Here is a 115,343-nt window from a genome sequence, read left to right on the forward strand (position 1 = left end):
ACGCATCCTGCAACACCTCACACAATCCGGCTACGACCTCCGCCCCCTCCAAGGGAACATGAAGCCACATAACTTCTGGAACGACCGACGCTAAACCGGATCCCAACGAGTGGAGCCGAGGAAGTGAGGAAGTGAGGAAGTGAGGAAGTGAGGAAGTGAGGAAGTGAGGAAGTGAGGAAGTGAGGAAGTGAGGAAGTGAGGAAGTGAAGATTTGAAGATTTGAAGATTTGAAGATTTGAAGATTTGAAGATTTGAAGATTTGAAGATTTGAAGATTTGAAGATTTGAAGATTTGAAGACTTGCAAGGAGAGCGTGGCCGAGTTGGAAGTATGTGGGGGTAGGGCGGGAAATGCGGAGTGGTGAGATTGAAAGCTTTTACCCTTCCATAAAACGGTTTTACTCAATCAGGGGTAAAAGTTTCGCACGAACCCGAAGCATATCCCGCCCGGACCGAGCACCCAGCCCAAACCACGCAGCCCAGCCCCAACCACCCAACCTAGCCCCAACCACTCAACTACCTCTAACTCCCCAGCAAACATTTTTCAAAAAACAGCTATCTCCCCAAGCACCCAAAAAGGGTGTTTTTTCTTGTACCTCTTGTTAAACTACCTGCCGTCCTCGCTGAGCCAGGTGGGGAACAGTTGGCCGTTCTTCGCGTTTCTGGTGCTGGTTGCCTTCTCGCTGCTCTGTTTTCAGCTTTCCGTCAAGTTGTTCGAACGCAACTCGTTTGAGCGAAACGGTCGTTTCTGGGCTTGAGAAAAGCCCGGTTCACGTCTCCATTTTTATGCAGGAAGTTCCAGTCGCCTTGTCGAATTCTTCTTTCAAAGCAGGGAACTGAAAGGGGATTTCCTATGCCTGACTTCAATAAAGACATGGACATCACCAAGAACATTCGGATGATCGAATGGTTGAAAGCAGAACTGCTTGACAATGTTTCAGGATTGTTTCGTGGCTTTTTGAAAGGCACCGAGTCGGTGTTGCTCGACCATCTGGCCAACATCGTGGTGCTCACCTATATGCTGGCCCGCCGCTGCGGGATCGACTTTCACGAACTGGAACGCAAAGTTGTGGAAAAGGTCGATCAAGGCATCGAGACCGGACACCAGTCGGAAAGCTGGTACGGTGATCTCAGCGGTTTAAAAGAGCATATAAAACGGAGACGCTAATCTAAGCAGATGTAATTTCTTCATCTGCTTCTATTTTCTTTTGAAAGCGTTCCGGAACGGAAAATGGTATAACTAAAGGTAAGATAGCTACCAGTAGATATCTGGTCCTAGACATTGTTCCGGAACTCCTTATCGGAATTGGAGGGTGTTCACATGAAAGTAATCTTCTTACAAGACGTAAAAGGCCAAGGAAAAAAAGGCGAAGTCAAAGAGGTATCTCCAGGCTACGCACAAAACTTCCTTTTAAAAAAGAATCTGGCAGTGGAAGCGACCGCTGAGACGATCAACCGTCACAAGCAACAGGTGGCAGGCGAAGAGCGCAAAGCGGCTGGCGTGTTGCAAGACGCCAAAGATTTGGCTGCCGTATTAAAAGAGACGACCGTCATCTTGAAAACCAAAGCAGGCGACGGAGGTCGCGTCTTTGGCGCGATCTCGACCAAGCAGATCGCCGATGCGCTGAAAGAGCAAAAGAAATTGAATGTAGATAAGCGAAAAATTCTCCTGGATGAGCCGATCAAGTCGTTGGGCACCACAGTGGTCACAGTTAAACTGCACCCAGAAGTGTCGACTGAGATGCGCGTTCAGGTAGTTGCGGAGTAATACATCATGCTGAAAAAACTGCTTAAGAAACTCAATAAAATCCCGGGCAGCAAGCTGCACGAGAAGTTGGACAACGAAGAAGCGGTGCGCAGACAGGTCACCGCATTGTTTGGGATTCTGAGCAGTATCTATGGACCGGATAAGCTGGTGCTTCGCGCAGGGAAATTGGATGCCTTGTCGATGATGCGCTCTTCCGATGTGGCGCTGCGGGTGATCGCCTTGCAGCGCATCGTCTTTGAAAACCCGACCATCGAAGAGCGTCCGACGCCCGAACGCATCCCGGAGATCTTGAATGAAGTCGAAGAGGCGATCGCCAACTTCCTCGCCCGCAAAACGGTGGAGGAAGATCTGGAGAAGCGCGTCAATGATCGCATGCAGGAGAAACATGAAGATTACATCAAGGAAATCCGCACGCAACTGGTCAAGGAGCAATCCGGGCCGGAAAATGCGCAGACCTTGAAAAAATTTGCTCAGCTTGAAAAATTGGAGACGGTCAAGCTCGCCAAGTCCACCTATGAACTGGTGCGTCCCCAGCAGATGGATCAGATCGTCGGTCAAGAGCAGGCCAAGCGCGCGCTGTTGTCGAAGCTTGGCAGCCCCTTCCCCCAGCACATTTTGATCTATGGCCCGCCTGGGGTGGGGAAGACGACCGCCGCGCGGATTGCGCTGCAAGAAGCGGCCAAGCTCGCCGCGACACCATTTGCGGATGACGCGCCGTTTATCGAAGTGGACGGCACCACGCTGCGCTGGGACCCGCGCGACATCACCAACCCGTTGCTCGGTTCGGTGCACGACCCGATCTATCAAGGGGCGCGCCGCGATTTTGCCGAAACGGCGATCCCGGAACCGAAGCCAGGTCTGGTCACCGATGCGCACGGTGGGATTTTGTTTCTTGATGAAATCGGCGAGTTGGACCCCGTTTTGCAAAACAAGCTGTTGAAAGTGTTGGAGGACAAACGCGTTCGCTTCGAGTCCCCCTATTATGACCCGGACGATCAGAACGTACCCAAATACATTCAGAAACTGTTTGAAGAGGGAGCGCCTGCCGATTTCATTTTGATCGGGGCGACGACCCGCGATCCGTCGGAGATCAACCCGGCGCTGCGTTCGCGCTGTGCGGAGATTTATTTTGAGCCGCTGGTGCCGGAGCAGGTGGAGGAGATCGTGGCAGGTGCGGCCGAACGCTTACAGGTCAACTTGGAGTCAGGAGTGGCCAAAACGATCTCCAAGTATACGATCGAAGGGCGCAAAGCGGTCAATCTGTTGTCTGACGCGCATGGTCTCGCCGTCTACCGCACAGGCGCAACCGATGCGGAGTCGGTGTTGATCGCCGAACAGGACATCGAAGAAGTGTTGCGCATGAACCGACTGGTGCCCTATGTGCAGGACAAGGAGCAAAGTGAGGCGCGCGCAGAGGTCGGAAAGATTTTCGGCTTGGGCGTGGCGGGCTTCCTCGGCTCCACGATCGAGATTGAAGCGGTGGCATTCCCGGCGACAGAGGCGGGCAAAGGCCGTCTGCGCTTCAACGACACGGCAGGTTCGATGGCGAAAGACTCCGTGTTCAACGCGGCCGCTGTGCTTCGGCGCATCACGGGCAAGGACATCCAAGACTTTGATGTCCACGTCAACGTCGTAGGTGGAGGACGGATCGACGGTCCGTCGGCCGGTGTGGCGATCACGCTGGCGATATACAGCGCGATGCTCGGCAAGCCGATTCCACAGGACGTGGCGATCACAGGCGAGATTTCGATTCAAGGCAAGGTCAAGCCGGTCGGTGGCGTGTTTGAAAAGATTTTCGGCGCGCGCCAAGCAGGGATGACCACCGTGCTGGTGCCGTATGACAACCGTCGCGATGTGCCGAGCAATCCGGAAGGCGTCACCGTGCACCTCGTGAAAACGATCGACGAGGTGCTCCAACTCGTTTTTGCCGAACAGGTTGAAACGATCGCGGCAAGCTAGGAACTTTTAAGGAGGAGGCGACGCAACACAATGGAAGAAGAACTCGTGGAGCGAGTCCCTCCACAAAATGTAGAAGCGGAGCAGGCGGTGCTCGGTGCCGTCTTAATCTCCAATGAGGCGTTGATCACCGTCGCCGAGCTGCTCAGTGCGGACGACTTTTATCGCAAATCGCACCAATTGATCTTTGATGCGATCCAGCGCATTGCAGAAAAAGGCAACCCGGTCGATCTGGTCACCTTGACGACCGAGATGCAAAATCAAGGACAGATTGACGAAATTGGCGGGGTTCAATACCTCGCTTCTTTGTCTCACTCGGTACCGACGGCGGCGAATGTGGACCATTATGCGACGATCGTCAAAGAAAAGTCGGTCTTGCGCCGCCTGATCAACACGGCGACCAAGATTGCGGCGACTGGGTATACAGGCGCTGACGTGACCGAAGTGATCGACGAAGCGGAGCGCAGCATTTTGCAGATTTCGCAGGCGGGGAGCGTCAACAAAGGCTTTACGCATGTGAAAGATGTACTGCTCAATACGTTTGAACGGATCGAGTTTTTGTACAACAACAAAGGCGGCGTGACGGGTACACCGTCCGGCTACCCCGATTTGGACAAAATGACATCTGGGTTCCACGGCTCCGAATTGATCATCCTCGCCGCTCGTCCGGCGGTAGGGAAGACGGCGTTCGCTTTGAACGTCGCACAAAACATCGCCGTGCGCGCCGGGGAAGCGGTGGCGATCTTCTCGCTGGAGATGGGGGCAGAGCAGTTGGTACAGCGGATGCTCTGTGCAGAAGCGAACATCGATGCCGGGAAGATGCGGACAGGCTTTCTCGATGAGGATGACTGGCCGAAACTGACGATGGCGGTCGGAACGCTGTCGGAAGCGCCGATCTTTGTGGACGATACGCCAGGGATCACCGTGTCGGAGATCCGGGCGAAATGCAGACGGTTAAAAGCGGAGCAGGGTGGCAAACTCGGCATGGTGATGATCGATTACTTGCAGTTGATCCAAGGCAAAGGTCGCGGCGACAACCGTCAGCAGGAGGTCTCCGAAATCTCGCGTACCTTGAAGCTGATCGCGCGTGAGTTGGATGTGCCGGTCATCGCCCTGTCCCAGCTCTCCCGTTCGGTTGAGTCGCGGCAGGACAAGCGGCCGATGATGTCCGACCTTCGGGAATCGGGCTCCATCGAGCAGGACGCCGACATCGTCGCCTTCCTGTACCGCGACGACTACTATAACCCGGAGTCGGAGCGCAAAAACATCATCGAAATCATCATCGCCAAGCAACGTTCCGGTCCGACGGGGACGGTGGAGCTCGTCTTCCTGAAAAACTTTAATAAATTCGTCTCCTTAGAGAGAGCGCCGGGGGCTTAGTGCGATGAGCCGTTTTGAAAATTCCGATTGGCAAGTCGGCATGCCACTCCCTAGCCGCAAGGACAAGCATGGCCGCAAAAAAGGAAAAGCAAAAAAACAGGACGATCGGGCAGCTCTAGAACAACGCGCAGCAAACGCTGTCGTTCCCAAGCCACCGAAGTCCGAAGTTCCTGCGCCAGTGCTCGAACAGGAAGCGCCACGGCAGGCGGTAGACCCTTTCGTCCACGATCAGGCTGCCACGCTGCGCGCACATTGCGCCGCGCAAGATGCGCGGGAAGCCGCGCCGAACACTCATAGCGAGGATCAAGCGGTGCAACTGCGTGAAATGAGTTCTGCCCGTACGCAGGAGGAGATGCTGTTCACACAGCAACATGCGGCCGAGCTGCGCGAAATCCTCAAGACGAGAAAACAGGCGGTGGCAGCTACAGTTGCTCAGCATGAACTCGAGTGGAACGAGGAAGTGCAACAGGCGCATGAAACGCAGGATGCTGACACCGTGCAGGTCGAAGAGGAGACGGAGCCTGTCATCGGCAAATGGACCTATCGTCTGCTGATGATTTTCGTGCCACTCGTTTTGATCGGGGTGTTGGCGTATGGCAAGCTTGGCTATGTGCATCAAGTTCCGGAACTGGTGCGGGATAACGTGTCGGCCTACGAGCAAGGGGAAGGTTTTCTCGTCCTCAAGCCTTGGTGGTTCGGCCCGCCCGTCTACAAACTGGACGAGTACGTCGGAAGCGCGGGCAGCGATTTTTACCGCTATCAATTGAATTTGCGCGACTTCGCCAAAATTGTTGAGGAGCCGATCGTGCTCTGGCGCTTTCAAAAAGACTTCTTGCAGAAATAAGGCCCGGTTACTCCCAAGCGGAGCAAGCGGGTTTTTATTTGCTTGTACTGCTGTGCAGGCTCACGTCGAAGCGAAAGGCACCTACCCGATTGTTCGCAGGTACTGCTCTGCTCGCTGATAAGCGGTTTGCTCGGTCGAGCTTTGAATACGAATCTTGCATTAAATACGAACGATTTATATACATAACAAGAATAACGTTCGGAAAACACGTTGACATCCCAACCAAACCTTGCTAAACTCATTATGCTGACTAAGGCACGCTTTTCGTGAGCATGTTAATTTATGGAGGTGTTGTCGTGTGGCAACAGTAGTCGTTGTAGGAACCCAGTGGGGCGACGAAGGAAAAGGTAAGATTACGGACTTCCTGGCGGAAAAGGCAGGGGTTGTAGCCCGTTACCAAGGCGGCAACAACGCTGGTCATACCATCTGGATTAACGGAATTGAATATAAACTGCACCTGATCCCGTCCGGGATATTTTATGAAGAGAAAATCTGCGTGATCGGCAACGGCATGGTCGTCAATCCGGCCGCACTGGTCAAAGAATTGCAATACTTGCATGACAAAGGCGTTTCGACCAAAGGGTTGCGCATCTCCGATAAAGCACACCTCGTCTTGCCGTACCACCTGAAGCTCGACGAGCTGGAAGAGGAGAGCAAAGGCGAAGCGAAGATCGGCACGACCAGAAAAGGGATCGGCCCGGCGTACATGGACAAAGCGGCACGCATCGGCATCCGCATGATCGACTTGATGGACAAAGACGATTTTGCAGACATCTTGAAGCGCAACCTCAAGCAAAAGAATGAGTTGCTGACCAAACTCTATGGGGCAGAGCCGTTCTCCTTCGAAGAGATTTACGAAGAGTTTCTCGGCTATGCAGACCTGTTGCGTCCGTATGTGACCGACACGTCGGTGGTGCTCAACGAAAAGATCGACCAAGGCATTGACATTCTGTTCGAAGGTGCGCAGGCTTCGATGCTCGACATCGACCAAGGCACGTATCCGTATGTCACTTCCTCCAACCCGGTTGCAGGTGGTGTTACCATCGGCTCCGGCGTCGGCCCGACCAAGATCGATAAAGTCATCGGTACGGTCAAAGCGTACTCGACCCGCGTCGGCGACGGTCCGTTCCCGACCGAACTGCTCGATGAGACGGGCGATTTCATCCGCACCCAAGGCCGCGAGTTCGGCACCACCACGGGACGTCCGCGTCGTTGCGGCTGGTTCGATGCGCTGGTCGTCCGCCACGCGCGCCGCGTATCTGGTCTTGATGGCATGGCGCTGACCCGCCTCGACATCCTGACTGGCCTGAAGGAACTGAAAGTTTGCGTCGCCTACAACTACAAAGGCGAGACCTTGACCGAGTTCCCGACCGCCTTCCGCGTGTTGAAAGATTGCGAACCGATCTTCGAAACATTGCCAGGTTGGGACGAAGACATCTCCGGAGTGCGCGCGTTCGACGATCTGCCGGAGAATGCCAAAGCGTACATCCGCAAGCTGGAAGAGGTCACCAACGTACCGCTCGCGATCCTCTCCGTAGGACCGGGCCGCGAACAAACCATTCCGGTGGTTGAACTTTACACCGCACGCTAACGAACACATTATCAAACAGCCATCACATACATCTGTATGGATGGCTGTTGTTGCATCCTTCGACCGATCCTTTGCCCGATCAGCTGTTGATCGCATCTGCAAGGTCGGCAAGCACATCGGCTGTTTCCGATGTGGCTTCCATGTTTGCAGATGAATCGCTTTGCGCACTGAGGAGTGAACCCGATGATATCACACGAACAAGATCTAATGGCGCAAGTGGGCCTCATCGAACGACTTGAACTGCCCGAACAGGCTCGCGTGCTCGAAGCGGGATGCGGCACAGGGCCGCATTTGCGGCAACTGGCCCAAGTTCGTCCCAAGTGGCGCTTGACCGGCGTCGATCTCTGCTGTGCCGCGCTTTCGAGCGGTTGCATGATGGCCGCACTGCAAAAGAGTGGAATCGACTTTCTCCAACTCGATCTCTACAAACTGCCTTATGCGGACGGCTCCTTCGACTTCGTCTACACGCGCGATGTTCTCGATCACCTCACCGACCCGGAACAGGCCCTGCACGAATTGCGGCGCGTCCTCGCACCGGGCGGCACCTTGCTCCTTTTTGAACAGAGAGAACCCTCTGCCTGAGTCTATGGGCAGAGGGTTTTTGTTAATGATGTCCTTTGTTCTGTTCGACGATTTGCAGCGCCTGTGCGACACGGTCGGTCGGGCAGAGGATGGTGAGCAGCACATCAAGTCCGGTGATCATGCCGTCCCCATCGCTCAAGCCGGACACCGCTGGGTCAGAGCCGAGCAGAATGCCTGCGCTTTTGTTTTGGGTCAGCGTGTTTTCGATCAGCGTCTCATGGCCGCCAAAGTTGCCAGTAATCGGGTTGAGCACTTGCTCCGTCGCCTCGCCGGGCTGTGCGCTGACACGGTCGATTTGGAGATCTTCATCACCTGTGAGATCCAGTTGCTCCAACAGTTGCTGCTTCGCTTGTTCCGCCAGCGCCTCGGAGTTGAAATAGGCGAGAATCGTTTGTGTCTGTGCCATAAAAGCAGTCCCCCTTTACCTCTTGTAGTGTTTCCCATGCCCGAGAAACTAACCGATACCTTGCGCCCCGTGGTACAATAAAGCCTGATACCTTCATCAAAGAGGTGATAGGAATGGACTATAAGATCTTGGTAGTGGATGACGAACTACCGATTGCCGATATTCTCAAATTCTCCTTGGAAAAGGAAAATTATCAGGTTGTGCTCGCCCATGACGGGCAAGAAGCGGTCGAGAAAGCGATGGCTGAACAACCCGATCTGATTTTGCTCGACGTGATGCTCCCGAAAAAAGATGGATTTGCCGTCTGCCGCGAAGTGCGCGCTTTTTCCAGCGTCCCGATCATCATGCTGACCGCGCGTGACAGCGAGATCGATAAAGTGTTGGGGTTGGAAATCGGCGCGGACGATTATGTGACTAAGCCGTTTTCCAACCGCGAACTGATGGCGCGCGTCAAAGCAAACTTGCGCCGTCAACAGCAGCCAGAAGTGAAAGCTTCCGAGCAAAAGCCGAAATACACGGTGGGCGATCTGGTGATCGACACCGCCACCTACGAAGTGAGCAAACACGGACAGGACGCCGGGCTCACGCATCGCGAATTTGAACTGCTCATCTACCTGATCAAGCATCGCAACACCGTGCTCACCCGCGAACAGCTCTTGCAGGAAGTCTGGGGCTATGACTATTACGGCGATGTTCGGACCGTCGATGTGACCATTCGCCGTTTGCGCGAGAAGATCGAGGACGACCCGAGCAATCCAGAATACATTTTGACCCGTCGCGGAGTGGGCTACACGCTGAGGAGGTAGGGGCATTTGCTGCGCAGCATTCAGTGGAAGCTCGTCTTAATGTATTTGCTGGTGATTCTCGTTGCGATGCAAGTGATCGGCTTTTACTTCATCCAACGGGTCAACACGCACTTCCTCAATTCGTTTCAGGAAAAAGTATCAGGCCAGCTCCTCGTGCTCGCCGACGTATTGCCACCCTATCTCAGCGATAACCGCCAGAAGAACAATTTGCAAAATGACATCGGGTTTCTCGCCGACTCCTTTGCCAATGTGGCCGGGGCGGAGATCAACATCATCAACAATCAACAGATTTTGATCGCCACCTCTGGTAACAAGAACTATTTGGAGCAAAAGAGTTTGCAGCCGGAAGTCACCCGCGCGCTGCTCGGTAATGAAGCGGAGACGATCAAAGTCGATCCGAAAGATGAGCAACGCTATCTCTATTTCGCCATTCCGGTCAAAGAGGGCAATGCGGTGCTTGGTGCCGTCTATTGCGTGGCGCCGCTGTCATCCGTCTACCAGACGATCCACGACATCACCGTGATTTTCTACACGGGGACGGCGATCGCCATTTTGCTGACCGCAGGCTTGATCATCCTGCTTTCTCGCACGATCACCAATCCGATCGTGGAAATCACGAAAAAGGCGGGCGCGATGGCGCGTGGCGATTTTGACCAGACGGTGACGGTGCACTCCGATGATGAGATCGGCCAACTCGCCGAGATGTTCAACGAACTGCGCGTGCGGCTGCGAGAGGCTTTAACAGAAAATAAGCAAGAGAAGGACAAATTGGCAGCGATCCTCCAACACATGTCGGACGGCGTGCTGGCGATCGACCGCGAGGGCAGCATCGTCCTCGCCAATCCGGCCGCGGCACGAATGCTCAGTGCAGAGACGGTCGAGGAGCTGTTGGAACGCTCGCTCGACTCGACGATCATCTTTGGCGAAGAGGGCAACACCGAGATTTTGCTGACCGCTGTCTCCGAATTTACTTTGGAAGGCCCGTCCGGTCGGATCGTCCAAGCGTACTCGGTCCCCTATCGTGGGGAAGGCGTCGAAGATCGCGGGGCGGTGGTGGTGTTGCGCGACGTGACCGAAGAGGAACATGCGGACCGCGCCCGCCGCGATTTTGTCGCCAACGTGTCGCATGAGATTCGCACGCCGCTGACGACGATCAAAAGCTACATCGAAGCGCTCGAAGACGGTGCGATCGAATCGCCCGACTATTCCCGTCGCTTCCTCTCCGTCATTCACGGCGAGACCGAACGCATGGCTCGCTTGGTCAGCGATCTGTTGCAACTGTCCCGTCTCGATTCCAATCGCGAAAGCTTGCGCACCGCACCGCACGTGTTGCGCGATCTGGTGCAAAAAGCCTGCTTTCGCTTCACGATGCACCTGCAACGGCAGGAAGTGTCACTCTCCTTCGAGGTGCCGAGCAATCTGATTGTCAACGTCGATGCTGACAAACTCGACCAGGTGTTTGACAATCTGATCTCCAATGCGGTCAAATACACGCTCACCGGTGGGCGCATTCGGGTCAAAGCTCATCGGCCCAGCGGAAAATTCATTCTGGTGCAAGTGATCGACACGGGGATGGGCATCCCAAAACATGACCTGCCGCTGATCTTTGAGCGTTTTTACCGCGTCGATAAAGCGCGGTCTCGCGCGATGGGCGGAACAGGTCTGGGCCTGTCGATCGCCAAGCAGATCATCGAAATGCACGGTGGATACATCCGGATCGACAGCGAAGAAGGGCATGGCACGACCGTTTCTTTCACACTGCCTGCCTCGACAGGAGGAGTGTGATCATGATCGAAAAACTAAAAACCCTGCTGCTCGCTGTTTTGGTCGTGACCTCGTTGCTCTTGTCGCTTGGGATCTGGAGCATCACACCGCAGTATGAGTCGATCGACGGACCGCAATTTGCCTCGAATGTGACGATTTCCGACCCGAGCTTCGAACGCACGATGAACAATGTTCTCGGGCCGCGCAACATTTTGCTCCATCGAGGTGAGAACAAACACAATCTCTTATTTCCTGGGCAATCTGGCTATCAAGCGGCGCTCGCGATCCTCAGCAACTCCACTTTTTTTGACATCAAGATCGAGACCAAATTTAAAGACGAAGGCTGGAAGAAGCTCGTCAATGAGGGCCAAGGCATCCAGTATGAATTTGATGCTGTCGTGCCGATCACGCTGCTGAACGATGCGGATATACTGCACTTCACCTCGCGGCTGGAGCCGTTTATGAACTTCAAAACGTTCTACCTGCTCCCAGACGGCACCAACGAGTACCGGGCTATTTTTGTCGAAAATGCCGATACGATCTACAGCGCAACTGTCGTGTTGCCGCCCGAGGCGTTTGGTCGCTTGTTCGAAGAGCAGAAAGAAGCACCGCTCTATGCGCTACATGGGACCTCTTTGCTGCACCATTTCTATCTCCCGGTCGAGCGTCCGGTCGTCCACAGCTATTCGATCGACGTCAATCGGGTGATCGAAACGGACCGCTTGGTGGACTCGTTCTTCCTCGACAAGTCGATGACGCGTCGTGTGGTTGAGCGCGACGGCTCGGAAATCTTCACCGACGGCAACCGCATGGTGCGCGTCGATACGAAGCACCAGACGATCGAATATCGCAACTTGAACATCGAGGAAAAGCGCGTCAACCAACTGGACGAGGACACCAGCCTGGAGAAAGCGCTCGATTTTGCCAACGCGCACGGTGGGTTTCTCGGCTCGGTGTCGATCCATCAGGTGCGCACGATCCGTCCCACCGAGATGGTGTGGGGGCAGTTAGAATTCCGTTCAAACGTGTCGGGACTTCCGGTGATCGGTGATTTTTCGTCTGTCGCGGTTCAAGTGGCGCACAACAGCGTTACCGCCATGCGCCGTTCCGCCTATATGTCGGGAGCCAAGCCGGAGCGCGGTCGAGAGCTGCAATTGCTGTCCAGTGCCGATCTGCTGGAGTTGATCGAGAGCAATGCACTTCTGAAGCTGAACCGTGTCTCTGACGTCTATCTGGCCTATATGATGGGCGAACTTCATGGGCAGTCGGCCGAGCTGCGTCCCGTGTGGGTGGTCGAGCAATCGGGCGATTACCGCGAAGCAGTTTTTGACGCGGTGACGGGTGAGCAATTGCGCAGTGAAGGGGGGAAACTTCGTGGATTGGAGTAGAGCCAAGACCTATCTAATCCTGACCTTCCTCTTGCTCGATCTGCTACTCGGCTACCAATATTACACCTCGCAGCAGGAAGCGCTCGGCTATGTGCAGTCGTTTAATACACAGCTCGACGAGCTGAAAGAAGTGCTTAAAGAGCGGAAGATGGTGCTTGTCACCGAAGTACCCAAAGAAACGCCGGTCATGCGTTTCCTCCAAGTTGGGCATCCCAAAGAGCCGCTACCAAACATCGCGGCATCGATTCTGGTGGACGAGAAGGTCGTCGAGGACGACCAAAGCAAAGGCACGATGAAATTCAAATCGCTCGAAGGCGAATTTGAAGTGACAAGCGATGGGTATTTCAAACTTCGCTATCGCCCCGGGCTGATGAAAGCTGATATCGACATTGGGATCAAGCGCGGTCAGTATGTGCTGCAACGCCTTTTGCCAAACGTGTGGAACGGATCGCTGTACAAGGAGGACATGGCCTTGTACAGTGTGTCTGGAGAGAACACGACACTGCACTATTTGCAAAGCTACCAGCGCTATCCGATCTTCTCGGCGGTGCTCGAAGTGAATCTGGAGAATGCGGAGATTCTCGGCTATCGACAGAAAGCACTTGAGATCGGGGAAGAAGAGGAGCGTGGCCAGCGCGTCATCTCGGCGATCGGGGCGGTCCGGACCGTGGCGGAAACGTTCGACCCACAGGAGATCGGCAATCAAACGGGCAACGTCATCATCCATGAGGTCAAGCTGGGCTATTATTCGCAGAACTATGTGGGGGCCGATGTCTGGTACCTTGCGCCGATGTGGCGAATTGTGACCGATTACAAAGTGTTTTATGTCAACGCTTTGACGGGCCAATTGGAGAACAACGGATCGTAAGAAAGTAGGGGAAAAGTTTTGATACGCTTTAGCGTCTTATGCAGTGGCAGTACGGGGAACTCCATCTATGTTGAAACTGACCAGACCAAAATTTTGATCGACGCCGGGGTGTCCGGCAAGCAGATCACGTCCTCGCTGCAAGAGATCGGGGTTGCTGTTGATGATCTCGATGCACTGCTCGTCACGCATGAGCATTCCGATCATGTGCGTGGTGTTGGCGTCATGGCCCGCAAATGCAAAGGGCTGGACGTCTTTGCCACCGCAGGCACATGGACAGGCATGCAAAAGCAGGTCGGTGAGATTGCAGACGACAAGCGGCATGTGTTCGGGGTGGATGACGTGCTCGATTTTGCCGATTTGCGCATCGAGCCGTTCCCGATCTCACATGATGCCAACGACCCGGTCGGCTTTTGCTTCTATAATGGGACGAACAAGCTCGCCTTGGCGACCGATCTCGGCTATGCCAGCCAGCGCGTCAAACAGGCGGTCACAGGTGCGGACGCGCTGATCTTCGAGTCGAACCACGACACCGAAATGCTTCGGATCGGGCCGTACCCGTGGAGCGTCAAGAAGCGCATCTTGGGTGACAAAGGCCACCTTTCGAATGAGACGGCAGGTGACGTGCTGTCCGAAGTGATGAGCGGTGATTCGAAAGATGTGTATTTGGCACATTTGAGCCCAGACAACAACATGCCGGAAATCGCCGAGATCACCGTGCGCGGCGTGTTGACCCAAAACGGCTATCAAGTGGGCAAAGACGTGATGCTTCACGACACCTATCGCGACAAGCCGACGCCACTGAAAACGATCAAACGCCTGTAGATGGGCAAAAAAAAGGACCCACTTCCCGAGCCAAACGGGGGGTGGGTTTTCAATGAAAGAAGGGGGAGACAAAAGCAAGCTGGCTCACAGCTCAGTTGGCATACAGTGAACGATCATCCGCTTCGAGGGAAATGTCAGCATCGAGCTGCCGTGCCTTTTGAATGACCTGTTGGCGGTCGAGAATCCCTTTCTCGACGAGCAATTCCACGAGAGCGGTCAGGACCAGCGTGTTCTTATAGTCCACTTCCTTCAGATCGGCCAGTTGGGCGATCAGATCCACTTCGGTTGGCAATCCATTCAGTCGATTCATCGGGCACCCCTCCAAGTTTCGTTTCGTCCTTGCCTACCGCTTAGTTTGTCCATTTTGTGAAAAACTATACACATTTTGGCGGAAAAACTTCTATTTACCTGATGAGGAAGTTATTTATGGAGAATTTTCAAACAACTATATGAACGATTTTTGACAGACCGAGCGCCCCCCTTGAGTCGAGGAAAATATCCTCTGTATAATAAGGGTACACTGACACGTACACTGAGGAGGTTGTCCCATGGGATACTATGATGATTTTGATACAAAACCCAAGAAGAACAAAGGCAATTTGGGCACGTGGATCGCAGTTTCCCTCGTGTCTGCACTGATCGGCTCGGCTACCACCGTTGCACTGGTGCCAATGATGATCAATTCGAACGTGATTGAAACCAAGTCCGCATTTGCAGATAGTAACAACACCAACGGCGGATCGAAAGAAACGATAAATGTAGACGTCCAGACCGGAGTGGTCGAGGCGGTAAACAAAGTGAAACCGGCGGTGGTCGGCGTCCTCAACCTGCAGAAGAGCCGCGACTTCTTTGGCCGAAGCCAAGACGAGCAGACGGCAGGCACCGGCTCTGGTATTCTGTTTGACGATAAGGGCCACATCATCACGAACAACCACGTCGTCGAAGGCGCGGACACAGTCGAAGTGTCGCTGCAAGACGGCAAGCGCATCAAAGCGAAAGTGCTCGGAGCAGACGCGATGACCGATTTGGCGGTGCTGGAAGTGGACCCGAACGATGTAAAAGGTTTGACTCCGGCGAAATTCGGCAACTCCGAGTCGCTGAACATCGGTGAGCCAGCCATTGCGATTGGCAACCCGCTCGGGCTGAAATTTGCCCAGTCGGTCACCGTCGGTGTCATCTCGGCCACCAAGCGTGAAATGCCGATCTACGACGAAAAAGGTTCGGAAGTGTTTTCGCAAAACGTCCTGCAGACAGACGCGGCGATCAACCCGGGCAACTCCGGCGGCGCGCTGGTCAACATCAAAGGAGAATTGATCGGAATCAACTCGGCCAAGATCTCTTCGACAGGAGTTGAGGGGATTGGGTTTGCCATCCCGATCAACGAAGCGCAACCGATCTTGCAACAGCTGATGGAAAAAGGCGAAATTGTGCGTCCCGTGATGGGGATCACCCCGGTGGCGCTGTCCGAAGTACCGGAAGGCTACCGTGGCAAAGTGCCGGTCGAACAGGGCATCTATGTCTACCAAGTGCATGAAAACGCGAAAAAGGCAGGGCTCGCAGCGGGTGACGTCATCGTGAAGATCGATGGTGAGGCGACTGAGGACCCGATCCAATTGCGTAAGATTCTGTACAAGAAAAAGCCTGGCGACAAAGTCAAAGTAGAGTTCTACCATGATAGCGAACTGAAAACGGTCGAAATGACGTTGGCCAAACCGTAACAACGAAGCGGCAGAGCGCCCTGAAAAGGGGTGCTTGCCGCTGTTTTTTTGGACAAAAACAGGAGAGACTGCTAGTATAAAGTCACCAACACAAGACGAGGTGGAACCACCATGTACGTCGTTTGCAAAGAGCACGTCGAAATGGCACTTGACGATTTCGTAGAAGAATTTGAAGGCCAAGCACCGGACGTCCACAAACTGGACGACCTTTCCTTCACCGCGTGGCAAGCTCCGGCCAAGTGTGAATACTGCGAGCAACACCCTAAGTACCTGATCGTCTAACCGATCATCGAAGGGAGCATTCCGGGTCATGAACATCAATCTGCTTGCTGTCGGCAAGCTTAAAGAAAAATATTGGACGGGAGCCGTTGACGAGTATGCGAAGCGGCTCTCTTCGTATTGTAAAGTGCATGTTGTTGAAGTGCCTGACGAGCCGACGCCAGATAACGCGTCGGCGGCGCAGGAAGAGATGATCAAGAAAAAGGAAGCGGATAAGCTGCTGGCAAAGGTAGGGGAGCGCGATTATGTGATCGCGCTGGCGATCGAGGGGAAGGGTCTTACCTCGGAGGACTTTGCTGCACATTTGGACAAGATGGCCTTGCAGGGGTACAGCACGTTTACGTTTATCATCGGTGGCTCGCTTGGGCTGCATGAGGATGTGCTGAAGCGGGCGAACTATAAGCTGTCGTTTTCGAAGTTTACGTTCCCGCACCAGATGGTGCGGGTGATTTTGCTCGAGCAAGTGTACCGGGCGTTTCGGATTCAGCGGGGGGAACCGTATCATAAGTGATTGATAAATGAGACGACTATTTCAATGGCAAAGACCTGAATACGGCACTGACCAACGCGAAAACGTACGGGCTTGGTGTGGAGATGGAACTGGACCGTGATGCCAAGTTTCTGGGCAGCACAAAGCGGAGCAGCTTTATCAACTACCTCAATGCTGGCGCGAACGGTTGGTACATGGGCGGTTGGGTCTGGGATGCCCAAAAAGTAAACCGGTATCATACGATTCACGACTTGGTCGACCTGAATGACCGACTGTATGACAACATCTATCAATTTGTCAAAGGTACGTATCAGAGCGGTACCGCTCTGCTGAATTCTCGCTAGTCCCTGCTTGCAGACAAATGCCCTCGTTGCTCATGGAGCAAGAGGGCGTTTGTTCGTTTTATGATTCATTTACAGTAGGGCGTGACTTCATTTGCGGTGCCAGCCATACCGTCCCGGTTCCGCGATACACATTGACCAACCCTTCGCCCGAAGCTGCCGAGCCGATTAGGGTTTTCCCAGCCCTCTCGACGGTGAAGTCCAGGGACTCCGACCACATGAGCGCAAAGTTTCCATCGACCTTCAGCACATCATTCCGCAACTCGACAACGATAACTTCTTCGGTAGGAATCGGCGCTTCGAGAGCCAGGATGCCTTTACCTTTGGCGCTTAGATTAAACAGTCCTTCTCCGCCAAGTGCGGCAGAGGAGATGTTCTTGCGCGCAGAGACGGAGAGTTCCAGCGTCGTCTCGCACGCCAAGAACATGCCGTCCTCGATCACAATATGGTCGTTGTCCACATCGATGATCCAGAGATACTTATAGGTGGTTTCCAGCAGAATCGTACCGGTCCCTTTGTAGAGAGGTTTGATTGCACTGGTCGAAGTCACTGCACTGGAGACTAGATTGCGCATAAAGCCTCCCACACTTTTTATACCTGTGGTCATTTCAATATTGCCAACCATATACTGCATGGCCCCTGCTTTCAGCATAACCTCACTGTTTTCCAATTCGATCATCAGCTGCTTGTTGCGCATATTGCTCTTGCTCATGAAATAATTGGTTTGTGCCTCCTCAAAAGTGGTGCTCAGATCCTCTTTATACTCGATTACCGTAAATCTTCCAATTTGTTCCTTTATCACAACATTGCTGTTGTCTCTCAGATTGTTTATCGTAAACGCCATAATGATGGAAGCCTCCTGTGGCAGTTATGATCGCGAAGATGTGCAAACCTTCCTTCAAGACGTTGATATTCGACAAAAAAAGGCAGGTCACCTTCCATACTGAATAATCAATTAAACCAGAGTAAAGATGAGTGAATCGTGAACATGTCTATATACCAGAAAGGTGAAAGACGCTTCCTGAGCACAGCTGCCATACTTTGGGTGGTTTTTCTTTTGCCATGAAATCGCAGTTTTATCTTGAAAAGGGAAGGGGTGGTTTTGACCAAAATGCCTATATTAATTTTGAAATAGGGGGGAAGCACTTCTTGCGATCGACCGCGAACCTCTACAGTCCGACAACATAGAAAATACCCTCCATTGGAGGGTATAGTAAAATAACATATATCGGGATAGGACCTTATTTTTGGTAAACAACGCGTGGAAAAATCCTATCTATTCCACTACATGCCCATGTTGGCGCAACACATCACATGCCGCTTCAAGGACCGCTTCTTTTACAAGGAGGTAATCAGTGTCATATGTCGAAATTGCAAATATGCTGATACCAGCCTCTGCGAGTGGAGAGGTCAATCCAGCGAGAATCCCAGTCAGTGAAAAATCAAGTGTGCCTGCAACTTGCAACCCGCGCCATGATTCTTCGATTTTACCTTCAAATGACTCTGGAACCCATCGGCTCTCAATTGTCACCGACAACTCATCAGCCGTCCGCGTGATCGACAGAAAACCGTCCGCTTCTAAAGCCCACACTGGAATTGTTTCTGGCACTGGCACCTGTACAACCGATAGAAGTTCTGGTAATACTTTCAGGGTTAATGCATTCATCGGTTTCATTCCCTTCGTTTTACATAAACACATGATACAAAATGACTGCCGCACTATGAAACTGTTTTGTTCGTCAATCAGCAATATTGTACAGGGAAGTATCTTTGTGTTCAAAGAGTAATTCTTACAGTACAAAATGTCAATCAAGGGAGTCAATTCAGTAGTGCTTGCTGCCGTTACGGTGAGCCGTATCATAAGTAATTGAGTAATGAGACGTTGTGAGGAGACCTCGCCAACTATACCTTCGGGTTGGCTGAGGTCTTTTTGTGTTGAGGTTTTGCGCGGGATTTCTATATGGAGGTTGATCTTGTCGAGTTTGCGTTGCGGGGTCAGGAGACGACATTGGAGTTAAAGATTCTCGGGAAAGCGAACTAATAGACAATGTGAGCCAAAATGCTTCATTCAGTATTAATCTTACAAATAGTGCACTGCCTTATTTGGGATGTGATATCATTAATAATGATTGCTTAGGGACTTGTGTTTTACAGTTGAACATACATGACTCACTCTGGAGGGTAACAAGACGACTGTCGATTACACGGCCACTATGTCGTTTTGGGAAAACCCTATTGGAAGACGGATTCTCGAACTAATGAATGAAAAGGGAAGTGCATTCTCCATTCGTGCGTTTGCAGATTGGTTAGGAGAGAACCGTGAAACATTTAGGCAAACGCTTTTGGGTAATCGTCCGATCTCGTTGGGACATACGATATTTCCAGCGCTCAAAATATACATGGGGCGGTACTCAGACAGTAAACGTTTACGCTACTTACGGAAACTAAGCATGATTTGGAGGGTATTGTAAAGGAGGGGATTGATTGAAGAAGTTAAATCTGTGGTGGTTTTTAGTTCTGATTGGTATTGGTGCAGGTGCTGTTCTTTATGTGGATGACAGGCGAGAAGCGCAGCATAAGCAAGAGTATGTTACTCATGTTGCAAGGGCGATATCCTACGTCGGGATGGCGGAATTAGAAGCCCAGCAGATTCTGGACCGTTGGGAAGAGTCTACTCCGTTTGAAGTGCTCAACTCCATGTTATCCATCTCCTCATCTCTCCATGCTGCAGAGGTCGAGTCAGACTCATTGGGAGGATATCTACGGTACCATGACGACTTGAATTGGGGCGGCAGCTCTACCTTTATCTCTTATCTTTTTAAGTTCTACAAAGATGTAGTAGACAGGAGATTTCGCGAATCGTGGCAATATGGTCATCTTTCGAATCTTAACGGCGATGAAGCGGTGTATTGGGGTTCCATACGTCAGGATCTCACGGTTTTGCAAAGGGATCTTCATCACCTAGCTTCCGTAGACAGCAAGGTGTTTGAAGAAAATGATCGGTCGAAACTGTACCAATTCTGGATTGACTGGACTTCTACTCTACAATTTCGAGAACCACATGAACGTTATCAGCAGATGTATAGCATGACCCCTTGATGCTACTACAAAACGTGTTAAGTTGAGTTGAAGAAGAGGCTGACCCATGATTGGGTCGGCCTTTTTATGCTGACTCGCGTACAAATGTTGTGGTGAGGCATACGAGGCATTATCGAGGTTAGTTGGCAGGAAAATTTGCACATGCTATGGCTGAAATAGTAGAAGCAGATGATCAGAATTTGATTGAAGGGCAAGATTTAGATGAAATCTATCAAATTACGCAGAATTGTAATTCCACCGATCTTGACCATAATTTCTCTTCTCTCGGAGGGGTTGTCCGTTGGAAGTGGGGAATTTTCAACTGTTTATGTTGAGGATTATACAACCGTTGTTCACCTCAAAAGGGTGACAGATTAGAGTAAGACAAAGTTAGACCTCCAAGGCTGCCGGGTATCAAGGGAGGTATAATTTTTATTTAGTCACACAATAAACCTCCTCTTTTCAACTTGTATTCATCTTCTGTATAATGATGTTATTAAATCTAGGAGGTTACCGATGAGAATACGAGAGCAAGATTTTTTTCATGGTGCAGCACTGACTCGTATAGTTGAACACCAGTCGTTTAAGGCTCTTAACAAAGCTGATGAACGTTATGGTCATTACCTAATTAATGCGGACACTAGAATTTTCGTAAAGTATAGAAGTAATGAGGAGTCTCCATGGCAATTTAATTTCACAGCTACGGAATTAGAGGGGATAAGGGAAGACCTAGTTGCCGGAGCGCGTGTTTTTCTCTGTCTCGTCTGTGGTGAGACTACGATTTGTGCACTTGACTCTGAAGAAATCACGACGCTCTTAGATATAAACTCTACAGTTCAACAACGTATCAGCGTTGAAGTACGACAGGTCAGAGGTTCCATGTGGCTTAGTGGGAGCCTTGGAAACCTGGATCGATCGATTCCGCACAACGCATTCCCGAACAAACTCTTCCAATCCCTATAGCTTCAGGCTTGATCAGACATACGGTTAGACTTGCTCCTTACACTTAGTGCTTAGGAAGTGCAAACATGCCAAATTCAGATCTTTTTAAGCAGGAGATAGAACAGATTTTGGGAAGAGCACGTACAGAAGGGCGAGAGTCGGTAGATATTTGCTCAGGTGACCTTCATCGAAGTGTAGGTGGGTATCCGTCTAGAAATCACAGAATGGTTAGTTGCTGTCAAGTGATGTACTCAATGATGAAGCCAGCAGACTTAATTCTCGAAGCCCCGCCAAAAGGGAAAGGTGCCTCTCTAAAGGTTCGATATTTCCTTTGAGCGTAGTGTCTTTTGTTCGTCAAATGTGTAGCAAAAGACCTCCTGGCTTACAAGCTCAAGGGAGGTCTGCTTCAGCTATAATATGATTTGTGAATAAGTTGCCACGCTTCATTCAACTTCGGACAGAAAAGCGTAGGCAAGCTCTCTTCCTCTACCGAACTTCTGTAATAATTTCACTTCTGCTTCTTGCAATTTTGAAAGCATGTCAACAGGAGCCTCTACCCCTTCAAAATACTTTCTGCCTTTCTCGTGGCCGGTTTCAACATAGCCCCAAATAGAAGGTTTGAATACACACACGAAATTCCATCGATTAATACCGACAGTATACTGAATAAATTTTAAACGGCCAGCTGCCGTTCGCCAATGTCCACATATCGCATCATAATGCGATTTTCCGTCCTTCAACCCATTATGGATTTTAAGCATAACAATCCCTTCCTTCATCGATAACCCTCTCTTTCGGTTAAAATAGAACTCATTTCTTTTTTTACCGGAAACTATTCATTCACATGATAGAAAGGGTGTACTTCGGTGAGAACTACTCCATACAATCAATTGAAGAAAATCGCGAAAGGAAACGCTAAGGAAATGAAAGTGAGTTATAGATATGTCACGGATGCACTTGAGCAGTTATATAGCATTCAATATAGGATTGCAGCGCATCATTTCGCGTTTATATCAAATGGTTTTACGTCACGATATATTTATGAAGGACTGGCATGGACGGCCTATTTCAAAAATATGCATACCTTGTACACAATCATCGAACTTATGAAGAAGGGACTGGTCGGGTCATTGAGGATCCTCCTCAGATATGTGTACGAGTTTCTGGTAATAGGAAAATACACAGTGATTAGCAAAAACCATAGGTTAGCAGAGATGTGGGAGGCTGGGGATGAAGTACGGATGGAGCGGGATGTTTTTAAAAAGATCCGATATCCAAGGTCTGAATCCTTGAAACACTTATGGAAAAACCTCTGTAGACTTGCTCATGGAACAATATTTTCACAGCAAGGAAGTTTAGACATAAAGGACATACGCAACGAGCTATCTTTCGACTTCATTGTAGTTGCGATGCTTTTAGAAATGAATTATCACTACCTCAATACGCATCTGATTACATCGAAGCTCAGATATTATGTGAGTTACTACAATGCAGAAGAATTTAAGAAGATGAAGAAACAAAGGAAAAAGGCGAAACAAATCATGAAAGTCCTTCGGACATATATGAAACCGGAAGCGAAAAGCGCCGTATACGATTATAAACGTACATGGCAAGTTAGGTGATATCCGAACCTGTCAGGGGGCGCAAATGTGACAAACAAAGAGTATCAAGAAATGGTAGAAAAGAAATTCAAGAAAAAGTTAAGAGAAGTCATGCACGATCTGTGTGTGAAACGAAGTGTCGTTGCTTATGAAGGCGCAGAGATTCTTGGTGTGCCCAAGAAGACTTTTGAGGCTTGGAGAACTAGGTATAGATTTGGGCCACTACAACTTCAAGCAGACTATGCTGAGAAGCAAAGTAAAGAACAGATCGAAGCCTACAGTGAAGAATTGAAAGATGTTGATATCCTACGCTCTTTTCAACTGCAGGATGAGACGTCTTTAGCCGGCTTCCAGGAGGTGCTACTGCGATATTTGGAGTTGTACAAAGCCAAACGTATTACAGTCGACTCAGGCAGCACGGAAGAGATGTTGCTAATGATGAGAATTAGAATTTTTGAAGAAATCTTGCAACTACTTGATTCGTATTTGCAGGGGGAGCATCATGATAAATTCATGAGAGCAGCAAACTTCTTACTCATGAAGATGAACCGCTCAAATTAACCATCGACAAGGGGAGAGAGTATGCCGATCGAAGTAGGAATTTGGAATGTCAGTAATGGCGTGAAACGCGTAAATTTCACCCCAATTGCATCAGAAAAGAAGCTCGAAGAGATCTTGGAAAAGGATATCTCGATCATATCGGATGATCTGTTGTTAGTAGGCAGACAAATCCCAACTGCATACGGCAAATACATAGATTTGTTGGCGATTGACCAAGAAGGCAACATTGTCATCATGGAATTAAAAAAGCAGAGAACACCACGTGATGTGGTGGCCCAGATCATTGACTATGCCAGTTGGATTCAATCGTTGTCCTATGACGAGATCGTGCAAATCTACGAAGACAATAACGGAGCACCGTTAGAGGAAGCGTTTATTGCGAAATTCAATACGGGGCTGCCGGAGGAAATCAACAAATCTCACCAAATGATCATTGTTAGCGCGGAACTGGATTATGAGACGGAAAGAATCATTCAATATCTTTCCACGAATTATGGTGTTCCGGTCAACGCTGTATTTTTCCGTTACTTCAAAGAAGGCCCAGAGGAGTTTATCTCGAGAAGTTGGCTGATTGATCCAAACGTCGTGGAAGAAAAGTCTTCGATATCGAAACAGGACAATAAAAAAGAAAAATGGAACCAACAGGATTTTGTGGTGAATTTCGATGATGACCAGTACCGCAGCTGGAGTGATGCTGTGAAATATGGCTTTGTTTCAGCCGGTAACGGGAAGTGGTACAGCAGGACGCTTGATTCATTGTTTGTTGGTGCGCGAGTTTTTTGTATGATTCCCAAAAGCGGTTATGTCGCGGTAGGGAAAGTAACGTCCAGCTCTGTCCCACTGAAGGATGCAGAAGTAGAAGTGGATGGTGTGACGATGAAACTAATCGATTGTGATCTTCAGGCGAGTAATATGAAACACGATCTAAATGATCTCGATCGCTGTGAATACGTTGTGAGAATTGAGTGGACTAAGACAGTAACTAAAGAGGATGCATTCTGGATCGCAGGATTAAGAGCTAATCAAAACAGCGCGAATAAATTACGGCATCAATACACCATTGAAAAAGTCTCGGAGTTTTTCGGTTTGTAACATGAGAAGGCAACACGCTTGAAGCCATCTGAGCTCCTATGTTAGAATTAACTTACGGAACTTGCATAAAATAAAAAGAGACCATAGATGCTGTCAACACCTACGGTCGGTTTACACAACTGATACCCCGAAGGGTGTCGGCTCATATGGGATTCAAAGAATAGATCGCCTGAGCGCCAACTCAGAGGGCGATCTATTTCTTTTTGTTTTGATTGTCTAACATGTGTTTCATGATTGTCACTACCAAAGTCAAAGCTGCTACGAGGAACAACCCAAACTGGAGCATGAGCGAAATCATTTCATGTGTCGACATTCTCTCACCCCCTTTCGATAGGGGATGAGCCGATCACCCTTGAGGAGCCTATTTGTAACAGCCGATTCTAAATGACCAAAAGCTGACGCTATTGCCTGTCCAAAGGTTGACGGATATAATGACCACCATACATATCCTAGAACAGGAAAAGGACGCCTCTGAAAGATGTGCCACTGCGCCAACAGTTGCACCAGAGTCGTCCCCCAAAAAAACCATATGGTTATTGTATCTCATTATCAAATTGAAGAAAAGCTTGGTGTTTTTCATACGGAGTGCAGAGAAGCATATTTGCCCAATATGTGAAGATGACTTGTACACAATCGGGAGTCGGAGGCGCGTCGGGCGAAAGCCAACCGGCGATCAGATCACCTACATAATTCGTCGTTTGCGTTGCAAAGGTTGCGAGCGGATTCATCATGAATTACCGGATTTGCTCGTCCCTTACAAACGTTATGAAACCGAATGCCTCGAATCAGTTGTGTCTAATAGACAGGCTCCAGACGTAGCAGCAGATGAATCGACCTTGTACCGCTGGCGCGTTTGGTTCGGGAAGTGTTGGCAGTATTGGGTGAATTGTTTATTAACAATTGCGTCGCGTTCAGGAAATCCGGTGGAGGCATTGTCCGTACCTTCATCATCTGCACTCCAACGGATCGGACATTTTGTCGGACAAGGCGTCGGATGGCTGGCGAGAGTTGTCCGCCCCATCGTTCATTCTCAATTATGGGTACATACCCGTTTTGCCTTCTTGTCCGACATCCCTTGATATATGGTGAATCTACATCCTATTGGAAAGGACTGTAGACTCCTATGAATAACGAAAAAAAGGCGGAAGAAGTCGCCGCAGAGCGCATGCAACTGATCTCTCCGCTAGTAGCCGAAGGGATTGACCCTGGCAAAGCCAAGGAACTGAAGAAAGCCATTTGTGAACAGACGGGCTTATCCGAGCGAACTCTTCGACGCTATTTGTCTGCCTATCGAACCGACGGCTTCGCTGGACTTCGACCTCAAGGAATGGGAAAGCGGCGATCAGCCGAAGCGATCACTCCTTATCTGCTAGAGCAAGCGATTCTGCTTCGTCGAGAAGTACCAAGTCGCAGTGTCGCGCAAATCATTCAGATACTCGAATGGGAAGGTTTGGCCAAGCCCGGTGAGATTAAGCGTAGCACGTTGCAAGAGAAATTGATGGAGCGCGGCTACAGCACTCGCCATATGCGACTTTACTCAACCGCCGGCCTTGCGGCCAGACGCTTTCAACACAAACAGCGCAACCGCTTGTGGCAAAGCGATATCAAGTTCGGGCCCTATCTACCGATTGGTGAAGGCGGAGCTAACAAGCAGGTGTACCTCGTTGCATTCATCGACGATGCGACACGTTATGTGTTACATGCCGCATTCTATCCGACACTCGATCAAACGATTGTGGAAGACTGTTTCCGTTACGCAATCCAAACAAGTGGCGTTCCTGAATCTGTCTACTTTGATAACGGCAAGCAATTTCGAACCAAAAGCATGACTCGCACATGCGCCAAACTAGGTATTCGCCTTCGCTTTACGAGACCATATGCAGCCGAATCCAAGGGGAAGATCGAGCGTTTCAACCGAGTCATAGACAGTTTCCTTGCGGAAGTGATGTTGGAAAAGCCGCAAACACTCGACCAACTCAATGAATTGTTTCAAGTTTGGCTCACCGAATGTTACCAGACCAAGCCCCACTCCGCACTTGATGACAGTTCAAGCCCTCAGGTAGCGTTCCGTAGCGACTCGACACCGCTCCGACTCGTCGAAGAATCAATTATCGCGGATGCGTTCCTACACAGCGAATCCCGAAAAGTGGACAAGGCTGGTTGTATCAGCTTTATGGGTAAAAAATACGAGGTTGGGCTCCCGTTCATCGGGCATAGAGTGGAAGTCGTCTACGACCCGCGTGACATCTCAACAATTACCATTGAATATGGCAATCACACGCCGTGGCAGGCGAAAGAGCTGACCATCGGTGAATGGGCAGGACAACGCCCCTCGTTGCCATCGACAATTGAAACAGTTTCAGCAAATGGTTCGCGGTTATTGGTCGCTGCAGAGAAGAAGAATCAAGTTCGAAAAGAACGTCAGACACGCGCTGTCTCGTTCCGTAAGATGCGGGAGGAGGCACAGCCGGATGTTTGAAGCGTTTTACGAAATGACGAGAACACCTTTTTCACGCGACATGCCGACTCATGAGTTGTATGCTTCAGATGTTTTGGAAGAAACGCTGGAGAGGTTGGCATATACCGCCGAAAGGCAATGGTTTTCAGTTGTGACAGGTGACTGCGGAACGGGTAAAACAACGACGATCCGCCGGTTTGCAGATGTACTTGACTCATCGAGATTCAAATTGCTCTATTTATCTGATTCGAAGCTAACGCCACGCCATTTTTACAAAGGATTGCTCGAACAATTGGGGTGTGAAGCGAAGTTTTATCGAGGAGACAGTAAGCGACAATTGCATCGGGAAATTGAATTGATGCGAGGAGTTCATCGCTTACAGCCTGTAGTGGTGGTTGACGAGGCGCATTTGTTGGACAAGGAGATGTTCGAAGAAGTGCGATTTTTGCTCAACTTCAGAATGGACGCTCAGAGTCCTATGGCCTTGATCCTGGTCGGGCAAAATGAGTTGTGGGAACGTCTGCAACTGCAGACGTTCACGGCTATTCGCCAAAGAATTGATCTGCAATGCAAACTTGTTCACTACGACCGCTCACAAGTGGGAGCATATATCTCACGTCATTTGGAATATGCCGGCGTTAGCCGGGATCTTTTTACGGACGGTGCGATCGATGAGATTTACCGTTATTCGAGCGGTACAGTTCGCTTGGTGAACAAAGCGGCGACACATAGTCTGATCTACGGTGCAGCGAACAAGCACCGGATCATTGACGACCACATGATAAAACGGGTGATCGAGGGAGAATTGACTTAATTCTCCCGCTTTTCCTTTCAGGGGTGGCACCGCTAACGCGGTCATCATTTCCGTCAACTCTTGGACAGCAAAGCCTGTCAGTTTACGGACATTATAGGGCAGTAGTAACACCTATTCAGTTGTGTTGATAGTATTCTAGCATAGGAGAATGAACTTCGGAATGGATGTTCTTTAGCAGGAGATAAAAAGTTTATTTGTCGCTGACAGTTTGTGCTTGCTGCCGTTACGGTGAGCCGTATCATAAGTAACCACATAGTTGGGTGAGAGAAGAAGCATCGAAGACGAGTTCAATGTCTTTGATGCTTCTTTGTTTTGGGTTGGTGGATGGGAGGCGTGATTTGAAAGATGATGGTGTGGAGCAGGTCTTTGTGTTTTCTGATGAGGACGAAGAAATACGATAATTATTTATTGTAAAACGATATATCAGGTGTTAGAATCAAAATGCGAAGAACTAATGGAGGTGCTTTGTATGAAACGTGAAACACTTTTTTTAAAGGCAGCGGTTATTCTGATGGGTATTCCTGTTCTTGTTTTGTGTATATTTTTTGTACCTGCCATCTCGAATTTTATGGCAGGATTATATCCTGAGGCAGCCTATCTACAATATCTGATTATGATCGGGTTGTATGCAACGGTGATACCGTTTTACATTACTTTGTATCAAACTTATAAACTGTTAGGCCATATTGATCAAAACAAGTATTTCTCGGAATTATCTTTCAAAGCTCTAAAGAATATAAAATACTGTGCCACTGCAATCAGTATTTTGCATGTACTAAACATGCCACTGTTTTACCTCATGGCGAGGCGAGTCGACCCGCCAATTATCATGCCAGTCGGATGGAGCATGATTTTTGCCGCACTTGTGATTGCAGTCTTTGCTGCTGTTCTTCAAAAGCTAGTAAAGCATGCCATCGATATAAAATCAGAAAATGATTTAACGGTCTGAGGTGAATAACATGGCAATAATAATCAATATTGATGTGATGCTGGCGAAAAGGAAAATGAGCGTAACAGAACTTTCGGAGAGGGTTGGAATCACAATGGCTAACCTTTCGATCTTGAAAAATGGAAAGGCAAAAGCAATTAGGCTTTCAACCTTAGAGGCAATTTGCAAAGCATTAGAATGCCAGCCCGGGGATCTTTTAGAGTACAAAATTGAAGAAGGTACTGATGGGGAATAATCACAAATACGGAGTGACGAAGCCACCATTTATTGAGAATGGTGGCTTTACACATCTGGTGGAGATCAAATCCTGATCCGCACCTTCCGATGAAACACTGAGGACAGGTGGGACTCATACAGGCCATGTCAGGGTGTGCTATGATGAAAGGAAGGAGGGCGTAGCCCTCCACTTCAATTTTTACACGTTGTGAGCTGCCACTTTGGAGAAGTGCGCAGCGGCTTCTTCCGCTTCTTTGTATGCTTTATTTAATATCTCATCTCTATCGATAATTGCAGTACCTTGTACTCGGATGATTTGGTAATCTTTCACGCCCAAGAAATTGAACATGGATTTGAGGTATTTATGCGAGTATTCAACTTCGGTATACCAATCGTTGTTCGTATAAATACCGCCGCTGCCTTGGATTACAAGCAAGCTTCTGCCATCGTTCAGCAGTCCGACCGAACCATTCTCTGTATACTTAAAAGTCTCGCGGGCGATCAAGACGTTATCCATATAGTCTTTGAGCTTCGATGGTATGTTGAAATTATGCAGAGGCATGGCGATGACATACTTGCGGGCGCTTTTGAATTGCTGTAATACTTCAGTCATACGAGCGGTCACTTTTTGCTCTTCTACGGTTATTGGTTCACCCTTCGCCAATTTATCCCAAGCACTTAATACCATTTGATCGATTGCAGGTACTTCGTCGCTGTACAGATTGATTTGTTCGATCGTCTCATGGGGGGCTGATTGTTTATAAACCTTCAAAAAATGGTCGAGGACATTCAAGCTGAAAGAAGATGCCGAATCGATTTCCGGGTGTGCATTGATAACAAGCGTTTTGGTCATGGTAACCTCTCCTTAGTAATCATGGTGATTCCAAATCGTCGACAACATTTATCGACGATAAGTTGTATCCGTAATATAATCTGATTGTCGGGTCCTGTCAATTCCTTTAGCTTTGGCAAATAAGGATAAGTGCCCCTCATTTGACATGAAAACCAAGGAACCTCGGGGAGACTCGTGTTACTTTTTACAACTAGAAAGTTGGTGTATGTATGCAGTATAGTATCGGCGTTGAATATGCACTACATTGCCTTGTTTATTTAATCGATACTCCGCCTGATTCCACCATTGGAATCAAAGACCTTTCCGCTTTTCAAGGGGTTTCAGAGACGTATCTCTCCAAGATCTTTAGTAAATTGACGAAGGCGGGCATCGTTAGCTCCGTGCCGGGAGCTAAGGGTGGCTATAAGCTAGCGAAGTCTCCAGATGATATCTCGTTTTGGGACGTTGTTGAAGCCGTTGAAGGTGTGAAGCCTATCTTTCAATGTAAAAATATTATCGAAAACGGATGTCTTTATCGGGACAAACCGAATGAGGCTTGTTCCACAGAAGCTCCGCCCTGTACGATCAACTTAGTTATGCTTGAAGCGGAAAATAATATGCGCCAATTTCTACGCGGCAAGACTCTGACATGGTTGAATGAAGAGCTTGAACGGGTTTTACCCAATAAGATACGCCAAGAAACACGGGAATTTTTCGACAAGCCCAATAACTAATAAATCCCCTCTAAAGCTTCTCAATGAGAAGGCTTAGAGAGGATGTTAGGCAGTGTGCCCCTTCCAAACAGGGAGGGGTATAGTCTATTTCTCACGTAGAGCGATACGCTGAATCGTATCGTATTTAGGGTGTGTTAAATGATGGAAAAAACATCGAAATTAATAAAAGCAGTCTCTACCGATTTCGGTGGGACTGCTTTTTCTCTTTCATAGCGCGGAAAATAAACCACTTGACTTCTGGTATACATTTGCATACATTAGGTATATCGACGCTGTATACAAATGCATACACTTGGAGGCGAGGATCATGAGGAATTCAGATGGGAGCATGGAAGATGACAAGCATCATGCTTGTGAGCATAAGGGTAGGCGGCACGATCATCATGGGGCGAAGACCTTCCGCAGAGGGCGGGCATTGGACTTCCTGAATCGGTTGACGGTGAGGCGGGACCTGTTAAAGCAGCAACTCGATGCGCCAGAGTTTCAGGAGATCAAGCTCATACTCCAAGGGGAGTTAAAAGCGCTTGATCTGGTGATTGAGGAGTATTCCCAACACTTCGAGCTTCATGAATACGCAAAACCCCAGGAACCTGAGCAAGAGGAAGGAAAGTCATAATCATGTGGGGATTACGAGCCTTTCTAAAGCCATATTGGAAATTTGCCTTGCTTGGTCCGCTTTTTATGCTATTTGAAGTGTTTTTTGATTTGCTACAGCCGATGCTGGCCGCTCGTATTGTGAACTTCGGTGTGGTCGAACGTGATTTCACGTATATTGAGCACACCGGATTCATGATGGTTGCAGTGGCGCTGTTATCGTTACTTACGGGCGTTGCCTGTAATTTCTTCGCCAGCCGCGCCTCGCAAAATTTCGGTGCCGATATTCGAGAGGCATTATTCAAGAAGATCCAGACGTTCTCGTTTGAAAATATGGACGCCTTTCAATCAGGTTCACTCATTACACGAATGACCAACGATGTGGTACAGGTACAGAACCTGATGCAGACCTTGCTACAAGGCTTGGTGAGGGCGCCGGGCTTGCTCATTGGTAGTGTCGTGATGGCGCTTCTCATCAATCAGAAGCTGGGGCTCATTCTGCTGGGCACGCTGGTCCTGCTTGTGGTGGTGCTCGTTTTGCTCATCCGGTTTTCGGCTCCGCTCTTTATGGGGGTTCAGGCCAAACTTGATGCGGTGAATACAAGAATGCAAGAAAATCTCGCAGGCATCCGGGTTGTCAAGGCGTTCGACCGATCTGATTTTGAAACAAAGCGGTTCACCAAGGTCAATCGGGACTACACCGAAATCTCGATCAAAGCGGCGCGTTACATTGCATTGAACCTGCCAATCGTAACCATCATTATGAACACATGCCTCGTTATCATCCTCTTGTATGGCGGGAATTTGGTATGGATGAAATCGGTGCAGGTGGGCGACTTGGTGGCTTTTGTGAATTATGTGGTTCAGGTCCTGTCTTCCCTGATCATGGTGAGCGGGCTTTTGATGGGTCTCTCGCAGTCCAATGTGTCCGCAAAGCGCATCCTGGAAGTCTTGAACACACAGCCTCGGATTGAAACGGCGATGCAGAATTCGGTAGCATCCGTTCCGGCTCAGCATGTGAAATTTGAGAATGTGGCTTTTTCCTATTCGGGGTCGGCCGATTCCAAAGAGCTGGTGCTGAGGGACATCAATCTGGAGGCGGAACAAGGCGAGACGGTTGCCATCATCGGTGCGACAGGAGCGGGGAAATCGACGCTTGTCCAGTTGATCCCGAGACTGTACGATGCCACGTCGGGCTCCATTCGAATGGACGGCCAAGATATCCGTGAGCTTCCACTCCTTGAGCTTCGTCGCCAGATCGGGATGATTCTCCAAGAGTCGTTTCTGTTTACCGGCACGATCCGGGACAATATCGCATTTGGCAAATCGGACGCGACACAGGAGGAAATTGAGGTCGCCGCGAAGATCGCACAGGCGCATGACTTCATCTCACGGCTCTCAGATGGCTATGATACGGTGCTGGGGCAGAAGGGTGTGAATCTATCCGGTGGGCAGAAGCAGCGTATCTCCATCGCTCGGGCGTTGTTGATCAAGCCGCCGATCCTCATCATGGATGACAGCACGAGCGCCCTAGACCTTGGAACTGAGAAGCTACTCCAGCATGCGCTCAGAGATCTCATGAAGAACAGTATCACGTTCTTGATCGCGCAACGCATCACGTCTGTGATCGAAGCCGAGAAGATTCTGGTCATCGAAGAAGGGGCGATCGTGGGCAGTGGTGCGCATGACGAGTTGATGAGTTCATGCGAGGTTTACATGGACATTTACCGATCCCAATTCGGTCAGCAGGAGGTGCCGGATGTCCAACAACAATTCAGCTAATCGTTCACATGATAATAAAGGGGCCGCGAATTTAGACCAGATGGGCTTTCATTCGAATCGTGGGCCTCGTCCAGGTGAAGTGCAGAAGATCAGATCAAAGGACGCGAAGGGAACGGTGCGTCGAATCTGGCATTATCTGAAGCTACATCGTCGGTCGTTGATCGTGGTGGTTGTTTGTACAGCATTGAGCACTCTATTTTCCCTGCTCGGTCCTTACCTAATCGGCAAAACGATCGATCAATATATCATCCCCCATCAATTTGACGGGATGATCCGCATGGGCTTGCTCTTATTGAGTGTGTATTTGTTGGGGGCCGTCTCGACGTGGGTGCAACAGTATATGGCTTCGAGCTTGTCACAGGATACGGTTCGGGATATGCGCCAGGACTTGTTCAAGCAATACCAGCGGCTGCCTGTGCAGTTTTTTGATCAAAGGGTTCATGGCGAACTGATGAGCCGTACGACCAATGACATTTCGAACGTCTCCAATACGCTGAACCAGACGGTGGTTCAACTGATCTCCAGCGTGTTGATCCTAGTGGGCAGCTTGGTGATGATGTTGAGCCTTAGTTTGTGGATGACGCTGATCACCATTCTCACAGTTCCGCTCTTCGCCTTCGTCGCTAAACGCATCACGAAGTACACGAGGGTGTTTTTCTCCGAACAGCAGAAGTGCTTGGGAGAAGTAAACGGATTTGTACAGGAAAACATATCCGGACTGAAGGTGATCAAGGTGTTCGGCAGGGAGTCTAAGTCTGTCGAGCAGTTTCGCGAGATGAATGAGCGATTGCGCTCGATTGGCATCAAGACGCAAACCCTCTCCGGATCAATGGGACCGATCATGAATACCATGCGCAATTTGAGCTTTGTCGTGATCGCGATATCTGGAGGCATCTTTGCCTATCATGAGTTGATTACGATTGGGGTTATCGTAGCTTTCCTGACTTATTCCAACCAATTCAGCCAGCCGATCAACCAGTTGGCCAATCAGTACAATCTACTCCAGTCCGCGATTGCCGGGGCTGAACGTGTATTTGAAGTGCTGGATCAGGAGCCGGAAACGACAGAAGAAATTCCGTTCGCGCCGAAGCATCCGTTCAAGGGCGAAGTGGTGTTTGATCGTGTGAATTTCGGGTATAAGCCGGATGTTGCGGTGCTGAAGAATTTGTCTCTTCACGCCTCACCCGGTCAGATGATTGCCTTGGTCGGCCCAACAGGCGCCGGTAAAACGACCATCATTAATCTGTTGACGCGATTCTATGAAATTCAGTCTGGGCAGATCTTGATCGACGGCGAAAATATTCGACAGATCGACAAGCATGCATTAAGGCAGCAAATTGGACTGGTTTTGCAGGACGCCTATGTGTTCTCCGGAACGATACGGGATAATATTCGATATGGACGGCTAGACGCAACGGATGAGGAAGTGGAACAAGCGGCCTGGCTCGCCAATGCGGACACGTTCATCCGAAAGCTGCCAAATGGTTATGACACCTACCTGAGCGCAGAGGGCGGCAATCTAAGCCAAGGACAGCGGCAGTTGCTTACCATTGCCCGAGCTGCGCTTGCGAATCCGGCGATACTTATCCTAGATGAAGCGACGAGTAGTGTGGATACGCGAACGGAGCTTCATATTCAAGAGGCAATGAAAACTCTGATGAAGGGGAGAACTAGCTTCGTCATTGCCCATCGTCTAAGCACGATCCGGGAGGCGGATAAAATTCTCGTTATTAATGATGGAACGATTATGGAACAGGGTTCGCATGAGGAGCTGTTGGAGCAGAAAGGCTTTTATGCGAATTTGTATCTCAATCAGTTCACACAGGGACAGGTGAGTTAATCAAATAACGACAGGGAAAGAAGCGATCAAGAAGAAGGAAGCAGGGAAGTTGCTTGGTCATCGAGGGGAAAAGCATTTCGTCGGGGGAGTTCGCCGATGTGCTGAACTGGGGAAGGGGTATAACGTAATAGTCCGCTTTTCCTTTTGTAAAATAAAAATCTATTTATGCTTTTCTCTTGACTCTTGCGGTGCCCTGATGTAAGCATTAAGATACAGCATCCAGTTGCATACCCATAACGATAAAGGGTCTGAATAAGACCGACAACAGTATCGGGTCAGTTTGGCTCTTGAACCAGCCTAAGTTGTCCCAATAGACGTCCGCAACCACATTTGAAAAGTCTGAGGAATTAAACGTCGGACGCACACAAAGACGAGGAGATGAGTTATGAAACTTTTGCTTACAGCCGGAGGTATCAGTAACAATAGCATACATGACGCATTGGTTGACATGCTGGACAAACCGATTGCCGAGTCGAGCGCCCTTTGCATAACCACTGCGTCGTACGCATTACGCGGTGGTGCAGGTCTTGCATGGCAGTTCTTCAATGGACAGGCCGGCGCACCGATGACTGAGCTGGGCTGGAAGTCCATGGGCGTGCTGGAGCTCACTGCGCTGCCCAGCATCGATAAAGAGCTTTGGGTTCCTATGGTCAAGGAGACTGACGTTCTACTCGTGAATGGCGGTGACCCGTTGTTTTTGTCTTACTGGATGCAGCAGTCCGGACTGGCAGACCTCTTGCCGTCGCTGCGGTTAGTCTATGTAGGAATGAGTGCTGGGAGCATGGTGATGGCACCTAACATCGGGGAATTCTTCGTTGGCTGGACTCCACCCAACGGTGGTGATGAAACGCTGGGTCTGGTTGATTTTGCGATGTTCCCGCATCTGGATCACGAGATGCTGCCGTATAATACGATGGCGAATGCGGAGAGATGGGCAGCTGGGATGCAGGGGCCAGCGTATGCAATGGATGATCAAACCGCCATCAAAGTGATCGATGGAGCGGTCGAAGTTGTATCCGAAGGGCATTGGAAACTGTTTACGCCATGATCTAACTATGCTGCTAGCTTTTTGGGTGCAATCTCGAATGCACCGAGTACTTCAAGTCAATGTTGAGGTATTCCAAGGGATTCCTTTCAAATACCAATGGCGGAGAATCGAAGACTTCGATTTTGTTGATGTTTGATCGACTTGTTCGGTGACAACCTAGCAGTGATGTACTCGGAGGTCATTTTATAAAATTGCATCCCTTAACATGTCATTGGCGATTCCAAGCGAGTCGCCTTTTTGTTGTGTGTGGATGGTCGATAAATCGAGTGGGTAGCGGGCGTAGATCGGGCAGATCGGCGCGGGAATACTGTTTCCGTTCGCCCTGTGTTTGAAGCCCTGATTACGCTTGGGCAGTGCCGGTCTTAACCCTGTGCTTACTTGGGGTTTTCAGCGGTACGCCGATAACCACCGACAGCGATATTCGACTTGCAGCCGTATACAGGAGGAAAAGAAAAAGGATCGGACTTAAGCCCGACCCGTGTGCCGTTTTCCGTGAATAATTCACTTTCTTTAGAACAGGAGCTCATGGAATTAATATATGGTTGAAATTCTGCCACATACGGTGTTGCATTTTATAGCGTGTAACCGGCGAGGAGAGTTGAATATGCGTGGAGGACTTGCCGTAGGGTATCGCGGCGTCGATGAACGCTTCCATCGTTTTGACCGACTCCGTGACGAGCTTAACGAGGTAGCTATTTAGCTGAAATTACCCCACGAGCTCCCCATTAATCGCAATCCGGTTGGCGCCGTAGGACTTGGCGAGATACATCGATTCGTCCGCCGCGCGAATGAGATCGAGCTCCGTCTTGCCTCCTGCCCAAAGCGTACAGCCGACGCTGGTGGACATCGGCAGTTGAAACTCCTTAATCCGCATCGGCGACTCTAGTTGCCCGGTCAAACGCTTGGCCACCTGCATCAAGCCGTCGTAGCCATCATTCAGCCATGCCGCGACCACGAACTCATCTCCGCCTACGCGCGCGATCAGATCGGATTCGCGAACCGCTTTCTTGATGCGATTCGCGAATTCTACAAGCACGAGATCGCCGACCTCATGTCCGTAAGTATCGTTGCATTGCTTGAATTTATTCAAATCGAGGTAGAACACCCCGAATATGCCTTCATCTCGACTGGCCCGATTCATCCAACCTTGGAATCGATCGCTAAAGCCTCTACGATTCAGCAGTCCCGTCAGAATGTCGCGCTCTGTCAATTGAATAAGCTCGCTCTCTAGTTTTTCGCGTCGTTCAATTTCGGCTCTTAATTGAACCAATAATTGCTCGTAATCGTTCAGAATCCGAATTTTGTCGTCGTAGTTAATTTGCTTGCCTAGCTCCGAGCCCAGGGCGAGCGATAACAACTGCAACGTCTCGATGTCGCGGCTGGAGAAAGCATCGGGACGGCCGGAGATGACTTTCAACACGCCGACGGCGTTGCTAGATTCGAACAGGGGAATGCAGACCATGCTCCGCGCGCCGACCTTCATACACGCTTCCTTGTTGACGCGATCGTCCTGCTGCGTATCCGGTGAATACAAGATTTCCTTCACCGTAACGCACAAGCCCGACAAGCTGCCGTTCTTATTTATTCGAATTCCGAGATGAGGCTGCAAGGTGCCGCTGACGGCGGCATAAACCATTTCATCGCCCGCCAGCATCTCGATGGTAGAACCGTCGGCATCGGTTAATAGGCACATCCGATCGCAGATCGTCTGCATAAACAGCTTCAAATCAAAGTTAGATAACAGTATCTGCTGTTGGACTTCCATTATGACTTTAAGGTGAGGGTTCTCAAACATCGTCCCAACTCCTCCATGATTCGCATAGTAATCTGTCGGCCATCATTAAGTAATATGCTAGCACTTTTAACTAGATTTGTCAGCCGAGCTCCGGACTTTGGGGACAGTAGGGGGGAACCCTATCATGAGTAAAATGGGGAAGTGATGGTATGGCAGATTGGTGGCTTGAGGACATGTGTGGAAATTTACACTAGGCTTCATTCACACGCCTGACCAGTCGGGATTGCTGAGAACCCCCGATCATTTGTTAATATTGCAGGGCTACTAATTGCTTTTGCGGGCCAGAGGAGTATAGATATTGGTGCAGACGGTTTGTATGAATGCGATGTTAAATACTTTCGTGAATTTCCATTGCTTAGACCTCCGTGGCCGTCCAAGCTCAAGGGAGGTCTACTTCTTTTGTCAGGTTGAGCATACCGATCTAACCCCTATCTTGAGGGGATGAGCCGACCACCCTTGAGGAGCTATTCAGTTGTGTTGATCGTACTCTATCATAGGAGAAACCAACGGGGAACGTTAGTTCTATAGATGGTTATGAATAGGGATTTTACCGAACTCGATTTCGAAAGTGATTTTTTTATGATAGATGTGTTTTGGCGTAACCCTTATTAACAGGCGTTATCAGGATATTTTTTATAAAAAGACATGCATGAGAATATAACAAGACTTCACTTCACAAGATGACAGAAACATCAAGGGAAATTGTACGGAGGGTGTAATCATAGAGTAAGTGTTCGGTTGTATTCGGGTCAGTACAGAGACCCAAGCTAAGAGTGTTTAGGGTATCAATTGAGTCATTGTTTTGAACACTTCCCGGCTTTGGAGAAGCGACACAGCAAAAGTGTTGATCAAAAGGGAACTTGAGAAGTTGTACGTTGGTGTAATCAGAATTGAGCAACCAAACTACAGCATACATACCAAAGACCCGAATGATTTTCTGATTAACGGAATGATGGAACTCTTGGAAGCTTATGATCGAATGTCCACAAATCTAATATTGGAACGAGGGAGAAAGGCGAAAGTAAAAGCCTGAGTAAAAGCAAGTGGGGAAACTCCGATAGGCTACAAGTGGTAACATGATGATGAGAAAAAACCGATCATTGTAATTGATGAACGGTTTGCTGGAATCGTCAAAATATTTAAATAATACTTAAGGGTTGGAAGTATCGGAAAAGTAAAGAAGTACCTGATCTAGATGGGAAATAAAATCAACCGTGGGGAAGACTTCACTGATAAGCCGATCCGTAATATTTTGAAAAATGAAATTCTATATAGAAAAGGAGACATGGAACAATTTTGAGGTAAGCCGGACGGCATGAAGCGATCATAAACAGAATCACATTCGGGAAAGTACAAACGAAATTGGAGTAACAGAACAAGAGGAACACCGAATAAGTCATCAGAGGGGATACCTATTAGGGGTTTAAGGTAAGTGAATAGTATTTCGCATTCACTTCTACGCCCTAATAACATATAAAATATAAAACGATTAATTTAAAAAATAGGTTGCAGGACTCTTATATAACTGCGGTATAATTAAGAAGTGACCAATTTATGGGGGATTTGTGGTAATACGTCTACCAACTAAGTGTGAAAGCTTAGTTGATACTTTTTGGGAGTGTGAGAATATTGATCAAAATTGAAAGCCTGCAGATAGAGAACTTTAGGAGCATACGGTCGATCCGTTTAGAAAATCTGTCCGATGTAAATATATTTATCGGTAAAAACAACGCAGGGAAATCAAATATCCTTCGTGCTATTAATTGTTTTACTAATGCGATTCATTTAGAGGTAGCCTACTCGACTGGAATATTCACAATTGAAGATATTAATCTAAACAATGACATATCGATAATTGGGATCATAAGAGTAAGGAATCACAAGATTTTGATTTGTGTAAGGAGTTTGATAATTAACGGAGAGGTACTATGTCTTATCCTCCCTTTCAGGCTTTTCGAGAATAATAGCCAATTTGATTTCGGGGGATTAATAGTTAAAATGAATGATACTGTGGAGGAATACGCCAAGGTTATTACGAGGGTAGTACACTCCTACAGGAGGTTAAATTCCCATAACGAAATCATGTATGAACTCAAAGAGGATATGACTAAGATTCTCAACAAAGGTCTAAAAGTACCACCCTACGAGGCGATTGACTATATAGAGAAAAATTTTCAATTCTCTCAAAGGACATTTGGATCTATTAGGCAGCATCAGTTCGCTACGGATAATATTGAAGAGGAATTAGTGTTTTTCCTCAATAGAGAAATTGAGGGTCGTAAAGCGGCTATTGATCGTAATACGAAAATGCTACTATCTTATGGAGAGGACGTATTAAAGTTTTGGACAGTCAATTACTATAGTCAAAATAGAGCATCTGTAGGTCGAGATTTTATTTGGGAAAAAGGCAGAATAACGATGCGTCCATTGGTTACATCTGGGAATGTTTTATATCAAAATGAAATTAAGTCTGAATTAGATGAGAAGGATGTAAGTGCACTTTTCACTTTGAAAAACAGAAAAGAGCATCATCAAAGGTGGGAAAATATAAAAAAGGCTGCTAAGAAGGTACTCGACATTGAATTAGATGTCTTTTGGAATGAAGAGCAGGTCCCCACGATTGATGTTGATAAAAAATGGGTCAATCTGAATGGAACAGGCATCCGTGAAGTACTTCGAACCATCCTTGATTTAAATCTAGAGGACGTAGATATTGCACTAATGGAGGAGCCGGAAATCCACTTGCATTTTGACCTTGAACTGAAGCTCAGTCAATATCTCCTCTCTAAAAGCCAAGATACGCAAATTTTCATAACAACACATTCCACTGCATTTGTAGAAAATGCACAAAACCAATCCGTCTTCCTTGTGAAAAAAGATGTTATCGAGACCCGAGAGCAAATAATCACCCAGGTTTCTCCATTACCTGCAAATAACCTAATTGATGCAGCCAAGGAGCTCGGAGTAAACGTTAATGCTCTGCTGATTCAAAAGGTTCTTGTATACGTAGAAGGAAAGACTGACCGATTCATAATGGAGAGCTATCTTAGAAAGTATCATGACAATATTTATAACAGTATCGGATTCGTGGATATGAAAGGCGAGTCCAATTTCGAGCATTATGCTGAAGCCTCCTCCATGAAAGTCTTCGAGAATAGCCAACTTAAAACGTTTTTCATTCTCGACTCTGACAATAGGACAGATGCCTCGATGGAACAAAAAAAGAAGGACCACCCGGAAGGCAGTAAACTTCATTTCTGGACAGGTAGCTGTATTGAGACATTGTTCCTATCTCCCGAGATATTGCTAAAGTTTATTCACTCTAAAACGAATAATCCTGAAATTAGCTTGAAAGAAGTAACTGAGAAACAAGAAAAGATTTTGAATGACCTGAAACTTAGTGCCTTTAGAAAGTATCTTCGCGAAGAGTATTTACGGCCGGTCTCTCTCAAAAGATCTAAGAAGAAGTGGGAACCTGTTCATGATTTTGAACAAGTGAGGGCATGGTTTACAAACAAAAAGCAGGAACTTCAGGAAAAGGCAAACCGAGAAGTGGATGTGGACAGTGCCTTTCAGTCATTCAACGATAATTGGGAGGCCGACAAGTTCAAGCGAGTCCCTGGAGATAAGTTCCTAGAAGTTTTTTGCAAGGAATTCGGTTCATTTACCTACGACAAAGACTTGAACAATGTGGATCACTTAATAGGCTCTTTAGAACATACTGAATGGCCAAAGGAATTCGTGGAAGTCATGGCTCGAGTGGTTGGTGCAGTTCGTGAATCTGGTGCCGGTAACGACTAAGCTTATTTAGAGTGATAACTTCAGATTGACTGTGTTCTTGAGCCGATTAGTAAACAAGGATAGATTGGAGAAGGAAGTATCCAAGATAAGTCCAATATCTTGGATGCTTCCTTACTTTTCAATTGGTAACCAGAGATAAAGTCTTGAATGGCAGCAAGCTATGGTTTGTGTAGTTTTGCCGTAGAATGCAAAAGAAGACCTCCTTGCCTAGCAGGCTAAAGAGGTCTTCATCAGGTTATTTTACGTAGATTGAAAGGTCTCATAACTGATAAGTTCTTCCTAGTATGAACCAATGCAAAGCTACGACCAAACAACTTCATGAAATTGTATACTGTACTCCAACAGATACAAATTCGGTACAATAGAAGCTGCGTAGCGAAGTTGTTCGGAGCACTGGGGAGTTATGATAAGTCCGTGTACTGCTTTTCCCTGTGCCAAATGTTGTTTTACCCAACCTATGTAACGAGCAATCTGACCGAGGACTTGATCTGTTGTTTTGTTATTCTTCAACTCGATCACAACAAAATCACCGAATTGATCAACACATAGGAGATCAATAATTCCGGTAGGGATCGAATACTCTATTCCCAATTTCCCAGTAGAGTCCTGAAATAGAGAGAGGTAGTGACCTTTCAGAATTTCCATTTCTGATATCGTACTTGCGATTGCATCACGAAGATGTGATTCTAGTTGAAAGGTCAACAGAATGTCTGGTTTCTCGACAGTGACCTTAGTTGGACGATAACTATTATTCCCAACTTTCTCAATGCGCCAATGACCATGTATTTTCTGATCATAGAGAGAAAGCATCTGATCCCCATTGTCGTATAATAGGTCAAAACGCTTATTGCAAATCCGATCTTCGTTGTTGAACTTCGCATTTGTTCTATGTGGGTGATTAACGGTGAGACCATCGATAAATGCTGCGGAATTACCAGTCTGGATGGAACACAGTTGGGCAAATCTCTTAAAAAGTGTTCTACGGCTAATGGAGTTTTGTGAACTTAACACGATTTTCTGAATTTCGTCCAAATGTTTTTTAGTGGGCTGTTTCCTGGCCATACATACACCTCCAACTACATTATTGATATGAGGGATATTACCTAAACATGATCATATGTTTATCATTGCACTAGTGTTTCTCGCTTAGAGCGATACGCTGAGCCCTTTTATAAGTACTTGGGGAATGAGACGTTGTGAGGAGACCACGCCAACTATACCTTTTGGTTGGCTGAGGTCTTTTTGTGTTGGGGTTTTGCGCGGGATTTCTATATGGAGGTTGATCTTCTCGAGTTTGCTTTGAGGGGTCAGGGTGATGTCCTTGAGCAGCGTTTTATGGAACATTTTTTTCTTGTTTGTAATGGTCCTGCTGTTTGAAGGGGGCTTGTATATGCCCGTTGTAGGTGCATTAGTCATGACCAATACGGGAGGGCAAGATGGACGAATACGGGGGCGGTGTGGTGTCAGGATATGGTAAGATGGAGACAATGGAAACTAGGGAGAGGGGGCAAGAGGATGGTTGTTCAAGCAAATATGCCAGTCTCTGAGGTTGTATCGGCGTGGACGGAAACTAAGTCGGTGTTTATCCGTTACGGGGTTCCGATTGATGCCGGCTCCACTTTGTCAGAGGTTGTCCCAGAGGATGTCTTGCCCGTTCTGCTGAGAGACTTGAATCAGGCAATAGGGAGTTCAGCGGTCACTTGCATTGAAGGTGGCTGACGGATTCCCTCTAGAGAGTAGGTTGCTCTCAAAAAAGAGCCTGCCCGTGGTTTGGGCAGACTCGCACTTCGCACTTAGCGCGATACGGTTTGCGCGGGGAACGGGCGGGATGGAAAGAAAGACAAGCTATTTTTAAGCTTGTCTTTCCGGAATGGTTATCCAGTTGTTGTATTGCGCTCGATGACTTTGCCACTGAAGTTGATCGGCCCGACAACCTGTGCGGTCGTATTAGCAGTAGCGTTCTCGACGGTCAAGGTGTAGCGATGAGTGCCGGCGCGCGGTTTCAGATCGATGGCTTGGAAGGCAATCGTGTAGAACTCTTCAGATCCTGCAGACTCCACACCTTGTTGCGTGCGGAAGATCTCCACATTGTCACGGAATACGCGAAACACCAGTTGTGCGATATTACGAACGCCTCTTACACCGACGGTTGCCAGAAGCTCCACCGTGTTACGGCGTCTGGTCGTCGTTCCGCGTTGCACATTCAGACGAATCGTGGCCAGACGCAGCCGACGCGGAGCACGTGGAATCGTAGTTGCAGTTCCAGTATTCGTACGGTTCCGTGGCTGGACAGCTTGGTAATCTTGAATTTCAATTTTTCTTGGCATGGTAAACTTCACCTCCTGCAATAGGATATGAGGAGGTTTGAGTTTCGGTGTGGACAAGTATCGAACGTGATCTGTCTATTTTATGGCGAATCGTATCCTCACTCGTATCGTCAGTAAGGGAAGCGAATCTTTGTAGCAATTACAGGCGATGTGTTAGAAGAAGGCTATAAGCAGTGCATAGGATAAAAAAAAGACCATAGGTGCTACGAACAACTACGGTCGGTTGACACAACTGATACCCTGTAAGGGCGTCGGCTTAATGCGAAATAGTTGAAGCAGAGTGCTGTGTGTTGTTGGTTTAGATTCTGACAGTTTGGGGAGTGGTACTAATGGGAAATACAGACATCTTTGAAATGATGGCGAATCGATATGACACTTCTGAAAGAATCCAAATTGCTAAGGTAGCAGCAGATGCCATTCGTGAATTTGTAGTTGATGCAAGAAGCAAGAACGCTATTGATTTTGGGTGCGGAACGGGTCTTGTTGGAATGAACTTATTAGGTGACTTCAACTCGATACTTTTTCTGGATACCTCGCAAAATATGATCAATCGGATCAAACAAAAAATCACCGAATTTGATATCCGGAATGCAGATACGTTATGCTTTGATTTCGAAAAGGAAGATCGATCGGACTTACATGCTGACTACATTTTCATGGCTCAGGTTCTACTCCATATTCCTGATACGGAATCAGTTTTATCAAAGCTATATGATGTCCTACCTGTAGGAGGGCATTTACTAATCGTAGACTTTAATAAAAACGAAAACATAGCCTCAGATCTGGTTCATAACGGATTTGATCAAGAAAACCTTACCAAGCTTATGAGCAAAATAGGCTATCGAGAAATCCAATCCAAAACGATCTATTCAGGGAGTAACATATTCATGAACCACGACGCATCATTGTTTGTACTAGATGCTCAGAAATAGAGCGATATGGTGAAAGAGAATATTGCCAACATGAAAGACATGAATCGAACTGGGAGAGAAGCTAGTGTCTGTCTGGAGAAAATCAACATATAAAAACATTTGCGCTGTCCAGATCTTTATGCTTTAATAAAACTTACGAACGTTCGTCAGTTACATCGGAGGGAAATTCGATGACGTCAATAAAAATTAGAGATGTTGCGCTTCGTCATTTTGCTCGAAATGGTTACGAGGGAGCCTCACTTGCCAACATTGCTGATGAGGTAGGGATTAAAAAGCAGTCGATTTATAACCACTACAACGGCAAGGATGATTTGTTTTTCGCTGTTTTTAAAGACGTAGCGGTGAGAGAGATGCTTTTTGTTCAAGATTATCTGGAGCGAAATAGTACGCTGTCTCTGGAAAATAAGCTGTACGGCTTCTTGAAGGAATACAGAAAGCGACACGAGCAAGAAGATGATACAAAATTCTTTCTACGCATGTCATTTTTCCCACCTGGTCATCTAGAAAAGGAAATTACCGTTTATACCATTGACCACGTTGATAGATTGGAACAGTTGCTCGTACCGGTCTTTGAAATGGCGGCAAGTAAAGGTGAGTTGCATCCCGCTGTTTCCAATATGCGGGCCTCCGCATCTTTTACCGCGATGCTAGATAGCATCTTTGTCGAGATGCTCTATGGCGATGCGGAGCGATCTATGAAGAGACTCGACGCGTCATGGTTCGTTTACTGGCGAGGCGTAAAGAACAACTAGAGGAGGAGCGACCGTGAATCGCAGTTGGCTTTACATTTTTATTGGTGTGGTTTTCGAAGTATGTTGGGTCATCGGATTTAAACACGCAGACAGCTTGATTACGTGGTTGGGGACAGTTATCGCGCTTGCAATTTCATTTGTCCTCGTACTCCTTGCTTCTTCCAAGTTACCTGTAGGCACGGTTTACGCCGTATTTACAGGAATGGGGACTGGTGGTACCGTGCTTGCCGAAATCCTTTTGTTTGATGAACCTGTTAAGATCACAAAGCTCCTGCTAATTGTATTGCTGTTGGCGGGCGTGCTGGGATTGAAGTTGGTCGGTAACTCGTCTGACTCCAAGGAGGCAGCACACTAATGGCATGGATATCGTTACTATTAGCTGGCATGTTTGAAGTTGTTGGTGTGCTTGGGATGAACCGAATCAAGCGTGATAATAATGCAATGGCTTATCTTCTTTTCATCACTGGTCTCATTTTGAGTTTTGGATTCTTGAGTTATGCATTGAGAAGCCTGCCTATGGGTACGGCATACGGGATATGGACAGGGATCGGTACTGTCGGCGCTACACTAGTTGGTATGTTCTTCTTTGCGGAATCGAAGGATTGGCGTCGTATCCTGTTTATTGCCATGGTACTAGGTGCATCCGTCGGACTAAAGCTCCTTTCTTGATCTATGAGCAAACTAGGTTATCGAGATAGAGCGATACGATGAGCTATATCATAAATAAACGTGTAACAAGAGAAGACCTCACAACAATTCGATCGTCTGTGAGGTCTGTTTTTTGTCGCAGAATGGATTACTTTCGGTTAAAAATTCCTTTTCCAGTTTCCCCGTTGATCGGCAGTGAGGAATGTTGGTGTGAGATGGTCCACGTTTCATTTTCTTTTCGTAAACCGAAAGTGAAGCGGTTGGTGACCTGACGCAGTTTCTCGCCCGATTGATTGTAAGCGGCGAATGTCACATTGCAACGAATGAATGCGAGACTCAAATTTTCCTCTGCTGCTACATCGTGGAATTCTACTTTGAGCAGAACACCCTCCTCATGGAGACCATGAAACCATTCCTTCGTACTTTCCGTCCATTGGGAACGGTCAACACACTCCCAGTCATCCCAACAATCATAAATGTGGAAGTCAGAAGCGTATAAGGAGACATACTTCTCAACATCTTTCTCAAAAACCGCAGATTTGTAATTTTCCAAAACACCTTGAATTTCTTGGTTGGCTACGCTCATGGACGCATCCCCTATTCAGAATATTTTACTCATTATAATGGCGTTGATATATTAACACCCAAAAATAGGGGCGTCAATAAATATCATTGGCAGCGTGACTACTTGCGTTTCTCACTAACGATACGGTGAACCGTATCACAAATAACGCATGTTTTTGGTGCGGTCTAGCAAAATAGAAGCCCGTAGGTCGAGACGATTCGATCTACGGGCTCAACTGAATATTCCCAGTAACTGTGTTCCCACCCACCAACTTGGATGCATGAGGAAGTACTCCTCTTTCGATTTTTAAAATTCAATTGCATGTGTGATAGAATCGAATCTAACTGTCCTTGTGCAGGGAAAATAGTGAAATGGCACGACGGAGTAAATTCGTCTTTGCCAGCTCTATTAAGTCATTCCCATGATGGTTCAATACAGCTTTTAGCATCCAGAGTGTGAATCCATGTGCCTGTTCAAATGATATTTTGGGTGGCAAGGATAATTCCTGACGATTTACCACGATATCCACGATTGCAGGCTCATCGCTTGCAAACGCCTGCTTTATGACTTCTTCGAGATCTTCGGGATTTTCTACGCGGAAACCTTCGATTCCAATGGCTTTCGCTATGTTTGCGAAGTTTTGCGCAACAAGATCCGTACCGGATTCCAAATATCCGGCTGCTTTTATTTCTAATTCAACGAAGCTAAGTGCACTATTGTTGAAAACGACAATCTTAACCGGTAATTTATGCTGTACAAGAGTGATGAGATCACCCAGTAGCATCACAGTCCACCATCACCTGCTAGGGCAATGACCTGTCGATTCGGTTTTGCTACTTTTGCACCCCATATACAACATTCGCTCCAAGAGATAGCGAGTCATTTTTTATGCTCTGAACTGTCGATTTTTATTGACCACATGTGTCGATTCTATACTGGCCGATGACACCATGTGGACGCGACTGATAGAAGTGGATGGAAAGTCAGCGAATTTATATGCTAAGTTTCTCCGTTGCACTGGAATAAATAGTGTGCTAGTATCTAGATGTCTAATAATTAGACATCTAAGTATTTGGCGAGCCTATTACCATTGGTGTCATACGGTGCTTCGAAGGCGGCTGTTGTAAATCATACCAAATATATTACTACCCAATATGGGAAGAATAACATTCGTTGAAACGCAGTCGCGCCTGGTTTGATTTTGACGCCGGCAGCCAAGAATAAGATGCCTTCGGAGGTATTGGATATCTTCGCGAAAAATATTGCGCTGCCTTACCACGGAGAATCGGATGATATCGGCTATACCGTTCTGTTCTTGGCTTTAGATGAATCCAAGTCTATTACTGGGCAGACGATACAGGTAGAGGGCGGACATTATATGGCCAACCCAACCGTCCCTGATTTCGAATGATTCATGAAAATGGCACAGCGTGAATAGCAGCCACAACAAGTTGGACGGCGTTTCAACCAAATTAAGTAAGGAGGATGTAGTATGGGGAGATTAGACAATAAAGTAGCCATCATTACCGGCGGGGCTTCAGGTATCGGCGAAAGCATGGGTGATCTGTTTGCACAAGAAGGGGCTATCGTTATTGCCGCGGACATTAATGAGGCAGCGCTTGAGAAAGTAAGTCAGAAACAGAATGTTTACGGAATGAAATTGAATGTTGCTTCTGATGAGGATTGGCAGGCGCTGGCACAGGAAGTAAATGATCGCTTTGGTAAAATTGATATTCTTGTCAACAACGCAGGCATCTCTTCTGAAAAACCATATGAGCAAATCAATGTTGAGGATTGGCAGAAAATGCTCTCCATTAATGGCTTTGGTCCCTTCGCCGGGATGAAGCATGTCGCTCCTTATATGGCAGCCCAAAAGAAAGGCTCCATCATCAATATCTCTTCCTACACGGCTCTGATCGGTCAAGGTTTTAATCACTACTCTGCATCTAAAGGCGCGGTACGCGCATTATCGAAAGCGGCTGCTACAACCTTTGGCCGTCAAGGCATTCGGGTAAACGCTCTTTTCCCTGGGATCATTGAAACGCCAATGACTCAAGCATTAAGTACCTCAAAGGACTTGCTGGATCGATTAATCCAGGCAACGCCTCTGCAACGTTTGGGCCAAGCCATCGATATTGCCCAAGCGGCGTTGTTCCTGGCTTCTGATGATTCGTCGTACATTACAGGTTCAGAATTGGTCATTGATGGTGGATACTCAGCCCAATAACGTGTAAGATTATGACAGTCCTTAGTTTATTTAAGGACTGTCCTTTATTTTACCTAGGAGGATGTTATGGAGGAGCAGACCCTATTCGAACTCGTACACAATATGGATAATTTCACCAAACAAATGATTATGCAGTGGAACAGAACATTCAGTGAGGACCTCGGGATCTCTCACGTTCTTGTGCTCGCCCATCTAAAGCAAAACGGAAAGAGCCGGCCTTCGGACCTTGCAAAAATATTAGGACTTACCCCTCCTACGCTCAGTTATTTATCAGAAAAACTTGTCGAGAAGAAATTAGCCGTCAGAATGGTGAATGAGTCTGATCGTCGAATTAATTATTTGGGCATTACCGATAAAGGTGACGAAGTCCTCCAAAGAGCATCACTTGAGGGGCAAAAGCTGCGTACAAATTTATTCGAAAAGTTAACCGAAGAGGAGAGGGTACAGCTAGCAAACCTTTATAAAAAGCTGAGTATTATTCAACACAATGAAAATTCTCACCTAGAATGATGCGGTGAACCGTGTCATCGAAAAACAGCATCACAGAGCGATCCGCTACTGGACCCACTGGTAGCTGTTCCTGAGCAGTTTCGAAGCACAAAAGGGCCTGAAGTTTTCAGGCCCTTTTGTCATGACTCGATGTTCTAATAAAAAACTTTCTTTTGCAGCAGATCCAGTGCACGTTCGACTTCTTTCAATTCTTCGTTGGAAACCTGTGCAATTCGTTTTAAGAATTGTGATTCGATACGTTGAAACGCTTCTTCCATCATCGCTTGGCCTCGCATCGTAAGCCGAATATATTGTTTACGTCGATCCTCGAGATCGGGAACTTTTTCGCAGAGTTGCTTTTCGATTAATTTTCGCAGTTCACGGCTTGTGTTCGGGAGAGACGTATGCAAGCATTCACTGATTGCACTGATCGTAACCGCTTCACAGATGGCCAGATGTTCAAGGATCTTATATTGAAGGGGAGTGACTTCCTCGGCTTGTACGTCTTTTGTCATGTCATTTGTGACTTGATGTACCGATGACGTGAAGGTCACGAACTTTTTGAAGAGCGCCTGTTTATCCATAGAACCACCTCTTCTCACAAGGTATCAAATTAGTTATCCGAAAACAATTATCATTTGACAACTAAAAACCGAATATGATACCGTTGTTGTTATCAAAAGACAACTAATGAGGTGTTGCATTTGAAAACGCTGGTGATTTACACGCATCCTAACCATCAGAGCTTGAGTTATGCCTTTTTGCAAGAAGTCTTGCGCGGGTGCGAGGAGAATTCGAACATCGAAGCGGTGAAGGTACTGGATTTATATAAAGAGCAATTCAACCCGATCCTCGTGTTTAATGAAAACAAACGCCGAAGAGACATGCATGTGGACCCTGAATTTGCTGAGTACAGGGAGCAACTCCGATGGGCGGATAAGATCGTACTCGTTTATCCCATCTGGTGGGGGCGTCCCCCGGCTATGCTGATGGGGTTTATCGATCAAATGTTTGCTTCGGGATTCGCTTATCAGGAGCATGGCGGACTGCTTCCCGAAGGACTTTTAAAAGGAAAGTCGGTCGTTTGCATTTCCAGTATGAAGGGTCCAACCTTCTATCCATTATTCTGGTTGAACAATGCCCACAAAATCCTCATGAGGAAGGCGCTCTTCAACTATGTCGGCATCAAGCGAATAAAGTTCTTTGAATTTGGCAATATGGAAAGCCCGCGGGGAAGGCATCGGGAGAAGCTGGACAAAGTGTATCGGTACTTCAGAAAAATTGACCGTTAAGGCAGGAAACTGCGTTTATCTGCAGGAAGTGGCTGAGATTCTAAAGGTGTACTTATCATAAGTAGAGCATGTTTTTTGGTGCGGTTTAGAAAATAGAAGCCCGTAGGTCGAGAGGAGTCGGCCTACGGGCTTGTTTGGTTCATTCCACGCGAACGCGAGCACCATGGAGAAGTCCCACGCACAAAGATCAGACAGGGAAATCGACCCGCTCAGATCAGTTTTGTCTTTCCAGATGCGATCTTATGAAGTCTTGAAGAAGGTCGAGAATGCTTTACCCAGCTCATCAGCACTCTCGGAGATCAGGAACAAGACATACTTTCCGTTTGTAATAATCTTGTAGTTTTTGGCGTTCTCGTATTGGTCTGGAAGGTAGAATTCAAATTGCTTCTGGACGACGGTTGCGCGCTTTTCGATCGCGAGTTTGACAGTCGCAATCTCTTTTTCATCTTTCACTTTGAAAATTGCGATTTCGTTGGTCTTCACGTTCATCAGGGGATAACGGACTGTGAATTCTTCCAGCAGGGCCGGATCGAGACCGTAGGTGTCTTTCAGCTGGTCGATCTTCATCTCGATGAGCATCGGTTGTTTGACTCGCTCCAACATCTCGTCTGCCATTTCCTTGACGGACGGCTTGGTTTCGACAGCGGGCTCCTTGCTCGCACCGGGGTCTTTGCTAGGAGGTTGCTCCTTGCCTGGGGCCGGGTCTTTGCTTGGAGTTTGCCCTTTGTTTGGAGCTTGCTCCTTGTTGGGCGCTGGTTTCTGTTGCTTGTCCTTGTTCGCGACAGGCTCCTTGCCAGGCACTGGTGTTGGGGTCGGTTTTGCTTCTGTACCAGGTGCAGCGTCCACGCTGGGAGCTTCAGTGTCAGGGCTCGATTCCTTTTCTGGAGCTGTTTCGGTGTTAGGGTTAGCTTCGGCGCTCGGGGAACCGTCATTTGTCACTGTTTCCTGATTGTTGACCGCTTCTTCCTTGCTGGAACAAGCGCTGAGCAGACCCGCTGTCAAAGTTGTAGCTACGAGGAGGGCAATCGCTTTCGATTTCATTGAGTTCATTCTCCTTTACTAGTCATCTACTTTCAAGATGGCAGTGTTCTCGACAAAGGTGGCGGTATTGAAGAGCAACAGCACATTTTGAATGCCGTTGTCGGCCAAATAATCGCTGATGTTGCCGTTATAGTACCGAATGTCGATTACATGAATGTCCGGTATGTGGAGGGCGAGGAATGGGATCACGCTATGTGCGTAGGAGTCCTTGATGACCAACAGATTCTCTTGTCTAATCGCTTTTTGCTCGAGCTGACTTGTGATCCTCATCAAGGCATGGACCCCACCGAGGAAGTACGAGTATTGATCCTTCTTCTTCAGAGCACGAGCATCGTACAGGCTTGTGAATGTCTCATCTGTATCGGCGATGTACATCTCGGTCGCGACAGGTGTTGATGGCGTATAGACTTGAATCGAATCAGGAGTTACGCCAGTGAATTGACCCCGGGTATGGTAGCTTCCAAGGAACGACTCGCTAACCGTTCGAATCTGGAAGTCCTGCTGAGCGATCGGTTGCCAGCCCATCTGCTGGGCATAGGCCGCATAAGCCAAGTAAGCCCCGTATGTCGTCCAATGATGATCGGTCCGATAGTAAATCGGTTCGGAAGCGTGCGGAGTCAGGAAGTCAAAGCCGTTCAAAAACGAGACGCTGCCCTGAACATACTTAGCAACCGATTGATTGACCTGATCGAGCGGGTATACGGGAGCGAGCCAAGGCAAACGATTCGCGTACAGTCCAACCGATGTTGGCGCAAGCATGAGAGTGACGTTCGTTTCGGGGTGGCGATCGGCGAATCTCGTCACCGCTTCCCCATATTGCTGAACCTTTGCCGCATCAGGTGTTGCAAACTTTTCGAACAGATAGCCGTCTTTCCCCAGATAAATCCCGTTGTTTTCTTGCTGTAGGCGGAGTTGCTCAACGGCAGATTTGACCAACACCCATCTGTCCCGGAACGGAAAGTGATCGGTTACGAATCGCTCCGCCTCTTCCGCATATTTCTTGGACCAAACGCTTTCCCATGACAGTTGGGGGACCTTTTGCAAATAGCGGTTTTCAAGATCGGAGAACTGCTGCAGGGGCAGAAAGAAAAAAGTGAGGGGGAGGAGATAGAGCGTTCCAATAAACCCTCCGACCAATAATCGATCAGTCCACCGTTTCATCAACGATCACCTCCTGACTGGTTAGAACCGGAAGTATAAGAAGGGGTTGAATGTCGAGTCTACCAAGTAGGCGACCGATAGGAACAAGAGCAATCCATACCAAGGCACGGCCAGCAACGATCGGATGCTATTGCTTGTTGGCTGCTTATGAGGTAACGAGGCGATGACCAGCACGAGCAACAAGATCGCGTTCGTATACGTGAGGTAAAGAGTCGTGTTCTCCCACAGAGGCTGTTGATTGAGCCCGATCATCGCTTGCAGATAGTGCAGCACTATGGGAAGTTGATCGAAGGCGAACAATACCCATCCAACAAGAATCAGCAAAAGCGCATACACATGTCGCACCCAGCGTGGCAGACGCTTCAGCAACTGCAAGCCCCACCATTTTTCAAACAGCAGTATCACACCGAAGTAGAGCCCCCACAACATGAAATTCCAGCTGGCCCCATGCCAGATCCCAGTAAGCAACCAGACGATGAGAATGTTGCGCATTTGAATCCAAAGTCCCCGACGATTGCCGCCCAACGGGATGTATACGTAGGTGCGAAACCAACTGCCCAGGGAGATATGCCATCGCCGCCAAAAATCGGTGATGCTCTGCGCGCGATAAGGCGAATCGAAGTTCTCCTTGAATCGGAAGCCGAACATGAGGCCGAGGCCAATCGCCATGTCGGAATACCCGCTAAAGTCGAAGTAGATCTGAAAAGCAAAAGCGATGATGCCAAGCCAAGCGGTGAACATGGGCAGCGCATCAGGAGGCGTGCTCGATATGGTGTGCCAGAGCAGTCCAATGTTATTGGCAAGCAAGACTTTTTTCGCCAGCCCGATAATGAAGCGCCGGATGCCCTCCGCGAACATCTCCAGATTGACCGAGCGCTTGTTCAGTTGCTCGGCAAGCGAATTGTACTGAACGATGGGGCCAGCTACCAATTGCGGAAACAAGGCAACATAAGTAGCGAAGTCAAGCCAATTGCGCTGCGCTTTTGCAGTACCTCGATACACGTCGATGATGTAGGAGATCGATTGAAACGTGTAAAATGAGATTCCGATCGGGAGCGGCAAGTCGGTCAGCGGAATGTCAGTGCCGAGCAGTTGATTCACATTCTGGATGAGAAAGTCGGCATATTTGAAATACGACAAGACCCCGAGGTTCATGACGACAGAACAGACCACGATCCATTTGCGTTGAATCTGATTCCACTTCGGGCTGCCAAGGAGCTGGCCGAAGCTGTAATCCATCAGGGTGGACAGCAACAGCAAGACGATGTAAACTGGCTCACCCCATGCGTAGAAGACGAGACTGGACAGAAACAGGACGAGATTTTTGACTCGCCCTGGTGAAACGTAGTACAGAGCGAGGACGGCCGGCAGGAACAAGAACAGAAACAGCAGACTGCTAAATACCATGGCCGGTTACATATACACGACGAAGTTGTCGCAGGCTTGTTTTTTCATCCGGTATACTCTCCTGATGCAGTATGAAGGTTGACACGTCTGATAACGGATACTGAAGGCGACTCTATAGAAAATGATGCATAATCCTTCCATAAAGTTTCATTGTGTATATATTTTTTGGACTTTACTAATGGGTACCGAAATATTGAATAGGGTATGCAAACAAGAAATTGCACGGATGGTTTGCGAAAGAAAGCGTTCGTTTCGTTGCGAAATGGCAGAGCAAGAAACGGCTTAGAGAAGAGTGACCTTGGGGACGAGGGGATTCAACTGTGAGTGGGGAAGAAAGGAACGCAAAGGCAAGGCGTGTGTTTCCGAAAGAGGTGGATGTCCATTACCTCGATCAGGTTGCGGAGCAGGGATTTGAGACGTTCCAGGCTTGCCTCATCAACGAGAAAGTGATTCTCCAAGTTGCGAGGAAATCGCAAGGAACGGTCGGACGATTTCTCCATCAACTGGTGGACATTAGGTGCAATCAATTATCGGATAATATAGAGTAGCGGAAACATAAATAATTTATTAAAGATTTATCGTTGACATTATTGTGTTATATTTTGTATTATTACAAATAAAGAAATATACAAAATACTAAGAGGTGATTTTATAATGAAAAAAGCAACGATGATCTTGGTTTCCGCCCTTGCGTTGACGATGGCACCGATGACCGCGATGGCAGCACCGCAAGATGCAAAGGCTGCGGTCGTGACCACGGACGGCGTAGTAAATCTGGACTTCTTCTGCCAAGGATGGTCTACATCAACTTCCATGTTCTTGACGTTTGACTTCAATCCGTATACGGATTACTCGAAGAGCTTCTACGTCTCGGGCTACCAGGGCCCGGCCAATGGAGATACGCTGGCACCGAAAGTACGTTATGACTTGGTCAACACGGCCAACAATCTGACGGTTGCCACATTCACCGTAAACGGCACGGGTAGCTTTAGCAACGTGTTCTCACTTGTCGGACCGGGCTCGTATCGTGTAAAAGCGACAGTGATCACCGGCACGGGCACGTATGCCGGCGGCTGGATGCAAGTGAACTAAGCAGATCTGGAACGCAAAGAAAGCACCTTCGAGATGAACATATCTCTGTCATGTGGACAGTGGATAAAAAGCACCTTTTGCTAAATGAAACGACCTGAGTCCGGCATTCGTCGGACTCAGGTCGTTTCGTTTTTCTCTGCGATCTTGTCAATCCTTAAAAATCAAAATTGTCCGGGTCAGGGCCAACACGACGATTCTGGTTCAAATTATCAATCTGCTGCATCTCTGCAGGTGTGAGTTCAAAATCGAAGACGGATGCATTCTCCACGATGCGATTTTCTTTGATCGATTTCGGGATGGTGATGACTTCGTTTTGCAAATCCCAACGCAGAATGATTTGGGCGATCGATTTGCGGTGGTTGTCAGCAATTTCTTGTAAGACCGGATTGTCGAGCAATTGGCCTTGCATGAGCGGAGACCATGCTTCCAATTGGATGTCCTGTTGCTTGCAATACGCATGAAGTTCCTTTTGAGTCAACATCGGGTGGTATTCCACTTGGTTGATCATCGGTTTGATCTCCGCATCTTTCAGCAAGTCTTCAAGGTGATGGATTTGAAAATTGCTGACCCCAATTGCTTTGACGCGCCCTTCTTTATACAGGGTTTCGAGCGCTCGCCAGGCGTCTTTATATTTGCCTTGTACCGGCCAGTGGATGAGGTAGAGATCTAAGTACTCCAATCCGAGTTTTTGTAAGCTCGCCTCATAGGCTTTGAGTGTCGAATCGTAGCCGAGATCGGAATTCCAAACTTTCGACGTGATAAAGAGATCTTCGCGAGTGATTCCGGTTGCTTGTATCCCTTCGCGAATGCCTTGTCCGACTCCCGACTCATTTGCGTAGATCGCTGCCGTATCCACGCTGCGATACCCATGTTGAATCGCGGTTTTCACCGCGTTGACGAGTTCAGAGCCTTCCTCTACTTTGAATACACCAAGGCCCAGCCAAGGCATTTTTACACCGTTAGACAAAGTGGTTGTTGATTGTGTGATGTTCATTCTTAAAGCGACCTCCATTTTATGATTTCATCCTGCTGTCATACAAATCTACGTGTTTCGCTCCAAAGATCGGCTCCATCCGGTAAGCACAACGGCGCACAGCACCATGAGTCCCCCGACCCAAGGCGTATGGATGAGCCCGATCGAATCGGTGATCACCCCGCCAAAATAGGCACCAAATGCAATGCCGGCGTTGAACGCTGCGATGTTCAGGGCAGAAGCAACGTCGACTCCGCTAGGCACAAATCGCTCTGCTAACTGCACCACATAAAGTTGCAGGCCGGGCACATTCATAAAAGCGAACAACCCCATGAGGATGATCGTCAGCAGGCCCGCAGCTTTATAAGGTGCCGTGAAGGTGAGGGCGAAGAGGACAATGGCTTGTATAAGAAACATGTAGAACAACGCTCGAATCGGATTTCTGTTCGACACTTTCCCGCCGATCACGTTGCCGATCGCAATGGCAATGCCGTAGACGAGTAAAAGGATTGTCACCGTTGTCGCCTGATGCCGGGCATTACTCAAAAAATGTTGACTCAGCAATTACGGGAATTGGAGGAAGACGGGATCATCAATCGCATCACCTATAATCAAGTCCCACCCAAAGTAGAATATGAGCTCACTGAGTATGGATGGGGATTGGATCACATCTTAAACGCCCTCTGCTCATGGGGGAGAACCATATTATCAAGGTGTATGGGGATAAGAAGGCGATGTTGGAGGATAGTATTTTGAATCAGTAAGATCAAGTAGGAAGTCATATGGGAGTTAAACCGTCGGAAGGAACAGGTGAAGCTTCTGGATGGAAAAGAGTTGAAGGTCATGTAGCACGAATCGTTAAAGCTGTTGACGGTGACACCGGAGCTAAGAACGCGGTCATACTTTTGAATGTGAAGAAATAGAAGTTGAACAAACATGCGATAAAGTTGACATGATGTGCCGTATCATAAGCATTTGAGAAATGAGTCGTTAAGAGGAGACCGCGCCAATTTGACCGTATGGTTGGCTGCGGTCTTTTCGCGATTGAGGGTTTTTACGTTGGATTCCTATCTGGAGGTTGGTGTTGTCGAGCTTGTGTTGCGAGGTCAGGGTGATGTCATGCCAACGCGCCATTTGTGCAGGTTGATGGAGGTCTATTTGAATCGGCTGAGCATGAAGAGCAGAGCATATAATAATCGATAATTATTTATTGTGAAACGATAAATCGCATGATAGAATAATGTTGCAATCACTAATGGAGGTGCTTTTTGTGAAACGAGGAACAACACTCTTTTTAAAGGTAGCTGTTATTCTTATCGGAATCCCAGTTCTTGCTATGTGCATATTTTTGCTGCCTGAGATCGCGAATTATGCGGCAGAATTGTATCCGGAAATTTCCTATATGAAATATTACGTTTTACTCGATTTGTACGCAACGGCGATACCTTTTTACTTCGCTCTGTATCAGTCATTTAAACTATTGATATACATTGACAGGAATAAGGCCTTTTCGGAATTATCTGTACAGGCTTTGAAAAAAATAAAACAATGTGCAATCACATTCAGTGGCTTATATGTGGTCGGTATGCCATTCATCTATCTCATTGCGGAGAAAGACGATGCCCCAGGTATCATCGTTATCGGAATGGTCATGATTTTTGCCTCGATGGTAATTGCCGTTTTTGCTGCTGTTCTCCAAAGACTTTTAAAAGAAGCTATTGATATAAAAGCAGAAAATGACTTAACGGTCTGAGGTGAATAACATGGCAATAATAATCAATATTGATGTGATGCTGGCGAAAAGGAAAATGAGCGTAACAGAACTTTCGGAGAGGGTTGGAATCACAATGGCTAACCTTTCGATCTTGAAAAATGGAAAGGCAAAAGCAATTAGGCTTTCAACTTTAGAGGCAATTTGCAAAGCATTAGAATGTCAACCGGGGGATATTTTAGAGTACAAAATGGAAGATGATACGTAAGGGTGTGTTTCGCAACTGAAAAGTGCAGAGTATCGCGGCCATTTTGTGCATAGCACCGCCAACATCGAAATTCATGAATTTATGCTCGACAGAGCATGACGCAAGCGATAACTCTCGCCCGTAAAACTCAGGATGTGCGCGTGGTGAACTAAACGATCCACCAGCGCTTTCGTTAATCTAGTATCACCAAACACGCTGTTCCATTGCCCAAACTCCAGATTGGAGGTCACTATGAGACTTCGCTGCTCGTAGCATTCCGAGATAACGTGAAACAGAAGTTCAGCACCCGTTTGGTGAAACGGCACGAAGCCCACCTCATCCAAAATCAACAGATCGCACTTCATCAGTTCTTTTTGAAATCTCGTCAGCGTCCCGCTCGCATGTCTTTCCTGCAATTTGGCGACAAGCTCCGAGACGCGATAAAACCTCACATCAAGCCCCTGCCGACAGGCTTCCACCCCTAACGCAATTGCCAGATGGGTTTTCCCAGTTCCCACCTTTCCCAACATCAAGATGTTCTCTTTATGTTTCAGGAAGTTAAGCTCACGTAGAGACTGCTCCGTGCAATGATTCGGAAACGTGATCTCCTCAAAGTTGTATCCTTCGAACGTTTTCAATTGAGGGAATCCGGCGCGCTTCATCAATCTCTTCATTTTACTGGACTCACGTCCTTGGATCTCTGACTGCAGGATTGCCAGCAAGAAGTCAGTACGACTCTCGAACGGAACCGATTCGTAGTGGTTCATTACATGTGCCAGATGGAGCGTTTTGCACGCCTGCGCCAACATTTTTCGATTCATAATGTCACCCCCAACAGATCGTTGTAATTGGCCAAGTCACCTGGATGATAGCCTTGAATCTTCGATGGGGTGTGTACCTCTTGGAACGGTTCAGGATGAAACTCGGGATATCGTTGTTTGTACAAAGCGTGCTCCAACGCTGTTTCGACGCGAGAATCCCAAGGCATGAGTTCGTGCAGGCCTTTAGCGATCTCCCCCATCGTGTAGTTCTCCAACAAACGCCTCACAAGGGACAGGCGTGCCTTGCACGTCTCCGACTCAACTTCCCTCAGGAAGTGTTTCAGTGTTTCTGGCATCATCGACACAAAAGTCGAATATCTGACGGAGCGAGGGCGTCGCTTGAGTCCATCTAACACAGCTCTCCACTCGATCTCCATCGTCTTGTCCGTATAAGGCCGAGGGAACTCGAAGATTTTGCTGTACGACTCGTCCAATACCTCGATCAGATCCCACTTAATCTTGAGCAACACGCGCTGCTCTGCCTTGCATTGCGGGAGTGGGTACTTGATGTTCTCGAACGACAGTTCACGAAATTTGTTCAATCGACCTGTATCCAAACGAAATACCTCTAGCGGTTCAAGCGGCAGGGAATAGAGCATTTTCTGCTCCTGTCGCCATAGATCGTCCACTTTCTCCTTCTTCGAATAGTGAATGCGCTGACGATCCTCCAGTGCCTCCATTTCAAGATGTACTGCGAGTTCATCGAGCGATTGAATGACTGGGATCGGGACACACCAGTTCCGCCTTCCGTAACCAACCTTGTTCTCTACATTGCCTTTCTCGTTGCCTCTCGCCACATTACAAAAGACAGGCTCGAAGCGGTAATGAGCACAGAACCTTGTGAACGCATCAGTTTGCTTTCGTTCTCCGTTTTTCTCGATAGATGCAACCGCAGCCGCGAGGTTATCGAACCAGATGCGTCGCGGTACTCCGCCCATTTGTCCGAACAGCCGCTTCAAGGCTTCGAGAAAGCACTCGCCATTCTCAGATGGAACGGGGAAAGCGAAGGCCGCATTGCTAAATGGGAAGGACGCGGTAAGAATCTTACGTTCCACGAGCCTCCCGTTCTGCGCAACCTGTACGGTTCCAAAGTCTACCTGGGCTTCGCCACCTGGATGCTCCAGCCGTTCGTAGCTCTTCGCTCGGTCATGGGCGTAAGCCGCCCGCCATTTAGCCACGTACTCCTGTACCGTTCGTTCGCCACCAGTAAATTCATACTCCGCTTTGAGACGGTTAAAGATCCGCCGAGCGGTGTGGCGCTGTTTGCGGGGAAGAGCCTCGTCCTCCAATAGCCACGTATCTATGATTTCGAGAAACGGACCGAGAACTGGGTAACGACCGAATCGTTTTCCCACCGTCTCGTTCCAATCGTCTTTGTCCGCATATTTTTTGGCAGTTCGCCAATTCAAGTTCATTCGTTCTGCAATTTCGGTTATCGAACACCCTTCGTGTTCGCGCAAAAATTTGATATACTGTTGTTCAGGCACTTTCAACATCCTCTCGATCCCCCTTGGTCGTCGCAAACCGTAGGGTAAGTTAGTAGATCGATGTTGGCAAGTGCTTTTTTTATGCCAAAATGTCGCGGGCAAAGTCTGCACTTTTACGCCGCGACATTCTGCAATTTCATTATGCGATAAACAGTAAGGGGTCAATATGGAAAATAGGGTGGGGCTTCCCACCCTATTTTGGCTGCGAATCGTAGTCTTAGACTCTAGCTGCCCATATTTCAACTTCGATTCTGATTTCTGGTAATCCTAATTCAGAAAGATAACCAATCGTCATTGCCGGATAATTTTGCCCAAACAATTTCTCCCACTCTGTGTTCAAATAATACCAATCAATTTTTTGGGTAGCCCAAATGTTTACTTTGATAATATGTTCCGCTGTTAATTCCTCAGACTGTAGCACAGCTTGGATATTGTCAAAAGTATTCTTGATCTGTTCGTTCATATCATCGGGAAGCTCACCATTCTGATCAACCCCGATTTGACCAGAAGCAACGTACAGCTCGGAATTCCTCGGAATTTTGGTGATATGTGTGTACTTACCGACTGGACTATACATATCGACTGGGTTTTTTCTAGTTATTTTGGAGTTTTCCATTAATAAGAACCTCGCATTCTGGAGATTTTCTGGCATTTCGTCTATTCTTGTTTAAACGCACTGCGCCAGTAAAAATGATTTCTGTTATTAAAGAGAATGTATTGAATAGATTATAGCCAATGTAATAGTTTGCGTCAAAATCTTTGGAATGGCGATGATATAAATTTACTCGCAAGTTGTATCATAGCGGATGGAGGCGACTGTCACGGCGTCACTTCTTCGTCCTCATCTTGACGTGTACTTCTGGCTGTCCGACCAGCAACAGAGTGCAAAAGGGGATTACGTCCATGTCTCGATTCCGAATGTAGCGTAGCTCCGGAATCAGTTAGCATAACCGATACGTTTAGGGTATCGGCTCAATAGCAGGAAATAGATCGCCAGAGTCATCAACTCATGGGTGGTCTTTTTTTGTTCGGCAAATCCAATCGATGTTACATGATCGTCTCGTTCAATAGTAGGGATGAGTTGTGAAACAAGAGATACTCGGCATAAGTTAAATCATTTCTATGATCTCATCCCTATGCGGACTCTACACGTTGGTTCGCAATCAAGGCTTGCTGGTATTCTGCAAGATGCGTCAATAGAACACGTATCTAAAACGAGATAAATTTGTTTGGGGAAATCACGCTCGATGGAAGTGGATAGGATGGCCCTTACATCAACTTTCCTTCATGATGAATACCCAGCTAACACAGCGCTCAGTACGTGTTTTTATATATTATTTTTGTTATATGGTAGTTGTTGTATAATAATAAATTTTATAGTATCCTCAATATAAGGAATAAGTAATAATGTTATTATACCTTTCGGAGGTGCATTGAAAATGGTCACTTTCAGCGATCAGATCGCATCAGCACTGCTTGAGATCAAGGCGGTACTCTCGAACCCGACAAAGCCGTTTATCTTGGAGGGGGGAAGACGATGCCCAATTTATTTTGACAATCGGATGACCATCTCATATCCGCGAGTGCGAGAGTTGATCGCAGATGCATTCGTAGACTTGATCCGCAAACAATATCCCGATGTCGAAATGATCGCAGGTGTCGCGACGGCCGGGATTCCACACGCGACTTTGGTCGCATCTAAACTGAATCTCCCCATGATCTACGTCCGCACGTCACCGAAAAAGCATGGTACTGAGAGTCTCATCGAAGGTGTGCTTCCGGAAGGTAAAAAGGTCGTGATCTTGGAAGACCTCGTATCCACTGGCAATTCTGCTCCGATCGTGGTTGGTGGCGTCCGCCAAGGGGGCGGTGAGGTGCTGGGAGTGGTAACGATCTTTACCCACGGTTTTCAAAGTATTCAGGATAATTACGACAAGATTGATTGTGAACTTCATACACTGACAGACTACCATGCCCTGCTGGAGATGGCGTCTCAAGCGAAGTATTTCAATGACGAAGAGTTGAAACAAATCAACCGATGGCGCGAATCACCGGATGCTTACTGATGGAATTTAGTTGTTAATTAAGGAGGTTTGCGCATGTACCGGATCGGGATAATAAGCGACGGACGTCTCAAGAAGTGGCTGGAGCACGCAGTCACAGCACAAGATGATATGGTTTTGGCGCAGCAAGAGGATCATGAGGTGGATGCTTGGATCTCAACTCTGCCTGCTGCACTGACACATTTGGACAAGCCTGTGATTTACTGCGGAGTTGATGACGATTCAGCATTGTATCGAATTCCCAATGCGCCTGCAACATCCCTCAGCCGTGTGTTAGCTGGAATTCCTAGAGTAAAACATGTCGCGGTAACTGCCGTCCAGCCAACGGATGCCCTCAGCAAAAAAGGACCTGTCGATGCGCTTTCACCAACAGTCCCCTCATGGCTGACACAAGTGCAATGGCCGAAAGGGGCTACCCACAGTGGACAGTCTGTCCGTGCACAACATACGCGTTCTTGGTTGGTCGGATGTCAGATCGAAACAGCAACACCAGTAACGATCGCGGAGATACTGGATCGTCTACATACATTGCCTCGTGTGCTCCTCACGCCACCCGGACTGCAATTTGCAGACACGGCAGTTGTATCTGAATTTTTCCGCGACCAGGGTCGTGCCGATGGTGGATTTTATGAAACGGTCGTTCTCGTTGATTCGGTTGAGTTCGCAGAGAGTGGGCACATTCTGTTATGGTGCGTCGCTCATGAGATTGCGCCGATTCCGGAGACCATTGACTATGTTCGCAGTGTTCTGAGTCCTCACAGCTTGTCTGAAATTACTACAGTTCAGACCGACCACTCGCTTGGACTGTTGCAAAATCTGTTACCAGTAGGAGAGGGGCAGTGATGATGAAATCGGTACGAATTGGCGTGATCGGATGCGGCACAATTGGCAAACGAGTGGCAGACGCGGTCCGGCTGCAATCCGATATGCAACTCGTCGGGATCGGACTTCGCACTCCAAACCCGACCGCCCTATCCGCACACTTGTCTGGAATACCCCTGTTTTGCACAGATCCGATGCGATTTGATCGTTTCGAAAAGGGTGGATTGCCTTGTGCAGGTGGCCTGCGCGATCTTTTGTCCCAAGTGGATGTGATCCTTGATTGTACACAGGCCGGGGAAGGTGCCAAACGCTTAGCTTTATATCAAGAAATGGGTGTGAAATCGATCTTCCAAGGCGGCGAAAAGCACGCCACCACTGGCCTGACGTTTAGCACGTTCGGTAACTTCGAGGATGCGATCGGTCGTTCTGCTGTTCGCGTCGGCAGTTGTAACACGACAGGGCTGGTGCGTCTTCTCAGCACGTTGGACAGATATTGGGGTGTCAAACATGCAGAAGGTTCGCTCGTTCGTTGTTCCACCGACCCGGACAAGGCGGAAAACGGATTGCCAAACGGGGCCGCACCAGTATTCGGCTTGTCACATCATGGACCGGATGCCCAACTTGTGATGCCGACGCTGTCGATCTTCACACAGGCAGTGGCCGTTCCGATGTTTTTCTCACATGTTCAGATGATGAGCGTCAAGCTGAACAAACCGGCCGATCGTGACGAGGTCATGAACGTCTTGTGCAACACTCCGCGCATACTCGTGGAATCGCATCGTAAAGTTGGCAAGACAACTGCACAATTGAGCCATTATTATGCGGAAACCCCTCGCATGCGCGGCGACCGTCAAGAATTGTTGCTGTGGGAAGAATCAATCGTCGTGGAAGGCGATCAGTTGCACGCGATGACATCGATTGATATGCAATGCATCACGATTCCAGAGACCATTGACTGCATCCGAGCAGTGATGGGGCTAGAGACAGAGCGCAATCGTTGTATGTGGCAGACCGATTCGGCACTCGGAATTCAGAAACACGAGGTATGTTACCAGCCATCCTCATTGACTGTGTAAGGGGGGAACTTTTGAAAATCTTCATTGATACAGCGAATATCGAGGAAGTTAAAGCGGCTTACGATCTGGGTGTGATTGCTGGCGTGACCACCAACCCCAGCTTGGCGGCCAAAGAAGGACGAGCGTTTGAGGATGTGCTCCATGATATTTTGGGCATTGTGGACGGTCCAGTGAGTGCGCAAGTCACCGATACAGAAGCAAAAGGGATGATCGCACAAGGTGAAGACTTTGCGGCTCTGTCGGATAAGGTCACAGTCAAGGTACCGATGGGGCTTGAAGGCCTGAAAGCGGTGGCTCATTTTGCGAAACGTGGTATCAAAACCAACGTCACGTTGATCTTTACCATCAATCAGGCATTGATGGCATCCCGGGCGGGTGCCACTTTCGTCAGTCCGTTCATCAATCGGCTGGAAAACGTCAACCACGATGGTTTGCAGTTGATCGAAGGCATTGCAGATCTGTTTACAACTCATGCGATACCGACTGAAATCATTGCAGCGAGCATTCGCACTCCTTATCATGTCACCAAAGCAGCGCAAGCTGGAGCTCACATTGGCACGATGCCATATGATGTGATTCGTCAACTGGTGCAACATCCATTGACCGATCAAGGTGTCAAAAAGTTTTTGGATGACTGGAGCAAGTATCAAGCTGCGGTACTAGCGTAACGTTTGGAGGAGGAGCCGGGGATGAATGGCAAACAATTGGCGGGGGAACAAGCCGCTCAGTACGTTGAGAACGGAATGATCGTCGGCCTAGGGACAGGCTCGACAGTTTACTATTCAATCGTTGCGCTTGGTCGAAGAATTCGCGAGGGTCTGCAAATTCAATGCATTCCAACATCCAAGCAGACGGAGCACTTGGCAAATGAGTTGAGTATTCCGCTCATCTCGTTGAAAGACGTGGAAAAACTGGACATCACAATTGATGGTGCTGACGAAATTGACCCCAACCTGAACTTGATAAAAGGCGGTGGCGGTGCATTGTTCCGCGAAAAACTGATCGCATCCTTATCAGATCGGTTGGTGATCGTTGCTGATCAAGTCAAGACGGTCGAGCGTCTCGGCGCATTCTGTGTGCCGGTCGAAGTGGTTCCGTTCGCCACCGATGTAGTGGCTCGCACAATCAGCACAATGGATGGATCGGCAACATTACGATGTGACCAAGAAGACGTCCCGTTCGTCACAGATAATGGGAACTACATTTTGGATTGTAATTTTGGTCACATCGAACAGCCTCTTCAATTGGATCGTGAATTAAAACAGCATATTGGCGTTGTCGAGACCGGCTTGTTTGTTGATATGGTTGGTGTTGCCCTGGTGGGTTCGCCCGATGGAGTATCAGTATTGGAACGCAAATAATGAGCTTTCCTACAATCAGCCAGGAGAGGATGGAATGACCATTGATTAGAAAATCCACAAAACTACGCCAATTGTTGCAAGAAGATCGCTGCCTGAAGATCATTGGTGCCAATGATGGCATGACAGCGATTCTCGGAGAACGTGAAGGTTTCGATGGTCTGTGGGCAAGTGGATTGGCAATCTCGACTTCATACGGTGTGCCTGATGCGAGCATCTTGACGATGACCGAATTTCTCGATGCCGCTAGCATGATGAACAAAGCGTCAAGCCTCCCGATCATTGCCGACTGTGACACTGGATTTGGAGAGGTCAACAACATCATCCGGATGATTCGGGAGTATGAAAATGCGGGCATCGCCGCAGTTTGCATCGAAGACAAGAACTTCCCGAAGCGCAACAGCTTCTTGGAAGGGCATGACCTCGCAGATATGTATGAGTTTGCTGCTAAAATCCACATAGCGAAGGCGGCACAGACCGACCCGGATTTTGTAGTCATTGCACGACTTGAGTCACTGATCGCTGGAATGGGTTTGGAAGATGCCTTGACCCGCGCACAGATGTACGCAGATGCCGGTGCGGATGCGATCTTGGTCCACTCCAAATCCAAAGAAGCAACAGAAGTGTTGGCGTTTGCCGCACGGTGGAAAAAGATTGGCCGCAAGACTCCGTTGATCATCGTACCCACCACCTACTATACACTCACCTTCCAGCAAGCAGAGATGGCGGGTTTCAGTATGGTGATCTATGCCAACCAGTTGCTGCGCAGTGCGGTTAAAGCAATGGAGGAGGCATTGTTGGTGATCAACGAGCATGGCAACACCGAACCGCTGGAAGCACAAATGAGTACGGTAAAAGAAGTGTTTTCCCTAGTCAAAACACAGGAGGCTACAGCCAAAGAAACTTCATTTGATCAACTGGTCTCCCGTCTTCGTGAACAAGAGATGACACAAGACCTGCTCTCGGTTGGTGAATCGTCATGAACGTATTACTGCTTGGCACTTTTGACGATACGTTTCAACAGATGATCGCCCGGGATCATCAAGTCCAGATTCTTGCCAAGCGCGATGACGACAAGACATTAGGGATGATAGGGCAAGCGGAGATGGTCGTCATTCGTAGTCCACATCGGATCACCGATGAGATGATACGAGCCGCAGCTCATTTGCGCTGGATTATCCGAGGCGGATCAGGAACAGACAATATCTCATCCCTGTATCGTGAGAAAAACATCGCACTGATCTGTGTACCGGCCAATGCTCGTTCCGTGGCCGAACTGTCGCTTGGGATGATGCTGAGCCTGTACAGACAACTTCGTCAGGCACATCGTTCGCTTCAGGAAGGGAAATGGCTTAAAAATGAGTTGAGCGGGTTTGAAGTTCAAGGGAAAAAGCTGGGGATAATCGGTTTTGGCAACATCGGGCAGACGCTTGGACAGATGGCTCACCTGCTAGGGATGCATGTAAATGTTTCAGACCGATCGATGTACAAAGCGGATAAAGCTCGTCTGCTCGAAGCAATCAATGCAGTGGCGATGGACTCGGAGAGTCTGCTGTCTGATTCCGATATTGTCGTGCTCTGCACACCGTTGACTTCGGAAACGCATCATATGATCTGTCGCGAAACGCTTGCACTGATGAAGACGACTGCGATCTTGATCAACATTGGAAGGGGTGGATTGGTGAACACAGACGACCTGTATCAGCATCTCGTGCAAAAGAAAATTGCTGGTGCAGGACTCGACGTTTTTGAAACTGAGCCGCCAAGTCACCACCCAATTTTTGATTTAGAAAACGTGATCTGCACGCCGCATATCGGGGCACAGACCCGAGATGCAAAGAAACGAATCGGCGATCGCATGATCGAGATTGTGATGGAGATCGTATCGAACCGGCGTTGCTCATGAACGAAGTGCAGATCACCGACATTGAGTGGCATGGCAAGCGAGCATTGTGCCGAGTGGATTTGAATGTCCCCTATCAAAACGGCAAGATAACGGATGACACTCGGATTCGCGGTGCGCTTGGCACCATCGAGTATTTGATCGAACGGGGTGCAAAAGTCATTTTGCTCACCCATCTGGGCTATCCAAAAGGGAAAGTGGTGTCGGAATTGCGTGTTGACCCGATTGCATCGCGGTTATCGGAACTGTTGCAGGTCCCGGTGCGTAAATGCGATGAGACAGTGGGCGAAACGGCACTTCGCGAAATCGAGGGCCTGCAACCTGGCGATGTGCTGTTGCTTGAAAACGTGCGATTCTTAGCAGGTGAAGAGAGCAACTCCCAGGAACTCGCACGGCAATACGCCGAGCTTGGAGATGTGTTCGTATTGGATGCGTTTGCCACGATTCATCGCCGCCACGCGTCGATCATCGGAATCTCTACTCATCTGCCGGCCGTGAGTGGCTTGTTGATGCAACGCGAGTTGCGGGAGTTGCGAAGAGTGACCGAATCACCGGAGTCACCATTTACGGCGATCATGGGCGGTGCAAAAGTCAAGGACAAGATCGAAGTGATCGAACGTCTGCTAGAAACCACAGACCAACTGTTGATCGGTGGAGCCATTGCCAATACATTTCTGGCGGCGCAGGGATTGGAAGTCGGCTGTTCCCTGTACGACGAGGGAAAAATCGAACGTGCGGCAGTGATTCTGCAACTGGCACAACAGAAACAGAGGACGTTGTTGTTACCAGTCGATGTACTGGTTACGAACACCGATGATGAGACAGAGCTGAAAGTGGTCGCTGTGACGGACGTTCAAACACATCATGCAATCGTTGACATCGGTCCGAAGACGAGAAGATCGTTTGCCGACACGATTCAACAGTCCCGATTGGTGGTCTGGAATGGGGCGATGGGTATTTTTGAACATCCCGCAACAGCAGGCGGGACACTGTCGCTGATTCAAGCGCTGGTGCACTCTCCCGCATACACCGTGATCGGTGGTGGTGACACTCTGTCTTCGGTAAAACTGGCAGGTTGTATGGAACAGTTGGATTATCTGTCAACAGGCGGTGGCGCGATGCTCAAGTTCTTAGAAGGAAGCGAACTGCCAGGTCTGAGTGGTTTGCGTCGCCGCACAATTTGATTGAACGGAGAGGGTACAGAATGGACAATGCTATTTTACTAGTAGGTCCAGGCAGTGAGCACCTGGGGGATGGACTTCACGAAGTGACAGGTATCCCTCTGGGGCAAGTATCACGCCGAATCTTCCCCGATCAGGAAGTGTGCGTGCGGGTAGATGCTTCGTTGCAGGGGAAAGTGGTATTCATCCTGCAGAACACACAACAACCACAGGAACGTCATTTGCAACAACTTTATCAACTCGTCGAAGTGGCTGCGAATCAAGGAGCTGAGCAGATTATTTGTATCGTGCCCTATCTGGCATACTCTCGACAAGACAGACGTACGCATGAAGGGGAGCCCGAATCAGGGTTGATCGTCCTGCGAACGTTGCAGATGCTAGGTGCGGACAAGATCGTTACGGTGGACGTTCACAACCCACGCTTACTGGAACGGGCCTCACTTCCTGCTGTCAACCTGACGACGGAAACACTTTTCGCCGATTTCTTCATGAATCAAGACTTGGTTGACCCTGTGATCGTTTCACCTGACCGAGGAGGTTCTGCTCGCGTAGGGTCTGTTGCGTCCATCACCAGATTCCCCACTCTGGTGCTGAAAAAGAATAAAGACGTAACCGGCTATACTTGGTATGACATAAGTGATCTGCATCTCAAGGGGCGCGATGTGGTCGTGCTTGATGATCTGTGTTCCTCGGGCTCTACTTTCATTCCATTAGCTCAGTATTTGCGTGAGGTGGGTGCTGGTAACATCTACTACGGGGTGACACACTTCTTTGCGAACGGTGACCAAGTCATGGAGCGAATCGGTTTTCCGGTACGCATTCTAGGGTCGGACACGATACTGACGCCTTGGATGCAGGTCTCTGTTGTGCCATTGATCGCACGTTGGATCGAACGGGAATTGACGGAGATCTGTGCAAGCAAGAATTTAAACATGAGGTGACGAAAATGATCAAAGTAGCACCGTCCGTAATGTGTGCCGACTATATGCGATTGGGAGAACACATTCGTGCAGTGGAAGAGGGAGGAGCGGACTGGTTGCACTTAGATGTGATGGACGGGCATTTTGTCCCTGGATTCACATTTGGCGCTGATTTGATCAAACAACTCCGCGCAGTGACTCATCTACCGCTTGATGTGCATTTGATGAGTGACCGCCCGCTTGAGCATATGCATGATTATCTGGGACTGGGGATTGATATGCTCACGGTTCATGCAGAAGCAACGTATGATCTGTTCCGCTGTGTGGCAACAGTCAAGCGTGCCGGTGTGCGCGCGGGTGTCGCTTTAAACCCGGCAACTCCGTTGTCTGTCCTTGAGGATATTCTGCCCGAATTGGACTGCGTATTGATCATGACTGTGGCACCCGGTTTCATCGGTCAATCATTAATACCATCCGCGTTGAAAAAAGCAGGAACCCTAGTTCGTGAGTTGAAAAATAATAATATGAATCATATTCAGGTTGTTGTGGACGGTGGTGTCAAAATTCATAACATCGAGCAAATCGCTGCACAGGGTATCGATGGTGTAGTTTCAGGTACAGGCGTATTTCAACTGGAGGACATTCCATCTGGAATTCGAGAAATGAAGCGACGCTCGCTACACGTGACAGCTGGGTCTGGCACCTAAAGCCACATATAAGGGGTGTTTTTGGTGAACCGTTTGGTTGTGATTGCAGTAGGGGTGCTTGTCACATGGTTGTGGGCCTCCTCTTACATATTCAATAAGTTTGCGTTTCAAGATGGCGTTGGCCCTTTCATGTTGGCCGGGATGCGTTACTCGGTGGCTGTGCTTACATTCGTTCTGTTTGCTCTTTTTAATCGACTGCGCAAACGAATCAAAAGCGGGGGACTGGTAGAACGACCGCGAGCAGGGCTCTCGTTCATGCAGTATTTGTTGCTTGGGGTCACTGGATTTGTGATGGCACAAGGATTGCAATATGGGGGGCAGTTGTACCTCACCCCAACGCAGACAAGTTTGGTGCTGAGTATCGGAAACATGTTGTTTGTGTTTTTGGTCGATCTGATTTGGCTGCGTGAGATTCGGAACAAAGCGATTTTTGTAGGTGCAATTGTTGTGGTCGCGGGGATTCTCTCCTACTACTATCCATGGAACATCGGTTGGGACAGCGGGATCGGCATTTTCTTGGTATTGTTGTCTTGCCTCGGCTACGCGATCAACTTGACAGCAACTCGTCATTTTTTAACAGAAAAAAAGGTACAACCAGGGCAATTGGTGATTTATCCGATGTTGATCGGTGCTGTTTTTATGGTATTGATCGGTCTGATTAAAGAAGGGCTTCCGGAGGTCAATGCTTCGTTGATCGGCATTGTGCTGTGGTTGGGCACGGTGAATGGTGCTTTGGCATTCTATCTCTGGGCATGGACCCAAAAAACGTTGAAAGCGTACGAGAGCAGCATCTTGAACAATCTGGTGATGCCGGAAGTTGCACTTCTCGACGTCTTGGTCTTCTCGCGCTCGCTGTCGTTTTTACAGTTCGTCGGTCTCTTTCTTACCTTGGCAGGTATTGCATACATACAATTCTCTCCATTGTTCAAGAAACGACCTGCCGAGTCCATTTCATCACATAAATCCGGCTAGACTGAAGAAGCCTGTTCATTCGCAGGCTTCTTTTGATTTAGAAAAACCGATCATTTGCAGGATGATTGAAAATGACATTTCGGCAAGTAGATTGCTCAAAACTTCTTGGAGGATGCGATCGGTGACCGCGCTAAAACTACGTAAGCCCTCATCTAGGGCAAGCTCGGCATTCACGATCGGGTGAGGGTGGTTGAGGTGTAGCAGGCGTATCTGAGCGAAGCAGGATGAACCAAGACATAAAAACAGACCCCCTTTGCGCCAGAAGAGCGTGGAAGAGGGTCTGTTTTTTTGCATTTGCGCATGTTCGATTACCGGACGGAAGTCGCTTCGATCTGCTCGCGTAGGAATTCTTCCTCTCGATTCGTATCGAGGAGGAGGCGGAAGACCATTTTCCAGCGGCTTTTGCCTCGATCGAGGATGTACTTGTTTCCGATCTCGCGCAGTCGATTCAGCAACACCAGCTTTTGCTGCGGATTTTTTTCCGCGTGGTAAGCCGCTAACGCATCGTCCACGAGGGTGACCGACCGACGCATAGCGGCGTTGTTTGAATACTGTAACCATTCTTCGTTCGACATCAGATAGGACTTGTTCGGTCCGTCTCGACGTGCCGACATCGAGGTATTGATTCGATCCACGATCTGCGGTACATCGCGCTGATCCTTCGCAGACGGTTTGAGTTGTTCTCTGATATTTGCCAAGGTCGGTTCGCCTAGTTCCGGCTCTGCCGACATTTTGTCATGCGCTGTGCGATACAGTGATTTGTACGGTTGGTCACCGTTGCCCTCTTCGTGTTTGCGTTTGGCAATCTGCTTGACGAGACTTTCTTCTGGCAGTTTGACCTGACCTGGGATCGCACCGCCCAAGGTCATATCTTCCGCACCGTGATGCGGCGTCTTCACTTGATCTGTCAACTTGCCATCGCGCTCTCCGACGCTCCCGGCCATTCGGTAGCTCCCGAGCGTCCAGTTGCCCAAGTTCCTCCGGTACAGCTCTTTATGGTAGAACAGGAAAGCGACCAAGTCGATAACAAAGTCCAGCTTGGCTTGCAATTCCGCTTCCAACTCATAGCGGAAGATCACCGGATTGTTCGAGTCCTGCTCCACCATTTTCGTTTCTGGGTTGAGTTTGACTTTCCCTTCGATCGCCGCACGTGTCGCGGCGGAAAGCGTCGCGGACGCTTCCAGATAGGCGCGCAGAGCCAGCAGGATCTCATGGCCCAACTTCATCCCTGCACCAATGGAGAAGGTCAATTCGGCGCTCAACTCGGCCAACGCTTTGATATTGTAGACAGACTCTTGAGCGATCGACTTGTCGCGCTCGATCATACCGGCTGCCTTCGCGGAGATGCCGCCTCCGATGCCCATTTCCAGAAAGAGCGAGATCGGTGTAGGGGAAATCGGCAAGGTGGCTCCGACTTTGATCGGCCAGAATCCGCTAGTGGACGGGAATTTGAACTGCCCGGCGATGGCAGCTTTTTCTTTTTCCTGATCGAGCAGACCTTGGATCCCACCGCCAAACAGGGAGATCTTCATCACTTTGCTCGGGCCGATCCATTTTTCATACTCGCCGACACTTACTTTGCCGTCGCGAATCGTGATGTTCTTCGCTTTGAGGTGAACTTGTGCCAGGTCACTCAGTCCACCGCCACCGGAGATCTCATCGAAGCCCATCGATTTTTTCAGGCCTTCTTTGTCGCCACCAATCTCATCCACATCTTTGGCGGCGATTTGGTCTTTGCCACCTCCGAGCACGACTTGCGCTTCGGCGATCGACATCGAGCCATCCGCGTTGATGTCAACTTTGGTAGCGGCGAAGTGAAACTTCCCGATCGAGAAGGTGATTCCGTTGATCTCACCTTCCAACTTGCGGTTGGTATCATAGCGCAAGTGCTTGATCGAACCATAGCCTTGGAATATGTCGTAGTCCAAGCGCACATCTGCATTATCCACTTGAGCATAGAGGACGTCTTCATAACCGATGGCGGCATGACCGTTGATCGTCAAGCCCTTCAGCGGTGACCAGTCTTGGACGGTGACGCCCCCCTGGATTTTCTGGATTTTCTTGTCTTTGGAGATCTGAAGCACATCCAAGGTAGGTTTGAATGGCATGCCATGCGGCGTCAAGTCGTACATCGCATTCACGATGCGCAGGTATTCGCGTGTGACGAGCGCCTGCTCGAGGCTGAAATTGCCCGCTTTGAATTCGAAGACATCGAGTTGGCGGAAGGCGCCGTCCGGCTCCAGTTCGAGTTGGGCTCCCGTTTGAATCTCCGTACTGAAAGGTTCGGGTAGTTTGAGTGTGATATTGCCAGCACCAAATTTGTAACCTTTTCCTTTTTTGTATCCGCCGGTGATCTTGTCGAGTTCCAAGAGCGAACCTACTTTGAATTTGGCGAGGCTGACTTCCAGGGTGTTCAATCCACGGTCGCTGACGGTGAGCTCTTCCAAGACCAAATTCTCCATGTCGAAGATCAGGAAGCTGGAATGCCCGATGATCAGCTTGTTTTGCAGCGTCATGTCAATAGCGAATGAGAGATCCCAGCCTAGGCGAGCATGAATCTCGTCCACCGTGTATTCTTGGCCGAAGAGTCGGATCGTGACTTTGGACTTGGCGTCCAGGCCTCCCATTTCTTTTTGGTTGTCATCCGTTTTGCTGCGCACGATGGAGAGATCTTGCATCTCCAGTTTGATCACTTTGAGATCGAGGCTCGTCCCAGTGGGTTTCTCTCGGGCTTGCGAGTTTTCCAGCGCATCCTGTTCGGATGACGGTGTGTCGGGGGTGAGACCGAGGCTCCATTTCATAAAATCACCTACGCGCGACATCACGTTGACAGTGCCAAGGTATTGCTCGGCCGTTTTGAGGTAGTAGACGACGTTTTGCATCATCGCACTGCCTTCCGCATCATCGGCGGCGTTGGCTTCAAAGGTGGAAAGCATCATCTTCGGAACGAAGCTGGGCAGTAGATTGTCAACTTTGTGCAGGACAACCCCCATGACAAACTTCAGACCGGCGCGCGTGTTGGGGCCTAGCTCGTTCCAAAATTCGGTGACTTTCGTGAAGGCGGAGAGGCAGGTTGCAGTATATTTCAACAACGTCGTCAGGTCGGGAAGCATGCTCTGGATCAAGGTGTCCGCGTAGAGCATGAACCCATCGATGACTTTGATGAGTACTTGTTTACCGACTTCAGGAAGGATTTTGTTCATGAGGATGTCTTGGAGTACCTGCGTGCCCAAATTGCTGATTTGAGATTCCGTCTCCTCGTCACCCTCGCGTTGCAACACAGGGGAGGCGAGCGCAGCAGATGGGTCTTTTTGCATTTGCTGGGCAGTCATCCGATTCCTCAACATCTGAGTGACGGCGCGATTGCCAACCGTCTTTTGCAGTTGCAATAGCTGAGCAGCCGAATAGGAACTTGCTTCACGGCGGGGGGAAGTGCGATCCGTCCCACCGCCAACAAGCGGGGTTGAATTCGTATTCTGTGTGCTCGGCGCTTGAACGGGTGGCTGGAACATCTACGTCATCACTCATTTCCGTACAGATTTCTATATTTAGCATAACATAAATATCATATAAATTCGATTGATGCGAAATTTTCGTTTGCTATACCGATGCAGGTAAAAAGTGGGTAGGTACAACCACGTAGTGGCTGGGTAATTGGAAATGTATGCTGATTTCCAAGCCAAGCCATGAAGATCATTGGCAAATGAATTTCGTTTTCAAAAGAGAACGGTGAAGACCCCATCCTGAATCGTTTCGCGAAAGGTGGGGATCTTTCTTGTTTGATATTCTCAAGTGGAGGTAAAGGTGGGCAGGAATTTTGCTTACGTCACAGCTAAGGTCGGGTGAAGATGGTCGAGGTGTTGCGGGTGTATCTGAGCGAAGCGGGATGAACCAAGACATGAAAAAGCAGACCCCCTTTGCGTCAACTGAGCGTGGAAGAGGGTCTGGTTATGGATGTTTGTGCACGTTCGACTATCGGGCTGAAGTCGCTGCGATCTGCTCGTGTAGGAATTCTTCCTCTCGATTCGTATCGAGGAGGAGGCAGAAGACCATTTTCCAGCGGCTTTTGCTTTTATCGAGGATGTACTGGTTTCCGATCTCACGCAGTCGATTTAGCAGCAACAGCTTTTGGCGTGGATTTCTTCCGTGTGGTAAGCCTGCAACGCATCGTCCACGATGGTGACCGATCGGCGCATGGCGGCGTTGTTCGAATACTGTAACCATTCTTCGTTCGACATCAGATAGGACTTGTTCGGTCCGTCTTGACGTGCCGACATCGAGGCATGGATTCGATCCACGATCTGCGGTACATCGCGCTGATCCTTCGCAGACGGTTAGAGTTGTTCTCTGATATTCGCCAAGGTCGGTTCACCTAGTTCCGGCTCTGCCGACATTTTGTCATGAGCGGTGCAATACAGTGATTTGTACGGTGGGTCACTGCTGCCCTCTTCGTGTTAGCGTTTGGCAATCTGCTTGACGAGATTTTCTTCTGGCAGTTTGACCTGACCTGGGATTGCACCGCCCAAGGTCATATCTTCCGCACCGCGACACGGTGTCTTCACTTCGTCTGTCTTGCCATCTCGCTCTCGGAAGCTCCTTGCTATTCGGTAGCTTCCGAGCGTCCAGATGCCCAAATTCTGACGATAAAGCGGTTTATGGTAGAACAGGAAAGCGACCAAGTCGATGACAAAGTCCAGCTTGGCTTGCAACTCGTAGCGGAAGATCACCAGATTGCTCGAGTCTTGCTCCACTATCTTCGTATCCGGGTTGAGTTTGATTCCCCTCGATCGCCGCGCTCGATCATACCAGATGCCTGCGCGGAGATGCTGCCCCCCCCCCCCGACGCCCATTTCCAGAAAGAGCGAGATCGGTGTCGGAGGAATTGGCAAGTTTGCCCCGACTTTGATCGGCCAGAATCCGCTAGTTGACGGGAATTTGAACTGCCCGGCGATAGCAGCCTTTTCTTTTTCCTGATCGAGCAGACCTTGGATCCCAACGCCAAACAGGGAGATCTTCATCACTTTGCTCGGGCCGATCCATTTTTCATACTCGCCGACGCTTACTTTGCCGTCGCGGATCGTGATGTTCTTCGCTTTGAGATGAACTTGTGCCAGGTTACTCAGTCTACCGCCACCGGAGATCTCATCGAAGCCCATCGATTTTTTCAAGCCTTCTTTGGCGGCGATTTGGTTTTTGCCACCTCCGAGCACGACTTGCGCTTAGGCGATCGACATCGAGCCATCTGGGTTGATGTCAACTTTGGTAGCGGTGAAGTGAAACTCACCGATCGTGAAGGTGATTTCGTTGATCTAACCTTCCAACTTGCGGTTGGTATTATAGCGCAAGTGTTTGATCGAACCATAGCCTTGGAACATGTCGTAGTCCAAGCGCACGTCTGCATCGTCCACTTGAGCATAGAGGACGTTTTCATATCCGATGGCGGCGTGACCGTTGATCGTCAAGCCCTTCAGCGGCGACCAGCCTTGGACGGTGACGCTCCCTTGGATTTTCTCGGTTTTCTTGTCTTTGAAGATCTGAAGCACATCCAAAGTAGGTTTGAATGGCATGCCATACGGTGTCAAGTCGTACTTCGCACCCTCGATGAGCAGGTGTTCACGCGTGACGAGCACTTGCTGGACTGTGAAGTTCTTGCCCGCGTTGAAAACGAAGACATTGAGCTGTTTGAAGGCACCGTCATTCTTCAGTTTGAGCTGGGCACTCGCTTGTAAATTAGTCCGTGTATAAATACGTAATTTTATTTTTATATAAATTTGCAACTTTAAAAGCGACCGTCGAATTTAAGAAGGTTTTTTTCTCTGGGCACAGAAAAATTGTATTATGATAGTTTGAACTTTATATTATTTTTAAATTTGGGAGGAGAAAAAATATCTTGGATACAAATCATCCTGAGATTATCAAAGCAGTTCAAAATGATAGGTTAGTGTTTTTTATAGGATCAGGTTTCTCTCGTGAGTTAGGTTTCCCCGATTGGAAAGGTTTATTGAAGGAGATCATACAGGCTCTATTACCAACGAATCCAAACTACGATTTATTAATTCAAACTTTAGATGAAGGTTTCTTGACAGAGATAGAGGTATTAGAGAAGCTTCAGAAGCATAAAAAAGATGTGCTTGAAGTACTTGCTCGGACTTTTCAATTACACCAAGCAAATAACAGCAAACTAAATAAACACAGAAAACTATGGAAGATTACCAAAAAATTCATTACTACTAACTATGATAAAGCATTGGAAACTGCAAATCAATCTTCTAACAAGGTAGTGTACGACAACGAATTTTATGTGGCTAAACTCAACGTCGAAGATAACTATGTGTTTAAGTTACACGGATGTATAGAAGACCCATCTAGATGTATCCTGTTTGAAGAAAATTATAAGGAATTGTACAACGGTCATTCTGCTGCAATCGAGACTCTGAAAAAGATTGGTTCTGACAAAACAATTATCTTTTTGGGTTTTAGCCTAGCAGACCCTTTTGTCAAAAAACAGTTTGATTATATTAATAATGTCTATAAAGGAATGCAAAACAAACATTTTATCATTACAACTTCTGGTGAAGATTTCGAAACATATGTGGAACCGATCAAGATTGATAATTGGGGAGAAGCATTGGATCAATTATTAGATTCCCTTGTAGTCTTGAAAGAAAATGTTGTGCAAACATCAATGACCCGATTAATCGACGTATTGGAACCATCAACACAAATACATAAGACGAAAGAAATCATAGTAGCTTCGGATATACGAATAGCCATTCTGATTGCAACGCCGATTAACAAACAGTTTGATTATGATTTTGATAAAATTGCAAGCCATTTCTCAAACCTAAATATAACAATTGATTTTTTCCACTTATCAGTTGAAGCATTGAATAACCTTGAGGGTTTTGATTATCTCCTTCTATTCACAGAATCCGTACAAGGTAAAATCGTTGTAGAAGATGATAACTTTAAAGCAAAAACTCAATCTATACAAGAATTGGAAAGAGAAATCTTCGATGATCAAATAAAAGGAATCTTCCTCTTCATAGATAAAGAAGTTGAGATGGATACAACAAATATTTCACTACCGATTGTTGCTCAAAAATTTGGTAATGGAAAACTATCTCGATTTGTTTTTTCTACTTTCAAAAAAGCAAAAGCGTCATTGTTAACCGAAGCTGTCATAATCAATCAAGATAGTCTAGTTCTGACTAAAGTTGAAAGCGGAAGCGCGACGATTAATAAGAAAAAAAGTCCATTGAGTAAACGAATTGAACCAAAAAACCTAAAAACCTTCGTTGGACGAGGTACTGATCTTGAAGTTCTTGTTCGTAAGATACTTGATATCAAGCAATCGATTCTCACCATTAAAGGCTCTGGTGGAATTGGTAAAACTACAATTATCAAGAAGCTCGCAGTAGAATTTTCTGATCGAAATTATTTTGTTGATGGCATTTTCTTTATTGATTGTGAAAATATCATCGATTTCCAGAGCTTTGAATATAAAGTAGCAATGTGTTTTGATCTAGAGAATTCCATTGATCTGATGGCATATATCAAACAAGATGAACGGAAACTAAGTTCATTAATAATATTTGATAATTTTGAATCACTTTTGTATATTGAAGCAGAAGAGATCAGGAAGATTAAAAATCTTGTATCATTCATTTGTGATTATGCTACTGTAGTAATAACATCGAGGGAATGGATCGGCCTTGATTATGAGGAGCGATACGAGCTAAGGTTTTTTACGACAGATGAAGCCGTCGAACTCTTTCTGAAGTATTACCAACACACCATTAACGAAATAGACATGCGAATCTTGCGTGCAGACATTCTTGAAAATTTACTGAACAACAATCCATTGGCGATAAAAATTATTGCGAAGAACATACCTAAAACCAAAAATATGTTTGCCCTAAAGGAAGACCTAGAATCAGATTTTTTCAACACAACACAATCTGGATTTGAAAACATTTTTATCAAGGAGGCCGATTCCAATATTGAACGTTCCAAATCCCTGTATCAATCCATTTACTACTCATATAGCAAATTAGCACCAAGGGAGAAACTAGCTTTTGAGATACTTTGTTTGTTCCCTGATGGCATGCATATGGAAACCTATAAAAAATTCTTTGAAGACAAGGAAATTAGATTAGATATGAACCGGATTAGTGACCGTGAAATAAAATCCCTTGAGAACAAATCCCTTGTAGAGATTACTCAAGGACTTCTCCGATTACAGTCAATTGTAGGGAGATTTGCTGAACATCAATTTAGTAGAAGAACTTTTGATGAAAAAGAAAGTTACTATAGACGTGCGTTTCAGTATGTACACTTTTTAGTAAATGTAATTGATAAAATGTCCAAAACTGAAGCTTTTTTATCAGTTGTTGGCGAAATATCCGAGAACAACAAGGAAAATTTCTTTAAATGTCTAGAGTATTTAGATAAATTCGAGTTCGATATGGAAAGAAAATTGGAAATAATATTATATTTCCCGCATTTTGTTCGTAGTATTGACCAAAGGGATCGTTTTGAAAAGATAATAATACGTCTAAGAGAACATTTTAGAAGTGTTGAAAATAGTGAACTGCTGATAAATCTTATCTTACACGTTTCGAAATTTCTCCATTATAGTGGAAAGTTTGATGATTCGCTTAAGGGGTTAGTAGAGTTAATTCCAATGCATAAACTCAATCAACTATCTAACGAAGTTAAGACAAGTGGTTATATTATAAATTGGTCTTTACAGTCCTATCTATTAATAGGGAATGCTTTGGAGGTTTTGAGGTATATGATAAATAACAATCACTATAATGAGCATGTGTTTACTTTATCGCTTTACTATCTTGGCTTATTTAAGTCGTTTGATGACCTTCGTAGAGAAAAAGTCAATCATTTTTTCAGGCTTGAATCAAGTTATAACCGGAACATCTTAGAAATCCATACGCTAGAAGACTACCTGTGCAATATTTTTGAAAAAGATTTTACCGAGGTTATGCAGGTGAATTATATAAAAGCTAAAATGGGATATCAGACAGCAGAAAACGTTATGAAACTTGTTGTTGTGAATCCATATACTCAAGGTTTACAAAACCTGATGTTAGCTTTCCTCGAAACGAATACTGATCGAGCAATTCATCTCTACACAGAAGCAATAAAAAATCTTGATTATGTAAAATACTATCAAACTGAGGGTATTTTCTTCTTTTCCAAATTTCTTAAAGCAATTAATTCAATGGAATACCAAAAATGGTTTGATCGAGGCTACACTTCCGCTAAGGAATGTGAATACAGATATCTTATTCACTGTTTTGAGTCTCTCAAAACAGGGGAAGACGAACCCTATAATGAATACAAACGTGAATTTCCCGACAAACTTGATATTGAGGGCTTTATTCGTAAGCATTCAAAAAAACCTTGATCAAGTATCTGTCGTACGGATTTGGATCAAACTGCTCAATGTTGGGAAACAAGTTGGAAATAAGGGGCACGAGCCGTTGGCGAAATCTCTTCCTTCCGCGACTTCTTTTTGGATGGTGTTGTCTGCAAACGGCAGTCCTTTGTTTTGAAGGCTCCGAAGGTGTAGTAGAGGAGCGTAAGAATTCCCAGCCCCCGTCGGCTGCCGTTCGCATGACCACCCCTGTGGCGTATTGCGGGTATCTCAAGTTTCCCTTTGTGGAAGAAATCGTTGTCGTGAATTCTCTTTTGCGTCCCATCATTACGCTGGATGGGCTATTTCACCTGTAATGTGGTCATGAAATGCGTCAATCTTTGGACAGGCAATCGTGCCAGATTTCGGTCATCAAGCAGCGGCGGTTACATAAGGCTCTACATGATGAAAAGAGAGCCTTGAGTCAACACTCAAGGCTCTCTTTTATTCGATTCCATATGACGTAAGTCCGCCGATCAGTTTGTACGATTTATTGGAATTGGAAAGGTATACGTACTATTCTGATGGATAAGCGAGGACTTCGGCTGTGGTTTGTTTTTTGTTATAGGCTATTCCTTCCACTAAGGTTGAGAGATCAATTTTGTAGGGATATTTACGAATGTCGTCGGTTTCATTTGACACTTTTGCTTCGGCAAGGGTTAAGACGAAACTGCGGACGCGGTCATCTTTCAATTCTAGTAGGGTCCCCAGAGTAGCATTGTCCCTACTACTTTTATAAATCTGAACAAGATCAGATAATCAAATTGCATGTCAATAGTTTGATTAATCGCCACTACCAAATCTGATTTGAGAGGCGATGTGTCACCGCAACCAATACCGATTTACATAGTGCCTTCAGTAAAGCGTTGGCCAGATAGAGGTGTGTGCTTGTTACCGCCACAGTGAGCCGTATCCTCAGCGTAGGATTCGCGATTTGAGCACAGTCAGGTGATGTGATAGAATAAGGCTACACGTAATGCATAGGATAAAAAAAGACCATAGGTGCTGGAACACCTACGGTCGGTTGACACAACTGATACCCCAAAAGGGTGTCGGCTCATATGGGATTCAGAGAATAGATCGCCGAGTCGCCAAACTCAAGGGGCGATCTATTTCTTTTTGTTCTTGATGTCAAACCAATGCTTCATGATCGTTACGACCAGTGATAATGCCGCGACGAGGAACAATCCGAATTGGAGCATGAGTGAAATCACTTCATGAGTTGACATTTCGCTCACCCCCTTTCAGGAGGGGATGAGCCGATCACCCTTGAGGAGCCTATTCAGTTGTGTTGATCGTATTCTAACATAGGAGAATCAACTTCGGAACGGATGCGCTTTAGAAGCGGGTAAAAATTTTATATGTTGCCGATTGTTTGCTGTGACGGCGAACGTTACCCTACGTAAGGGTACTCAAAGTCAGAAACGACACCGTATTTGATAGTAGCTAGATATCAGCAGATTCAGATGATCGTGGTAATTATGTGTTCCCGATTTGCTGAAGGGTTAGATTGATACAAACTTGTTCCTGCGTTTTGGAGATATTCACTTGTCGAATGATAGCAGTGAAAATAAACTAGCAGCGATAAGAGATAGTGCAAGTCCGGTAATGACAGACTGAAACCAAATCACTCTATTTTTGAGGAAAACGGCTGGAAGCGTGGAGATCGTAATTGTTAGGAGAGAATAGAAAAGCAGATTGAGAACAAGGTTTTTTATCCCGCTTGAACTGCTAATGTACAGTACATTGACTGGAGTTTCACCAAACAAGATCGGAAAGCCAATGTATATTGCGATAAAGACAAGTAGAGCAAGCAGAAAAGCAATGACTTGCATTGTACACACCTCCACTTAGAAATAATTCATCTACCAAATATGTAATTGGGCAACCGGATATGCGAAATTTTTGAAAATCATCCTACTCACCAAATTAGTTACTTATCTCAGCAAAATCTTCGATGACCCAATTCCTCCTGCCTCCTAAACTCGATTATAAAGGGTAGAGGCTCCTGATGACATGCTGTCAAAGTATCAACTGACAGAAGAAGAATAATTATAAAATTCGGTAGAGGAAGGGTGCTTGACTACGCTTTTCTCACTGACATCGCGTAAATAACGCTAAGCTCTGGCTTGAAAAACAATAGTATTGGACGTAGTTATCCTTTGACTCTGTACAGTCGGACTACAAGAATAAAGGAGCGAGCAGGAGATGCTGCGATTTCTTTTGAGCTTGGCCTTGGTACTTTTCCACCTCTACGCCTTGTTTTTCAGGGCAGGCGTTCGAAAGAAGGAACGCACAACGCTTACTGTGACTGGTTTGATCGCTTTCTCTCTCTTTTTGGATGCTTCTTACCGATTGGTGGATTAATACTGTATGATAATGACTCTGGACGTATTGGTAGCTCACCTAAGTGAATCAGAATCAGCAAAGTGAAGGAAAGGTGGAGGCACATGAAAATATTGATCGACCAAGTGGGGGACTCGAAAGTTGCGATTGTCGAAAGTGCGGACATCTTGATCGGCAATGCTCAAGATGCCTTGGACTTGATGGCGACCGTGAAATATACGGACGACTGCTATAAAATTTTGATTCCCAAGTCGAACATCACCGAATCGTTTTTCGAGTTATCGACTCGACTTGCCGGGGAGATTTTACAAAAATACACGAATTATCAAGTGAGACTCGCAATTGTGGGTGATTTCGACGAGTATGACAGCAAGAGCCTGCATGCGTTCATCATCGAGTGCAATCGAGGGAAGCAGGTGTTCTTTTTACCAGATGTGCAGACGGCTCTGGATAAATTGCACAGCGTCGCATAACCGATCCCGACAACATCTGCCTGCCCGACCGCAACGGGCGAGCTACGGGAGATCGATTGATAATAAAGTTTGGACCGCACCGAAGCGGTGCAACAGGAAACCCGTAGTTCGCGTTGGCGAGCTACGGGTTTTGTTGTGGCGATCCTCATGACAAGCTAGCGATCGGAGGGAAGTGGTTTGAAACGATCATTAATTTTGCGCAGTAGCTGACCGAAGAGGAGGCGTTCCTCGTCAGACCAACCACTTTTGACAACTGCAAGCGGGGCTTGGCATTAGGTTTGTCAGGCGGGGGAGAGTGTGCTAGTATGTAAGCCGATAAACGGTGCTTTTTATCGTTTTTTGTAGATCATAATCCTAGCTTGCTCTGCTAGTGAAACGGAGCAGGAACGGATCGGATGGAGGTACGAAACGGATGGTAGAGTTGCCAAATTGCCCAGCATGCAATTCAGGATATACGTACGAAGATGGCAGTCTGTACATTTGCCCGGAGTGTGGGAATGAGTGGACGAAAGGGCAGGAATCTGGCCAGCAGGAAGAGACCAAGCTGGTCAAAGATGCGAACGGAAATGTGTTGAACGATGGTGATTCCGTGCTTGTGATCAAGGACCTGAAAGTCAAAGGAAGCTCCTCCGTCCTGAAAATGGGCACAAAAGTAAAAAATATTCGCTTGGTCGATGGCGATCATGATATTGATTGCAAAATCGATGGCTTCGGTGCGATGAAGTTGAAATCGGAATTTGTAAAAAAGGTATAATCCTGCATCTGATGCAACGGCTGTGGCATCATGCAAAGAGGCTAGGAGCTCATAAGCTGTCAGAGCTCCAAGGTTTCTGCTTGTTCTTGGTGCCGAACTGGATCTTGCGTACCAGTTGAAAGAACAGCCTCAGTGTTTAGCAAAAGCAAGCCAGAAGATCACGGATCGTCTGTTGTCAGAGCTCCGACGCTTCTGTCTGCGCTTGGTGCCAAACTGGATCTTGCGTATCAGTTGAAAGAACAGCGTCAGTATTTAGCAAAAGCAAGCCCGAAGATCACGGATCGTTGATCTTCGGGCTTGCTTTTTGGCTTCGTGCGAACCTTGTTCAACGGTGTCTTCAAGGTTTGGCGGCACCGTTTTTGTTCATTTGGAGCATGATTCGCAACTTGATTGTTCAATCGAGGAACAGGGATTTATATATACATGTCGAATTTCAATGTAAACTTTTTGTCGGAATGTAGAGGTGAGAAACGTGTTCCAACCGCCGACTCAAGCTCCGGGCAGTCAAGGTCCTGTATCTGCTCAGCTTCCCATTCGATCGGAACAACAGACGCAAGATGTGACAGACAGAAGGTCCCCGAAGGCGGGCGTTGGTTCACTCTCGGCTGGTCAAATCTTGCAACTTCAAAAGACGGTCGGCAATCGGGCTGTCACTCAGATGTTGAAACAGCAGGTCGCACAACAACAAGAGAAAGACAGCAGTTCGCCTCAAGCCACGGATGAAATGATGGCGACGGGCGGCACAGCGCGATCGCTGCTCGAAGATGAGATACTCGATCTGGGCAGCACGATGTTTACCAACCTCAAGACCGACTATTTGTATCCCCAACTGATCAAAAGCGGGGTCAAATTCTTGGTCGAATCGTTCATGAAAGCGACCGAAACATTTCTCGCGGTCGATTTGAATGACCCAAGCTCTGACGTGAAAAAGGTGTTCACGTTGATGTTGTCGGCGTTGGGGACGTTTCGCCAACTCGTCAATACTTGGATCAACCTCAACCCGAATCTCAAGGCGGGTATCAAATACATCGTCGGCGTCATGATCCATAAATTTGATAGTTATACATCGAAATATTTGACGAAGGAATTTTTGCCGCACTTTGAATCATTCGCTGCAGACGACGTTGAATCGGCGCAATGGGCGCAAGATTTCTTCTATTACTTCAACATTGTCGAGTCCTACGTTGGGTATACCGATATCATCAAGAACACGACCAACATGATGCTCAAATGGTTTGGCTACCAAACGACCGACCAGTCGGAAGCGACGACAGAAACAACGGCGGAAACGGCAGATGCTCAGTCCAGCGCAGCGCCTGCGTCGAAATCGCCAGCGGAAGGAACGTCGATCGATCTCAAACTGATCAAACTCGACCTGCAGAAGCTGACCATCGCGAAAACGGAGGACCAGACTCAGCACAAGGACAAAAAGCTGGGCGGTCTGGACTCGAAAAGCAGCGTGACCGTCCGCCTGTTCGGAAACGAGTACAAGGTGGATGAGATCCATGCGCGCTTAAACTGGAATCTGGAACTGTCGGTGGATGTTTCCTTCCTCGACAAAACGATTGTCGATCACTCCAGCTTCTTGATCTTCGACATCGAAAGGCTGATCTTGAACAAACTCACGGTGGGGAACAAGGGCCTCGACGAACTAGTGGTCAGCATCGGGAAATTCAAGGCAGGCTCCTTGTTGGAAATCGACCAAATCAGCGGCGGTTATCAAAAAGGCAAGGGCTACAAGTTCGGGGTAGGAGCGATGAATCTCCATCTGCCCAGCCCCTTCGATACGTCGATCAAAGCGGGTGCGGAACTCAATCTCGACCCGGACGGAGGTTTCCATTCGTTCGAGGTGAACAATTTCCAAGTTGGGAAATCGCTGTCGATGGAACGAGCCCTGTTGAACAAAGAGTACCTGCACATTCAGGAACTGGTCTTCGATCTTAACAAATACAACATTCCGCTCAAACCGGTCTTGAAAGATTTGCTGGTCACCAAAGACAAAAAGATCAAGTCCCTGCAAGGTGGAGTCAGCGTCCAAGACTTAGAAGTCCTCGAGGGTCTGATCATCAGCGGTGAGGCCACCGTCGGCTACGATGGTGTCTTCTTTATCCAAGTGGCGGGTGCGAAGATCCTCTTGGATCAGAAGTTTGTCAGCGGCTACGGCGCGATCAAAAAATTGCGCTACAACACAGATCGGACCCTGGAAGGGGAGATTGAAGAGCTCGCCTTCTCGGTGGGCGTGTTCTCATTTGCCGCTCAAGATGTGATCATCAACAAGGATGGCAGTCTGTCGATTGCGGAAGCGGGTGTCGTGCTCGGCAAGCAAGATAAAGTCTCGTCGGCAGATCTGGACAAGATGTCGCAAGGTGGCGGCAAGGAAAGCCTGAAGCGTTCGCTCGGCGCGAAGGAGAAATCGAGCAGTTTTAGCTCGCCAGTCTCCGTCCACCTGAAAGCAAAAGGGATCACGATCAAAGACGGTAACGTCGAAGTCCAAGAATATGAGAAATGGATCGGTCCGAGCAAAGTCTACAAGATCAGTCTGTTTGGCGGGGCCATTCAAGGGATGGTCGATCAGGAAGAGGAGAAAGCGCGCATCTATGGGCGCTTCTCGTTCCCGAAAAATCTTGGTTTCTGGCCGATCAAGATCGGCGCGTCGATGCCGATCCCGCCGACTCCGCTGTCCCTGTTTGCTGAAGTCGGGATCGGCGGAGGCTTCACGGCGCAAGTGGCCGGAGAGGTGGCGAAAGATCGGTCGCTGCCAGAGGAATCGGTCTATGACGTAAGGGCGTTGGCCCAGTTGGATGCGTTTCTGAACTTCTCGGTGGGGGCCGGTATCCAGCTCGGTCACGATTTCCTGATCGCGGTGAAGGCGTATCTGCAAGCATCGGCCCAGATCAACGCCTCGACCAGTGCGGAGCTGAGCGGTCGAGTCAGATGGAACCCAGACACTCAGAAACTGGAGCAAGACAAGTCGAAACCGGTACAGCTCGAGTATGAGATCGATGCAGAACTCACCGCAAAAATTGAAGCGCTGCTCGACTTTGTTGCCTTTGTCATCTTCCGGAAGACGCTGTTTTCGAAAACGTTGGGTTCTTGGACGCTCGGCAAATATCACATGTCGGGCGTGGTGGGGGAAAAGAAAGGCAAGTTGACCGATCAAATCGACACCCCGAATCGGAAAGGCTCGGAGGAAGGCACCTTAGGCGGGGCGATTCCAGGTAAAATCAAACTGCCCGAGAAGAAGGTGGTGGACGATCTGGTACAAGGCCACGAGATCATGAAAAACCTCAAAGAGAAGACTAGCGATGAACGCAAGCTGTATCGAGCGGCTCACGATCTGTTGTCGCTGGAAGCAGACTTGGATCAGGAGAAGAGCCAAGAGGTGCAGGAGCGAATTCGTTCGGTGGCCAAAAAACCTGAAAAAGTGGACGGATTGGTGGACAAGGCGCATAAGTATATCAGCAGTCGCAGCGACGGGGAGCGGAAGTCCTATTTGATGACCAAGGAAGAATGGATCGAATACTCCGACCTCGGTAGCAAACGCACCTCGATCACAGTTGTCGATTCCTTGCTGGAAACCTACCACCAAGAAGCAGATCCGAGCAAAAAATTGGAGCTGCTCGAAGAATTGCGCAAACATCTCAACAAATACCTCAAAGAATTTGGCAAAGGTCGCAAACCGATGGTCATGCGGCTTCTGATTGATACGAACAAAGAGGAAGAGCTTTTGAAAAACCTGTCCGTTCCGGCGGCGAGCAGCAGTCTGTGATTTGCACGCGGCAGAGCGATCACAACTCTATAGTGGAATGGAATCGAGAACAGATCACCCGCGAGGTGGTCTGTTTTCGTGTGCGCTCGTTGGTTGCGCAAGCCCTAGTTGGAAAAGTCGTGCACAGGAGCGACGGCGCAACACGGGGCTGGCAATTGTCGTCCCTGCGCATTGAAAGATGCGGCGAAGCGCCGCCTATGCATAGAGACGAGCACGCAAGACGCTGTGACCTGCAGCGTCTTTTGTAATGATGACGACCCGAAGTCGGGTGAGCAGGTCGATGTAAAGAGCACTCGGTGTGAGAGAAATGCTGGCACAAGAGTGTTCTTTTTTGATATGATAATGATAATCATTATCATTAAAACGGAGGATACCGCTATGATTGTGACTGCATCGAATCGAAACAATCAAGAAAGGAAACGGTTGCATGAATTTAGTCAGATGACTGCGAGGCTGTGGGAGGTTGAAATTGTCACGGTAGACAATGCGCTGCACACCGTCCAGCAGTTGACGACATCCTGTACACTTTTAATGCTGTTGAGCGGGGCAGGGACGCTGGAGCGGGATCGGAGTGTCTGTCAAATGCGGCAAGACTCGATCTACTTCTGTCCGCCGGGCAGTACGTTTGGGGTGATCGGCGATCAGCAAGCGGAGTGTTCGCTGCTGGTGGTTCGATTCGGCCTGTTTCAGGTGTCGAATCGAAACAAACAACAGCTGCATGCGGCCAATGTGGAAGGTCTTTTTCCCACAGAAGGTGAGATTCGGAGTGATCGGGCGGGCCATCTGCTCTCCCTGTGCCGCTCGATGTATGAAAATTTCTGCCATCGTGATGTGTTGAAGCGTTGGCGGGCCCAACTCGACTGTCAGGAGTTGCTGTACGAGCTGATGGCGATGGCGCAACGGGAGACCAAAAACGATACGCGCCAAGGGTTGGAACGGTCCAAGGAGTACATCGAAGAGCATTTTCGCGAAGAGCTGACGATCGATCGGCTGGCCGAGATCGCCGGACTCAGCCCGAAGTATTTTGTTGCGCTATTCAAAAAGACGTTTGGCATCAGCGCACTCGACCATTTGACACAGATCAGGATGCGCAAGGCCAAGCAACTGCTGCTCTGTTCGGAACGACTGATGCGCGATGTTGCGCATGAGGTCGGCTATGTGGATGAGTTTTATTTTAGCCGCAAATTTAAGAAGGCGGTCGGCCTGTCGCCATCCGCTTTTATCAAAAAACGAAAATGCAAAGTGGCCGTCTACGGTTCCACCGCGCTGATCGGCTATCTGATGGCGCTGGAGGTGGTTCCTTTTGCCGCCCCCCTGCATCGCAAATGGTCGCGGTATTATTTTGATCTGCTCGGGGCGGACATCCCCGTACACCTCGATGCTTACCGCCAAAATCACAACCGTTCGGCCAACTTGGACAAACTGGCCGCGACTGCGCCCGACCTGATCATCTGCACCTCCGGGCTGGAAGCGTGGGAGAAGCAACGATTGATCGAAATCGCGCCAATCTTTGAAATGCCCGCCGAGAGTGCAGGCTGGCAGCAACAGTTGCGAGCAGTCGCCGCTCGACTCGATGAGCAAGCACAGGCCGAGCGCTGGATCGCGGCGTTTGAGCACAAGACGGCGGCAGTATCTGCGCGGATCGGTCAGCAGTTGCAACAGCATACGATTCTGACGGTGCGCTATCGGGAAGATTGCCTGTACGCCCACTGCAACCGCGGGATGTCCGATGTGCTCTTCGAACGACTGGGGCTGCAATCTCCCTATCCAGCGTTAGATACTCCGTTCGATCTTCCGCTGACGATGGAAGAGTTAGATGCCAGCGGGGCCGATCATCTTTTGCTGCTCGTCTGGCAGGAGTCGGGCACGCTGGACGGATGGAAGAAGTTGCAGCAATCTCCGCAATGGTTGTCTTTGGAGGCGGTGCGGGAGAACAAGCTGAGCTTGATCTCCTCCGAGCCGTGGCGCGAATATTCCCCGATCGCGCTCGATCGGATGCTCGATGATGCAGCCCTGCTGTTTTCGGGAAATTGTCCATAACTTTTCGGCAGATCGTCCATGGTCGGGCGGGAGGAGGATCACTATAATCAATAGTGAGAATCATTATCAATTAGGGATATTGGGCGATGGTTGAAAGGGGCTGCAAAGTCAGAATGAAAAAGATACTCGCAAATTTGGCTCTGATGTTGATGTGTGTGGCTGTGGTGACAGGATGTGGGAGCGACAGTAAAGGAAAAGAAGAGCAGCAGGGCGCACAGACGGAGCAAAAGCAAGAGCAAGCGGAGCCGACTACGAAAGTCGTGAAGTATTTAGATCAGGAATACACGCTTCCAGCAAAAACGGAACGCATCGTCATCACCGGGGCGGTAGAAGCGATGGAAGACTCGATCGTGCTCGACGTCAACCCGGTCGGTGCGATCAGCTTCTCCGGTGCCTTTCCTGACTTGTTCAAACCGATCACCGGGGCTAGCACCTCGACAGGTGAGAAGATGGAACCGAACTTTGAGACGATCTTGTCGCTGAAACCGGATGTCATTCTCGCTTCCTCCAAATTCAAGCCAGAAGTGGTCGAGAAGTTGAAGAAAATTACGGTGACGATTCCGTACTCCCATGTCGCGACCAATTGGGAGGCCAACCTGACGCTGCTCGGGGAGCTGAGCGGCAAGCAAGAGCAGGCGGCCAAGGAGATCGCGAAGTACAAAGCAGATCTGGAAGCTGCCAAAACGAAGCTGAGCAGCAAGTTGAAGGATAAGAAAGTGGTGGCGGTGCGCATCCGCAACGGTCAGATTTACGTGTACCCGGCCGCCGTATTTTTTAACCCGGTGCTGTATGGCGACTTGGGCTTGACGGTGCCGAGCGAAGTTCAGGCGGCGAAGGCGCAGGAGTTGATCTCCATCGAGAAGTTTGCCGAGATGAACCCGGATTACCTGTTCGTGCAGTATTTGGCCGATGAGAACAAAGATACTCCGAATGCGCTGAAAGAAGTGCAGGAAAACCCGATCCTCAAACAAACGAATGCGTTCAAAAATGGCAAAACGTTCGTCAATGTGGTCGATCCGCTGGCACAGGGCGGTACCGCTTACAGCAAGATCGAATTTTTGAAAGCGGCTGTTGAAAATCTTTCCAAATAGTTGAGGGTAAGGCGTGTTGCACATGAAATTCCAATCACGAATGCGGATGTTCGTCATGCTGATCGCGCCGATCGCAGCCCTGCTGCTGGTGGTGGCCTCTATCCTATACGGGGCGAAACAGATCACAGCGACGACCGTGTGGGAGTCGTTGTTCTGGTTCGATGCCAGCAATGTGGATCATCAAATCATCTGGAGTTCGCGCTTGCCGCGAGCAGTAGGCGCGATCTTGATCGGCTGTTTTCTGGCCGTCTCAGGTGCGCTCATGCAGGGGATGACAAGAAATTATCTGGCATCCCCTTCCATGATGGGCGTCTCGGACGGTTCTGTCTTTGTCATCACATTGTTGATGGTGTTCGTGCCAAGCGCGCATTCCACCCAGTTGATTCTGTTTTCGATGCTCGGTTCAGCGCTCGGTGCGGGACTGGTCTTCGGCATCGCGTGGTTGATTCCGAACGGGATGTCTCCGGTGCGCCTCGCCATACTTGGCATCATCATCGGGACGTTTCTGAGCGGGGTGGCCGACGCGGTCGCCACCTATTTTCAGATTTCGCAAAGTGTTAGCTTTTGGTACAATGCGCGGTTGCATCAGATGGACCCCGCTTTGATCAAGCTGTCGATTCCGTTTGCGTTCGTCGGGCTGATGCTGGCCTTGGTCGCCTCCCGATCGCTGTTGGTTCTGTCGTTCGGGGAGGATGTCGCCGCCAGTCTTGGGCAACGCACGTGGATCGTCAAAGCGGTCACGATCTTGGCGGTCGTCATCTTGACCGGAGTATCGGTCGCCTTGGCCGGGAAAATTGCCTTTGTCGGGCTGATCATTCCGCATATCGCCAGGTTTTTAGTTGGTGTCGATCATCGGTGGACCGTTCCTGTTTCGGGCGTGCTAGGTGGCCTGTTTTTGCCGTTGTGCGACATCATCGCCCGCTTTCTCAATCATCCGTTTGAAACACCGATCGGTGTGGTGACCGCCCTGTTCGGCGTTCCTTTCTTCCTGTACTTGATCAAGACGAGAGGAGGCGGGAAGCATGCCTAAGCTATCGAACGCGCGCTTCTGGACCGTCTTGGGGTCGAGTCTTGTGCTGATTGTGATCGTCGCTTATCTCAGCGTGACGAACGGTACATTCGATCTGTCGGTCCTCGATGTGTGCAAAACGCTGTTGCGCATCGACCCGCTTCCAGAGCACGATCTGGTCGTCTTCGAATTTCGCTTGCCGCGCCTTGTGCTCGGGGCGTTGATCGGCTGTGCGCTCGGAACGGCCGGAGCGGTGATTCAGGGCGTGACGCGCAACGGGCTGGCAGACCCTGGCATCCTTGGCATCAACGCCGGAGCGGGCATGGCTGTCGTTTTGTTCATGTTTCTGTTCCAAGGGGTGCTTAGCACGACCAGTTGGTGGTCTGTGCTCTCGATGCCATTGTTTGGGCTGATCGGCGGGTTGATCGCGACGGCTGTCATCTATCTGTTCGCCACGCAGAACGGGCGGCTGGACGCACAGCGCCTCATTTTGGTCGGCATCGCGATCGCTTCAGGATTCGGGGCGATCACGATGTATCTTTCGCTGAAGATGAATCCGCGGGACTTCGAGATGGCTGTCGTCTGGCTTTCGGGCAGCATTCACAGCGCCAACTGGAAATTTGTTGTCATGATGTTGCCGTGGTTTCTGCTGGTGCCTGTGATCTGGTTTCGCTCGCACATCCTGGATCTGTTTCAAATGGAACGGGACAGCGTGCGCGGGTTGGGCGTGTCTGTGGAACGCGAGACCAACATCCTGCTGCTTTGCAGCATCGGTCTGGTCAGCGCGAGCGTTGCTGTCTCAGGCAGTATCGGCTTCGTCGGTCTGATCGCACCGCACCTAGCCCGACGTTTGATCGGCTGGCAACATCGCCAAATCATTCCGATCAGCGGTGTCATCGGCATGGCGATCGTCATGTCGGGCGACTTGATCGGTCGATCGGTGTTCGCACCTGCGGAGTTGGCGGTGGGGATTGTCATCTCGATCATCGGCGTTCCCTACTATGTCTATCTGCTGATGCGGACGAAGAAGTGAGAGGCGAAGAGGAGGATCTATGAAACGATTTCGGACAATGACAGTGCAAGGTCGGGAGGTCCTCGTCTATCTACCTCCCTCCTATGCTGATACAGAGCAACGCTACCCTGTCGCCTACATACACGATCGTGGGGAGCTGTTCACCCAATCGATCAATTATCTGGAGCATCTCTTTTTGCAAAAGGAACTGCCCGAACTGATCTTGGTCGGGATCACCCCGCATCACCGCCAGGAAGACTACACTCCTTGGCCCGCTCAGTCGTTGGATGAGGCGGCCCCACCTTTTCGCGGGAAGGGACGGGACTACGTGGATGAGATCGCCGATGTGCTCAAGCCCTGCATCGATGAACAGTATCGCACCAGACCGGAGGCGGAGCAAACGGCGATCGCAGGTGCCTCACTCGGCGGATTGATCTCGCTGTTCGCTGGGTACTGGCGGCCCGAGACGTTCGGGCGGATCGGGCTTTTGTCCGCATCCTTTTGGTATCAAGGTGTACTTCCCTACATGCGGGAACAGGAGGCGCTTGCGCCGCACCTGCGCGTCTTCCTGTCGGTCGGAAGCTGTGAAGGGATGTACAAACAGAACGCGCAACAGGAGATGGTGCAAAATACGCGGGAGGCGCACGACCTGTTGCTTGCCAAAGGTTTCCCCGCCGAACAGCTGCACATGAAGGTCGAGCCAGGCGGCACGCACGATGCGCTGTTTATGCTCCAACAATTTCCCGATGCACTGCGCTGGCTGTTCGCTCCCCCCACAAGGAAGTCAGGCGAGCGACTTGGCACAGACGAAGGGGCCATCGCGCTTGGCGCGTACCGCTTGCCACGCACGACCCAATGGGTGATGCGTGCCAAACGCACAGGTCGTGAATACAGAATCTTCATCGCCGTGCCGAGCACACCACCGCCTGCACAGGGATACCCCGTAGTCTATGCGCTAGATGGCAATGCCTCGTTCGGGTCGCTTACCGAGGCGATGCGGTTGCAGTCGCGCAGGCAGCATGGTGTGACGCCAGCTGTCATCGTCAGCATTGGCTACGACTCCGAAGAGGCGATCGTCACCGACCAGCGCTTCTATGACTATACGGTGCAGGCCGACCCTTCCGAACTGCCCACGCATCCGGGCGGAGCTGCTTGGCCGACCACGGGCGGCGCTGAACAGTTTCTGGCCTTCATCGAAGAAGAATTGAAGCCGGAAGTGGCGCGGCAGTATCCGATCAACAACGAGCAACAAGCACTTTTTGGTCACTCGTTGGGCGGTTTTTTCACGCTCTATACGCTGTTCACCAAGCCCGAGTCCTTTCAGCACTTTATCGCCGGAAGCCCATCGGTCTGGTGGAAGGAGCACACCTTGTTGCAGATGTGGCCCGATTTGGAAAAGCGCCTGCAGCAGGGAGCGGTGCAGACTCGTCTCTTGCTCGCGATCGGCTCGGAAGAAAAGCCTTCGATGGTCGAAGATACAAAGCGGCTCTATCGTCTGCTCTCCCCGTATCAGAACAGGGGGTTGTGCGTGGAGTTGCAGATCTGTCAGGGGGAGGGCCATGTATCGGTGATCCCTCCGCTGATCAGTCATATGTTTCGCTTCCTCTCTCCCAAGCAGAGTTGAGACATTCGGTTTGGGCGGGCCATTAGATACGCGAAGCGTCCGCTTGAAGCGGCCAGAAACTATATGGTAGAATCATCAAGTAGAACATGAAGCAAACATCTAGGAACTGCGATGCCTACCGCTTGCAGTTCTTGGCATATTTGATACCCACAGAGGGTATCAGCGATAAGGTTGCAAGAAAAGACCTCCTAGCTGACGATGTTCAGGGAGGTCTACTTCTTTTTATAAAAAGGCATTTTGCCTGATCGAATCTTTTTTGTATGATAGAGGTAACTTATCAAATCATGACAATGACGAAAGGTTGTAGGTATCGTGGATCATGCATCGAGCACCTCCGATTTTATTCGGGACATTATTAAAGAGGATCTGCACGAGGGTAAGGTCAATCAGGTCGTGACCCGCTTTCCGCCGGAGCCAAATGGATATTTGCATATCGGCCATGCCAAAGCGATCTGTATCAATTTTGAAATCGCCAAGGATTTTAACGGCAAAACCAACCTGCGTTTTGATGACACGAATCCGGTGAAAGAGGATGTCGCGTACGTCAATGCGATCAAAGCGGATGTGGAATGGCTCGGCTTTAAGTGGGATGAGCTGCGTTTTGCTTCTGACTATTTTGAGGAAATGTATGATCGTGCCGTACTGTTGATCAAAAAAGGGGCCGCCTTTGTCGATGATCTGTCGGCCGAAGAGATTCGTCAAACGCGTGGCTCCTTGACCGAACCGGGCCAAAACAGCCCGTTCCGCGATCGTACGGTCGCGGAAAATCTGGACCTGTTCGATCGGATGCGCAAAGGCGAATTCAAAGATGGTGAAAAAGTGTTGCGCGCCAAGATCGACATGTCTTCCCCAAACATCAATTTGCGCGATCCGGTCATCTACCGCATTTCACATGCGATTCACCACAATACGGGCGACAAGTGGTGCATCTACCCGATGTACGCATTCGCCCATCCGCTCGAAGATGCGATCGAGGGAGTGTCGCACTCGCTGTGCTCGCTGGAGTTTCGGGATCAACGTCCGCTGTACGACTGGGTGGTCCGCGAGTGCGAGATGCCGCACACCCCGCACCAATACGAATTTGGCCGCTTGAACCTCACCGATACGGTGATGAGCAAGCGCTTTTTGAAAAAGTTGGTCGATGAAGGAACGGTAGACGGCTGGGATGACCCGCGGATGCCGACGATCTCCGGATTGCGCAGACGTGGCTTTACGGCGGAGGCGATCCGCAAGTTCGTGCGCGAGCTGGGCGTGACGCTTGGCGGCGGTGAAGTGGACTACAAGATGCTCGAACACTACATCCGCGAAGATCTCAAACTCAAATCGCCGCGCACGATGGGTGTGATCCGCCCGCTGAAAGTGGTGATCACCAATTACCCGGAAGACCAAGTGGAGATGCTGGATGCGGAAGTGAATCCGGAAGTGCCGGAGATGGGCACGAAGCAGATTCCCTTTTCCCGTGAAATCTACATTGAGCAAGATGACTTCATGGAAGTGCCGCCTGCCAAGTATTTTCGATTGTTCCCCGGCAATGAAGTCCGCTTGAAAAACGCCTATTTCATCAAATGTAACGATGTGGTGAAGGATGAAAACGGCCAAGTGGTAGAACTGCACTGCACCTATGATCCGGAGACGAAGAGCGGCAGTGGCTTCACAGGTCGCAAAGTAAAAGGTACGATCCATTGGGTCGATGCGAAAAGCGCTGTGCCTGCAGAGTTTCGTTTGTACCAACCGCTGCTGACCGAGGAGAAGGAGGAAGGCAGTGACCTGATCGAACGGATGAATCCGAACTCGCTTGAAGTGGTGCAAGGCTATGTAGAAGCTGCCTTGCAAGCAGCAGAGCCGCAAGACAAGTTCCAATTCTTCCGTCATGGCTACTTCAACGTGGACCCGAAGAACAGCACGCCCGATCGTAAAGTGTTCAATCTGATCGTTTCCTTGAAAAGTTCGTTTCAAGTTAAATAAGGATCACGAGTAGACCTCCTTGGGTGTCAGGCCCCGTGGAGGTCTTTTTTTTTGCCTGAGCCAGTTCTTTTAGGCGGTGTGGCGCAAGCGTGCTCCGCTAGGTAGTGGTGAACGAATGCAAACGGGGTCAATTTGCTCCCTTTTTTCTGCACCGGTTGTGTGTTGACATACCTAGATAGGGTATATACTATGAGAGCAAGGGAGGGATCGCGGATGGAACCTAAAGATGTGCGCGAGACGCAAACGAACGGGCCAAGCTGTCATGATGAAGGGGAGAGAAAGAGCCATCATTCTGATAAGATGAAGGGGAATCTGGTGACTCGCTTGAACCGAATCGAAGGACAGATTCGGGGATTAAAAGGGATGATCGAAAAGGATACGTATTGTGACGACGTGTTAAATCAGATCGCCGCCGTTCAGTCTGCGTTGAACAGTGTGGGCAAGCTGCTGTTGGAAGGCCATATGCGCAGCTGCGTGCTGGAGCGCATCGGTGAAGGTGACCATGAAGTGATCGATGAACTTCTGGTTACGATTAACAAGTTGATTAAGTAAGGCTGGAAACGCCACAATCGAGACAAACAACGCAAACAAATGTGCCACTACGCACATTTGTTTTTTAATCTTGACTCGAATAGGGTAGGGGGGTACACTATTATCATTCCATAAAATGGCGAAACAGACAAGACGAGGGAGGCCAAAAAATGGGTGGTAAAAAGCGAGTTGGAGCGATGATGCTGGTGGCTGGACTGTTGTTCTTGATAGGCTGTGGTTCTGGAGATCAAGGAGCTGAGAAGCAGTCAGGGCACAGTGGCCACGGCGAGTCACACGGGAGCGAACAGCACAGCAACCATGATGCGTCCACGAAAGCGGTCTGGGCTCCGGAGCAAGCGCAAGCGGGTGCGGAGACTGCGATCCGTGTGCACATTCAGGATGAAGCGGGGAGCGCAGTAGAAAAATTTGACGTGAGCCATGAGAAACTGATGCATCTGATCGTTGTCAGCAAGGATTTGGCTTACTTTGATCATCTTCACCCTAAGTATCTAGGCGGAGGTGACTTCGAAGTAACAACTACTTTTCCAAGCGGCGGCGCGTATAAGTTGATTGCTGACTATGTCCCGTCTGGAGCTAGCAAAAGCACACAAACGTCTTGGCTCAATGTCGAGGGTGGTGGTGCGACCTCCGTCCCCTTGCGCGTCGATCCTACCAACTCGAAGGTCATCGATGGGGTGAAGGTCGCACTCAATTTCGAGCAGGTGAAAGCAGGCCGTGATACCAAGTTGAGTTTTGTGTTCTCCAACGCGGCAACCCAAGCACCGATTAACGATCTCGAACCCTACTTGGGAGCTGTAGGTCATGTGGTCATTCTCAGTGCTGGGACGGATCACTATCTTCATGTGCACCCGGTGGATGAGCAGGCGCAGGGGCCGGAAGCTGCGTTTATGACAAACTTCCCAGTCCAAGGGATCTATAAAATCTGGGGTCAATTTCAACGCGGGGGAAAGGTGTTTACCGTTCCGTTTGTGGTTGAGGTGCAGGAGTAGATTGCCCGGGTACGGTCGGACGTGCGTATTCAAGCGGGGTCTTGCCGATGATCATTTTGAAGTCTTTGTTGAAGTGAGATTGGTCATAATAGCCGAGTGCCAGCGAAAGTTGCAGCAAATCGGGGCGGTGATCGCGCTCGATCATGGCGGCAGCATTTTGAAGTCGATAGAGTTTGATCACCCATTTGGGGCTGACTCCAACGTACTGTTCGAACAGGCGTTGGAGTTTTCTTTTGTTGATGGCAAGCGCGTCGCAGAGCTGGTCGACCTTCGTGATTTCGTGGTTGTGAATGATGCGATCGATGACCCGATCGATCTGCAGGATCGTCGCATCCTGTTTCGGCAACTTGTGGCGGATGAAAGCGCTGGCCAGTTCGACCATCTTTTCCTCCTCCGTTTCGGTGAGGATCGCTTGTTCCAGCGCGCACGCATCGACCGCAAACACATCGCTGATGTTCAGCGGCTGCTTGGAAAGTTCCGCTACTGAGCGCTGGAGAAAGGGGTAGAAACCGCCCGGTTTGAATTTCACACCGAACACGCATCCTATTCCTTGCAACTGATAGGAAAACTTCTGCTTCGCGGGGCCGAAGATTCCCGATTTACCGTGCTCGATCACCAGATTGACACAGGGGTTGGGGACGACATGTTGCCAAAAGGGCTCCTGATCGGTCAAATCCCAACTGACGATCCAGAAATGCTTGATGAAAAAACGGAGGTCTTCGGCAGGCGGGTAGCGATGCAACCGGAACCTGTTGTTTTTCTCGCTGTCGTACAGTTTTAGAACTCCCATGCTCGGTTTGGGTTCCAATAAACTCATGCAGGATGGCTCCTTGTCGCGTTTTTACGATACTTTTATCAAAATAATGGATAGTATGATAGTAGCAAGAAGATGAAGGAGGGTAAATATGGATCTGAACTATGAGTTTTATATAGGCGCAGACAAGGAACGGGTGTGGGAGGTCCTCGTGTCGCCAGAGGGCACGCGCCATACATTCTTTGGCTGTGTCATCAACTCGACTTTTGAAGTTGGCGCTCCGTTCGCTTACGTTGGGCCGGGCAGTGACGGCGAGGAGACGGTCCATGTATATGGTACCATCTTGGCTTACGAGCCCCAAAAATTGCTCAGCTACTACGAGCATCCAGGTCCCTCCTACTCGGCGGATCATGAAAAGTTGCAGTCGCGCGTCACCTTTTCGCTAGAACAGGTGGGCGGTTGCACCAAGCTGACGTTGGTTAACGACCAATGGACGGAAGGGCACCCTTCGCATGAGAATGCCAAGCAGCATTGGTGGATGATTTTGAGCAATATCAAGACTTTTGCCGAAACGGGGAAGACGTTAGATTTTGGCTGGTGATTTTGGAAACAATGAATAGACGAAGCGACTCCTTGCCGATTGTGCAAGGGGTTTTTTCGATCTGGAACGGAGCGGTTGGCCTAGGTAATCGAACCGCTAAGCTGTTAGCTGTAGCGAACGGAGCGACCAGCGGCAAGTGGCAAGTGGCAAGTGGCAAGTGGCAAGTGGCAAGTGGCAAGTGGCAAGTGGCAAGTGGCAAGTGGCAAGTGGCAAGTGGCTGTAAAATTTGGGTGAAGTGGCTCTTGCTCGGGCGTGCAGAAGCTCGATTTTGTGAGGAAGGGTACAGACGGACGTACGCGGATATGACATCATAATTTCTGCAAGTAGACTTAGGTTAAGTAGAGGTGGGTACTGATGTGGGTCTTCCTGATTATCGTTGTCAGCGTGGTGCTCTTGCTCCTGCTGTTTCTCAAATTTTATCCGACCATGGGCGGGAAAGCTTCGAAGGCGAAGTTGCATAGATTCTCTCAATCGAACAACTACCAAGGTGGGAAGTTCATCAATCATCTGCCGACGGGGATGGATGTTAGCGCTACTACCATGCTGTCGATCCTGCGGGACTATAGCAAAGGGAATCGCAACGTCAAGCCGCGCCATCCCTTGCCGATGACCGCCTGGGAGACACGCTCCACGGCGGGCGAGGGCACGGCAAGCGTCAGGTGGTTTGGTCACTCTGCGCTGTTGGTGGAGCTGGATGGAAAAACGCTGCTGCTCGACCCGATGTTCGGCAAAATTGCGTCGCCGTTGCCGCCATTTGGAACCAAGCGTTACAAGGGGGAACTGTCGATCAACCTGGAGGACTTTCCGGAGATCGACGCGGTGTTGCTCTCGCATGACCATTACGACCATCTGGATTATGGTTCGATCAGGCGGCTGAAAGACAAGGTCGGAACGTTTATCGTTCCGCTTGGGGTCGGGAGCCATCTGGAGCGCTGGGGTGTAGCGCCCGAAAAAATTCAAGAGCACGACTGGTGGGAGGAAGCGTCGTTTGCCGGATTGAAGCTCGTCTGTACGCCGGCGCGACATCTTTCCGGCAGGGGCCTGACCGACAACAGCGCGACGCTGTGGTGCTCGTGGGTGATCATCGGGGAGCAAGCCAAACTCTATTTCAGCGGGGACAGCGGATATGGCCCGCATTTTCAGCAGATCGGCGAGCAGTATGGACCTTTTGACCTGACGCTGATGGAGTGCGGCCAATATGATCCGCGCTGGTCGGCGATTCACATGATGCCCGAAGAGACGGTGCAGGCGCACCTCGATGTGCGTGGAAACGTGCTGCTCCCGATCCATTGGGCTGGCTTTACGCTCGCTTTGCATGACTGGACCGATCCGATTGAGCGCGTTACGAATGCAGCACAGGCGCAAGGTGTGGTCATCTCCACACCGAAAATCGGGGAAGCGGTGTCCTTCCCTGCTTCCGAATACCCGGCCTCCCATTGGTGGAGGTAGGGTATTTTTTGCAGGAGGCTAGCTCCCAAGACGGAGCGACCGTGAACGGGCTACAGCGGGAGCATAAGGGCATGGCAACTGTTGAGATACTAAAGAGGATTGGAAAGAGGAGGAAACCTCATGAGCAAACAACTTCACGACATCTCATATTCCGTATTGGATCTCGCGCCTGTCGTCGTCGGTAGCACCCCGGCGCAGGCTTTTCAAAACAGCTTGGATCTGGCGCAACATGTAGAGCGATGGGGCTACACGCGATACTGGTTGGCGGAGCATCACAACATGACGGGGATCGCCTCTTCGGCCACCTCTGTGGTGATCGGTCACATCGCGGGCGGAACCTCGACGATCCGCGTTGGCTCGGGCGGGATCATGCTGCCCAATCACGCGCCGCTGATGATCGCCGAACAGTTCGGCACGCTGGAATCGCTCTATCCTGGCCGCATCGATCTCGGGCTAGGCCGGGCGCCGGGCTCCGATCAGGCCACCGCTCGCGCCCTGCGCAGATCGCTTGACAACAACGGGGAGGATTTCCCGCAACTGCTCGAAGAGTTGCGCGCCTATCTGAATCCGCCGATCCCACCCGAATCGATGCCGGTGCGGGCGGTTCCTGGCGAGGGGCTGAACATTCCGATCTGGCTGCTCGGTTCCAGTGGTTTCAGCGCCCAGTTGGCAGGGATCCTTGGCCTGCCTTTCGCCTTTGCCAGCCATTTCTCCCCACGCTATACCGTCCCAGCGCTGGACCTGTATCGAAAGAGTTTCCAGCCGTCCGAAGTTCTTGATGAGCCGTATGCGATGGTGGGTGTCAATGTAATCGCGGCCGATACGGAAACGGAAGCGCGCCGGCTGTCCACGTCGATGCAACAGCAGTTCCTCAACCTGATCCGCAACCGTCCCGGCCAATTGCGGCCCCCTGTGGACGACATGGACGAAATTTGGACCGAATATGAACGGCAGGCGGTCATGGAACAGCTCGGCTCTTCGATCGTAGGCAGTCCCGAGGTCGTACAAGCAAAATTGCAGGCGTTCCTCGAGAAAACGCAAGCTGACGAGTTTATGATCAACGCCCAGATTTACGATCACGGGGCGCGTCTGCGCTCATTTGAAATTGTATCGCAAGTTTTTAAAGGATAGCCCTGCCAAGAGCCTGTTGCCCAAACAGGCTCTTTTTTATGTCGAAACTGCTTAACTTGTGTGCGTTGCGACCTAAAAGCAAAAACAACAAGATTTGAACGAGCGATCCGATTATAATAGTTGAGAGTGGCTCGACCTGCATGGCACAATCACGGCGTTTTCATTGCCGATCGAACCGAAATAGGCTGAAGTGAAAGGTGAGGAATCAAGATGACTTTTGAACTGTCAGAACTGAATGTATGGGCAATTTTGCTGGGTGGATTGCTCTACATGGCATTTGGAGCGCTGTATTACTCCCCGCTCTTGTTTGGCAACACTTGGGTGCGGGCCAATGGCCTACAAGACACCTATATGAATAATCCGATGCTTTACGTGGGCGCTGCTATTGTGGCGTTTGCTAGTTCGTTTTTGATCGCGGTCATCGTGCAGGTGACCGGAGCGGATGACATCTTGTCGGCGCTGGGCGTTGGACTTTCGGTCGGACTGCTTGCCGCCTTGGGCCTTTTGAAGAACACCCTGTTTGGCATGACGACCCGAAAAGTTTTTGCGATCGCAATTGGTGACCATTTGATCGCCTTTACACTGTTGAGCATTCTCCACGTGATGTGGCCGTAAAAATGTTGAAAGTGACCGCCGGACAGTTTGAACTCCGCGCGGTCAATTTTTTTAGGGAAAGCTTGGTATCCTAGTAGAAAGAGGTGAGTGGACATGGACAATCTGACGTTGAATACAGACAACTACCAGTTGGCTATGGCGTATGCGCACTATGTCAATGGGACCTATCAGAAGAAGACCGTTTTTGAACTGTATTTTCGAACCTTGCCGTTTGGCAGCGGCTATGCGGTAGCGGCCGGGTTGGAGCGGGTGGTGCGCTATATTGAGAATCTGCATTTTTCGGAGGAGATGATCGCTTATTTAGCGCAGCAGCCCGAGCGTTACTCGGCAGAGTTCTTGGAGGAATTGCGCAACTTTCGCTTTACTGGCACGATTCGCGCGGTGCCGGAGGGGACGGTGGTGTTTCCAAACCTGCCGCTCTTGCAAGTGGAGGCGCGCGTGTTGGAAGCACAGATCGTCGAGACAGCACTGCTCAACGCGATCAATTTTCAAACGCTGATCGCCACCAAAGCGGCCCGCATTCGTCGCGAGGTCGGAGCGGATGGCTACCTGATCGAAATGGGAACGCGGCGCGCGCATGAGGCGGATGCGGCAGTCTGGGGTACGCGGGCCGCCTATCTGGCCGGGTTCGATTCGACTTCCAACATGCAGGCGGGGATGCAGTTCAACATCCCGACCAAAGGCACGCACTCCCACTCGTGGGTGCAGACGCATGTGAACGAGCGGGAGGCGTTTGAGAGATTTGCCAACGTATTCCCCGATAGCACCACGCTGTTGGTGGATACGTATCACGCGCTGGAATCGGGCTTACCCAACGCGATTCAGGTCGCGAAAGAACTAGAAAAGCAGGGCAAGCGGTTATTTTCCATTCGGCTCGATTCGGGGGACATCGCCTATCAATCGAAAACGGCGCGCAACATGCTGGATGAGGCCGGACTGAGCTATGTGAAGATCGCCGCCTCGAACGACTTGGACGAACAGACGATTCTGCACTTGAAAGCGCAAGGTGCAAAAGTGGACATCTGGGGCGTCGGGACCAAGCTGATCACCGGCTATGACCACCCAGCCCTGGGCGGAGTCTACAAGCTGGTCGAGAGCGAGATCGACGGGAAGATGGAGCCCTGCATCAAGATCAGCGACAATCCGGAGAAGATCACGACCCCGTATCAGAAAAACGTGTATCGGATTTTGAATGCACAGGGCAAGGCGGAAGGTGATTATCTGACACTGCGCGGCGAACAGGTGGCATCAAATGGTGAGCCGATCAAACTGTTCGACCCGGTACATACCCATTCTCACAAGCGGGTGGCAGACTATACGGTGCGCCCGCTGTTGGAAACGATTTTTGAAGACGGACGACTGGTCTATGCCCGGCCCGATATTGAGGCGATCAAAGCGTATCATCAGGAGCAGTTGCAACTGTTCGATCCCGAGTATTTGCGGAATCTGAATCCGGCGATCTATCTGGTCAGCTTCAGTCCATTGTTGTGGAGGCGCAAACGGGAGTTGATCGAAGCATACAGCCCTCAGCAAAGCTCGTATCGCTAGGCGGTAACAGCTCGTTGATGTGACCACATCTGAATCTTCGGGGGAGAACTGTGCGCGAGTGATGCGGAAGGTGGCCGTGACTGGCTGTACCGCGTCAGTTGTGCACGGCAAGAAGAGTAGAATTGAACATTTGGGTGTCGATCACAACATCTTCTGTGCTGGCAGGAGATGTTTTTTATTTTTAAAGGGTTTCTAAAACTCGGGCGATATGATGAGGGGACGTACTGATGTGAAAAGAGGAGAGAGACAATGACCCCAATAACGATCTGGGTCTTTCGATAAGGTGCTGAACCAAGAAAAACATCGGGATCATGAGGAGGGATGCAGATGGCAGAGCAGCATACGGGTAGCATTTTGGTAACAGGTGGTGCCGGGTACATCGGGAGTCATACGGTACAGGCGCTGTTGAACACGGGGGCTGAGGTTGTCGTCGTGGACAACTTGGCGACCGGGCACAGAGCGGCCGTGCCGTCCACGATTCCGTTTTATCAGGTGGATATCGCTGATGATCGGGCGATTCGTCAGATCGTCGCCGAGCACAAGGTCGAGGCGGTCATTCATTTTGCAGCGCGCAGTCTGGTGGGAGAATCGGTTGCTCAACCGGACGTTTATTTCCTGGAAAATACGGCGAAGACGATTCAGTTCGTATCCAATCTGCTCGCTAGTCATGTCAAGCAGATCGTGTTTTCCTCGACGGCGGCCGTATATGGAATTCCGCAGACGTCGCCGATTGCGGAAGTAGCGGAGCAGAAACCGATCAATCCATACGGAGCCTCCAAGCTGATGATCGAGCAAGCATTCACTTGGTTGGAGCAAGCCTATGGATTGCGCTGGATCGCGTTGCGGTATTCAAATGCAGCAGGTGCGGCGCTGGATGGGTCGATCGGTGAGCATCACGAACCTGAGACGCACCTGATCCCGCTGGTGTTGCAAGCGGCGATGGGCCTGCGGGAAGCCGCGCAGATTTTCGGAACCGATTACAACACGCCAGATGGGACGAGCATTCGAGATTATGTGCATGTGGTCGATCTGGCGGAGGCGCATGTGTTGGCGGTCGCGGCGCTACAAAAGGGGCTGGCCAGCGGGGCGTACAATGTCGGCACGGGCACAGGCTATTCGGTCAGGCAGATCATCGAGACGGTGAAATGCGTGACAGGGGTCGATTTTCCGGTGACCGAAACGGTGCGCAGGGCGGGCGATCCGGACGAATTGGTGGCGCAGGCAGATAAGATCAAGGCGGATCTCGGCTGGGAAGCGAAGTACAGCGACTTGCCCACGATGATCGCCAGCGCTTGGGACTGGCATCTGCGTCATCCTTATGGCTATCGGAGCAAGGCTGAAGCGTTACGCTAACGTGAGCAAGGCTGGCGAAGGTGCAAGGGACGGAGCCAAAGCTCAAAACTATGCTGTTCGCGGCGATTCTGCTCAAGTGGCCGATCAAAAGCTTGAGCGACTGGTGCAAGCGGTGACTGCGAAACTGTGAGTATGTTCCTGCTGTGGGAGAAGCAAACTGGAAGTGATCGCGTCAGGTCTGCATGGCTTGACACGAAACCAAATGGTTACGTATAATAAAGCGAAACCAAATGGTTTCCAATACATCTTTGGAGGGTTTACCGTGTCTGAACACAACCAAGGAACACTTCCTGCGATTCGCCATACGCTTCAACTGAACGCCCCGATTCAAAAAGTGTGGGATGCCGTTGCCACATCTGAGGGTATTGCATCTTGGTTTATGCCAAACGATTTCCAGCCGGTGCTGGGGAATGAATTTGTGTTGGAAGCTCCCTACGGCAAAACGCCGTGCAAAGTGACCGAATTTGAACCGCCGACCCGACTTGCCTTTACGTGGACTGAAGAATGGCTCGTCACGTTCGAATTGGAAGAGCTGGAAGATGGCAAGACCGAATTTACTTTGACGCATGCCGGTTGGGAAGAAGGTAAAATCCTGCTGTCCGGGCAAGAAAGTTCGAAAGTTCGCGGTCAGATGGACCACGGCTGGAGAGAAGCTGTCCTGCCAAGACTCGCCCAATACGTCGAGGCATAAGTTTACCGATTCCTTATTTGAAGATCGTCCCACCCCTTCGCAACCACGAAGGGGTTTTTTGCATTTGACAATGAGAATCATTATCACATATTGTTTATCTATCAACTACTGTTTGGGAAAGTGGTGAGCCGGCCATGCGTTGCTTGGATGCAGAGGAGAGTAAAATCGACGGCGGCAGGAGTTTGGAACTGCCAAGCGGGGATGATGCTTGGTTCGGATTTGTCCGCACAGGAGCGATCAAGGTCACACTGTCCGCAGGCGAACAACAGAAAACGGGCAGGGTGGCCTACGGTGGCGTCTTTCTTGTTCCACCGCACTGTACGTGCGTCATCCGCAACATGGATCGGCGCAGCACGCAGCTGTTGCTGATCCGATTTCAAAGCGAGGAGAGCGGGACTGCTGTGCCTTCGCCGCGCCAATTTCTGCTCACCGACGGGAAGGGACTGCGCTTGCATCATTTTTGGATGCCGCGCCTACATAATTGGATTCGCGATTTTTTGAATGAGGAATGGAAACGCGATGTTTCGCTCTACTTGCTCGTCCACTCGCATCTCTACGCCATCGCAGCGGAGTGTATGGAGACGGCCAAACAACCGCCGGGACGAGATGACGATCTGATCAACTATGTCATCGGGATCAAACAGAACATGCTGGAGCACGGTCAGGACGAGCTGGACATCGAAGAGATGGCGCGTCTGTCGGGAGCGAGCTCGGCCCGTTTTTATAAGATGTTTAAAAAGTACACCGGGTTGAGCCCGCTACAGTATATGACCTCGACGCGCTTGGAGGAGTCGTTGCGCTTGCTCTCCAATCAACCTTCAGCGATCAAGGATGTGGCTCATGCGGTCGGGTATGGCGACGAGCTGTATTTTAGCCGCTTGTTCAAAAAACAGATGGGTCTGGCACCGAGCGAGTATGCAGTTCGTGCGAAGAGGCGCATCGCCAATCTCAGTCCGGTATTTAAAGGGGATTTGTCGGTGCTTGGGATCACGCCCATCTTGGAACTGCCGAGGGGTTGGTATGACAGCTCCGAGCAGGAAGACTGGCTCCTGCAAATTGAACAATGCCGACCCGACCTGATCCTGACCTCGCCCGTGCCGGAAAACATCCACATGGCGCTGTCGGCGATCGCCCCGGTGCTGATGATCCAATGGAAAGGGTACTCGTGGAAAGAGCGCTTGTTGCAAATCGGGCGCCATCTGGACATTTCCAGCGTGGCTGAGCGTTGGCTGTCCGGGTATCAGCAGAAAGTGGAGAACGCCCGTCAGCACTTGCAGCGGCACTACGGCGAAACGCCGTTCTTATTGGTCAGCATCTATGAACCTTTTTATCGCGTCTACGGGTTGAAGCGCATGAAGATGACCGACCTGTTTTATGAAGAATTGCAGATCACAGCACCTGATGCTGTGCAGGAGATCACGTTTCTCGATGTGCCGTCTTTGGCCGAGGTGGCCGCACTGGATTGCAACCAGGTGCTGTTTCTAACCCCCGCGTCAATGTCGGATGCTGAGTGCATCAAACTGGAGAAAGCGTGGCTTGGCTACAAGCGGGAAGGACAGCCCAGAAGGTGCGTCTTTTTGCGGCATGAAGAACCACTGCTCTACAATGCCTGTTTTTACCAAAATTTGATCGATCGAGTGGTCAATTATCTATTTTTGAATGGATCTTGAAGAAAAGTCCATGCGGAATGTAGAATCGTCCATTCACCGCATGGAAGATTCGTGTGAAAATGAAGCTGTTGATAATGATTCTCATTGTCAGATGGAGGTGTCAAACATGGAATTGACTCAATTGATCCAAGCAAGACGTTCGATTCATCAATTCGAAGACCGTCCGGTCGATCTTGAACTGGTGAAGAACTGGCTCAATACAGCACTTTGGGTGCCGAACCACAAGATGACGCAGCCGTGGCGCTTCGTGGTGGTACAAGGTGAAGGGCGTCGGAAACTGGCCGATGTGGCTAGAGCAGGTGCGGAAAAGCGGGAACGCGATCCGCAAAAAAGCAAGGAGCTGGGGCAGAGGTTTTATGATCGTTTCCTCGCAGTACCGCTGTTTGTGGCGGTGGTGATGAAGGAAGATCCCAATCCGGCCGTACGGGAAGAGGACTACGCTTCGACTTCCTGCCTGATTCACAATTTCTCGTTGTTGGCATGGGAACAAGGTGTGGGCATGGTTTGGGAGACCTATCCGCTCTTGCATGCGCCGGAGTTTCGGGCAGCGTTTGGGGTCGGCCCAGGTGAACGGATCGTTGGCAGTCTTCATGTCGGGTATCCGGCGAAAGTGCCGGACGCAAAACCGCGCATTCCGGTCGAACAACTGCTGACTGTGATCGACGAAGCGTAGGTGGAAACGGTCGATGAAACTGCGCTATCTGGTGGCTGCACTGCTGCTGCTCTCCGTCACCTCCGTATTTATCGGGGTGAAAGACATCAGTCCGTGGGACCTGTTCCACCTCGACGAGGATCAACTGCACGTCTTGCTCATCTCCCGTTTGCCCCGACTGATCTCCATCCTCATCGCGGGGGTCAGCATGGGCATCGCCGGCATCATCATGCAGCAGTTGAGCCGAAACAAGTTCGTCTCGCCTACCACAGGCGGTACGGATGATTCTGCCCGTCTGGGGATTCTGGTAGCGCTGATCTTGTTTCCAGGAGCTACTTCGCTGCAAAAGATGGTCTTGGCGTTCGCGTTCGCTTTGCTCGGCACGTTCGTGTTCATGAAAATTCTCAATCGGGTGAAGTACAAAGATGCGATCTTCATCCCGCTTGTCGGGCTGATGTTCGGCGGCATCATCGCATCGGTGACGACCTTTTTCGCCTACAAGTACGATCTCATTCAAAATCTTTCCGCATGGCTACAAGGCAATTTTGCGCTGTCGATGAAAGGCCGCTATGAGTTGCTCTACATATCGATTCCGGTCGTGATTTTGGCCTATCTCTACGCCAATCGCTTTACGATCGCCGGGATGGGGGAAGAGTTTGCGACCAACTTGGGACTGAACTACAAGCGGGTATTGAATATCGGGCTGGTGATCGTGGCGCTGATCTCGTCAGTCGTGATGCTGACGGTCGGCACGATCCCGTTTCTCGGGCTGATCATTCCAAACATCGTCACGATCTATCAAGGTGACAATCTGAAACGCAACCTGCCGCACACCGCGTTGCTCGGTGCTGTGTTCCTGTTGTTCTGCGACATATTAGGGCGGGTGATCATCTACCCGTTTGAGATTCCGATCGGTTTGACCGTCGGGGTGCTGGGAAGCGGAATGTTCCTCTACTTGCTGCTTAGGAGACGGGCTTATGACCTCTAAGATAAAAATCGGCTCGCTGTCCATCGCTGCCCTGTCGGTGATTGCGTTGTTTCTGTTCTTCGATCTCGGGAGCAATTGGGGGTATGTACTGCCGCGCAGAGGTTGGAAAGTCGCAGCGATCGTGATCACGGGCGCCTGCATCGCTTTTTCGACGGTGCTGTTCCAGACGATCACCAACAATCGGATTTTGACGCCGAACATCATCGGGCTCGATTCGATGTACATGCTGACACAGACGGCGATCGTCTATCTATTCGGCTCGACGAGCAAACTGTTGATCGACAACAACCTGAATTTTCTGCTGACCCTTGGGTTGATGATGCTGTTTGCCAGTCTGTTGTACAAAGTGATGTTCAAGCGAGCAGGCAGCAACATCTACTTCCTGATGCTGGTCGGCATCATCTTGGGCACACTGCTCGGCAGTATGACGACCTTTATGCAGGTGTTGATCGACCCGAATGAGTTTCTCGTGCTACAGGGCAAGATGTTTGCCTCGTACAACAACGTGAAGCCGGAACTGACGATGCTCTGCGGACTGCTTTCGGTGCTGATCGCTTTGTACTACTCACGCCTTGCAAAGTACATGGATGTGCTGGCACTCGGTCAAGCGCATGCGGTCAACCTCGGCGTGCCCTACGACAGGGTGGTGCGCCAACTGATGGTGCTGATCGCGGCGCTGGTTTCGATCGCAACCGCTCTGGTCGGTCCGATCACGTTCCTCGGCCTGTTGGTCGCGAACGTGGCGTATCAGTTCATGAAGACCTATCGTCATGCGCTACTACTCCCCGCGTCGATGTTGATTTCCATCATCGCACTGGTCGGCGGGCAATTGATCGTCGAGCGGGTGTTCAGTTTCAACACCACCGTTAGTGTGATCATCAATCTCGTCGGTGGCGTTTACTTTCTATATCTTCTGTTGAGGGAGAATAAATCATGATCGAGGTTATGCAACTTTCCAAAACGTATGGCTCAAAACGGGTGGTGGATGATGTTACTCTCTGCATTGGCAAAGGCCAGATCACATCGTTCATCGGGCCCAACGGCGCAGGGAAGAGCACGCTGTTGTCGATGATTTCGCGCTTGCTCCAAAGTGACAGCGGTCAAGTGTTGCTGGATGGGAAGGCGATTCATCAGAGCAAAAGCCAGGACCTCGCCAAGAAGATCTCGATCCTCAAACAGTCGAACAACATCAGCGTTCGGCTGACCGTCAGAGAACTGGTCGCCTTCGGACGCTTTCCTTACTCGCAAGGGAGATTGACTGCGGAGGATTGGAAGTATGTGGACGATGCGATCGGCTACATGGAACTGCAAGATCTACAGCATCACTACCTCGACCAACTGAGCGGGGGGCAAAATCAGCGGGCGTACATCGCGATGGTGATCGCCCAGAACACCGAGTATGTCCTGCTCGATGAGCCGCTGAACAATTTGGATATGCGGCATTCGGTGCAGATCATGAAAGTGTTGCGCCGACTGGTCGAGGAGTTGGGCAAAACGGTCATCATCGTCATCCATGACATCAATTTTGCTTCCTGTTACTCCGATCGAATCGTCGCGCTTAAAGACGGGCGGGTTATCAAAGAGGGGAAGACAGAGGAGATCATCACTCCCGAAGTGTTGAGCGAAGTGTACGACATGGACTTCCAGATCGAAACGATCAATGGCAACAAGATCTGTATCTACTTTACGTAATCAAAACATGAGGTGATCAAGATGAAGAAAAATTTTAGTTTCTTAGCGCTGTTTCTCTTCTTCGCCGTGTTCGCCGTCGCTTGCGGCAGCGATACGAACAACGCAACGTCTGGCACGGGCAAGACCGAGCAACCGGCCGCCGTGCAAGAATTGAAGATCAAACACAAATTGGGCGAGGCGACCGTTACGAAAAACCCGAAGAAAGTGGTCGTGTTCGACTTTGGCGCGCTCGACACGCTGGATAAGCTCGGCGTGGAAGTGGCTGGCGTTGCGCAAGGCAGCATCCCGCCCTATCTGAACAAGTACAAAGATGCTAAGTACGTAAACGTCGGTTCTCTGAAAGAGCCAGATTTTGAAAAAATCAGCTCGCTCAACCCCGACCTGATCCTGATCTCCGGTCGTCAACAAGAGGCGTATCCGGAACTACAAAAGCTTGCTCCGACCGTTTATGTCGGCGTGGATAACGCGCGCTTCATGGAATCGTTCAAAGAGAACATGAACACGATCGGCCAAATTTTCGGCAAAGAAGCGGATGTTCAAAAAGAGATTGCCGAGATCGAGAAGAAAGTGAAAGTGATCAGCGACAAAGCGAAGTCGAGCGGCAAAAACGCTTTGGTCATCCTTGCGAACGAAGGTGCGATCAGTGCGTACGGTCCGGGCTCCAGATTTGGTCTGGTGCATGACGTGATGGGCATCACCGCTGTTGAGAAAAACTTGGAAGTTTCGACGCACGGTCAAAGCATCACCTTTGAGTTTGTCGCTGAGAAGAACCCGGACTACCTGTTTGTTGTCGATCGCGGTGCAGTCGCAGGCAGCGACGGGAAAAGCACAGCGAGCGCGCTGGTGGAAAACGATTTGGTAAAGAAAACGAAAGCGTTCAAAAACGGCAAGATCGTCTATCTCGACCCGAATTACTGGTACCTCTCCGGCGGCGGTCTGGTGTCCGTCTCCGAGATGATCAACCAAGTCTACGAAAAATTCGAATAGTCAAAGCACAGAAAAAGGCACTCGCTACGGAGTGCCTTTTTCTGTGTCTTGGCCTTGGAGCAGTCGTTTAAAGGATGAGACATCGCGCGGTGGCTCGATGTCGTGGCGGCGTGCCTCGGGCAGCGCCTGCCAAAGTTGGTACAGGATCGGTAGTTCCAATCCAAGGGCTGTGATCTGCTCTTCGTTTTGGAAGACCTCGGCGGGAGGTCCGGCCAGCACGCAACGGCCGTGATCCAAGACCAGCATCCAGTCCGCATAGGCGTAGGCCAGATTCATGTCGTGTGTGGCCATCACCGTCGTGACCCCTTGGGAATGCACGCGTTCCAGTTCTTCGAGCAACAGTTGTTCCGACCTACGATCCAGATAGGCGGTCGGTTCATCGAGCAGGAGCAGTTCCGGTTCCAGTGCGAGGACGCCGGCCAGCGCCACGCGCTTTTTCTGACCCAGACTTAATTGGTGCAGTGGCTGATCGGCCAACTCTGTCAATTTTAACTGGTTCAGGATGCTGGTGGTGCGCGCCTCGATCTGTGCTTCGGGAAGTTTCGCATTGCGCAGTCCATAAGAGATGTCTTCAAGCGGAGTGTTGAGGATCAATTGCTGTTCCGGATCTTGAAAGACGAGACCGATGTTCTGACGCAGTTTTTGGAGTGCTTTGTGCTTGTAGGTCAGTGGCTCTCCTTTCCAACTGACAACGCCCGCATCGGGGCGGTTGATGCCGATCGCTTGCAGGAACAGGGTCGATTTGCCCGAACCGTTATGCCCGCAGAGCACCGTCTTTTTCCCTTGGGGAATGGAGAGTGTCAAGTTGTTCAGGGCGGGTTGCGAAGCGCCCGGATAGGAGTAGGTGAGCGACGTCACTTCGAAGATCGAGTTCATATCCATACCTCCAAACAGATCAGGACCAGCAGGCCGAGCACACTTTCCAGTCGATAGCGGAACGGGACGGGCTTGGCTTGATACGGGGCCAAACTGATCTCATCGGCAAAGCCCCGTGATAACAGGCCGTGAGAAAGACCGCGGTATTGGTGCATCGTCTTGGCAAACAGATGCACGACCAGATGGGCCAAATCGTGCAGGGAGCGCGAGAAACCAACATATCCCCCTCGGGCCCGCTGCGCGACGTTGATGTCATGTGCAGTGTCTGCCAACAAGAAGATAAAGCGGTACATGATCAGCATCAGCTCCAGGACGAGGGAGGGGACGCGCAGCCGTTTTAACACCTGTAGCAGTTCGGTGAACGGCGTGGTCAGGATCAGAAAAAACATGCAGGACAAGCAGGCTGCGATCCGCATAAACAGTTCTCCCGCGCGAAGGAGTCCGCTGTCTGTGATATAGAGTCCAGTATCAGCAAACAACGGGATGAACATCATCCCGTTGTGCTTGAGAAAGTCTGACTCCGACCCGATTTCCAACAGGAGGGCCGGGCTTCCTGCGACGAAGAACAGACAAGAGACAGCGAATAAGAGCAGAAAAGATCGGAAAGGGATACGGGCATAGCGCACGGTCCACACGATGATCCAGACGGCGATGAGCAGTTGGACGAGCGGGTGACTGGAGATGGCCAGCACAAACAGGGCGGCCGCAAAACCACATTTCCACAGCGGTGAAACGGAGCGAAATGCATTGCTGTAGGAAAGGGTGTCGATCAGCCGGATCATTGTGTTTTTGCTTGGGTGGACTTCCCTTTTAACCGTCCAAATGTGTATCCGACCACTCCAGCGCCAAGAGCTGCTTGCAAGGCGAACAACATGCTTTCCGTCTCCGAAGGCAGTTCGGTCAGCGCGTTGAACCACGGCTCATAGGTTGGATCGATCTCGAGAATCGCTTCTTCGGCAGCTCCGTCCGCTCCGCCAAATTCGGCGTTGATCAACAACAGCGGAAGCAAGGCAAGGAGGATGACGGCGAGCAAGAGGAGGGCATTTTTCATACCGATTTTCATGAACGGATAGCTCCTTTCATTTTGCGATTGAGCAGGGACAGCTCTTCTGTGTTGTATTTTTGCAGCCAGTTCCAGACCAGTACGGTCAGCAAGCCTTCACTGATCGCCAGAGGAATTTGAGTGAGTGCAAAGATGCTACCGAACTTTGCAAAGGAAGCCAAGATCCCACCCGTTTCGGAAGGAAAAGCGAGCGACAATTGCAGCGACGTGACAACATAGGTGGAGAGGTCGGCAAACATCGCAGCTGCGAAGATGGCGATTTTTTGCTGACCGGTGGTGTTCATCAGCAGCTTGTACATGAAGTAACCGACAAACGGGCCAGCCACCGCCATCGAGAAGGCGTTGGCGCCAAGCGTGGTCAGACCTCCGTGCGCCAGAAGCAGAGCTTGGAAGAGCAGGACGATCGAACCGAGCACGCTCATCGGCAGTGGGCCGAACATGACGGTGCCGAGGCCAACTCCGGTCGGATGCGAGCTGCTGCCTGTAACTGAGGGGAGTTTCAGCGCGGAGAGGACGAAGGTGAAGGCGCCGGCCATGCCGATCATCAGCTTCAATTCGGGGTTTTCTTTGGTGATCTTTACGAGGGCGCGCAGACCGAGCACAAAGAAGGGCAGGAACACAGCCCACCAGAAGAGGGACCAGCCTGGGGAGAGAAACCCTTCCATGATATGCATCGCATAGGCAGATTCAGATGCGTTCAGATACAGATAAATCGTCAGGGCGAAGGTGAGTAGCAATGGTGCGATCTTGCGAACTTTCTTCATCGTGTGTACCTCCTGTTCATGTTTAGACATAAAAAAACCAATCCATAAGCGATGGATTGGTCTAATGTACGCACAAGCAAACGACAACACAGCGTGTTGTTGTTTGAACTTCTCGTACACCACTCCTTTCCGCGAAG

The 115,343-nt window shown here is 49.3% G+C and carries 113 protein-coding genes and 5 pseudogenes (1 of these 118 only partly in view); 84 read left to right on the plus strand and 34 right to left on the minus strand.

Features of this window, described 5'->3' with window-relative positions; translation table 11 throughout:
• The 9 genes from CIG75_RS00490 to CIG75_RS00525 form a co-directional block, all read left to right on the plus strand.
• Positions 1–94: the 3' portion of a polysaccharide deacetylase family protein gene (locus tag CIG75_RS00490; protein ID WP_094234861.1), read on the plus strand. The gene continues 1,019 nt to the left of window position 1, outside the view; 94 of the gene's 1,113 nt are visible here — the last part of the coding sequence; the start codon falls outside the window, past its left edge; it ends in the stop codon at positions 92–94.
• Between the two features lie 494 nt (positions 95–588).
• Positions 589–756, plus strand: coding sequence for a hypothetical protein (locus CIG75_RS20490; protein WP_157729304.1), 168 nt, complete (start codon positions 589–591; stop codon positions 754–756).
• A 95-nt stretch (positions 757–851) separates the two neighbouring features.
• Positions 852–1,166: a MazG-like family protein gene (locus CIG75_RS00495; protein WP_094234862.1), complete on the plus strand. Its 315-nt coding sequence runs from the start codon at positions 852–854 to the stop codon at positions 1,164–1,166.
• A gap of 153 nt (positions 1,167–1,319) precedes the next feature.
• Positions 1,320–1,766 (plus strand): 50S ribosomal protein L9, encoded by a 447-nt coding sequence (rplI, locus tag CIG75_RS00500; RefSeq protein WP_094234863.1) that lies wholly within the window; start codon positions 1,320–1,322, stop codon positions 1,764–1,766.
• 6 nt (positions 1,767–1,772) lie between these two features.
• A complete protein-coding gene (gene lonC / locus CIG75_RS00505; RefSeq protein WP_094234864.1) occupies positions 1,773–3,725 on the plus strand; it encodes a Lon family ATP-dependent protease in 1,953 nt (650 codons plus the stop codon).
• A 30-nt stretch (positions 3,726–3,755) separates the two neighbouring features.
• Complete coding sequence (gene dnaB, locus CIG75_RS00510; protein ID WP_094234865.1) at positions 3,756–5,102, plus strand: replicative DNA helicase; 1,347 nt, start codon at positions 3,756–3,758, stop codon at positions 5,100–5,102.
• A 4-nt stretch (positions 5,103–5,106) separates the two neighbouring features.
• On the plus strand, positions 5,107–5,946 hold the full coding sequence (locus CIG75_RS00515; protein WP_094234866.1) for a hypothetical protein: 840 nt from the start codon (positions 5,107–5,109) through the stop codon (positions 5,944–5,946).
• 298 nt (positions 5,947–6,244) lie between these two features.
• Entirely contained in the window at positions 6,245–7,537 is a 1,293-nt protein-coding gene (locus CIG75_RS00520) for an adenylosuccinate synthase (protein ID WP_094234867.1), read from the plus strand.
• A 183-nt stretch (positions 7,538–7,720) separates the two neighbouring features.
• Positions 7,721–8,119, plus strand: coding sequence for a class I SAM-dependent methyltransferase (locus CIG75_RS00525; protein ID WP_094234868.1), 399 nt, complete (start codon positions 7,721–7,723; stop codon positions 8,117–8,119).
• 22 nt (positions 8,120–8,141) lie between these two features.
• On the opposite strand, the gene CIG75_RS00530 is transcribed toward CIG75_RS00525, so the two are convergent.
• Complete coding sequence (locus CIG75_RS00530) at positions 8,142–8,525, minus strand: hypothetical protein (RefSeq protein WP_094234869.1); 384 nt, start codon at positions 8,523–8,525, stop codon at positions 8,142–8,144.
• A gap of 113 nt (positions 8,526–8,638) precedes the next feature.
• Between CIG75_RS00530 and yycF the strand changes: the two genes are divergently transcribed.
• Genes yycF through CIG75_RS00555 form a run of 5 tightly spaced genes read left to right on the plus strand, consistent with a single transcriptional unit; the run spans position 8,639 to position 14,173 of the window.
• Complete coding sequence (yycF, locus tag CIG75_RS00535; RefSeq protein WP_094234870.1) at positions 8,639–9,331, plus strand: response regulator YycF; 693 nt, start codon at positions 8,639–8,641, stop codon at positions 9,329–9,331.
• Positions 9,332–9,337: 6 nt separating this feature from the next.
• Positions 9,338–11,116 (plus strand): ATP-binding protein, encoded by a 1,779-nt coding sequence (locus CIG75_RS00540; RefSeq protein WP_094234871.1) that lies wholly within the window; start codon positions 9,338–9,340, stop codon positions 11,114–11,116.
• 2 nt (positions 11,117–11,118) lie between these two features.
• The gene (locus CIG75_RS00545) at positions 11,119–12,483 is read left to right on the plus strand and encodes a YycH family regulatory protein (RefSeq protein ID WP_094234872.1); all 1,365 of its coding nucleotides are present in this window, start codon (positions 11,119–11,121) and stop codon (positions 12,481–12,483) included.
• Positions 12,470–13,351 carry a two-component system regulatory protein YycI gene (gene yycI, locus CIG75_RS00550; RefSeq protein ID WP_094234873.1) on the plus strand — a complete coding sequence of 294 codons (882 nt, stop codon included), beginning with the start codon at positions 12,470–12,472 and terminating at the stop codon, positions 13,349–13,351. Before CIG75_RS00545 ends, yycI begins: the two co-directional genes overlap by 14 nt.
• Before the next feature lie 21 nt (positions 13,352–13,372).
• Positions 13,373–14,173 (plus strand): MBL fold metallo-hydrolase, encoded by an 801-nt coding sequence (locus CIG75_RS00555; RefSeq protein ID WP_094238274.1) that lies wholly within the window; start codon positions 13,373–13,375, stop codon positions 14,171–14,173.
• A gap of 91 nt (positions 14,174–14,264) precedes the next feature.
• Here the strand turns inward: CIG75_RS00555 and CIG75_RS00560 are convergent, their stop codons facing one another.
• On the minus strand, positions 14,265–14,483 hold the full coding sequence (locus tag CIG75_RS00560; RefSeq protein WP_094234874.1) for a hypothetical protein: 219 nt from the start codon (positions 14,481–14,483) through the stop codon (positions 14,265–14,267).
• Between the two features lie 238 nt (positions 14,484–14,721).
• On the opposite strand from CIG75_RS00560, the gene CIG75_RS00565 reads away from it, so the two are divergent.
• The 4 genes from CIG75_RS00565 (at position 14,722) to CIG75_RS00580 (ending at position 17,004) form a co-directional block, all read left to right on the plus strand.
• A complete protein-coding gene (locus CIG75_RS00565) occupies positions 14,722–15,891 on the plus strand; it encodes a S1C family serine protease (RefSeq protein WP_094234875.1) in 1,170 nt (389 codons plus the stop codon).
• Between the two features lie 111 nt (positions 15,892–16,002).
• Complete coding sequence (locus CIG75_RS00570; RefSeq protein WP_094234876.1) at positions 16,003–16,173, plus strand: CxxH/CxxC protein; 171 nt, start codon at positions 16,003–16,005, stop codon at positions 16,171–16,173.
• Between the two features lie 28 nt (positions 16,174–16,201).
• Positions 16,202–16,681, plus strand: coding sequence for a 23S rRNA (pseudouridine(1915)-N(3))-methyltransferase RlmH (gene rlmH / locus CIG75_RS00575; RefSeq protein ID WP_094234877.1), 480 nt, complete (start codon positions 16,202–16,204; stop codon positions 16,679–16,681).
• An 83-nt stretch (positions 16,682–16,764) separates the two neighbouring features.
• A complete protein-coding gene (locus tag CIG75_RS00580) occupies positions 16,765–17,004 on the plus strand; it encodes a hypothetical protein (RefSeq protein ID WP_094234878.1) in 240 nt (79 codons plus the stop codon).
• A gap of 58 nt (positions 17,005–17,062) precedes the next feature.
• Here CIG75_RS00580 and CIG75_RS00585 read toward each other — a convergent pair whose 3' ends face one another.
• Positions 17,063–17,845, minus strand: coding sequence for an AIM24 family protein (locus CIG75_RS00585; protein ID WP_094234879.1), 783 nt, complete (start codon positions 17,843–17,845; stop codon positions 17,063–17,065).
• A gap of 432 nt (positions 17,846–18,277) precedes the next feature.
• On the minus strand, positions 18,278–18,667 hold the full coding sequence (locus tag CIG75_RS00590) for an ACT domain-containing protein (RefSeq protein ID WP_094234880.1): 390 nt from the start codon (positions 18,665–18,667) through the stop codon (positions 18,278–18,280).
• 818 nt (positions 18,668–19,485) lie between these two features.
• Here CIG75_RS00590 and CIG75_RS00595 point away from each other — a divergent pair.
• Positions 19,486–20,100 carry a cytochrome P450 family protein gene (locus CIG75_RS00595; protein WP_094234881.1) on the plus strand — a complete coding sequence of 205 codons (615 nt, stop codon included), beginning with the start codon at positions 19,486–19,488 and terminating at the stop codon, positions 20,098–20,100.
• Positions 20,101–21,464: 1,364 nt separating this feature from the next.
• Here the strand turns inward: CIG75_RS00595 and CIG75_RS00605 are convergent.
• Positions 21,465–21,800, minus strand: coding sequence for a hypothetical protein (locus tag CIG75_RS00605; RefSeq protein ID WP_094234883.1), 336 nt, complete (start codon positions 21,798–21,800; stop codon positions 21,465–21,467).
• An 87-nt stretch (positions 21,801–21,887) separates the two neighbouring features.
• Between CIG75_RS00605 and CIG75_RS00610 the strand changes: the two genes are divergently transcribed.
• Genes CIG75_RS00610 through CIG75_RS00620 form a run of 3 tightly spaced genes read left to right on the plus strand, consistent with a single transcriptional unit; the run spans position 21,888 to position 24,275 of the window.
• On the plus strand, positions 21,888–22,643 hold the full coding sequence (locus CIG75_RS00610; protein ID WP_094234884.1) for a hypothetical protein: 756 nt from the start codon (positions 21,888–21,890) through the stop codon (positions 22,641–22,643).
• A gap of 27 nt (positions 22,644–22,670) precedes the next feature.
• Positions 22,671–23,183, plus strand: coding sequence for a hypothetical protein (locus CIG75_RS00615; protein ID WP_094234885.1), 513 nt, complete (start codon positions 22,671–22,673; stop codon positions 23,181–23,183).
• A gap of 21 nt (positions 23,184–23,204) precedes the next feature.
• Positions 23,205–24,275: an endonuclease NucS domain-containing protein gene (locus CIG75_RS00620; RefSeq protein ID WP_094234886.1), complete on the plus strand. Its 1,071-nt coding sequence runs from the start codon at positions 23,205–23,207 to the stop codon at positions 24,273–24,275.
• Positions 24,276–24,468: 193 nt separating this feature from the next.
• Here the strand turns inward: CIG75_RS00620 and CIG75_RS20495 are convergent, their stop codons facing one another.
• Positions 24,469–24,588 carry a putative holin-like toxin gene (locus CIG75_RS20495; protein WP_157729305.1) on the minus strand — a complete coding sequence of 40 codons (120 nt, stop codon included), beginning with the start codon at positions 24,586–24,588 and terminating at the stop codon, positions 24,469–24,471.
• A 118-nt stretch (positions 24,589–24,706) separates the two neighbouring features.
• Between CIG75_RS20495 and CIG75_RS21060 the strand changes: the two genes are divergently transcribed.
• From CIG75_RS21060 to CIG75_RS00645, 5 genes are all read left to right on the plus strand, one after another.
• Complete coding sequence (locus CIG75_RS21060; protein WP_227874229.1) at positions 24,707–25,354, plus strand: DUF6431 domain-containing protein; 648 nt, start codon at positions 24,707–24,709, stop codon at positions 25,352–25,354.
• A gap of 44 nt (positions 25,355–25,398) precedes the next feature.
• Entirely contained in the window at positions 25,399–26,754 is a 1,356-nt protein-coding gene (locus tag CIG75_RS00630) for a DDE-type integrase/transposase/recombinase (protein WP_094234887.1), read from the plus strand.
• Positions 26,747–27,547: an ExeA family protein gene (locus tag CIG75_RS00635; protein WP_094234888.1), complete on the plus strand. Its 801-nt coding sequence runs from the start codon at positions 26,747–26,749 to the stop codon at positions 27,545–27,547. The genes CIG75_RS00630 and CIG75_RS00635 overlap by 8 nt, the downstream gene beginning before the upstream one ends.
• A 469-nt stretch (positions 27,548–28,016) precedes the next feature.
• Complete coding sequence (locus CIG75_RS00640) at positions 28,017–28,496, plus strand: DUF2975 domain-containing protein (protein ID WP_094234889.1); 480 nt, start codon at positions 28,017–28,019, stop codon at positions 28,494–28,496.
• A 10-nt stretch (positions 28,497–28,506) separates the two neighbouring features.
• Entirely contained in the window at positions 28,507–28,731 is a 225-nt protein-coding gene (locus CIG75_RS00645; protein ID WP_094234890.1) for a helix-turn-helix domain-containing protein, read from the plus strand.
• A gap of 180 nt (positions 28,732–28,911) precedes the next feature.
• Here CIG75_RS00645 and CIG75_RS00650 read toward each other — a convergent pair whose 3' ends face one another.
• Entirely contained in the window at positions 28,912–29,565 is a 654-nt protein-coding gene (locus CIG75_RS00650; protein ID WP_094234891.1) for an FMN-dependent NADH-azoreductase, read from the minus strand.
• A gap of 209 nt (positions 29,566–29,774) precedes the next feature.
• Between CIG75_RS00650 and CIG75_RS00655 the strand changes: the two genes are divergently transcribed.
• The 5 genes from CIG75_RS00655 (at position 29,775) to CIG75_RS00675 (ending at position 35,542) form a co-directional block, all read left to right on the plus strand.
• A complete protein-coding gene (locus tag CIG75_RS00655; protein ID WP_094234892.1) occupies positions 29,775–30,278 on the plus strand; it encodes an RrF2 family transcriptional regulator in 504 nt (167 codons plus the stop codon).
• Between the two features lie 307 nt (positions 30,279–30,585).
• Entirely contained in the window at positions 30,586–30,894 is a 309-nt protein-coding gene (locus tag CIG75_RS00660; protein WP_094234893.1) for a hypothetical protein, read from the plus strand.
• A gap of 2 nt (positions 30,895–30,896) precedes the next feature.
• Positions 30,897–32,654: an ABC transporter ATP-binding protein gene (locus CIG75_RS00665; RefSeq protein ID WP_094234894.1), complete on the plus strand. Its 1,758-nt coding sequence runs from the start codon at positions 30,897–30,899 to the stop codon at positions 32,652–32,654.
• Complete coding sequence (locus CIG75_RS00670) at positions 32,632–34,494, plus strand: ABC transporter ATP-binding protein (RefSeq protein WP_094234895.1); 1,863 nt, start codon at positions 32,632–32,634, stop codon at positions 34,492–34,494. The genes CIG75_RS00665 and CIG75_RS00670 overlap by 23 nt, the downstream gene beginning before the upstream one ends.
• 385 nt (positions 34,495–34,879) lie before the next feature.
• A complete protein-coding gene (locus CIG75_RS00675; RefSeq protein WP_094234896.1) occupies positions 34,880–35,542 on the plus strand; it encodes a Type 1 glutamine amidotransferase-like domain-containing protein in 663 nt (220 codons plus the stop codon).
• Between the two features lie 706 nt (positions 35,543–36,248).
• On the opposite strand, the gene CIG75_RS00680 is transcribed toward CIG75_RS00675, so the two are convergent.
• Positions 36,249–37,337 (minus strand): sensor domain-containing diguanylate cyclase, encoded by a 1,089-nt coding sequence (locus CIG75_RS00680; protein WP_094234897.1) that lies wholly within the window; start codon positions 37,335–37,337, stop codon positions 36,249–36,251.
• A gap of 793 nt (positions 37,338–38,130) precedes the next feature.
• Between CIG75_RS00680 and CIG75_RS21560 the strand changes: the two are divergent.
• Together CIG75_RS21560 and CIG75_RS00690 are read left to right on the plus strand one after the other, a co-directional pair.
• A pseudogene (locus CIG75_RS21560) lies at positions 38,131–38,364 on the plus strand (recombinase family protein); the annotation flags it as partial.
• A 602-nt stretch (positions 38,365–38,966) separates the two neighbouring features.
• Positions 38,967–41,138 (plus strand): ATP-dependent nuclease, encoded by a 2,172-nt coding sequence (locus tag CIG75_RS00690; RefSeq protein WP_157729306.1) that lies wholly within the window; start codon positions 38,967–38,969, stop codon positions 41,136–41,138.
• 300 nt (positions 41,139–41,438) lie between these two features.
• On the opposite strand, the gene CIG75_RS00695 is transcribed toward CIG75_RS00690, so the two are convergent.
• Positions 41,439–42,200: an endonuclease NucS domain-containing protein gene (locus CIG75_RS00695; RefSeq protein ID WP_094234900.1), complete on the minus strand. Its 762-nt coding sequence runs from the start codon at positions 42,198–42,200 to the stop codon at positions 41,439–41,441.
• Positions 42,201–43,012: 812 nt separating this feature from the next.
• Positions 43,013–43,465, minus strand: coding sequence for an exosporium protein C (locus CIG75_RS00705; protein ID WP_094234901.1), 453 nt, complete (start codon positions 43,463–43,465; stop codon positions 43,013–43,015).
• Positions 43,466–43,794: 329 nt separating this feature from the next.
• On the opposite strand from CIG75_RS00705, the gene CIG75_RS00710 reads away from it, so the two are divergent.
• From CIG75_RS00710 to CIG75_RS00725, 4 genes are all read left to right on the plus strand, one after another.
• A complete protein-coding gene (locus CIG75_RS00710; RefSeq protein ID WP_094234902.1) occupies positions 43,795–44,397 on the plus strand; it encodes a class I SAM-dependent methyltransferase in 603 nt (200 codons plus the stop codon).
• 170 nt (positions 44,398–44,567) lie between these two features.
• Positions 44,568–45,149, plus strand: coding sequence for a TetR/AcrR family transcriptional regulator (locus CIG75_RS00715; RefSeq protein WP_094234903.1), 582 nt, complete (start codon positions 44,568–44,570; stop codon positions 45,147–45,149).
• A gap of 13 nt (positions 45,150–45,162) precedes the next feature.
• Positions 45,163–45,504 carry a DMT family transporter gene (locus tag CIG75_RS00720; RefSeq protein ID WP_094234904.1) on the plus strand — a complete coding sequence of 114 codons (342 nt, stop codon included), beginning with the start codon at positions 45,163–45,165 and terminating at the stop codon, positions 45,502–45,504.
• Entirely contained in the window at positions 45,504–45,818 is a 315-nt protein-coding gene (locus CIG75_RS00725; RefSeq protein WP_094234905.1) for a DMT family transporter, read from the plus strand. Before CIG75_RS00720 ends, CIG75_RS00725 begins: the two co-directional genes overlap by 1 nt.
• 127 nt (positions 45,819–45,945) lie before the next feature.
• On the opposite strand, the gene CIG75_RS00730 is transcribed toward CIG75_RS00725, so the two are convergent.
• Positions 45,946–46,383, minus strand: coding sequence for a YybH family protein (locus CIG75_RS00730; protein ID WP_094234906.1), 438 nt, complete (start codon positions 46,381–46,383; stop codon positions 45,946–45,948).
• A 319-nt stretch (positions 46,384–46,702) separates the two neighbouring features.
• Positions 46,703–47,208, minus strand: a pseudogene (locus tag CIG75_RS00735) (thiamine pyrophosphate-dependent enzyme); the annotation flags it as partial.
• Positions 47,209–47,458: 250 nt separating this feature from the next.
• Between CIG75_RS00735 and CIG75_RS00740 the strand changes: the two are divergent.
• From CIG75_RS00740 to CIG75_RS00750, 3 genes and pseudogenes are all read left to right on the plus strand, one after another.
• Positions 47,459–47,773 (plus strand): annotated as a pseudogene (locus tag CIG75_RS00740) (SDR family oxidoreductase); the annotation flags it as partial.
• Between the two features lie 81 nt (positions 47,774–47,854).
• Entirely contained in the window at positions 47,855–48,589 is a 735-nt protein-coding gene (locus CIG75_RS00745) for an SDR family NAD(P)-dependent oxidoreductase (RefSeq protein WP_094234907.1), read from the plus strand.
• Between the two features lie 66 nt (positions 48,590–48,655).
• Entirely contained in the window at positions 48,656–49,099 is a 444-nt protein-coding gene (locus tag CIG75_RS00750) for a MarR family winged helix-turn-helix transcriptional regulator (protein ID WP_094234908.1), read from the plus strand.
• A 134-nt stretch (positions 49,100–49,233) separates the two neighbouring features.
• Here the strand turns inward: CIG75_RS00750 and CIG75_RS00755 are convergent, their stop codons facing one another.
• Positions 49,234–49,662 carry a MarR family winged helix-turn-helix transcriptional regulator gene (locus tag CIG75_RS00755; protein ID WP_094234909.1) on the minus strand — a complete coding sequence of 143 codons (429 nt, stop codon included), beginning with the start codon at positions 49,660–49,662 and terminating at the stop codon, positions 49,234–49,236.
• Between the two features lie 120 nt (positions 49,663–49,782).
• Between CIG75_RS00755 and CIG75_RS00760 the strand changes: the two genes are divergently transcribed.
• Positions 49,783–50,370, plus strand: coding sequence for an NAD(P)H-dependent oxidoreductase (locus CIG75_RS00760; RefSeq protein ID WP_094234910.1), 588 nt, complete (start codon positions 49,783–49,785; stop codon positions 50,368–50,370).
• A 240-nt stretch (positions 50,371–50,610) separates the two neighbouring features.
• Here CIG75_RS00760 and CIG75_RS21065 read toward each other — a convergent pair whose 3' ends face one another.
• The 3 genes from CIG75_RS21065 to CIG75_RS00775 are packed head-to-tail and all read right to left on the minus strand — an operon-like array spanning position 50,611 to position 53,979.
• Positions 50,611–51,411 carry a DUF4358 domain-containing protein gene (locus tag CIG75_RS21065; RefSeq protein WP_227874311.1) on the minus strand — a complete coding sequence of 267 codons (801 nt, stop codon included), beginning with the start codon at positions 51,409–51,411 and terminating at the stop codon, positions 50,611–50,613.
• A gap of 18 nt (positions 51,412–51,429) precedes the next feature.
• Positions 51,430–52,572 carry a DHHW family protein gene (locus CIG75_RS00770; protein WP_094234911.1) on the minus strand — a complete coding sequence of 381 codons (1,143 nt, stop codon included), beginning with the start codon at positions 52,570–52,572 and terminating at the stop codon, positions 51,430–51,432.
• Between the two features lie 21 nt (positions 52,573–52,593).
• Positions 52,594–53,979 (minus strand): MBOAT family O-acyltransferase, encoded by a 1,386-nt coding sequence (locus tag CIG75_RS00775; protein WP_094234912.1) that lies wholly within the window; start codon positions 53,977–53,979, stop codon positions 52,594–52,596.
• Positions 53,980–54,633: 654 nt separating this feature from the next.
• Here CIG75_RS00775 and CIG75_RS00785 point away from each other — a divergent pair.
• Entirely contained in the window at positions 54,634–55,071 is a 438-nt protein-coding gene (locus tag CIG75_RS00785) for a hypothetical protein (protein ID WP_094234914.1), read from the plus strand.
• A 154-nt stretch (positions 55,072–55,225) separates the two neighbouring features.
• On the opposite strand, the gene CIG75_RS00790 is transcribed toward CIG75_RS00785, so the two are convergent.
• Both CIG75_RS00790 and CIG75_RS00795 read right to left on the minus strand, forming a co-directional pair.
• Positions 55,226–56,065, minus strand: coding sequence for an aldo/keto reductase (locus tag CIG75_RS00790; protein WP_094234915.1), 840 nt, complete (start codon positions 56,063–56,065; stop codon positions 55,226–55,228).
• 48 nt (positions 56,066–56,113) lie between these two features.
• A pseudogene (locus tag CIG75_RS00795) lies at positions 56,114–56,572 on the minus strand (MFS transporter); the annotation flags it as partial.
• On the opposite strand from CIG75_RS00795, the pseudogene CIG75_RS00800 reads away from it, so the two are divergent.
• The 3 genes and pseudogenes from CIG75_RS00800 to CIG75_RS00810 form a co-directional block, all read left to right on the plus strand.
• Positions 56,567–56,808, plus strand: a pseudogene (locus CIG75_RS00800) (winged helix-turn-helix transcriptional regulator); the annotation flags it as partial. The pseudogenes CIG75_RS00795 and CIG75_RS00800 sit on opposite strands and share 6 nt — an antisense overlap.
• A gap of 506 nt (positions 56,809–57,314) precedes the next feature.
• A complete protein-coding gene (locus tag CIG75_RS00805) occupies positions 57,315–57,797 on the plus strand; it encodes a DUF2975 domain-containing protein (protein ID WP_094234916.1) in 483 nt (160 codons plus the stop codon).
• A gap of 10 nt (positions 57,798–57,807) precedes the next feature.
• Positions 57,808–58,023 (plus strand): helix-turn-helix domain-containing protein, encoded by a 216-nt coding sequence (locus tag CIG75_RS00810; protein WP_094234917.1) that lies wholly within the window; start codon positions 57,808–57,810, stop codon positions 58,021–58,023.
• Between the two features lie 71 nt (positions 58,024–58,094).
• Here the strand turns inward: CIG75_RS00810 and istB are convergent, their stop codons facing one another.
• The 3 genes from istB to CIG75_RS00825 form a co-directional block, all read right to left on the minus strand.
• Positions 58,095–58,823, minus strand: a complete 729-nt coding sequence (istB, locus tag CIG75_RS00815; RefSeq protein ID WP_094234918.1) for an IS21-like element helper ATPase IstB — start codon at positions 58,821–58,823, stop codon at positions 58,095–58,097.
• Positions 58,820–60,319, minus strand: coding sequence for an IS21 family transposase (gene istA, locus CIG75_RS00820; RefSeq protein WP_094234919.1), 1,500 nt, complete (start codon positions 60,317–60,319; stop codon positions 58,820–58,822). The genes istB and istA overlap by 4 nt, the downstream gene beginning before the upstream one ends.
• Before the next feature lie 208 nt (positions 60,320–60,527).
• Positions 60,528–60,926: a RidA family protein gene (locus CIG75_RS00825; RefSeq protein ID WP_094238278.1), complete on the minus strand. Its 399-nt coding sequence runs from the start codon at positions 60,924–60,926 to the stop codon at positions 60,528–60,530.
• Positions 60,927–61,749: 823 nt separating this feature from the next.
• Here CIG75_RS00825 and pyrE point away from each other — a divergent pair.
• From pyrE to CIG75_RS00880, 11 genes are read left to right on the plus strand one after another with little or no spacing between them, the layout of a single operon-like run.
• Entirely contained in the window at positions 61,750–62,376 is a 627-nt protein-coding gene (pyrE, locus tag CIG75_RS00830; protein WP_094234920.1) for an orotate phosphoribosyltransferase, read from the plus strand.
• A 33-nt stretch (positions 62,377–62,409) separates the two neighbouring features.
• A complete protein-coding gene (locus CIG75_RS00835; RefSeq protein WP_094234921.1) occupies positions 62,410–63,216 on the plus strand; it encodes a hypothetical protein in 807 nt (268 codons plus the stop codon).
• Positions 63,216–64,271, plus strand: a complete 1,056-nt coding sequence (locus CIG75_RS00840; protein ID WP_094234922.1) for a type II glyceraldehyde-3-phosphate dehydrogenase — start codon at positions 63,216–63,218, stop codon at positions 64,269–64,271. Before CIG75_RS00835 ends, CIG75_RS00840 begins: the two co-directional genes overlap by 1 nt.
• Before the next feature lie 11 nt (positions 64,272–64,282).
• Positions 64,283–64,939 (plus strand): fructose-6-phosphate aldolase, encoded by a 657-nt coding sequence (gene fsa / locus CIG75_RS00845; protein ID WP_094234923.1) that lies wholly within the window; start codon positions 64,283–64,285, stop codon positions 64,937–64,939.
• Between the two features lie 21 nt (positions 64,940–64,960).
• The gene (gene rpiA, locus CIG75_RS00850; protein ID WP_094234924.1) at positions 64,961–65,632 is read left to right on the plus strand and encodes a ribose-5-phosphate isomerase RpiA; all 672 of its coding nucleotides are present in this window, start codon (positions 64,961–64,963) and stop codon (positions 65,630–65,632) included.
• Between the two features lie 41 nt (positions 65,633–65,673).
• The gene (aepX, locus tag CIG75_RS00855) at positions 65,674–66,612 is read left to right on the plus strand and encodes a phosphoenolpyruvate mutase (RefSeq protein ID WP_227874312.1); all 939 of its coding nucleotides are present in this window, start codon (positions 65,674–65,676) and stop codon (positions 66,610–66,612) included.
• Positions 66,609–67,535 (plus strand): NAD(P)-dependent oxidoreductase, encoded by a 927-nt coding sequence (locus CIG75_RS00860; protein ID WP_094234925.1) that lies wholly within the window; start codon positions 66,609–66,611, stop codon positions 67,533–67,535. Before aepX ends, CIG75_RS00860 begins: the two co-directional genes overlap by 4 nt.
• On the plus strand, positions 67,532–68,716 hold the full coding sequence (locus CIG75_RS00865) for a phosphoglycerate kinase (protein WP_094234926.1): 1,185 nt from the start codon (positions 67,532–67,534) through the stop codon (positions 68,714–68,716). Before CIG75_RS00860 ends, CIG75_RS00865 begins: the two co-directional genes overlap by 4 nt.
• A gap of 20 nt (positions 68,717–68,736) precedes the next feature.
• The gene (gene prs / locus CIG75_RS00870; RefSeq protein WP_094234927.1) at positions 68,737–69,654 is read left to right on the plus strand and encodes a ribose-phosphate diphosphokinase; all 918 of its coding nucleotides are present in this window, start codon (positions 68,737–68,739) and stop codon (positions 69,652–69,654) included.
• A gap of 5 nt (positions 69,655–69,659) precedes the next feature.
• The gene (gene rpe, locus CIG75_RS00875) at positions 69,660–70,340 is read left to right on the plus strand and encodes a ribulose-phosphate 3-epimerase (protein ID WP_094234928.1); all 681 of its coding nucleotides are present in this window, start codon (positions 69,660–69,662) and stop codon (positions 70,338–70,340) included.
• A gap of 24 nt (positions 70,341–70,364) precedes the next feature.
• On the plus strand, positions 70,365–71,312 hold the full coding sequence (locus tag CIG75_RS00880; protein ID WP_094234929.1) for a DMT family transporter: 948 nt from the start codon (positions 70,365–70,367) through the stop codon (positions 71,310–71,312).
• Between the two features lie 15 nt (positions 71,313–71,327).
• Here CIG75_RS00880 and CIG75_RS20500 read toward each other — a convergent pair whose 3' ends face one another.
• The 5 genes from CIG75_RS20500 to CIG75_RS00900 all read right to left on the minus strand — a co-directional run bounded on the left by CIG75_RS20500 (position 71,328) and on the right by CIG75_RS00900 (position 77,089).
• A complete protein-coding gene (locus tag CIG75_RS20500) occupies positions 71,328–71,606 on the minus strand; it encodes a hypothetical protein (RefSeq protein ID WP_157729307.1) in 279 nt (92 codons plus the stop codon).
• Between the two features lie 14 nt (positions 71,607–71,620).
• Positions 71,621–74,824, minus strand: a complete 3,204-nt coding sequence (locus CIG75_RS00885; RefSeq protein ID WP_094234930.1) for a hypothetical protein — start codon at positions 74,822–74,824, stop codon at positions 71,621–71,623.
• A 600-nt stretch (positions 74,825–75,424) separates the two neighbouring features.
• A complete protein-coding gene (locus CIG75_RS00890) occupies positions 75,425–75,610 on the minus strand; it encodes a hypothetical protein (RefSeq protein ID WP_094234931.1) in 186 nt (61 codons plus the stop codon).
• A 156-nt stretch (positions 75,611–75,766) separates the two neighbouring features.
• On the minus strand, positions 75,767–76,480 hold the full coding sequence (locus CIG75_RS00895) for a hypothetical protein (RefSeq protein ID WP_157729308.1): 714 nt from the start codon (positions 76,478–76,480) through the stop codon (positions 75,767–75,769).
• A gap of 141 nt (positions 76,481–76,621) precedes the next feature.
• On the minus strand, positions 76,622–77,089 hold the full coding sequence (locus CIG75_RS00900) for a hypothetical protein (protein ID WP_157729309.1): 468 nt from the start codon (positions 77,087–77,089) through the stop codon (positions 76,622–76,624).
• A 113-nt stretch (positions 77,090–77,202) separates the two neighbouring features.
• Between CIG75_RS00900 and CIG75_RS00905 the strand changes: the two genes are divergently transcribed.
• Positions 77,203–80,739, plus strand: a complete 3,537-nt coding sequence (locus tag CIG75_RS00905) for an SIR2 family protein (RefSeq protein WP_157729310.1) — start codon at positions 77,203–77,205, stop codon at positions 80,737–80,739.
• A 525-nt stretch (positions 80,740–81,264) separates the two neighbouring features.
• Here the strand turns inward: CIG75_RS00905 and CIG75_RS20505 are convergent.
• The 3 genes from CIG75_RS20505 to CIG75_RS00910 all read right to left on the minus strand — a co-directional run bounded on the left by CIG75_RS20505 (position 81,265) and on the right by CIG75_RS00910 (position 82,583).
• Positions 81,265–81,441 carry a hypothetical protein gene (locus CIG75_RS20505; protein WP_157729311.1) on the minus strand — a complete coding sequence of 59 codons (177 nt, stop codon included), beginning with the start codon at positions 81,439–81,441 and terminating at the stop codon, positions 81,265–81,267.
• Positions 81,442–81,857: 416 nt separating this feature from the next.
• Positions 81,858–81,977, minus strand: coding sequence for a putative holin-like toxin (locus CIG75_RS21070; RefSeq protein ID WP_227874313.1), 120 nt, complete (start codon positions 81,975–81,977; stop codon positions 81,858–81,860).
• A 315-nt stretch (positions 81,978–82,292) separates the two neighbouring features.
• Positions 82,293–82,583 carry a hypothetical protein gene (locus CIG75_RS00910; RefSeq protein WP_094234935.1) on the minus strand — a complete coding sequence of 97 codons (291 nt, stop codon included), beginning with the start codon at positions 82,581–82,583 and terminating at the stop codon, positions 82,293–82,295.
• A gap of 615 nt (positions 82,584–83,198) precedes the next feature.
• On the opposite strand from CIG75_RS00910, the gene CIG75_RS00915 reads away from it, so the two are divergent.
• From CIG75_RS00915 to CIG75_RS00965, 11 genes are all read left to right on the plus strand, one after another.
• The gene (locus CIG75_RS00915) at positions 83,199–83,567 is read left to right on the plus strand and encodes a DUF4180 domain-containing protein (protein ID WP_094234936.1); all 369 of its coding nucleotides are present in this window, start codon (positions 83,199–83,201) and stop codon (positions 83,565–83,567) included.
• 412 nt (positions 83,568–83,979) lie between these two features.
• The gene (locus tag CIG75_RS00920) at positions 83,980–84,321 is read left to right on the plus strand and encodes a zinc ribbon domain-containing protein YjdM (RefSeq protein ID WP_094234937.1); all 342 of its coding nucleotides are present in this window, start codon (positions 83,980–83,982) and stop codon (positions 84,319–84,321) included.
• A gap of 472 nt (positions 84,322–84,793) precedes the next feature.
• Positions 84,794–88,090, plus strand: coding sequence for a hypothetical protein (locus CIG75_RS00925; RefSeq protein ID WP_094234938.1), 3,297 nt, complete (start codon positions 84,794–84,796; stop codon positions 88,088–88,090).
• Positions 88,091–88,468: 378 nt separating this feature from the next.
• Positions 88,469–90,130, plus strand: coding sequence for an ABC transporter substrate-binding protein (locus tag CIG75_RS00930; protein WP_172844386.1), 1,662 nt, complete (start codon positions 88,469–88,471; stop codon positions 90,128–90,130).
• A 113-nt stretch (positions 90,131–90,243) separates the two neighbouring features.
• The gene (locus CIG75_RS00935; RefSeq protein WP_094234940.1) at positions 90,244–91,221 is read left to right on the plus strand and encodes an ABC transporter substrate-binding protein; all 978 of its coding nucleotides are present in this window, start codon (positions 90,244–90,246) and stop codon (positions 91,219–91,221) included.
• Between the two features lie 22 nt (positions 91,222–91,243).
• Positions 91,244–92,251 (plus strand): FecCD family ABC transporter permease, encoded by a 1,008-nt coding sequence (locus tag CIG75_RS00940; RefSeq protein ID WP_094238280.1) that lies wholly within the window; start codon positions 91,244–91,246, stop codon positions 92,249–92,251.
• Positions 92,244–93,263: a FecCD family ABC transporter permease gene (locus tag CIG75_RS00945; protein ID WP_094234941.1), complete on the plus strand. Its 1,020-nt coding sequence runs from the start codon at positions 92,244–92,246 to the stop codon at positions 93,261–93,263. Before CIG75_RS00940 ends, CIG75_RS00945 begins: the two co-directional genes overlap by 8 nt.
• Before the next feature lie 19 nt (positions 93,264–93,282).
• On the plus strand, positions 93,283–94,866 hold the full coding sequence (locus CIG75_RS00950) for an alpha/beta hydrolase (protein WP_094234942.1): 1,584 nt from the start codon (positions 93,283–93,285) through the stop codon (positions 94,864–94,866).
• Between the two features lie 312 nt (positions 94,867–95,178).
• A complete protein-coding gene (locus CIG75_RS00955) occupies positions 95,179–96,831 on the plus strand; it encodes a glutamine--tRNA ligase/YqeY domain fusion protein (RefSeq protein ID WP_094234943.1) in 1,653 nt (550 codons plus the stop codon).
• A 213-nt stretch (positions 96,832–97,044) separates the two neighbouring features.
• Positions 97,045–97,383 carry a metal-sensitive transcriptional regulator gene (locus CIG75_RS00960; RefSeq protein ID WP_094234944.1) on the plus strand — a complete coding sequence of 113 codons (339 nt, stop codon included), beginning with the start codon at positions 97,045–97,047 and terminating at the stop codon, positions 97,381–97,383.
• A gap of 149 nt (positions 97,384–97,532) precedes the next feature.
• Positions 97,533–98,372, plus strand: coding sequence for a hypothetical protein (locus CIG75_RS00965; RefSeq protein ID WP_094234945.1), 840 nt, complete (start codon positions 97,533–97,535; stop codon positions 98,370–98,372).
• Here CIG75_RS00965 and CIG75_RS00970 read toward each other — a convergent pair.
• On the minus strand, positions 98,338–99,189 hold the full coding sequence (locus tag CIG75_RS00970) for an AraC family transcriptional regulator (protein ID WP_094234946.1): 852 nt from the start codon (positions 99,187–99,189) through the stop codon (positions 98,338–98,340). The genes CIG75_RS00965 and CIG75_RS00970 overlap by 35 nt on opposite strands.
• Before the next feature lie 88 nt (positions 99,190–99,277).
• Between CIG75_RS00970 and CIG75_RS00975 the strand changes: the two genes are divergently transcribed.
• From CIG75_RS00975 to CIG75_RS01040, 15 genes are all read left to right on the plus strand, one after another.
• Complete coding sequence (locus CIG75_RS00975; protein ID WP_094234947.1) at positions 99,278–99,727, plus strand: SRPBCC family protein; 450 nt, start codon at positions 99,278–99,280, stop codon at positions 99,725–99,727.
• A gap of 11 nt (positions 99,728–99,738) precedes the next feature.
• Positions 99,739–100,041: a hypothetical protein gene (locus CIG75_RS20510; protein WP_157729312.1), complete on the plus strand. Its 303-nt coding sequence runs from the start codon at positions 99,739–99,741 to the stop codon at positions 100,039–100,041.
• A gap of 40 nt (positions 100,042–100,081) precedes the next feature.
• Positions 100,082–101,176 (plus strand): MBL fold metallo-hydrolase, encoded by a 1,095-nt coding sequence (locus tag CIG75_RS00985; protein ID WP_094234948.1) that lies wholly within the window; start codon positions 100,082–100,084, stop codon positions 101,174–101,176.
• Positions 101,177–101,296: 120 nt separating this feature from the next.
• Positions 101,297–102,307: an LLM class flavin-dependent oxidoreductase gene (locus CIG75_RS00990; protein ID WP_094234949.1), complete on the plus strand. Its 1,011-nt coding sequence runs from the start codon at positions 101,297–101,299 to the stop codon at positions 102,305–102,307.
• A gap of 210 nt (positions 102,308–102,517) precedes the next feature.
• Positions 102,518–102,922 carry a DUF1761 domain-containing protein gene (locus CIG75_RS00995; protein ID WP_094234950.1) on the plus strand — a complete coding sequence of 135 codons (405 nt, stop codon included), beginning with the start codon at positions 102,518–102,520 and terminating at the stop codon, positions 102,920–102,922.
• Positions 102,923–103,009: 87 nt separating this feature from the next.
• A complete protein-coding gene (locus tag CIG75_RS01000; RefSeq protein ID WP_094234951.1) occupies positions 103,010–104,470 on the plus strand; it encodes a nicotinate phosphoribosyltransferase in 1,461 nt (486 codons plus the stop codon).
• Between the two features lie 327 nt (positions 104,471–104,797).
• Positions 104,798–105,823, plus strand: a complete 1,026-nt coding sequence (gene galE, locus CIG75_RS01005) for a UDP-glucose 4-epimerase GalE (RefSeq protein WP_094234952.1) — start codon at positions 104,798–104,800, stop codon at positions 105,821–105,823.
• Between the two features lies 1 nt (position 105,824).
• Positions 105,825–105,953 carry a hypothetical protein gene (locus CIG75_RS21360; RefSeq protein ID WP_265415054.1) on the plus strand — a complete coding sequence of 43 codons (129 nt, stop codon included), beginning with the start codon at positions 105,825–105,827 and terminating at the stop codon, positions 105,951–105,953.
• A gap of 132 nt (positions 105,954–106,085) precedes the next feature.
• Positions 106,086–106,514: an SRPBCC family protein gene (locus CIG75_RS01010; RefSeq protein ID WP_227874314.1), complete on the plus strand. Its 429-nt coding sequence runs from the start codon at positions 106,086–106,088 to the stop codon at positions 106,512–106,514.
• Positions 106,515–106,648: 134 nt separating this feature from the next.
• Positions 106,649–108,184: a helix-turn-helix domain-containing protein gene (locus tag CIG75_RS01015; RefSeq protein WP_094234953.1), complete on the plus strand. Its 1,536-nt coding sequence runs from the start codon at positions 106,649–106,651 to the stop codon at positions 108,182–108,184.
• 106 nt (positions 108,185–108,290) lie between these two features.
• A complete protein-coding gene (locus tag CIG75_RS01020; protein ID WP_094234954.1) occupies positions 108,291–108,857 on the plus strand; it encodes a nitroreductase family protein in 567 nt (188 codons plus the stop codon).
• Between the two features lie 13 nt (positions 108,858–108,870).
• Positions 108,871–109,824: an ABC transporter permease gene (locus tag CIG75_RS01025; RefSeq protein ID WP_094234955.1), complete on the plus strand. Its 954-nt coding sequence runs from the start codon at positions 108,871–108,873 to the stop codon at positions 109,822–109,824.
• Complete coding sequence (locus CIG75_RS01030; RefSeq protein WP_094234956.1) at positions 109,814–110,761, plus strand: iron chelate uptake ABC transporter family permease subunit; 948 nt, start codon at positions 109,814–109,816, stop codon at positions 110,759–110,761. The genes CIG75_RS01025 and CIG75_RS01030 overlap by 11 nt, the downstream gene beginning before the upstream one ends.
• Complete coding sequence (locus tag CIG75_RS01035; RefSeq protein WP_094234957.1) at positions 110,758–111,516, plus strand: iron ABC transporter ATP-binding protein; 759 nt, start codon at positions 110,758–110,760, stop codon at positions 111,514–111,516. Before CIG75_RS01030 ends, CIG75_RS01035 begins: the two co-directional genes overlap by 4 nt.
• A 21-nt stretch (positions 111,517–111,537) precedes the next feature.
• The gene (locus CIG75_RS01040) at positions 111,538–112,503 is read left to right on the plus strand and encodes a siderophore ABC transporter substrate-binding protein (RefSeq protein ID WP_094234958.1); all 966 of its coding nucleotides are present in this window, start codon (positions 111,538–111,540) and stop codon (positions 112,501–112,503) included.
• Between the two features lie 24 nt (positions 112,504–112,527).
• On the opposite strand, the gene CIG75_RS01045 is transcribed toward CIG75_RS01040, so the two are convergent.
• The 4 genes from CIG75_RS01045 to CIG75_RS01060 are packed head-to-tail and all read right to left on the minus strand — an operon-like array spanning position 112,528 to position 115,206.
• Entirely contained in the window at positions 112,528–113,379 is an 852-nt protein-coding gene (locus CIG75_RS01045; RefSeq protein ID WP_094234959.1) for an energy-coupling factor ABC transporter ATP-binding protein, read from the minus strand.
• A complete protein-coding gene (gene cbiQ / locus CIG75_RS01050) occupies positions 113,376–114,161 on the minus strand; it encodes a cobalt ECF transporter T component CbiQ (protein ID WP_094234960.1) in 786 nt (261 codons plus the stop codon). Before cbiQ ends, CIG75_RS01045 begins: the two co-directional genes overlap by 4 nt.
• On the minus strand, positions 114,158–114,442 hold the full coding sequence (locus CIG75_RS01055; RefSeq protein ID WP_094234961.1) for an energy-coupling factor ABC transporter substrate-binding protein: 285 nt from the start codon (positions 114,440–114,442) through the stop codon (positions 114,158–114,160). Before CIG75_RS01055 ends, cbiQ begins: the two co-directional genes overlap by 4 nt.
• Positions 114,439–115,206 carry an energy-coupling factor ABC transporter permease gene (locus CIG75_RS01060; protein ID WP_094234962.1) on the minus strand — a complete coding sequence of 256 codons (768 nt, stop codon included), beginning with the start codon at positions 115,204–115,206 and terminating at the stop codon, positions 114,439–114,441. Before CIG75_RS01060 ends, CIG75_RS01055 begins: the two co-directional genes overlap by 4 nt.
• Between the last annotated feature and the right edge of the window lie 137 nt (positions 115,207–115,343).

Source organism: Tumebacillus algifaecis (assembly GCF_002243515.1).
GTDB classification, from domain to species: domain Bacteria; phylum Bacillota; class Bacilli; order Tumebacillales; family Tumebacillaceae; genus Tumebacillus_A; species Tumebacillus_A algifaecis.

What these genes read in the sequence shown, in the direction of transcription:
- CIG75_RS00495 (WP_094234862.1), top strand. Translation starts at nt 852, where the DNA reads ATGCCTGACTTCAATAAAGACATGGACATCACCAAGAACATTCGGATG.
- rplI (WP_094234863.1), top strand. Translation starts at nt 1,320, where the DNA reads ATGAAAGTAATCTTCTTACAAGACGTAAAAGGCCAAGGAAAAAAAGGC.
- lonC (WP_094234864.1), top strand. Translation starts at nt 1,773, where the DNA reads ATGCTGAAAAAACTGCTTAAGAAACTCAATAAAATCCCGGGCAGCAAG.
- dnaB (WP_094234865.1), top strand. Translation starts at nt 3,756, where the DNA reads ATGGAAGAAGAACTCGTGGAGCGAGTCCCTCCACAAAATGTAGAAGCG.
- CIG75_RS00515 (WP_094234866.1), top strand. Translation starts at nt 5,107, where the DNA reads ATGAGCCGTTTTGAAAATTCCGATTGGCAAGTCGGCATGCCACTCCCT.
- CIG75_RS00525 (WP_094234868.1), top strand. Translation starts at nt 7,721, where the DNA reads ATGATATCACACGAACAAGATCTAATGGCGCAAGTGGGCCTCATCGAA.
- CIG75_RS00530 (WP_094234869.1), bottom strand. Translation starts at nt 8,525, where the DNA reads ATGGCACAGACACAAACGATTCTCGCCTATTTCAACTCCGAGGCGCTG.
- yycF (WP_094234870.1), top strand. Translation starts at nt 8,639, where the DNA reads ATGGACTATAAGATCTTGGTAGTGGATGACGAACTACCGATTGCCGAT.
- CIG75_RS00545 (WP_094234872.1), top strand. Translation starts at nt 11,119, where the DNA reads ATGATCGAAAAACTAAAAACCCTGCTGCTCGCTGTTTTGGTCGTGACC.
- CIG75_RS00560 (WP_094234874.1), bottom strand. Translation starts at nt 14,483, where the DNA reads ATGAATCGACTGAATGGATTGCCAACCGAAGTGGATCTGATCGCCCAA.
- CIG75_RS00565 (WP_094234875.1), top strand. Translation starts at nt 14,722, where the DNA reads ATGGGATACTATGATGATTTTGATACAAAACCCAAGAAGAACAAAGGC.
- CIG75_RS00570 (WP_094234876.1), top strand. Translation starts at nt 16,003, where the DNA reads ATGTACGTCGTTTGCAAAGAGCACGTCGAAATGGCACTTGACGATTTC.
- rlmH (WP_094234877.1), top strand. Translation starts at nt 16,202, where the DNA reads ATGAACATCAATCTGCTTGCTGTCGGCAAGCTTAAAGAAAAATATTGG.
- CIG75_RS00580 (WP_094234878.1), top strand. Translation starts at nt 16,765, where the DNA reads ATGGAACTGGACCGTGATGCCAAGTTTCTGGGCAGCACAAAGCGGAGC.
- CIG75_RS00585 (WP_094234879.1), bottom strand. Translation starts at nt 17,845, where the DNA reads ATGGCGTTTACGATAAACAATCTGAGAGACAACAGCAATGTTGTGATA.
- CIG75_RS00590 (WP_094234880.1), bottom strand. Translation starts at nt 18,667, where the DNA reads ATGAATGCATTAACCCTGAAAGTATTACCAGAACTTCTATCGGTTGTA.
- CIG75_RS00605 (WP_094234883.1), bottom strand. Translation starts at nt 21,800, where the DNA reads ATGAAGGAAGGGATTGTTATGCTTAAAATCCATAATGGGTTGAAGGAC.
- CIG75_RS00620 (WP_094234886.1), top strand. Translation starts at nt 23,205, where the DNA reads ATGCCGATCGAAGTAGGAATTTGGAATGTCAGTAATGGCGTGAAACGC.
- CIG75_RS20495 (WP_157729305.1), bottom strand. Translation starts at nt 24,588, where the DNA reads ATGTCGACACATGAAATGATTTCGCTCATGCTCCAGTTTGGGTTGTTC.
- CIG75_RS21060 (WP_227874229.1), top strand. Translation starts at nt 24,707, where the DNA reads ATGACCACCATACATATCCTAGAACAGGAAAAGGACGCCTCTGAAAGA.
- CIG75_RS00630 (WP_094234887.1), top strand. Translation starts at nt 25,399, where the DNA reads ATGAATAACGAAAAAAAGGCGGAAGAAGTCGCCGCAGAGCGCATGCAA.
- CIG75_RS00635 (WP_094234888.1), top strand. Translation starts at nt 26,747, where the DNA reads ATGTTTGAAGCGTTTTACGAAATGACGAGAACACCTTTTTCACGCGAC.
- CIG75_RS00640 (WP_094234889.1), top strand. Translation starts at nt 28,017, where the DNA reads ATGAAACGTGAAACACTTTTTTTAAAGGCAGCGGTTATTCTGATGGGT.
- CIG75_RS00645 (WP_094234890.1), top strand. Translation starts at nt 28,507, where the DNA reads ATGGCAATAATAATCAATATTGATGTGATGCTGGCGAAAAGGAAAATG.
- CIG75_RS00650 (WP_094234891.1), bottom strand. Translation starts at nt 29,565, where the DNA reads ATGACCAAAACGCTTGTTATCAATGCACACCCGGAAATCGATTCGGCA.
- CIG75_RS00655 (WP_094234892.1), top strand. Translation starts at nt 29,775, where the DNA reads ATGCAGTATAGTATCGGCGTTGAATATGCACTACATTGCCTTGTTTAT.
- CIG75_RS00660 (WP_094234893.1), top strand. Translation starts at nt 30,586, where the DNA reads ATGAGGAATTCAGATGGGAGCATGGAAGATGACAAGCATCATGCTTGT.
- CIG75_RS00665 (WP_094234894.1), top strand. Translation starts at nt 30,897, where the DNA reads ATGTGGGGATTACGAGCCTTTCTAAAGCCATATTGGAAATTTGCCTTG.
- CIG75_RS00670 (WP_094234895.1), top strand. Translation starts at nt 32,632, where the DNA reads ATGTCCAACAACAATTCAGCTAATCGTTCACATGATAATAAAGGGGCC.
- CIG75_RS00675 (WP_094234896.1), top strand. Translation starts at nt 34,880, where the DNA reads ATGAAACTTTTGCTTACAGCCGGAGGTATCAGTAACAATAGCATACAT.
- CIG75_RS00680 (WP_094234897.1), bottom strand. Translation starts at nt 37,337, where the DNA reads ATGTTTGAGAACCCTCACCTTAAAGTCATAATGGAAGTCCAACAGCAG.
- CIG75_RS00695 (WP_094234900.1), bottom strand. Translation starts at nt 42,200, where the DNA reads ATGGCCAGGAAACAGCCCACTAAAAAACATTTGGACGAAATTCAGAAA.
- CIG75_RS00705 (WP_094234901.1), bottom strand. Translation starts at nt 43,465, where the DNA reads ATGCCAAGAAAAATTGAAATTCAAGATTACCAAGCTGTCCAGCCACGG.
- CIG75_RS00710 (WP_094234902.1), top strand. Translation starts at nt 43,795, where the DNA reads ATGGGAAATACAGACATCTTTGAAATGATGGCGAATCGATATGACACT.
- CIG75_RS00715 (WP_094234903.1), top strand. Translation starts at nt 44,568, where the DNA reads ATGACGTCAATAAAAATTAGAGATGTTGCGCTTCGTCATTTTGCTCGA.
- CIG75_RS00725 (WP_094234905.1), top strand. Translation starts at nt 45,504, where the DNA reads ATGGCATGGATATCGTTACTATTAGCTGGCATGTTTGAAGTTGTTGGT.
- CIG75_RS00730 (WP_094234906.1), bottom strand. Translation starts at nt 46,383, where the DNA reads ATGAGCGTAGCCAACCAAGAAATTCAAGGTGTTTTGGAAAATTACAAA.
- CIG75_RS00745 (WP_094234907.1), top strand. Translation starts at nt 47,855, where the DNA reads ATGGGGAGATTAGACAATAAAGTAGCCATCATTACCGGCGGGGCTTCA.
- CIG75_RS00750 (WP_094234908.1), top strand. Translation starts at nt 48,656, where the DNA reads ATGGAGGAGCAGACCCTATTCGAACTCGTACACAATATGGATAATTTC.
- CIG75_RS00755 (WP_094234909.1), bottom strand. Translation starts at nt 49,662, where the DNA reads ATGGATAAACAGGCGCTCTTCAAAAAGTTCGTGACCTTCACGTCATCG.
- CIG75_RS21065 (WP_227874311.1), bottom strand. Translation starts at nt 51,411, where the DNA reads ATGAAATCGAAAGCGATTGCCCTCCTCGTAGCTACAACTTTGACAGCG.
- CIG75_RS00770 (WP_094234911.1), bottom strand. Translation starts at nt 52,572, where the DNA reads ATGAAACGGTGGACTGATCGATTATTGGTCGGAGGGTTTATTGGAACG.
- CIG75_RS00775 (WP_094234912.1), bottom strand. Translation starts at nt 53,979, where the DNA reads ATGGTATTTAGCAGTCTGCTGTTTCTGTTCTTGTTCCTGCCGGCCGTC.
- CIG75_RS00785 (WP_094234914.1), top strand. Translation starts at nt 54,634, where the DNA reads ATGAAAAAAGCAACGATGATCTTGGTTTCCGCCCTTGCGTTGACGATG.
- CIG75_RS00790 (WP_094234915.1), bottom strand. Translation starts at nt 56,065, where the DNA reads ATGAACATCACACAATCAACAACCACTTTGTCTAACGGTGTAAAAATG.
- CIG75_RS00810 (WP_094234917.1), top strand. Translation starts at nt 57,808, where the DNA reads ATGGCAATAATAATCAATATTGATGTGATGCTGGCGAAAAGGAAAATG.
- istB (WP_094234918.1), bottom strand. Translation starts at nt 58,823, where the DNA reads ATGAATCGAAAAATGTTGGCGCAGGCGTGCAAAACGCTCCATCTGGCA.
- istA (WP_094234919.1), bottom strand. Translation starts at nt 60,319, where the DNA reads ATGTTGAAAGTGCCTGAACAACAGTATATCAAATTTTTGCGCGAACAC.
- CIG75_RS00825 (WP_094238278.1), bottom strand. Translation starts at nt 60,926, where the DNA reads ATGGAAAACTCCAAAATAACTAGAAAAAACCCAGTCGATATGTATAGT.
- pyrE (WP_094234920.1), top strand. Translation starts at nt 61,750, where the DNA reads ATGGTCACTTTCAGCGATCAGATCGCATCAGCACTGCTTGAGATCAAG.
- CIG75_RS00835 (WP_094234921.1), top strand. Translation starts at nt 62,410, where the DNA reads ATGTACCGGATCGGGATAATAAGCGACGGACGTCTCAAGAAGTGGCTG.
- CIG75_RS00840 (WP_094234922.1), top strand. Translation starts at nt 63,216, where the DNA reads ATGATGAAATCGGTACGAATTGGCGTGATCGGATGCGGCACAATTGGC.
- rpiA (WP_094234924.1), top strand. Translation starts at nt 64,961, where the DNA reads ATGAATGGCAAACAATTGGCGGGGGAACAAGCCGCTCAGTACGTTGAG.
- CIG75_RS00860 (WP_094234925.1), top strand. Translation starts at nt 66,609, where the DNA reads ATGAACGTATTACTGCTTGGCACTTTTGACGATACGTTTCAACAGATG.
- CIG75_RS00865 (WP_094234926.1), top strand. Translation starts at nt 67,532, where the DNA reads ATGAACGAAGTGCAGATCACCGACATTGAGTGGCATGGCAAGCGAGCA.
- prs (WP_094234927.1), top strand. Translation starts at nt 68,737, where the DNA reads ATGGACAATGCTATTTTACTAGTAGGTCCAGGCAGTGAGCACCTGGGG.
- rpe (WP_094234928.1), top strand. Translation starts at nt 69,660, where the DNA reads ATGATCAAAGTAGCACCGTCCGTAATGTGTGCCGACTATATGCGATTG.
- CIG75_RS20500 (WP_157729307.1), bottom strand. Translation starts at nt 71,606, where the DNA reads ATGCAAAAAAACAGACCCTCTTCCACGCTCTTCTGGCGCAAAGGGGGT.
- CIG75_RS00885 (WP_094234930.1), bottom strand. Translation starts at nt 74,824, where the DNA reads ATGTTCCAGCCACCCGTTCAAGCGCCGAGCACACAGAATACGAATTCA.
- CIG75_RS21070 (WP_227874313.1), bottom strand. Translation starts at nt 81,977, where the DNA reads ATGTCAACTCATGAAGTGATTTCACTCATGCTCCAATTCGGATTGTTC.
- CIG75_RS00910 (WP_094234935.1), bottom strand. Translation starts at nt 82,583, where the DNA reads ATGCAAGTCATTGCTTTTCTGCTTGCTCTACTTGTCTTTATCGCAATA.
- CIG75_RS00915 (WP_094234936.1), top strand. Translation starts at nt 83,199, where the DNA reads ATGAAAATATTGATCGACCAAGTGGGGGACTCGAAAGTTGCGATTGTC.
- CIG75_RS00920 (WP_094234937.1), top strand. Translation starts at nt 83,980, where the DNA reads ATGGTAGAGTTGCCAAATTGCCCAGCATGCAATTCAGGATATACGTAC.
- CIG75_RS00930 (WP_172844386.1), top strand. Translation starts at nt 88,469, where the DNA reads ATGATTGTGACTGCATCGAATCGAAACAATCAAGAAAGGAAACGGTTG.
- CIG75_RS00935 (WP_094234940.1), top strand. Translation starts at nt 90,244, where the DNA reads ATGAAAAAGATACTCGCAAATTTGGCTCTGATGTTGATGTGTGTGGCT.
- CIG75_RS00940 (WP_094238280.1), top strand. Translation starts at nt 91,244, where the DNA reads ATGAAATTCCAATCACGAATGCGGATGTTCGTCATGCTGATCGCGCCG.
- CIG75_RS00945 (WP_094234941.1), top strand. Translation starts at nt 92,244, where the DNA reads ATGCCTAAGCTATCGAACGCGCGCTTCTGGACCGTCTTGGGGTCGAGT.
- CIG75_RS00950 (WP_094234942.1), top strand. Translation starts at nt 93,283, where the DNA reads ATGAAACGATTTCGGACAATGACAGTGCAAGGTCGGGAGGTCCTCGTC.
- CIG75_RS00960 (WP_094234944.1), top strand. Translation starts at nt 97,045, where the DNA reads ATGGAACCTAAAGATGTGCGCGAGACGCAAACGAACGGGCCAAGCTGT.
- CIG75_RS00965 (WP_094234945.1), top strand. Translation starts at nt 97,533, where the DNA reads ATGGGTGGTAAAAAGCGAGTTGGAGCGATGATGCTGGTGGCTGGACTG.
- CIG75_RS00970 (WP_094234946.1), bottom strand. Translation starts at nt 99,189, where the DNA reads ATGAGTTTATTGGAACCCAAACCGAGCATGGGAGTTCTAAAACTGTAC.
- CIG75_RS00975 (WP_094234947.1), top strand. Translation starts at nt 99,278, where the DNA reads ATGGATCTGAACTATGAGTTTTATATAGGCGCAGACAAGGAACGGGTG.
- CIG75_RS20510 (WP_157729312.1), top strand. Translation starts at nt 99,739, where the DNA reads ATGAATAGACGAAGCGACTCCTTGCCGATTGTGCAAGGGGTTTTTTCG.
- CIG75_RS00985 (WP_094234948.1), top strand. Translation starts at nt 100,082, where the DNA reads ATGTGGGTCTTCCTGATTATCGTTGTCAGCGTGGTGCTCTTGCTCCTG.
- CIG75_RS00990 (WP_094234949.1), top strand. Translation starts at nt 101,297, where the DNA reads ATGAGCAAACAACTTCACGACATCTCATATTCCGTATTGGATCTCGCG.
- CIG75_RS00995 (WP_094234950.1), top strand. Translation starts at nt 102,518, where the DNA reads ATGACTTTTGAACTGTCAGAACTGAATGTATGGGCAATTTTGCTGGGT.
- galE (WP_094234952.1), top strand. Translation starts at nt 104,798, where the DNA reads ATGGCAGAGCAGCATACGGGTAGCATTTTGGTAACAGGTGGTGCCGGG.
- CIG75_RS01015 (WP_094234953.1), top strand. Translation starts at nt 106,649, where the DNA reads ATGCGTTGCTTGGATGCAGAGGAGAGTAAAATCGACGGCGGCAGGAGT.
- CIG75_RS01020 (WP_094234954.1), top strand. Translation starts at nt 108,291, where the DNA reads ATGGAATTGACTCAATTGATCCAAGCAAGACGTTCGATTCATCAATTC.
- CIG75_RS01025 (WP_094234955.1), top strand. Translation starts at nt 108,871, where the DNA reads ATGAAACTGCGCTATCTGGTGGCTGCACTGCTGCTGCTCTCCGTCACC.
- CIG75_RS01030 (WP_094234956.1), top strand. Translation starts at nt 109,814, where the DNA reads ATGACCTCTAAGATAAAAATCGGCTCGCTGTCCATCGCTGCCCTGTCG.
- CIG75_RS01035 (WP_094234957.1), top strand. Translation starts at nt 110,758, where the DNA reads ATGATCGAGGTTATGCAACTTTCCAAAACGTATGGCTCAAAACGGGTG.
- CIG75_RS01040 (WP_094234958.1), top strand. Translation starts at nt 111,538, where the DNA reads ATGAAGAAAAATTTTAGTTTCTTAGCGCTGTTTCTCTTCTTCGCCGTG.
- CIG75_RS01045 (WP_094234959.1), bottom strand. Translation starts at nt 113,379, where the DNA reads ATGAACTCGATCTTCGAAGTGACGTCGCTCACCTACTCCTATCCGGGC.
- cbiQ (WP_094234960.1), bottom strand. Translation starts at nt 114,161, where the DNA reads ATGATCCGGCTGATCGACACCCTTTCCTACAGCAATGCATTTCGCTCC.
- CIG75_RS01055 (WP_094234961.1), bottom strand. Translation starts at nt 114,442, where the DNA reads ATGAAAATCGGTATGAAAAATGCCCTCCTCTTGCTCGCCGTCATCCTC.
- CIG75_RS01060 (WP_094234962.1), bottom strand. Translation starts at nt 115,206, where the DNA reads ATGAAGAAAGTTCGCAAGATCGCACCATTGCTACTCACCTTCGCCCTG.